The organism is Fodinibius salinus (assembly GCF_008124865.1).
GTDB lineage: Bacteria > Bacteroidota > Rhodothermia > Balneolales > Balneolaceae > Fodinibius > Fodinibius salinus.
Genome location: NZ_VNHY01000002.1, coordinates 1 through 115343, shown reverse-complemented (window position 1 = coordinate 115343; position 115343 = coordinate 1). Strand labels below are relative to the sequence as shown.

Sequence of the window (115343 nt, the reverse complement as noted above, 5' to 3'; positions counted from 1 at the left end):
ACTTTTATCCTTCCTGTTGAAATTAGCGGCGAAACCTTTCCCATCATTTGGTCAATTATTGGTTCCGCCTTGTTTTCGGTTGCTATTGGAATTCTCAGCAAAGGAAGAAGTCCGCTTAAAAAATAAGTTTTTGCAGGTTATTCCGGAGCAGAGAAATCCTGGTTGTATGGATTATTATCGAAGCCAGGTGTTATCTGTACAAAGCCATGACTGGTAGCATTGTGACAAGAATTGCAGGCATTGACCATATCAATAGTTCGCTTACGTGCTGCTTCCCAGTTTTTGTTGGCTAGGGCATCTTCTACGGGTTGGATCGTGGGGTCTAAAAATAATTTCATAAATCGCGCAATATCATATCCCTCATAGCCCGGGATGTTTTTCTTGATACCGTCTGCTGCTGCGCGTACCTCATGGAAATAAAAGGAAGCTAATTCGTGATTTTTAGCATCAAGTGCCAGCGCATATTTATGGGTATAATATTGCAGTTGTCCCATCGCATCAGCAAGTTCAGGTGTATCTTTTTTAGCTTTTTGAGACGTTTTCTTTGATTGCGAATCTGGTTTTTCACTGCTTGATTTGCTGCAGTAAATCAATACCGAAGCACATAAGAAAAGACTTAATATTATACTGATTTGACGAAAAGATGATATGCTGGAAAACATGGAAAGTATAATTACCCTTATTTATAATGATTCTAAAGGTAATAAATAAAAGTATATTTTTGAATTGTAATTTGATAAAATAGGCGTGCTAAAATAAACGGGCTGTACTAACGGTTACCGACAGTGAAGGTTGCTTAATTTGGGTAGCAAAGTCGATGCGAAATAGTCCCAATATACCATTCAAGGATGCTCCTATTTCCCAGTGGACTCCGTCGGTTGTTTTCAGTAGAGATGGTGAAGTTTGTGATGGTTGTTGAGGCCAGGTTTTGGCTGCTCCCCCAAATAAGATAATACTGATATTTCGCTCAACCAGTGGGTGTAGTCCAATGGCTTCAAATGGTACCGTCCTGAAATTGTGTTCCAGGTTAACGGACAGATATTGGCTACCCCGAAATGGACGCCTGTGAGCCGTTTTTAGCGTACCAAATGGACTGGAGCCACCAAGGGATACATCAACAACGCCTAACTTCTGTGGTGGAAGGTCTCCGCTGTACGTACCGGCTCGGACATTGACATCCAGCGTATTTGGCAAGAATCGGCGCTGATAAAAGGTAGGGAATGACCATGAAAGCCGAGTCGTATATTGATTAAAGTCAAAGTCGCTGCCCAGGGTGGGCGAAGAATGCTCAAACTTAAATTTAAGATATTTTTGGCCGGTTATGCCAAAGTTATATCTCTTATCTAAATTATAACCTGCTGTAATATCTATAGAATGCAGTTGCCCTTCATCAATCGGGCGATTTGTTTGAAAATTATCCCTATTTAAAAAATCATAGGCAGTTGTCGTATTTAATGATGTTTCTGTTTGATCGTTAAAGCCGAAAGATATAGCCCACTCTTTATCAGGAAGTCCAAATTCGAGAAAGCTGCGCCAGCCTTCTGAGCGATAGTAGTCAGAATAGCCGCGGCTGCCTAGCAGGTTAGGAAGTATCAAAATATAGGGGTTGTAAATATATGAGGGCGACTGGAGGGCTGTTTCAGCATGGTAATTCCATCCCAGAGAAGATTGCAGAATATCAGTATTTAGCCACCTCCACTCTGCACCACCGCCGTAACTCCAGGCTTCATAGCCCGTGCTATAGCCCCCGTTGGTATGAAGTTCCAGTTGTTCAAAAAGGTTAATCTTGTACTTTAATCCTATATAAGCCTGATCTACGCGATTATATCGGAGATCAGGAGTTATCTTGCCGGGAACGCTGTTCAAAAATGAGAAAAAGCCAGCAGTCGAATTTCCTTCACTGTTATCCACAAATCCGGATAAAAATCCACTGGGTTTAAATGCCTTTTCCAGTGTGGCGGAGCTATCGATAGTAGTATAGGCTTGCTGTTCATCCTCTGAAAGTGGTACGGTATTAATCTGATCGTTAAGTAGAGAGTCGGAACGGATGGTAGTACTGTCCACGCTAAACAGGTCATCTTGCCGATAAAGAGAGTCGGGCAGTGACGTGTTAACGTGGTAATTAGTAAGACGTGAAATCTGGTTAAAATTGATTTTTGGAAAGTCGAGACCGATCATTGAAATCTTAATTTTGCCGTTGATACGGACATCTACCGGCAGCCAAAAAGATTTACCAAAGTTATTAAACTGCTGTTTATAGTCCAGGTTAAAGGATTTGACGGGAGCGGGAAAGTTGACAACATCGTTGGGAGTTAGCTTAACTTCAAGCAGGGCGTATTTATCCTTGAGTACAAAAACAGTGCCCTTGAACAAGGGTTGTAATTTGCGAGTAGGAGTAACCTTAATTTTAAAGACGGTTTTATTATCCAGCGAGGTTTGGCCTACCAACTTAAAATTATAGTAGTCAAGCGCTTTCGGATGAGTGACACCCACAAGCTCAAAGTCTGCAATTTCCACATTGTCATCATAAAAATTGGGAAGGTAACTGACGCCGGCAAAATTTTCACCGGCCTTAATATTCGCTGTTTGTCGTTTTGATTTGAGTACTTCGCGGTGACCTTGTTGTTTATCCCAAAAAATCTCCGAGACGGATTCCGTTATGGATACAATACTCGTGTCATTAGCTAATCGTTGTCGGGTATATGCATCGGCCCGATAAGTATTGAGCTTCTTGTGCCATTGTTGTTTTCGGCTGATGACTTCACGCATGATGCGTACTCCCGGATCTTCGTCTGTAACTACGATTTCTTGCATCTCTGTGACGGAAGGTTGTAGCGCAAAGTTTTGTTCGGATGCAGATTTGGTGTTGATCGTTCGGATGGTTGATTGATAGCCAATGTAGCGGACAAGTAGAGTGGCTGGCAGTAAAGAATCAGGGATGGTCAACGAAAAATTACCGCTGGTATTGGTAATGGTACCATGGTAAGTATTCTTAATTAAAATATTAGCGGAAGGGAGTGTTTTACCGGTTTTAGCATCGGTAATAGTACCTGTTATTGTTGTTTGTGCCTGTGTAACTCCACCTGCCAAAAGCAAAAAGAGCAGAAACAGGTAAACGCTGCATTTTTTAGACATAGGAAATTCCTTTTGAACTAAAAACGAACAGGCAGTTGTACTGTTATTAAGAAGTTTTGTTACGATTTGATATGATTATGCATATAAAATGAAATAATAAAAAAAGGCGATCCTCGAAAGGATCGCCTTTGAAAATAAGTCAGTCAATGAATAAAGATTAATTCATTGGCTCATACTTCAAATTGCTTAAAGGATGAGATTCTGCGCGACGATTCTTGCGGCAGCCTCTGTCTTCCGTCATATCCATGCAAGGCTTAGGCGCTTTTCCTAGTCCTCGAGATTCGATGCGGTCCTTAGAGATTCCGTTATCAATATAGAATTGTGTAACGGATTCTGCACGTCGCTTACTGAGACGTAGGTTATATTGGTCTCCCCCAACGTGGTCAGTGTATGCATCAATACGAACGCGGAACTTATCAGTCTTCATCAACTTTTTGATATTTGCTTTCAAAATCTTAGCCGCCTGCTTATCGATATTAGACTTGTCGAAAGCAAAGTTGATCGTTTTCAGATCACTCTTTTTAAGGTAAACAGGGTCATCGGCATTTGTGAGATTGGTACCCATCTCTAACTCTTGAGAGTCAGAGAATCCATCTCCGTCTGAGTCTGATTTATTAGGATCAGAATTATGTTTGTTGATTTCGTCATAATCATTGAGTCCGTCGCCATCAGAATCAGCGGCGTTAGGATCGGTACGGTATTCGTTTACTTCTTCACCGTCATTTAGGCCGTCACCATCACTGTCAGCATTATTAGGATCGGTGTTGTAAGAGTTAACCTCTTCACCGTCATTAAGGCCGTCTCCGTCACTGTCAGCAGTATTGGGATCGGTATTAAACTCATTTACTTCAGCACCGTCATTTAGACCGTCGCCATCACTGTCGGCAGTCAAAGGATCGGTGTTGGTTTCATTCATTTCCTGATAGTCATTAAGACCATCGCTGTCTGTATCCAGTGAACGCAAGGTTTCATCGTCCAGAGACTGGAGATATTCCATAGTACGTTCTGAAGGAGCGCGTAACTCTTCTGATCCGGAACAACCTATAAATAATGTCATCCCGAGAAAAAGGGAAGAAACAAGTATAATTAATTTTGAATTTATCATCGTGATACGATATATATTTGGGATTTGATTTGTAAACTATTTGAAAATAGGGGTTTAGTAAATAATCTAAAACTTTTTGCCCGATTAATTACGAGTTTTCTGTCTTTATTATAGTTAAAAATAGATTATTGTAAAACCATTAATGAAATTAAATAAAAAAGATAACATCTTGGTAAAATTTTTTTTAGTTTTGCATCCATTTCAGAAATGGGGCTATAGCTCAGTTGGCTAGAGCGCTTGCATGGCATGCAAGAGGTCGAGAGTTCAAGTCTCTCTAGCTCCACTTTTCCACTTCTATCGCATCAAGGTTATTTGCTTTTCTTGATTTATCAGCATTTCTTAATTATTGATACCTGCTTAAAGTATAATTGTTCCATTTTTTTAGAAAACTTCATTGAGGATATGTATTAGGGGTTGATTCAGATAAAAGTTGGAGGACGATATGAGAAACTTAACCTTGTTAACTATATGTGTTGCCCTTTTTAGTTTTTGGGCCACTGAGGTGAGAGCGCAAAATGCCGATCTTGAACTACGCGTTGAGCCAAACAAAACGCTTATCCAATCTCAGGCAATTGATGTTCAATCACTTATTACCAATGATGGCCGCGGCCCCAACCTCTTTAGAATGTTCTTGCGGAACCAAAATACAACCTCAGCTGCCGAAAATCTTTATTTCGAAGTGATTGTTAATTCAGATAGAATTGGTACTATAGCTCGTGCTACGCAGCGGAGCAGCCAGCCATTTAGTTTGGGTCCGGGTGAGCAGATATATGCAACGAATAATACGATAAGCAATGGTTTGCCGGGGGTTGAAGAACAGGTTATTCTTGAAGGAGACTTAACGCCAGCAGGCACTGATTTTGTTAATAGCTTGCAGGGCTCCGGTTCTTTGCCGCCTGATCGTTACCGGGTAACTGTCAATATTTTTCAGGGTTCAGGCCAGCAGCTAAAAGTTGCATCTGCAACAGCGGAAGTGGGTACAAATTTGACTGAAGATTCTCAGGATTTTTATTTGTTATCTCCTGGTGGTGCTGAAGGTGAAAGTATTGCAAATCCATACCCTTACTTTCAATGGCAGGGTCAGGCAACAAGCAGATATAGACTGCTGGTCGTTGAGTCCAAGGAAAATGACAGCCCACAATCTTTGCTGGAAGGTGCCGAAAGTTCGGCTGCTACACAAAAGAATGGTGTGTCTGCCGGTGGTTCCTTAGTAGATTATGAGATGCTGGATGTTATGATTGATCAGCCTGGGTTTCAGTATCCCAATACCGGCGCGCAACAACTGGAACCCGGCAAAACATATTATTGGCGTGTAATCAGGCAATTAAATACAACGGCGGGTACTGAAACCAGAGAATCGGAAATCTGGAACTTTACGCTTGCTGCTAATCAGGATCGGGTAACCACGTCGCAAGGCAGGCAGTTCTCTAAGGCTTTACAAAGTATTTTGGGCAGTCGGTTGCAGCAGCTCAGAGAAGATGGATATACCTTTGAATCTGTTAAAGTTGATGATAATGTATTCCGGGATGGTCAGGCGGTACAGCAGCTTATTGAGCTAAATCGGAAAGCAGAGCGAGGTGACGTATCTATTTTAATCGAAAATCAGTAATTATTATGAAGAAGTTTTGGCTGTTCGGTAAGGTTTTTGTCTTCATGTGTGCTGCCAGTATTTTGCTTTCGGGATCTGTGTACGATCCGCCTGCAGATCGACCGCTTGCTTTTGTACAAAAGTTTAAGCCCAATGTGGATATTAAAAAGTCCGGAGAGCTACAGAATGTTAAAAAACGAGGTCGTCCTCTTTATAATAATGATACTCTCCGTACCAATGAGAATGGCTTTGCACTGGTGCAGTTCATGGACAAAAGTTTGGTTAAAGTGAAGCCCGAATCACAATTGGTGGTTCAGGGAGAGATCGAGGGGAAACAAAATACGAATACACGCATTGGGCTTGAGACAGGCGAAATTTTCCTCAATGTAGCAAACCAATCGTCCGAAAATTTTGAAGTTGCTACCAGCACGACCGTAGCCTCGGTAAAGGGGACAGAGTTTGGAGCATCATCCAAGAATTATTTTTGGGTACAGGAGGGGCGGGTACAGCTTCTTATTGATGGTTCTGACGAAACTGCAACGCTGACAGACCAAATGTATGGACAGGTGCAGCAGGACGGATCCATTGAAACGGGGGAGCTGAGCAAAGAAGAGGTCGAAACCAAGAGAAAAGATTTTGATAAGATGGATAAGGATCTGACTCCTGTTATCTATGAATTGCGCTTTATTGATAATAATGGTCAAGAGCAGATTATAAAGCTGAGAGTTTTTGAAAACGACAACTAATCCGTAAAAGGATATATATGGGGAACAAGGGTGGATACAGTATAATAAAGAACATCCACTTGGCATGGTTCTTCGGTTTAATATTGGTGTTTAGCCATGTCGGTGTAGAGGCGGAAAATATTGATGAGCCACAGGTGCGCCATCAACAGCCCACTGTTATTGAGCGGGGAGCGTTGACAACACTTTCGTTTTCAACTCCGGGTATCAGGCCCAACGATGTACAGGAAGCGTATTTGTTTTATCGGGGGAGCAATGAAATAGCCTATCGACAGAAAAAAGCAACGTTGGAAGGTTCAAATTTTGTTATTCCTGTTTCGATAGCTGATAAACAAGCACAGGGATTGGAGTATTATTTTAAAATTCAGCTTCAAAACGGTAAAACGGTAACGTATCCACGGCAGGCGGCTGAATCCCCGGTAAGTGTACGGCTGGTAGAGACCCATAAAACAGATCGCGAACGGCGTGTTCAAGAGACAGGCATAGATTATACAATTTTATCGCCCGAACCCGGCGCTACGATATCAAAGAGTGATGTGGTAGTAGCACTGACGCTATTCTATAATTCTAGTGAGATTGATACCGCAAACACCTCATTTCAGATGTTGGTTGATGGAGAGGATGTGACTGGTCAGGCCAATGCCAGCGATTATTTTTATACCTATTCGCCGGACGGCCTTTCGGCCGGTGATCACACTGCAGAATTTAATCTTCTAAAAACTGATACGACATTGACTATTGCCCAATGGTCGTTTTCTGTTTTAGATCCGGAAACAGCTGTTCACCAAGCCGGCCAACAAAATGAGAGCTGGAAGCCAAAGGGTAATATAGAAGTTGCTGCACGCACACAAGATGTCGGGGGCATCTCTAATGATGCTTTAAGCGGTAATGTTCAGTTGTCCGGACAAAGAGGTGATATCTCATATTCGTTATATGGACGATTGACATCCCAAGAAGATTTGCGGTTACAGCCTCAAAACAGGTACAGTGCTAATATTTATGTGGGAGATTGGCTTGAATTTGAAGCCGGTCATGTCTATCCCACTTTGAATTCATTGACGATTGCTGGTCAGCGTATGCAGGGGCTGAATGTAGGGTTACATGCGTGGCATGATGCCGTAAATCTGCGTGTTATTTACGGCAAGTTGCGGCGCGGTATTGACAATATTTATCAAAATGTAAGTGAAGAACCAGAAGTTTTTGGGCAGGATACCTTAGCAAATTCATATGTGCTGCGTACTCAGGGTGGAGGTAGTGGTACCTATAAGCGTAATATTGCGGGAACCCGCCTGGGATTTGAGCGCGGTGATAGTTTTGAGTTTGGACTTAACTTTTTAAAGGTGCAGGATGATACTAATTCTATCAATGAGATTGACGGTTTTAATTCTTTAATGAATCAAAATCCACAATTGATTCAGAATTTGAGTTCTTCAAAACAACAGCAGCTATCTCAAAATCCCGACTTGTTAAGTGTGGAAGGGAACCCGCGGCCAAAAGGAAACTTTGTGGCTGCCTCAGACCTTGAAATGCGATTTGACGATAGTCGGATTATGTTACAGGCTGATGCGGGAATAAGCTTGCTGAACAATGATATCAGCCGGGGTCCTTTAGATAAAGAAACAGCTGGGCAGTTGGGTTTTTCTCTGGATAATAGTACAAAAAATCTGCTGGATCGGTTGTCTTGGCTCATTATTATCAATCAAAATATGAATACCCTACCGTTTAATTTCGAAAACAATGGTACAGAAACTACGTCTGACATTGTATTTCCTACCTCCAATGTCGCTTTTCAGTCGAAGCTTGGGCTCAAATATTTTGATAATAATTTAAGTGTGCGTTACCGGTGGGTCGGCCCTGGCTACAATTCACTGGCTAATCGCACCATCAGAGGTGATATTGCGGGTGTCACCATTTCTGATCAGATTCAACTGATGGGAAATCGCATTTATCTCACAGTTGGTTATGAGCATCTGCAGGATAATGTATCAAATACAAAAAGAGCGACTACAACGACGAATACACAGCGCCTGAATGTAAGTTGGTATCCCATTAGTCAAGATCTGCCTCAGGTAAGTGTAGGATTTCTGCACCGGGGGCGTGATAACAATGTGTCATTGTTAAATCCTTTTGTCCCAAATAACCTGCAAAAAAAAGCGCTGCAAAATTTTGATATTACAGGCACAGATACAGTTATTGCCCCGACACCTCAGTCTGCAGATACCTATCAGTTGAATACCTCAATATCTCAGGAATTTTCTCTCTGGGGCATAACCCATAATTCCAGTCTAAGTTATTCATATACAAAAACAAATGATCAAGTATCGGCCTTTGGGGGTACGCTTAGCAATAGCTTATCAATGCAAATTATAAATCGATTTCAAAATAAACCTTACCAAACCTCTTTGAGCATTAATTGGAATAGTACTGAAAGTGGGAGTGGTCTAAGCAATATCGATATATGGGGTTTTCAGCTGGGCGGATCAATGTTCTTTTGGGATAATACCTTGAGCCTGGATGCTTCTCTGGCCTTTACTAAAAATACGATGGAAACAAATAGTTTAGATCCAGCTGATAACGGAACCCCGCAAGAAAGCAGGGACGATTATTATGTGTTAGACACTGCCTCTATGTCCGAAAGTAATGCCTATATTATTAACATTGGTGGACAGTATAATATTACAGACCGCCAGTCTGTGCGACTGAATGGGCGGTATTCAAATGTTGCAAATCCACTTTCCCGGGCGGGTATTCCTAATGATTATCTTTTGCAGGCACGATATATCTTCAACTTTTAGGTTATGACAAACAATTTTAAACACTGGTCAAGTTACTTGATTTTATCGGGCCTTGTATTGTTTAGTTTGTTCATAACGATTTTACTTTCCTTTTCTTCACCCGTGAATAATCTTAAGCTAAATGTAGTTGATCAGCTCTATGAGATTCGGGGGCCAGTTGCTATCGAAGATTCATCAGTTGTTATCGTATCTATTAGCCAGCAAGCCGATCAAGAAATTCCGTACAAATATCCCTGGCCTACTAACTTACATGCCAAGCTAGTTGAACACCTTAATGAGGCCGGTGCAAAAGTTATTGGTTTTGATGTCATTTTTGATCAGCGTGACAACTATAGCTTAACAAATGATACCCTATTTGCTGGTGCTATAAAAAAATATGGCAATGTTATTTTAGGGGGTAGTATCCAGCATGAAAAGCAAAACCGCGGAAGAGGCAGCAGTTCTATCTCTACTACATTTGTACGGCCGAATGAGGTTCTGCAATCGGCTAATAAGAATCCAGTAGGTATTGTACGGTCAACCAAAGATGCCGATGCAAAAATCCGCCAATATATTTTGGATATGGCTTATAATGATGAGCGATATCTGTCGCTTGGGCTTGAGCTTCTAGCTTTTTTCAATGACATGGATAAGCAGAATATCGACAAGTCGGCAGAAAAATTAACATTCGGTCCGTATTCGATTCCTCTGTATAGCAGCAATTTAATGACGATAAACTATTTCGGTGGCCCGGGAACCTTTCCTCGTTTTTCGTACGAAACCGTTATTGATGATTCAACGATTGTGTTAGCGTCCGAAGATTCTTCGTTTCAGATTAACAGCTTTTCCGATCCGAGATTTGGGCTCAAGCAGTCGGGTGTTTTTGAGGACAAAATTGTGCTGATAGGTGCCACCATGCCCGAATTAAATGATCTGCATTCTACTCCTTTTGCTGATCAAAATATAATGCCGGGAGTTGAGATGCATGCCAATGCTATCCAGACCATTCTGTCGGGAAAATATATTTATTATGTGCCGCCAGGAATAAATTTATTAGTATTGCTGGGACTCATAATATTGGCTGTTTTGGGTGTTCGTAACACATCTGGCTTTTGGGGGTTTGCACTGTATTTAATAGCTGGTGCTTGTGTTACCGCTGCGGTACTTGGCGGCTTTCTGTGGTTTCGATATGTGTTGGATTTTGTATCGATGATGACGGCACTAACAGTTGGATATATTAGCATGCAGAGTTATGAATATGTGATTGAGCAGCGCGAAAAGCGTCGCATTAGGGGATTATTTTCGTCTTACGTTTCGCCCGCCGTTGTTGAGGAGATGGTGGCACACCAAGAAGAACCCAAACTGGGGGGTGATGAAATTTATATAACGGCTTTTTTCAGTGATATTGAATCATTTGCAACAATATCTGAACAATTGCCGGCCGAACAATTGGTCAAACTTCTAAATGAATATTTATCAGCAATGACCAATATTTTGACGGAACATGATGGTACGTTGGATAAATATATCGGTGATGCAATTGTGGCTTTTTTCGGGGCTCCCGTACCGCAGGAAGATCATGCATACAAAGCTTGTGTGGTATCACAACTTATGCAGCAAAAGTTGACTGAGCTCCAATCCAAATGGGAAAATGACGATGAGCAGTGGCCAGAGCTGGTTCAACACATGCGTGCTCGTATAGGGATTAACACCGGAACCATTGTAACCGGGAATATGGGTTCGGAAAGTCGTTTTAATTATACCATGATGGGCGACGATGTTAACTTAGCCTCCCGCTGTGAAACCGGATCCAAACAGTACGGTATTTATACAATGGTGACAGCTGCAACAAAAGAGGAGGCTCAGCAATATGGTGACCGCTGTGTGTTCCGTTTAATTGATCGTATCGTCGTAAAGGGACGCACTCAGCCGGTTGACGTATATGAAATTATGGGTCTTCGGGATCATCTTTCCGAACAGCAGTTTGAATGCAAGGAGCATTTTGAAAAAGGGATAGAAGCATATCGAAACCGACAGTGGGATGCCGCGCACCAATTTTTTGAACGTTCTCTGGAGCTTGAACAAGCGGTTACGAACGATCAAAATAGTAACCGAACCAATCCCTCTGCTATTTACCTGGACCGTTGTAAACGTATGAAAGAGAACCCTCCTGACAAGCATTGGGACGGTGTTTATGTGATGAAGAAAAAATAAATTTACTCCTTCTTCAGTTGGCATTAAACCCCCAAAAATTTTATCTTTATCACTTCGAGGGTAGGCCCTACGCAGCCAGCTCCCTCTAAACTCCGTCAGGACCGGAAGGTAGCAGCGGTAGGAGGTTGTAGCGGCGTGATGTAGGTTGCTTACCCTCTCTTTTTTTGCTGCACATAAATGGCTGAGAGAATTTTTGCGGATTATCTATTCTGCTTCATTTTATAGCATATTTTCTAATTGTAAGACTTTACCTAATTAGAAAATAACTTCAACCTGTAGCTATTATTAGCACCTGATATTTTTGATGGTTGCACAAAATTCTAGGGTGAAATGGTCCCAAAAATTACTCCTTGCTGTTCATCAGTAATCAGGGCAATTTTCGCTCAATGTCATTGGCAATGTGTTCGGCGTGGACGCGCGTATTCTCTATGAACAGGCTGCTGGTATCCATTCCTCCGCAAACAACACCCGCTACATACATCCCTCCTCGATTAGTTTCCAGTGAATGATCGTCATAGATTGGCATCTTATCCTTATCGTCGCTGAGCTCAATGCCAAATTTTGTCATTAGTTCAAAATTTGGCTGATATCCCGTCATGGCTAGTACAAAATCATTAGGAATGGTTTTGGTACCGTTTGGTGTATCGAGCACAACTTCTTTCGGTTTGATCTCCTTCACTTCCGTATTAAAATAGCCGGTAATTTCATCATTTTTTATACGATTTCTGATGTCCGGTTTTACCCAGTATTTAACTGATTCTTTGATATCATCATCACGAACGGCCAGTGTTACATTGGCATGTGACCGGTAGGTTTGTAGTGCCGCATCAACGGCTGAATTTCCTCCGCCAATGACAAGCAGGTCCTGCCAGGCATAGGCGTGAGCTTCATCATAATAATGTCGCACCTTATCGAGACTTTCACCCGGGATATCCATCATTTTAGGGATGTCATAAAACCCTGTGGCCACTACAATTTTTTGTGCCTGATAGGTTCCCTGGTCGGTCTTTACGGCAAAAGATTGGTCGCTGCCCTCAACATCTTGCACTTCTTCATAAAGATGGACGTCAAGATCGTAGCTTTCGGCGGCACGTCGGTAGTATTCCAGGGCTTCGCGGCGCGTGGGTTTATCGTTGTGCGAAATAAAGGGTACACCGCCAATCTCCAGCCGCTCGGAGGTCGAGAAAAACGTCATGTCTTTGGGATAGTGAAAGATGCTGTTGACCAAGCAGCCGCGCTCAATAATTTTTGCCTGAATATCTCTTTTTTTTAGTTCGATAGCAGTAGCCAGCCCAATGGGGCCTGCGCCGATAATAATAACCATTTATAATAATGTATTAATTCTTTCTGTTCTAAAACTGTAGATTTTAACAAAGATGACTACCATTCAGTTCACTAAAGATAAATGTTAATTACCAATCGTTAGATCTATAGTGATTCTGTTAGCTTTTTATGCAAATAGTTTCTGATGATATAATTGAGCCATCCCTTCGGTTGACTCCAAAAACCCACGTGTCCGCCTTGTTCGGTAATGATGTAATCGATTTTCGAGTGGTCAAATATTTTGGCAACCGGCATAGCCTCGACGGGACAAAGCGGGTCTTCCCGGCTGTGGACGAGTAATGTGGGAATTTGGATATCCGTTATAAAACGGCGGGCCGAGCACTGTTCGTAATAATGTTCTGCACTTTTGAATCCGTGTATCGGCGCTGTGATTTGATCATCAAATTCAAAAAGTGTAGAGCCGGTAAACTGTGGCAGGTTGGGGAAGTCTTGCCGTTTTAATACCAGCTTCTTCTTTAGCGTGCGCAAGAACCGATATTCATAAAGGCGATGAAATCCCTTGGATAGCCTGATGGATCCAAGCCGTAAATCGTAAGGAACTGACACGGCTATAGCAGCATCAAGCGGGTGGCCACTCCCTTCTTCTCCCAGTGATTTGAGTAGTGCATTACCGCCAAGTGAAAATCCCACAGCGCCCATTTTTTTGTCGGGATATTGCTGGGAAATCCAGTTGAATACTGTGGCATAATCGTTGGTTTCTCCAGAGTGATAAAATCGCGGCTGATTGTTCATTCGCGATCCGCAGCTGCGAAAGTTAACGGCTACGACCGAATACTCCTCCTCAAGTAGTTCTTTCATCAGTTCTACGATGTAGTATCGTTCAGAAGAACCTTCCAGACCGTGAAATAATATAATGACAGATTCAGAATTGGGATGTATGGCACAATCAAGTTCCAGAAAATCATCATCGGGGGTAGGAATTTCGATCCGGTTAACATCCGGTAACGTTGTGTCGCCCAGCCACGAACGGGCAATGGTATGTACGTGGCCGTTTACACACCACTGTGGCACAGGCAGGTCTGGGATATGTCGCAGGTTGGTTTCCAAAATATAGGAATGGATTAATTATATATTTTTTGACCCTTAGAAGTTATAAAATATTGGAGTGGATTTTGATAACTGGCAGGGAAATAGTCATTTGTTAGGAGTTGGCCGCAGCCATGGTAAATCTGATCCTTATAATCGTATTGGCTATAAGGTTGGAATAGAGCTGGGAATGCAGATTATTTTTTAAGTGATAACATTGTGATGCTCAGGAATATAGTTGATATGGAAGTTCCTTTTTTGATAACTACTGGGAGGAATATTTTATAGTAGAAATATGATGTTTAGAAAAACCTCGGATTGATTGAATTGACTTTAATTTTCAGCCATTGTTAATCTGTTAAAATGGGTTGTTTATGCAACAATTATAATTTGAGTCAGTTATTGTAACTGTACAAATTATTAGGCAATTTTACAGGCTCTTCAAAAAGCTGTTTTCACAGAATTTAGCAAGAAATAAACGCACAATGATTACGCATAAATTTAATAAAGCTACTAGAATTTTAAGTTTTGCCCTGCTGTCGTTACTGTTGACGGGGATTGTAAGCCAGCCGGTTTTCGGCCAATCAGAGGGGCAGTCCGATTCGGGACTCAAAAAATTGCGCTCTGATGTTGGTATCCATGGTTTAACGGCAAATATTCACAGTTTGGGCGACCTTACTTATAAAGAAAATAATCCCCTGATAACCGATGGCAGCTCTGAGCTTGAATTCGTGTATCGTGATGTACGTATGATGTCGCAGCGGTTGGGAGTAGGATTTCAGATACTGACTAGCTTTTTTGTAGATAGCCCGAATAATAGTTTTGGAGTAGGCAGTTGGGGCGTGGGGCCTCTTGTTCGTGTTTATCCGTTTCGCACAAATCGCCTGCAGCCATACACACAAATGAATTTAATGTTTGGCAATAACATGGGACTTAACACACTTGCCAATACTCAGGGAGCAGCAGAAAATTTCCGCGTTCGATTTGGTTTACGTGCAGGGTTAGCCTATCGAATGAGCAATACAATTGGTTTGTTTACCGAAATAGGATATGACTGGGAGAGTGATCGGCTCTTTCGCGCTGATTCCCGTGCCTTGCAGGCCAATATTGGAATAGATTTTTATTTGTTTAACTAAGGTATATTTCCAATTTGTGTAGTAAAGGTTGCCTGGTCAATCAGGCAGCCTTTTTAATTTTGAAACTCATTGAGAGTTGATAACTGTTAGCCTGTCCGTCTTTGCGGAATCGGAAGCACCGTATTATAGATTCCGCTTGCCATCTCCATGATGGGTTGATATCTGCTGCATCTCCCTATTAAAATTAAAATACTTGTAGAAAAGGTTGGTTAATTAATACTTACATCATCATGGGGACGCCTCAGTGATTTCGGTAACTCTTGGTCGTCATCTTTCATTTGCTGGATATACTGTGCTCGTTTCACCACACCTCGACGGATTCCAAAGTAAGCACCGAGAAAAGCAGCAAAAATAACCGTCAGGGCAAAGAAAAGCTGTGCTTTTCCCAATCCCACATCTTTTGTGTAGATCCAGAAAATGGTAGGCAAGATGGTAAAAATGGCCATCAGATAGCATATCCAGCTGATGTTCATTGCCTTCATCATAAAGCGACGGCTAAAGCCAAAATTCAGATTTAGGTATATTAGTCCAAATCCAAATAAAAACAGATAGCCTGTGGTGCCTTCGCGAGCAACATATTGGATAAAACTGTTAGAGACGAGAATAATTGCTAATCCGACTACGATAGATCCGGTTACAAAAGCGAAGGTGCGTTGCCAGTTTATCATAAAATATGAGTTAAGAGCGTAGAAATTTGTGAATTTAAAATAGCAACAATTACACCCTCAATCCAATTAGTAAGCGCTGGATAGTGCCTTCGTTTGCAACCACTTTTCGGGGTCAAGATTTTTGTCGTTTTCACGAATCAGGAAAAAGAGGCTTTTTCCCTTTACGGAGTTATCACTGCCTGACAGTGCAATAACATCTCCTTGGGTCAAGATCTCATTACTATTTACCATAATTTGGCTCAAGTTGCCGTAAGCAGTGATGAAACGGCCGTGTTTAACCAATATAACATCGCCGTAACCGGGCAAAGGTTGAATAGCAATAACATAGCCATCCTCAACTACGCGGACACGAGCTTGGGAATCAGTGACAATTTCGATACCGGGATTGGGAGTAACCGTACCAAAAACGGGATGTCGGCTCTTACCAAAATGTTCAGATACTGTGCGGCTGTCAACCGGCCATGGCAGACGTCCCTTTTTTTGAGCAAATTCCTGTTCAATTTCTTCAAGCCGGTCAGAACTTATAAAATTAGCAGGCTTTATGGGTTCCGAGTATTTAGCTACCTCTTTAGCACGTTTGGTATCGTCCTTAATTTTTTTGGCTGCAGCCAACTTATCTTTGCGATTGGCTTCACGCTGCTGGCGACGTTCTTGTTGTTGTTTTCGAAGCTTCTTATCTCTTTCAATAAGTTCGGAAAAACGGTTATTTAAATTTTCTTTTTCTTCTTTTGATTGTTGCAGTGACTGCTGAATTTCTTCTTTGTTTTCGCGAAGAAGCGCCACGTTTTGGGATTGTTGTTGTTGTTGTTTTGCAAGTCGCTCTTTTTCCTGGGTAATATTTTGCAGTACTTCCTTATTTTTTTGACGTGCTTCGACAAGTTGGTTTTTTGTTTTTTCAAGCTCCTTTTCAGCTTGCCGAATTTGCTGGGCTTGTTTTTCCCGGTAGTTACTGAATTTATCCAGATAAAAAGAGCGCACCAGCATTTTGTTGATGGATGAGGATGACAGAATTAGGGCCAATTGAGTTGTCCTGCCGTGTTTATATAGATAGCTGAGTGTCTTTTTATATTTAGCAATAAGCTGTTTTAGTTCTTCTCTTTTTTCCTCAAGAGAATTGCTGGTCACATTAATCTCTTTTTGTACCTGTTGTTGTTCAGCCTGTAGATTTTTGATCTTTTGATCTTGAAGGGCAATAACTTTTTTCAGATCCTGGTATTTTTGATAGAGTGCTTCGTATTTTTGAGTCGCACGCTTTAGTCGTTGCTCATACTGCTGAATCTGCTGATTAAGTTCCCCTATTTGTATCTGGATGTTTTTCTGCTTTTCTGCAATTTGAGCACGCTCTTGTTTATAGTTCTGTGCCTGAGCAGGGATATTCCAGCCGATAAGCACTGACACCAAGAGCAAAAAAGTGTATTTCATCTTTTTCATTGGTAATAAATGGGTATGTCGTCCGGAATATTAAGGGTTAGTTGATTCAACTGTGGATTTAAGTCCAGTTCTGTAAGCTGTAACGATACTTTTGACTGTTTATTTGCTCCAAATATACTAATTCTTCGCGGAAGGATGAACCCTTCTACAGAAGCGTATGAATCATAAGTAATTTTGGAATAAGGCAATGCAGAATTAGCAGGAGGGGTAACTTGCCTAATGAACCCCGATTCTTTGTCCACTAAAACGTAAGTACCCGATGAGAGCCGTATTTTATACAACGATTTATTCTCTTGGACTCGCTGTACATTTTCAGCGTTTATTGGGTAGTGAATCATTTTTAGGATATTGAGCGATGCCAACTTGTTGATGCGGTTAATATTTCCACTTTTGATTGCCACTTTTCGTGCTCGCTTGTCCACTTTGTTATAGATAAGAAGCGTATCGCCATCGGTAAGCATTTCTCCGCCTTTAATGCCAATACCATTGCGAATAGTGACCAGACTTTTGGCAGTATCACTCGAAAACGTTACGGTAACACGTTCCGTATTGCCCGGCTCGCTGACAATTGCTCGTCCCTTGCCTTTGACCGTCAGTAGTCTGGATTGGTAGTCAGGGATAGAAGCTGTGACATCTGAGGGCGGAACAGAAGAATCAGTAAAGCCGGACTTACTCAGTTCCTTAGAACCAGAGCATGAAACCAGTCCCACAGAAAGCAAGAGCAATCCTAAATATATTTTTGACCAATTATGAATCACGATTTGCAGAAATTTTTTCTTTGAGATGAGTACGAGCTGGATCTTCTTCTAAGGCTTTTTTCCACCACTTAACTGCTTGTTGGTCTTGCCGTAATTTAAATAATGTATCGCCCAAGTGTTCCATAGCCTCTGCATTTTCGGGCCGGGCTTCCAATGAAGATCGAATAAGCTGCTTTGCTTTTTGATATTCTTGTTTTTGGAATTTAACCCATCCCAGAGTATGAAGATAAGATGGGTTATCCGGATCCAGTTCGAAGGCCTTTTTGGCCATCTCTTCAGCTTTTTGCAGTTTTTGCTTTTGCTTTGACAAGTAATAGGCATAATTGTTTAGAACAACAGCATTTTGCGGATCATGGCGGAGAGCCTCCTCGTATCGTTGAAAAGCCTTATTCCAGTTTTCTTGTGCTGCATAGCTGTCTGCCAAGGCAGATAGTATGTTAGTTTTAAGTGGCGTACGGGCAGGCAACAAGGTTGCTTCTTTTAAATTTGTAATGGCTTGACCATATTGGCCGGCAGATCGTTGTGCGTTTCCCAGAAAGTATAAAATGACAGGGTTTTGGGGAATATGTTCTGCTGCTTTTTCTCCTACAGCAATTGTTTCTTCTACCTTGCCGCTGGAGAAGAGAATTTTTAGTCGTTTTTTCCAGGCAGTGTCGTTAAAGGGATTCAGCTCATTGGTTCGTTTTAATGCTTGTAAAGCCAGATCAGGCTGATTGGTTTCAACGAAAAAGTCAGCGGCCAGTGATTGCACATTGCTGGATGATTGTTCGTTTTGCATAAGCTGCTGTATAACTGACTGAGCCGCTGTTTGCAGTTCGGTATTATTAGAATCGCGTATCGCTTTTTGATATAACTGCCGGCCCACTTTCAGTTTTTCTCGTACTGCTATTGAGGTATCATCCATTACTGTATTGAGCAAAGTACCAGCACTATCCCACTGCGCCTGTTGCATATAGATATCCGCCAGCAGCATCGTGCTTTTGGAGTTGGTCAGCAGGTTCTGTTGACGTGCATTTAGCAGTACCCGTCTTGCCTCATCAATATTATTCATTTTCATATATTGTTCGCTGATAAGGCGGAGTATGGAAGGATTTTGTGGGTCTAATGCCCGAATTTTTTGCAGTTCAGCCAAACTAGAATCCCGCATTTCTAATCGATTAAAATTCCGCAACCGTTGTATCCTCAGTGAAATGCGTTCCCCCTGCAAGTACAAAAGTCTGTTATAAAGCGTATTCGCCTTTTCCAGTTTGTTGTCTTGTCGGTAGTATTCAGCAAGTCTGCGAAGCAGTTTTGTATTATTGGGATGTTTCTGCAGTGCAGTATTTAATGATTCGATGGCATCATCAGTTTTGCCGTTGGCTTGGTAAATCTTTGCCAGTTTAAGGCGATACCAAAGATTTTGGGGATCCAGAGAAACTGCTTTATTTGCATAGTACTCGGCATTACCGAGATCATTATTACGAAGATAGGTATCGGCCAGCGCAAAATTGATGCCGGCATGTTCGGGCAGTGTTTTATAGGCAGAACGCAGTAATGTAAGAGCCTGCTGATAGTCTTCTTGTTCAAAAGCAGCTATCCCATTGATATATATTGCTTTGGCTTGCTCTTCGTTGTGTTGACTGTTTTGAGCCACCAATAAACCAATATCACCAGCTATAAGAAAAAGCAGTACCAGCATGCTAAGCCTGTATGTGATGCCCGTAATTTTCATAGACTTTATAACGGTTTTATTGGTTGTATAGTACAATAATCAGTACAAAGACCGAAGGGTGCTGTTAGGGCTAATTTGCAATTGTTTGCCTCCATCCATTTAGGCGGCCAAAGGCATGCTTCATCCGCGAGCCATACCAGCTAAACCATTCTCCTTCAACTCGTAGTACTCGAGCATGTGGGCACTTTTCTTCTACTTGTACAATATGTTTCTCTTTGAAAGGATATGGTTCACTGCTAAGCAAAATGAGTTCAGGCTCGTAAGATTGTAGATCTTGGAGATCAAACGTTGGATATCGGCACTGATTTCCAAAGATATTATTTAAGTTCCAGTGGCTTAGTACATCGTGGATATAGGTATCCCCACCAATCGTCATCCAGGGATCTTTCCAAATCATGTAGATGGTGTCAAGAGGGGGAGTATCAGGGCGCTCTTCCAGTTTTTGGTGGATCTGACTGATGAGTTTTTTTGCTTTTTGGGAGACATCGAAAATAGATCCAATTTCTTCAATAGCAGATAGTGCTTCTTCGATGGTGGAAATATCAGTAAGGATAATTTCTGCATCATCTTGCAGATTTTTAATGTCCTCAGGGCGATTTTCTTCTTTATTGGCGATGATATAATCGGGACTAATATCATGAATTTTATCAATCCGCGGATTTTTGGTGCCGCCTACAATGGGGATGTCCTGTATTGCTTCTTGGGGATGTACGCAAAAACGTGTTCGACCCACGAGCTGGTTGCCAAGCCCCATATCAATAATTAACTCCGTAAGACTCGGTACCAGGCTGATAATTTGTTTCTTCTTAGCCATTGTTGTTATTGCTTTGTGATATAGTAGAGTGATTTTGGCAAGTCGCTCTACTATTAATTCCTCTTTACATTACATTTGGCTTATAAAAACTGTTTGGCAATTGTCTCTACCTGCCGTGCATAGTGCCCTCCAAACAAATTGGTGTGTACCAGCAGCGGGTATAGGTTGTAGATATCCTTACGTTGATCAAATTCCGGTTCAATAGGATGCACATCCTTATATGCCTTATAAAAACGGCTTGAAAAACCGCCAAAAAGATGAGTAAAGGCCAGTTCCATTTCGCGATGACCATAATATACTGCAGGGTCGTAAATGGTGGCTTGTCCCGAATCATCATAAAAATAATTACCACCCCAGAGATCGCCGTGCAGTAGGCTGGGTTCTTCATCCGGAAAGATATTTGGCAGCTTATTGTACATTGATTTAAAATGAGTTGCTACACTTGAGCTTAACTTTCCGGTATCTATAGCCATCTGAAGCTGCGGCTTCATCCGTTCGTTAATAAAAAAGGAGATCCAATCTTCGTGACGAGTATTTGACTGCGGCAGCCGTCCGATGTAATTATGATGGTCAAGACCAAACTTCCGGGCACGTTGCTGATGAAGGTTGGCAAGAGCCTGTCCAAATTTTATAGCCGATTGGGAGTGCTTTTCTCCCTCAATAATAAATTCTTGAATTAGAAAGCCGGTAGAATCCGTCTGTCCGGTCACCAATACTTCAGGTATTCGCAGGCCAGTGTTGGCGGATTTGAGCAACGATAATCCTTTTTCTTCTTTGGTAAACATATCCGGATCGGCCGTGGTATTCCATTTAAGAAAATACTCTGAACCATCGGAGAGTGTAAGTTTACCGGCCTCGTTAATGCTTCCGCCGGAAACACGTTGTGCAGATACAATCTCCTGATCAAGTGTTTGCTGAATGTGGTGCCGAAGGGAATCGGGAATCATAATTACTGCCGGATGTGTGGTCGAAGTTCATCAATCAATTGTTGGCAACTGCGCTTAACAATCTGAAAGACATTTTCGAACCCTTCGGCTCCGCCGTGATAAGGATCGGGCACTTCACGATTCCCCGGATCGGGATCAAAGTCACGCATGCGCCGAATTTTGGATTGATGGTGTTCATCGGCCATCTGGCAGACGTTATTAAAATTTTCGTTATCCATTGCCAAAACCAAGTCAAAATTCTCAAGATCAGAAGCATTAAATTGGCGTGCCTTGGAGTGCAGGGTTATGCCATACTTATTGGCCGTACGTTGACTTTTACTGTTAGCCGATTCTCCAATATGGTAAGCAGATGTACCTGCTGAATCGATTTCAAAAAATTCGCTCAATCCGGCTTCATCAATAAGGTGCTGGAAGATACCCTCGGCTGTGGGGCTCCGGCAAATATTGCCAAGGCAGACAAAACAAATTTTGTAAGGGTTTTCTTTCGTAATAGGGGATTCTGCAGGTAAGTCCATGATTAGATTTTACTACTTTTTTAACATATAGTATTGCCTATTCGCTGTATTAAGGATAATATAATGGACTTCAATAATAAAGCAGAAGTTCCGCCACTGTATGAATTTTAATTTGAAACTTTTAGCACCTTTGCTTTTAATAGATTGCCATCAATGTAAAATTCACTTCTAAAATGTGAATTGATGAGCTAATACTTGTATCTTAGGTGCTCATTTAGCTATATGAACAAATTGATAACGAATTTCTGCTACGCTAATTAGTTATATGTGGTATTAGCAGCCATTCCAAAAGCCCAATTGAGTACAACGGTCTTTATGAGTAAACAGTTTGACGAAGTAAAACAATTAAATTTTTCAAAGCTCGAAGTAGAAACCCTAAAGTGGTGGAAAGAGCACAATATTTTTGAAAAAAGTGTATCCACGCGCGAAGATGGTATACCCTTTACGTTTTATGAGGGGCCACCCACAGCCAATGGCAAGCCCGGGATTCATCACGTGATGTCGCGGACGGTTAAGGATATGTTTTGCCGGTATAAAACGCTGAAAGGGTTCCGTGTAGAGCGCAAAGCAGGTTGGGACACCCACGGCCTGCCGGTAGAAATTGAGGTTGAAAAGGAACTGGATCTGGAAGGACGTGAGCAAGTGGAAGAGTACGGCGTAGCCGAATACAATGAAAAATGCCGCAACAGTGTTCTTGAGTATAAAGATCTTTGGGACGAGCTGACAAATCGGATGGCCTACTGGGTAGATTTGGATGACCCCTATATTACCTTTGATAATGACTATATCGAGTCTGTTTGGTGGGCGTTTAAAACGCTGTATGAAAAAGGGCTGGTGTATCAAGGGTATAAAATTCAGTGGTATTCGCCCGGCAGTGGTACCGTACTTTCTTCGCACGAAGTGAGTTTGGGATACGAGGAAGTACAGGATCCTTCCATCTTTGTAAAGTTTCAGCTGGAAGATGAGGAAGACACCTATTTCTTGGCTTGGACAACCACACCGTGGACTGTTATCTCGAATATGGCGCTGGCCGTTAACGAAGGGATCGACTACGCCAAGATTAAGCTTTCGGAAGGCGACCGTACCGAATATTATATCATGGCCAAAGCGTGTATTGATGAAGTTATTGACCATGATTATGAAATTGTGGAAGAGTACTCCGGCAAAGACCTAGTTGGTAAAAACTATGAGCCGGTTTTTAATTATGCGCTCGAAAAGTTTGACAAATCTGATGCTTGGAGAGTAGTTTCCGCTGATTATGTGACTACCGAAGAAGGAACCGGAGTAGTACATACTGCTCCCGCTTTTGGTGCCGATGACTATGAGACTGGCCAAAAGAATGACATCCCCATGTTTAACCCCATTGACGGCGACGGTCGGTTTACCGATCAGGTACCGGACTATGAAGGCCAATGGTTTAAAGATGCCGACAAGCCTATATCGCGGGCCATCAAAGACAAGCATTTGATGTATAAGCACGAAACGTATGTGCACAACTATCCGCATGATTGGCGCAAAGGTACGCCACTGATGTCGTACCCGGTAGAGTCGTGGTTTATTGAAACTACGGAAGTGAAAGACAAGATGGTGGATTACAATGCCAAGCAAATCAACTGGAAGCCGCCAAGTACTGGTTCCGGCCGATTTGGAACCTGGCTCGAAAATAATGTGGATTGGGCTATCTCACGTCAACGTTACTGGGGATCTCCTATTCCACTGTGGGTGAGTGATGAAAATCCCGAGCACATAGAAGTGATTGGCAGTATTGAAGAGCTCAAAAAGAAAGCTGGCTTGCCTGATGATGTGGAAATTGATCTGCACCGTCCGCATATTGATGAAATTACGTGGGAAGGCCCTGATGGCGGTACCATGCGTCGCATCCCCGACCTGATGGACGTGTGGTTTGATTCGGGTTCGATGCCGTTTGCGCAGTGGCACTATCCCTTTGAGAACAAAGACAAATTTAAAGAGAACTTCCCTGCTGACTTTATTGCCGAGGGCGTTGACCAGACACGCGGCTGGTTTTATACCCTGCACGCACTGGGGACGATGCTGTTCGATCAGCCGGCCTACAAAAACGTAGTATCTAACGGTCTGGTGCTTGATGAAAACGGTAACAAGATGAGCAAGTCCAAGGGCAATGCCGTAGAACCATTTGAAGTGATCCAGAAATATGGTGCCGATACCGTACGCTGGTATATGATGAGCAACTCATCTCCGTGGGAGAACCTTAAATTCAGTGAGCACGGGCTGCAAGAAACGCAGCGCAAATTCTTCAATACCATCGTAAACACATATTCGTTCTTTGCGATGTATGCTAATATTGATGAATTCAACTACTCTGGCACGCCCATTCCCGTGGGTGATCGTCTGGAGCTGGACCGCTGGGTGATTTCTCGACTAAATACTACAGTCAAATTAGTTGATCAGTACCTGGATGATTACGAGCCGACCAAAGCCGCCCGTGCCATCGAAGATTTTGTTGAAGAGCTCAGCAATTGGTACGTGCGCCGCAATCGTCGTCGTTTTTGGAAAGAAGGTAAAAGCTTAGACAAGGCAGCTGCCTATCAAACGTTGTACGAATGCTTGGTAGATCTGGCGAAGTTGATGAGCCCTATTGCACCGTTTTTGGGTGAATGGTTGTATCAGAGATTGAACCAAGTGACAGAAGCTGATGAAGAATCGGTACATATTTCGTTCTATCCAACGGTAGAAGAAACAGCTATCGACAAGCAGTTGGAGCACCGCATGGATCTGGCACGGCAAATATCATCAATGGTGCTGAGCTTGCGTAACAAGCTTGAGCTTAACGTTCGCCAGCCGTTGTCACGTATAATTTTGCCGGTGGAGAAAGAAGATGATCGGCAAGCTATAGAGTCAGTCAAAGAGATTATTTTGGATGAGGTAAATATTAAAAAAGTTGAATTTGTGGATGATGATTCCGGTATTGTCCATAAATCAGCAAAACCTAATTATCCGAAACTGGGCAGTAAGCTGGGCAGTAAGATGAAACCTGTGGCTGCTAAAGTGTCCGAGCTGACGACCGAAGAGATTACTGAGTACGAAGAGACCGGATCCATAGAGCTTGACCTGGGGGACCAGGGCATTGTACAGCTCGGCGAAGATGGACTCGAAATTGTACGTACCGGGCTCGAAGGCTGGTCAGTTGAGACCGAAGATGGTCTAAGCGTAGCGCTGGATACCGAGTTAACCGACGAGCTGATCGAAGAAGGTATGGCACGGGAGTTTGTAAATCGTATCCAAAATATGCGTAAAGAAGCAGACTTTGATGTAGAAGATCGCATTATAATTGGATTCGAAGGAAATCAAAATCTTTGCAATGCTGTTGATTCAATGAAAGACTATATTAAAAGTGAGACGTTGGCCGAAGAAATTACTGATGAAAAACTAGAAGTATCAGACTTTGTAAAAAACTGGGAAATAGGAGAGGAAGAATCCACTATTTCTATCAGAAGAAATCCCAATTAAGAAAGAGTAGAATTATGGCATCAGAAAAAGAAAATAGCCAAGCTGAAGAACGCGTTTCCCCGTATTCTGATGAGGAACTGGAATATTTTAAAGATATTATTCTAGAAAAGCGTGAAGAAGCTGAAAAAGAACTTGAATCACTGAAAAGTTCACTGCAGGACAGCATGGAAAATGCCGGTGAAGAATCAGCCTACTCGTACCATATGGCTGATGTCGGTACCGATGCTCAAGAGCGTGAAAAAACGTACATGTTGTTTAATCGCACGAAGAAATTTTTGCGGTATCTGAACGGTGCTCTGGAGCGCATCGAGAATAAAACGTACGGTGTGTGCAAGGTAACCGGTAAAAAAATTAAAAAGGGACGCCTCGAGGCCGTTCCTCATACACAACTTAGTATTGAAGCTAAGCTAAAGCGCAGATAGAATTTTCCTGTAATATTACTTCATTTGATACGCACGAAAACAACCGCTCTGGCTGTTCCGGCAATTATTGTTGTCATTCTGGATCAGCTGACCAAGCATTGGATTAGACTTTCACCAAGCTGGCATACTACGGATATTATTCCCGGCTGGTTAACTTTTCATTATACCCAAAATCCCGGTATGGCGTTAGGGATGCGCTGGGCTTCTACCGAGTTAATTAGCATTTTTGCTATTCTCGCTACCATCGGGATTCTCACCTATGTATTATATAATCGTCAGCAAGCCAGCATGGGTTATATGCTCTGTATGGGATTGGTACTGGGCGGTGCTTTTGGCAATATTATTGATCGGCTGCTGATGGGATATATTCAATCAACCGGTGGGGTATTGGAGGGACACGTAGTAGATTTTATACATTTCAATCTTGTTATTAACGGCTATCCGGTGTTCCCCTACATTTTTAACGTGGCTGACATTGCCATCACAACAGCTATTATTGCCATGATCATTTTCCACAAAAAAGTGATGCCTGAAGCGGTAGAGGGAAACGACAGACCTCAAGAAGAAGAGGCAATTGACCAGAAAGAGAGACAAGAAAATCGCATTACGTAATAGATAGAATCCTGCTCGTCCCGCACCGTATAGGAAAAGATGTAGATATTGAAAATATTTCTTACAGGGATACTACGGTAACTGTAATAAATTCTGAAACTGGTCAGGAAAGAGAGCGAACAGTCAAGGTCTTCGATGTTGATTGGATTAGAAATTATCGTCGTCTAATGAGAGAAATGGACTGGGAATTGATTGAAGAAGGACAGCAGGACCCATACCGTGAACCAGATGAAGATGATCCGGGCATTCGATATCCACACTTTAGATGGCGTGGAGATTAGAAATAAAAAACATGAAGTAGCAAGAGGGAAGTTATGAGAATAATATTTTTATTAATTGTTCCATTTAGTATTTGCCAAGCTGGCATTTGCCAAATTGAACGTCCAAATAAAGCCTATGGAGAATTCACGGCAGAAGTTACCCGATCTGATTCAGTTGGGTATATCTATGATTATACTATCAAGAATGCGGAGGAAAGTGAACAGGTCTTGGTAGCATTTTCCATATTTATCAAAGATAAATCCTTTTATAACAAAACTATTCCAAGTCCATCAACTAAGAAATGGTATATTGATGGATTGGATAAAATCTATATTACTGGAGCAGCCGCAGGTAAGATTTTGGATTTGCCTCCAGAAAACGGACTATCTCCAGGTGAACAGATAGAAATCTCATTCAACTCTGAAGGATTACCCGCAATCCATCCATTTTATACAGAAGGCTTTGTAGAACCTCTTACTGATGAGTATATAGATAGTTTATTTAAGGCCGGTTACACGGAGGATGAAATTTTCATTGATTGGAAAGAAGCCGCTTATAAGGGAGATACTATTTCTCCCAGAGTATGGTCGGAGAACGTTGACATGGGAGTATTTTTGGACAGTCTGAACTCCTACCTGGTCTTCTCCTGCGACACCACCTGGGTAACGAACAAAGGTATTTGCCGGAGTCTCCAAGCCAAGCTGGACAACGTGGACAAACAGCTTTCGAAGGATAAGACCAAACAGGCGATCAACGGGCTGAACGCATTCCTTAACGAGGTGCGCGCCCAGCAGGGCAAGCACATCACCAGTGAGGGGTACGCGCTGCTCTGGTTCAACGGGCTGGAACTGCTGGAGCAGCTCGGCGGGGAACGGACCGGCGGGGGCAAGGGCGGAAAAAAGGATAAAGACGACAAGAAGGGGGGAAAGGGCAAGAAGGGGAACAAAGGAAAAGGTGAGATGCGAGATGTAAGACGCTAGATGAAACCCAGCAAGCGGGCAGGCGGCAGATCCGGTGGGATGGGTCCCGGTATGCCAGCGGACTCTATTTTTATCGCATCGTGGCCGACGGGCCGGGGATGAAAAAGATCGTGCAGCACAAAAAATGCTGCTGATCAAGTAGTACTACTCATCCGTAACAATGCTGTCAATAAATTTTGGGCTATGCGGATCCAACTCTTCGAGATCAAGCTCATGGCCCATCTTGTCGCGCTTTGTTTTTAGATAGCGCACATTTTCGGGATAGGCTCCCACTTCGATGGGCACGCGCTCAACCATTTCAAGGCCAAAGCTTTTGAGTCCCACACGCTTAACGGGATTGTTAGTCATCAGCCGCAACTTGGAGATATCCAGTGACCGCAGAATTTGTGCCCCAACGCCATAGTCGCGTGCATCAGGTTCAAAACCAAGTGCCTCATTGGCCTCGACCGTATCCATACCTTTTTCTTGTAGCTTATATGCTTTAAGCTTGTTGACCAGCCCAATACCGCGGCCTTCCTGATTCATGTAGAGCACTACGCCTTTGCCTTCTTTTTCGACTTGCAATAGCGCCTGATGCAGCTGTTCACCGCAATCACATCGTTTGGATCCGAAAATGTCTCCGGTCATGCACGAAGAGTGTACGCGCACCAGCACGGGATCACCTTCTTCCCATTCGCCTTTAGCCAGCGCCAGGTGATGGTCGCCGGTGAGGCGTTCTTCGAAAGCGTGTAGGGTAAAATCTCCGTAAATGGTAGGCAGGTTAACATCCACAATTTTGCGGACTAGCGATTCATTTTGCATCCGGTAGCTGATAAGATCTTCAATGCTTATCAGCTTCATGTTAAACTCGTCAGCAAGTTCTGCCAGATCCGGGAGCCGGGCCATGGCACCATTATCTTTCATGATCTCACAGATAATACCTGCCGGTTCAAGACCGGCCAGCCGGGCAAGGTCAATAGCTGCTTCGGTATGTCCGGCACGGCGAAGTACACCACCGTTCGTACCGATAAGAGGAAAAATATGTCCGGGTCGGCGGAAATCATCAGGTTGGGCATCGCGTTTGATCATCTCTTTAATGGTGTTGGCGCGATCAGCGGCTGATATGCCCGTAGTGGTTAATTCGTTATGATCAATAGAAACCGTAAAGGCTGCCTCATCGGGGTCGGCACCTTCCGTTACCATATAGTCGAGATTAAGCTGATAGGCTTTTTCTCGGGTAATAGGCGTGCAGATGAGCCCGCGACCGTATTTGGCCATCAGGTTGACGGCTTCGGAGGTGACTTTTTCGGCCGCCATTACAAAATCACCTTCGTTTTCGCGGTCCTTATCATCGGCTACAATAACAATGCCGCCCTGTTTAATGTCTTCGATAGCAGATTCTATGCTATCGAATGTAATATTACCGGACATATTTCAATTAATCTTGATTGGGATTTACATCCGTAATAGAACTTTTTTGAAATCGAGCTTTAACATCGCTGTCAATTTCAGCTAGAACAGTGTCCTCATCAACAGTTCTCACACGGGCAATCATTCCGCCGGAGGTTACAATTTTGTCCCCTTTCTCAAGGTTATCAACCATATTTTGAACTTCTTCCTGCCGCTTTTTTTGCGGACGGATGATAAAGAAATAAAAGATTACAAAAATGGCTCCCAGAAAAACCAGGTTAATCCAACCACCGCCACCTTGTGAAGATCCCATCAACAATAATGCTGTGTGTATCATGAAAACGTATATTTGTTATATTTCAATTCTGTTAAATAGCCTCTAAAGATAGTGTTTTTACCGGGTTGCTCCAATTATTGGGATCTTGAATCAAGTTCAGGATGAGATGTTGGTTTGTCAATCTTGGTGGAACTTTTTACCGGATTTTGCATAGTCCTTCAGAATATCTGCCGGAGTAAATCTTGGGCCATGCTCCTGCTCAAATTTTTCGAGCCGTTGTACAATTTTATCAGCTCCCTCTCGGTCAATATATCGGAATGGTCCACCCAGAAAAGGAGGAAATCCTAGACCCATCACGGCGCCCAGGTCGCCGTCGGTAGCATTGTGTAGTATATCCTCTTGCAGACACCAAGCGGCTTCGTTTACCATCGTCAACGTCATTCGCTGTTGTACAGTGTTGGCATCCATGGACGTGCGATTAGGTCCACCAAAGTATTGATACATCTGTTTGTTGGGGTCGCCTTTTTTGAGATCGCCGTCCTTTTCTTCGTATGTATAAAATCCCTTTTGGTTTTTACGGCCTTTATAGCCTTCTTCGAAAAGCTCTGTTGGTTTTTGGCTGGATTGGATACCACGTTCTGCGAAGAGATCGCTAAGCACTTCGGTGATGTGCGCAGCTACATCGATTCCAACCTCATCAAAGAGGGCCGCGGGCCCCACCGGAAAGCCAAATTGTTTCATATCGTGATCAAGCTGTTTAATCGAAATGCCTTCTTCGAGCAGCATCAGTGCCTCATTCATAAAGGGAGAGAGGATGCGTGTGGTGTAAAAACCGGGACCGTCATTAACGACAATTACATGTTTGCCCTGCTGAATTCCTACTTCTCGAGCCGTGGCGGTAACCCAGTCAGCTGTTTTCTCAGTGGTAATAATTTCCAGAAGTGGCATTTTAGGAACGGGTGAAAAGTAATGCATGCCCACCACCTGTTCCGGCCGACCGGAGGCTTCAGCAATGTTATTGATAGGTAAGGAAGAAGTATTCGAGGCAAAAATACAGTGGTCAGGTGTTACCTGTTCTACCTCTTCTAAGATTGATTGTTTGAGATCTAAGTCCTCAAAAACAGCTTCAATAACCATGTCTGTATTTTCAAAGCCGTCGTAGGTTTCGGTAGGAGTAACCAAACTTGAGATGCGATCGCGTTCAAATGATGAAATAATATGTTTCTTACGATTTTTTTCCAGGCTTTTCCATATGGATTGCTTGCCCTTGCTGGCTTGTTCTACGGACTGGTCTTTGAGGAGCACGCGGAAATCGTTGTTGACACTGACATCGGCAATTCCTGAGCCCATAAGTCCCGCACCTAGCACACCCATTTTTTGAATGCCTTTTGCTTGGTCTTCCTGCGGATTTTTCTTGGCACCCTGCATGGCAAAGAACATATTTACCAACGCTTCTGATTCGGGTGTTGCTGCCAGCTTTCCAAAGTTAACAGACTCTAATTCCAGGCCGGCCTGAAAGCCATTTTCATATCCTTCTTCCACACTGTCGATAATTTTTTCCGGCGCGGGATAGTTGCCTTTTGTATTAGATTGAGCTCGCTTGCGGGCTTGGGAATAAATAATTTTGCGCAGAGGACTTAGCCCTTCCATCAGTTGGTGAGCAAGGCTTCGTTTATCTTTGCGCTCGAACTTTCCACTGTTGATTTTTTTGACCGCTGCTTTAGCGGCTGTCAGCACCGCATCTTTATGCGTTAGCTCATCTACCAATCCTAATTTGTAAGCCTTGCGCGGATAAATGTTTTTGCCTGTAAGCATGTAGGTAAGGGCATTTTGTATGCCAATAAGTCGGGGCAGACGTTGTGTGCCCCCGCCACCGGGTAGTAGCCCCAGATTTACCTCGGGTTGTCCCATCACTGTATCAGAATGTTCCGAAGCTACGCGATAGTTACAGGCCATTGCTACTTCCATACCGCCGCCGATGCACGAGCCATGAATAGCTGCTACAACAGGGATCGGATGTTTTTCCAGCTTTAGAAGCAGCTCATTACCGCGCCTGCTTAATTCTTCAATACCTTCGGGAGCTGACTTGTTTTTCAACATTTCTACATCGGCACCAGCAATAAAATTTCCTTCTTTGCCGCTTTGCAGAACAATGCCGTCAATCTCATTGTCGTTTACATCATTAAGGAGGTTTTCAAAGTCAGAGATTAACGCCTCATTAAGTTTGTTTACTTTTTCATCAGGCTGGTTAAGAGTAACAACCAGTATATTTTCTTGTTCTTCAATGGATAAGTAAGACATATCTATAAATAACTTTCAGGTTTAAGTATCATAAAGCAGACAAATAGAACTGTTGCAAGTATTTGTTTGTAGCAGGCAGCAGCTTTCGCATGAGTAAATGCCCGTGCTACTATTGAATATTAGCCGTCAAATCGTTCCAGGATCATAGCATGTCCCTGTCCACCGGCAGCACAGGCAGCAACAAGTGCAAAACGGCCGTCTTCGTGATGCAGCCTATTGGCAGCAGTGGTGACTAAGCGCGTACCTGTAGCTCCAAAAGGGTGACCCAGCGAAAGCGATCCACCCCAGCAATTAAATTTATCCATTGGGATTTCGCCCACTTTCTGATCGCGATCTAGTTTTTCTTTTGCAAATTTGTCGGAGTTGAGTGCTTTAAGTACCGTTAATATTTGTCCGGCAAAGGCTTCGTGAAACTCAAAAACGTCAATATCAGCAAGCTGAAGCTCCGCCGCATCAAGTACTTTTGGGGTGGCATAGGCCGGACCCAGCAGTAGTTCATCCTCAGGGTCTTGTGCTACATAAGTATAATTGCGTAATATAGCTTTTGGAGTGATATTGTGATTGAGAGCCGTTTGTTTTTCCATGATCAGTGAAGCCGAAGCACCGTCGGTAAATGCCGAAGAATTACCCGCCGTGATAGTGCCGTGCGGCTTGATAAAGGCAGGGCTTAGCTTTTCAAGTTTTTCCATCGAGGTGTCTTCACGATAGGTATTGTCGTACTCGATGGCATCAAAGTCAGGAGGAGTGGCAGCCGGTAACAGTTCATCATCAAGCAAGCCTTCATTGGTAGCTTTTGCTGCCATCTGGTGAGAACGCAGGGCATATTGGTCTTGCTCTTTTCGGCCGATGCCAAAGTGAGCGGCCATGCGGTCACAGCTTTCACCCATGGTATCACCGGTAGAAAATTCAGAAATAGATGGGATTTCTGGCAATAGGTGCGATGGTCGCAGTCCTTTAAAAAATCCCAGAAAGTCACTAAGCGATTTGTATTTACGGGCATCCAATAGTTTTTGGCGGAACTTTTTACGAAACCGGATAGGAATGTCAGACATGGTTTCGGTGCCGCCGGCCAGTATAATTTGAGCTTGTCCCGAACGAATCAGGTTAACCGCACTAGTGATAGCTTGATTCGAAGAGATACAGGCTTGGGTGACCGTATGAGCCGGTACAGTATTGGGGATGCCGGCCCCCAGTGCCGATTCTCGGGCCACATTGCTGGTGTTTACCTCTTGGATGACCGTACCCATGATGACACGATCCAGCTCACCAGCATGAATGCCCGAGCGACTGATTAGTCCTTCGATAGCCATACGACCGAGATCATAGGACATCATTTTTTTATATCCGGTGCCCGACCGCTGAAAGGGAATGCGTCCGCCATCGACGATGACGGCTTCGAAAGGAGAATTGTTATTTAATTGGTTTGCCATAACAGTATATAAATCGATTTAATAGAGGCGTTGCTTGTATTGTTTGCTAAGATGCCTGATTGTGTAACACAAGTCAAGAAGTAGTTAACGGTGTTAACCTACAAAAAATATTCTTCCTTTGAAGGAGTAAAAAATGTTTTGAGTGATAACAGAATATGCGTATATTCTGCACTTGCAAAAGGGCGATTAACTCAGCGGTTTAGAGTGCTTCCCTTACAAGGAAGAAGTCGCTGGTTCGAATCCAGCATCGCCCACTCAAACATTATTACGGACAGTTTCGTGAGGAGCTGTCCGTTTTTTATTTGCTATTCTTGACTCCCTTTTGCAATATCTTATCTAAACTGCTTTATTAGAATAAGGGTTGTACGTTATATTGATGAATATATTTATAATTGTGAAATAGTCTGTTATGCCTGAAAAAATAAAAAAGTTTGAAGAGATGATCGAAGATCCCACTGCACATCAGTTGAAGGCATATTATGATGCCAAAGAAAAAGCTTGTTTAGATGCAATGAAGTCATCTACTTCAAAAAATCCGCACAATAAAGGATCAAATTTAGCGGATTTTTGGGATTACGTTTACGATCAGTTTTATGAGATTCAGTAAGTGAATATTGTACATCTTTTATATAGCATTGGTTATCTAATCATTGATCTGAAATATAGTTTATAACTAAACATTTAGTGAAAAGTATATTATCTAAGATGGAATAAAGAGAGCAGAAATGCTGACTAACTTTTGGTCCAATGGATATTAAATTCGTAGATCGTGAAAAATTAGAGGCAACCAAGCGGCGATCGTCAAAGTTTAAGCCTTTATTTGAAGCACTCGATAAGCTGGAAGCAGATGGAGATGCAATAGAGGTTGGTTTTGAGGATGAGAACCATTTGAATTCGATGCGTACAGCTGTGTATCAGTATAATGAAAAAAATGGGGTGAGAGTCAGGAGTACTAAGGATAGCAATCGTAACAAAATCTATTTTTATAAAGAATAGATCTATTGATTTCTTAGCATGTATTTTTTCTTGTCACTTTCCCATGTATATTTTCTCAATTATTTGATTTCCGCTAACTAGCTGTATTGAATAGTAAAAGCCGGTTAGTATATGGTAATTTCCCGAATTTTTTAGAGTGGAAGAACTAATTTGCATGATCTGTTGTAGATGAGTACAGCAAGTTTGTAATCTCCAGTTATAAAAATATCTGTTATGGATATAAAAACATCCCAGCCCAAGCTTGAAAAATCTGCCGATCGCCATTCAAAAGAGCAGCTCAAAAAGCGATTTAAGGAAATTCGGGACTTTAGCATTCATTTAACGGAGCCTTTGGAGAAGGAAGATTATGTCATTCAGGCCATTAATAATACGAGTCCTACCAAATGGCATTTGGCACATGTGAGCTGGTTTTATGAGACTTTTGTGTTGGAAAAAGCTCTGCCCGACTATGAGTCCCTGCATCCACAGTATTCATATATTTTTAATTCTTATTATCTGCAAACCGGTGAGCCGCATACCCGGTCAAAGCGAGGGTTACTTTCGCGTCCCTCGGTAGATGAAGTACTCGAATATCGAGAATATGTTAATGGGCAGGTGCTTGCTTTTATTGAAGGTGCTACCCCAGAAGAGATTGCTGAATTCGGTCCGGTCATTGAGATTGGGAACCATCACGAGCAGCAGCACCAAGAGCTGATGGTGACTGACTTTAAATACATGTTTGCGCAGAATCCACTCTATCCAAAATATAAAGAGCTCAATCATCCCAAGGGAAGTCCGCCTGATTCACTGAATTGGATTTCTTTTGATGAAGGGATTTACGAGATCGGTAATGATGGGGGAGAATATACCTACGATAATGAACATCCCCGCCACCGAAAATTTCTTGAGCCATTTGTGATGGCCGACCGCCTGATTACCAATGGTGAATTCATGGAATTTATGGAAGATGGCGGCTATGAACGTTCCCCTTTGTGGCTTGATGACGGATGGGCTACAGTCAATGAAAGAAATTGGGACTCCCCGCTTTATTGGTGCAAACGGGATGACGGTTGGTATCATTATACGTTGGGAGGTCTTCGGAAAGTACATCCCCATGAGCCGGTAACCCATGTCAGTTATTACGAATCTGATGCGTTTGCTCGATGGGCCGATGCGCGGTTACCCCGAGAGGCTGAGTGGGAAGTAGCCGCCGGTGATAAGCCATACGATGGTAATTTTGTAGAAGATAACAAGTTTCATCCGCGACCCCTGCAGCAAAATACAGACGGCCTCAAGCAAATGTACGGTGATGTTTGGGAGTGGACGATGAGTGCCTATGAACCCTATCCCGGATATGAGCCGTTACCCGGTGCTCTGGGTGAATATAATGGCAAATTTATGTGCAGTCAGTATGTGCTGCGTGGTGGATCATGCGCTACATCGGAGACGCACATCCGAAAGACCTACCGCAACTTTTTCTATCCCGATGCGCGCTGGCAGTTTAACGGCATTCGACTAGCCAAAAATATTTAACTTTTTATATGGAAAATCAGGTTGCGGATACTGGGCAGACGATGCTGGATGAGGTAGTAGAAGGATTACGCAAATCACAAAAGCAGTTGCCTAGTAAATATTTCTACGATGAGCGGGGATCGGAGCTCTTTGAGCAGATAACACGATTGGAGGAATATTATCCTACGGAAATCGAGCGGTCTATTCTGAATCAAAATATTGATGCTATTGCTGACAGTATAGGTTCTAAAGCAATGCTGGTGGAGTTGGGCAGTGGCAGTAGTAGCAAAACGCGACTGCTGTTGGAAAAGCTCGATTCATTGGCATCCTACGTGCCAGTAGATATCTCAGAGGAATACCTCCTTAAAATTGTTAGTAATTTACGAATCGAATATCCCAGGATTTCCATCATCCCTGTATTTGCTGATTATACCTCTCATTTTAAATTACCTTCTTTAGGAGATAGTTATAGCCAACAGGTTCTTTTTTATCCGGGATCCACCATCGGTAACTTCCTCCCCGAGAAAGCTCGTTCGTTTTTATCTACACTTGCAGATATCACTGACCCAGATGCAGGAATGCTTATTGGTGTAGATCTGAAAAAAGATAAACAGCTGTTAGAATCTGCTTATAATGACGAAGATGGTATTACCGCAAAGTTTAATAAAAATATGCTAAAGCGTATTAACCGTGAGTTAGGAGCCGATTTTGAGATAAATTTATTTGCGCACAAGGCATATTTTAACGAGCAGGAAGGGCGTATCGAAATGCATTTGGTTTCGCAGAAAAAGCAAGAAGTACAGATCGCCGATGAAACTTTTGTATTTAATAAAGGGGAATCCATACACACCGAAAATTCGTATAAATATACGTTGGATGAGTTTGAAGATTTGGTCAGTGATTCGTTCTCTGTTGAGCAGGTATGGACAGACGAGGACGATTATTTTTCGGTACAATATCTATCTAAAAAGTAATATCGAATGAAGAAAACAGAGCCCGGTCCCGGACAAGAATCAGTGTGGGATTATCCGCGCCCGCCCAAAATGGAAGATAGCGCAAAAACAGTGCGTATCGTGTTCAATAGTAAAGAGATTGTGCATTCAGATCGATCTAAGCGGGTTCTTGAGACGAGCCATCCGCCGGTATATTATATTCCGCAAGAAGATATCCAGATGAAATATTTGCAAAAAATATCCGGTACTACCTATTGCGAGTGGAAAGGGCAGGCGCATTATTTCGATGTGGTGGTTGGTAAACAAAAAGCTGAAAAGGCGGCATGGTGTTATCCTGATCTTACGGAACCTTTTGAATCGATGGCCGGATATGTTGCATTTTATGGCCATAAAATGCAGGGTTGCTATGTAGGTGACGAAAAGGTAGATGCCCAGAAAGGCGGCTTTTACGGCGGCTGGATTACCTCTAACATCGTGGGACCTTTTAAAGGCAAGCCGGGTAGTGCAGGCTGGTAAAAAATAAGGAGATATCAATGATACAATTTTTCCGAAAACAGCAAGAATATGACAGCCCAACTTCTTGGAAATCGTATCTATTTTTTGCTGTTATTATTATTTTGATTGTCGGGGGATTTTTTTTGCAAATGAGTTTAGGTATTTGCCCGGTACCCGGATAATTATAAATCTCTGACAAATAGATTTTCATCTCACGAAGTAATTCGTTAATTATTTTTTCAATTATCGAAATATTCAAACATATCCTCTATGAAATTTATAAAAACGGCTTTGGTATTATTTGGTTTACTTATCTCTGCAGTATTTTTAGCTCCATCTCAGGTAGCAGCGCAAGATGGTCAGGCGGTCACATATGACAGTACGCTCTATGGCGATATGGAGTTCAGAACCGTAGGACCAACGCGCGGGGGACGTGTTACAGCGGTTGAAGGACACCGCCAGCATCCCGGTACTTTTTATATGGGAGCAGCCGGCGGAGGTGGCGTTTGGCGGACTACCAATTATGGTAATTCCTGGCACAATCTTACTGACGGTAAAGGATTTAAAAGTACAAGTATCGGGGCTATTGAAGTAGCTGACTCTGATACCAGCATAATCTATGTAGGCACCGGCTCTGATGGCATCCGTGCCAACGTAACCACGGGTCGAGGGATATATAAATCTGATGATACAGGTGAAAGTTGGCAGTTCCTGGGTCTTGAAAAGGCTGGACAAATTGGGGCCGTTGAAGTCCATCCTGAAAATCCCGAACTGGTCTATGTGGCCGCACTAGGACATCCCTTCGGAAAGAATTCGCAGCGTGGTGTTTTTCGCTCAAAAGACGGTGGAGAAAATTGGGAAAAAGTATTATTTCTTTCAGACTCAACCGGGGCTATCGATTTGGAGTTGAATCCCGAAAATCCCGATGAAATTTATGCCAGCATGTGGCAAGCCGAGCGTAAACCATGGACGATCATTAGCGGGGCTGATGTTGAAAATGGTATTTATAAATCGACTGACGGTGGTGACAACTGGAAGAAGATGGAACAAGGTTTGCCGCAGGGGCTTATGGGAAAGGTAGACTTTGCGGTGACACCGGCTAATCCCGACCGAATTTATGCACTTGTTGAAGCCCCGGGTGATCAGCAGGGGCTTTATCGATCAGATGATCGAGGGAAAAGCTGGACACAGACCAGCGATAAAGAAGAGATCATGACCCGCCCATTCTATTTTACCAATATTACTGCGCATCCGACTAATCCCGATAAAGTGTATGTGGGTAACGTGCGCTACTGGGTATCATCGGACGGGGGCGAAAATTTTGATCGGCGTTCGGTTACCCATGCTGATGTGCATGATCTGTGGATTAATCCTGACGATCCCAAATTACAGGTACAGGGTAATGATGGTGGGGCTACCGTTACATTAGATGGTGGCGAAAGTTGGTCCACACAGTACAACCAGCCAACCGCAGAGCTATACCAAGTGAATGTCGACAACCAGTTTCCATATTGGTTGTATTCGGGTCAACAGGATAATTCTACCATATCGGTACCGAGCTTGCCACCCGCCGAAAGTTCTGAAACGAATCAGGGATTATGGCATATGGTTGGCGGATGTGAAACTGGCCCGGCCGTACCGCAGATCAATAATTCAACTATTGTTTTTGCTAATTGTAAGGGACGTTTTGGTCGCTATAACAAGCAGACAGGTCAGGAAAAACAGTACTGGGTAGGCGCACAATATATGTATGGACGAAATCCGAGTAAGCTCAAGTATCGCTTCCAGCGGGTATCACCTATTGAGGTTTCTCCTCATGACTCAAGTGTAGTATATCACGGTTCGCAGTATCTGCACCGAACAAATAATGGCGGTAAAAATTGGGAAACCATTAGTCCCGACTTGACAGCATTTAAAGACAAATACCAAGTTACTTCCGGACGTCCTATCAATCGTGATATTACCGGAGAGGAACATTTTAGCACACTTTATTCGATTCAGGTATCGCCGCATAATCCCGACGTGATCTGGACCGGTGCCAATGACGGTCCGGTCTATGTAACGCGTAGCGGTGGTGAGGAATGGGCCAATGTTACTCCAGATAATCTTCCGCCCAACGGGCGCGTGGCGGCAATTGAAGTTTCCCCTCATACCCCGGGGAAAGCGTATGCTACTGTACAGCGCCGGCTTCTCAAAGACTTTCATCCCTATATTTATAAGACTAGTGATTACGGTCAAAGCTGGACGCTGCTGACCAATGGCGAAAATGGTATTCCCGCTGACTATCCAACGCGCGTAGTTCGCGAGGATCCCGATCGAAAAGGAGTGCTCTACGGGGGTACTGATTTTGGACTTTTTGTTTCTTTTGATGACGGTAACAATTGGCAACAGCTAGAGCAAGGATTGCCCGTTACGCCAATCACCGAAATAAGAGTACATAATAAAGATTTAGTGCTTTCCACCATGGGGCGTGGCTTTTGGATTCTTGATAATTTGACTCCGCTGCATCAGCTGAATGATCAAATCGCCAGCTCTGATTATCACCTGTATCAGCCGCGGGATGCATACCGTACGGACTACTGGGGTGGTGGCTCTGAAGTGCCGCAGTACCCAGAGTCTGGAGCGATGATTGATTTTTATCTTACAGAGGTACCTCAAAATGAGCTTACGCTGGATATTCTGGACAGTGATGGAGAGGTGATACGCCGATTTGTAGGAACATCCGATCAGAAAAATAAAGATACACAGACTCCCGATGACCGTGGAAATATGATGGCGCCGGGTCCTGAAAAGTTGGGCAAGCCCGACAGCATTAAACTGAAACAGGGACATAATCGCTTTACATGGGATTTGCGATATCCGAATAAACCGGTGGCTTCCGCTGACGGCGAAATGTACTTCGGTGTTGGAGCCGGACCGTTGGCAGTGCCGGGAGAGTATAAGGTTCGGCTTACGATAGGTGATTGGACCCAAGTTCGTAATTTACAGATTAATATCGATCCACGGGTGAAGGCGGATGGTGTAAGCAAGGCCGATTTACAGGCTCAGCTTGATCTGAATCTCAAAATTCGGGATGCCATTGGTCAAGCAAGTAAGATGGCCGCGGCAATCGATACTCTTCGCAACAATATTACGTCTGCAACAGAATCAGGAACCATCGACGAGGATCGTGCGACAACTATCACCGAACAGCTAGATGGTATTTATAAACACCTGGTGACTTCTGATGAAGGCAGCTATCAGCCGCCCATGTGGATCGACCAGGCAGAATACATGTACTATATGACGATTTCTGCAGATCAGCGTCCCGGTAATGATGCGTATACCCGGTTCGAAACGCTCAATAAAGAGCTTAAGAAAATTGCAAAAGAGTGGAAGCAATTTCGGCAGAATGTTGACTTGCCGGAAGAAGTAAATGATTAAAACCTTAAAACACGATCATATTTTGATGGTACGAGCTTGGCTCGTACCATTTTTATTTGGGTTGCAAAAATTGCTTTCATTATTGTAGTATGATATGCAATAGACTCAATGCATCGTTATGATACAGCTCCAACATGTTAGTAAAGTATTCGATGGTAATCATTTGGCAGTTGATGACGTCTCGTTTTCAGTAAAAGAGGGCGAAATATTTGGACTCATCGGCACTAGCGGTTGTGGCAAGACAACAACTATGAAGATGATTAACCGGCTGATTGATCCCACCTCTGGTTCAATATTTGTGGATGATCAACAGGTGAAGGCCCAGAAACCAGAGAGTCTGCGCCAAAAAATTGGATATGTGATTCAGGATGTGGGGTTGTTTCCCCATTATACCGTGGCCGAAAATATAGCCACCGTCCCAACCCTAAAAGGGTGGAATAAGAAGCGTATCGAATCGCGATGTGAAGATCTGCTTGAGCTGGTAGGGCTTAATGCAGATGAATTTGCCCATCGCAAGCCGGAAGCTCTGAGCGGTGGACAGCAACAGCGCGTGGGATTAGCACGAGCCTTAGCTGCTGATCCGCCAATCATCCTCATGGACGAACCTTTTGGAGCCCTTGATCCAATTACAAAACGTGAAGTTCAGATCGAGGTGCAAAACATCTTTTCAGAAATTAATAAGACCGTTTTGCTGGTGACCCACGATGTAGTTGAAGCCTTCGCAATGTGTGATCGACTTTGTTTGCTGGATGCTGGTAAAGTACAACAGATCGGTACGCCGCAAGAGCTACTTTTTAGTCCTGCCAACGATTTTGTGGATTCCTTTTTTGCATCCGATCGGTTTCAGCTGGAATTATTGAGTGTTAATCTTTCAGAAATTCTCGACATCGAACCGAACTCCAAATTGTATTGGAGTCCCCCGTTGGAGGGAGAGCAGGAAGATGAAATAGGCAGAGAGCAATCTCTTTATAGTATTATTGAAGAAATGGAAGAGCGGGCACATGATAATACAGTTATTATTCACCGTGTTGACGGTCAAACTGTTGATTCTCTGAGCTTTTCGAATTTGTTAAGCAAATTTCGTCAGTACAGTAATACGTTAAAAGCCGGAGGTGCCAATGGTTGATTTTTGGAATTTTTTGCTTACAAATAAAGCTGAAATATGGGATCAGCTTCTCCAGCATATCGGGCTTACAGCAGTATCGCTGCTTATTGCTGTACTCATTGGTATCCCGCTGGGGCTGTTGGCCACTCGATATAAAAAAGTATCCGGTCCGGTGTTAGGGACTGTTGGTATTATTCAAACTATACCCAGCATTGCGCTTTTGGGATTTATGCTTCCGTTGCTGGGAATCGGGGCCCTTCCTGCTGTTGTTGCCCTATTTTTGTATGCACTTTTGCCTATTGTCCGTAATACCTATTCGGGCATTCAGGAAGTGGAGTCTTCGGTCATTGAATCGGCGCGTGGTATGGGTATGACAAGCGGACAGATCCTGCGGAAAGTAGAGCTGCCGCTGGCGGGCCCGGTCATCTTTGCAGGTATACGCACAGCCACCGTTATTAATGTAGGTGTAGCTACGCTCTGCGCTCTGATTGGTGCCGGTGGACTCGGAGAATACATTTTTCGCGGTATTGCCCTCAATAATTCAGTAATGATTTTAGCCGGAGCACTTCCCGCGGCGCTGTTGGCTTTGACATTTGATTTTGTGCTCGGGCTGCTGGAGCGCAATGTATCCAAACTATTGAAGCCCTTGAGTTATGGATTGGCGGTTATGGTGCTGTTTGTATCAGTTTATGCAATATCAACGATGTTTGTTGAACAAAAATTTAAAGCCGGCGTACCACCCGAATTTCTAGAGCGAGCAGATGGATATCAGGGACTTAAACAGCATTATGGGCTGGATATTCCGGTAGTAGAGATGAATGCTTCGCTGATGTACGAAGCTCTCAAAAACAAGCGTGTAGATGTAATTGTGGGTTATTCCACCGACGGGCGTATTAAGGCCTTTAATCTAAAAGTGCTCAAAGATGACAAACAGTATTTCCCACCCTACCAGGCAGCGCCAATTGTTAAAGAAGATTTTGCAGAGGCACATCCCAAAATGATTACAGCCATTAATAAACTGGCTGGCAAAATAAGCACCGAGCAGATGACCGCTCTCAATAGTGCAGTTGATAATGATCAACAGTCAGAATTGAGCGTAGCCAAAAAGTTTTTGAATGAGCAGGGTTTTCGCACGTCTGTGACCCGAAAAGGTACACCCGACCTGCTTATTGGGGGCAAATTACAAACCGAGCAGTTCATCTTGGCGCACATGTACCGCATACTCATTGAAAACTATACCGATTTAGACGTGGAGCTTAGGTTGGGACTAGCCGGTACACAAATTGTGTTTACTGCTTTGCAAAATGATGAGATTCAGCTTTATCCCGAATATACAGGGACCGGACTGCATGTTTTGTTTGAAAGTGATGAAGCCACCGTCGATAGTTTAGGCAACAGCGCGAGCGCAGTATTTGATTATGTGAAAGTACGTTCCCAAAAACAATTTGATATCCAGTGGTTAGAGCCCATCGGATTTGAAAACACCTATGCCCTTATCATGCGCAAAGAGCAGGCTAAACGGTTAGACATAGAAACGATTAGTGATTTAGCCGATTATTTGAGTAGTAAATAACCAATCGGTTATTATTTGTATATAACCCTTCAAGAGTTTTATGTTAGTTGCGGGTGACAGGGAGTTAATAGTTTAACAAAAAATACTTCGTATTCATCCATTAATTATAGGGATAATAAATCATCATAGAGGTTTAATTATGATTACATCAGATACAAATAAATCTCGTTTTACATTCAGTTCAATTTTTAATGTGGCCTTTGTTTTAATTCTTTCGGTTTCCTTAACATCATGTGGGTCAGGATCTGACGATGGCGCTTCACTAGCCGGAGACTTAACTTACGAAGTACAGACCGACGCGGATATATCTATACAAATTTCCCGCAGCTACTATGATGGAAGTTCGCTTGAGTTTTCGACGGTAGAATCTGTTCAGACTTCCAGTTCCGGTTCAGCTTCCGGAGATTTGCAAGACGGAGACTACAAGGGATATCGTTTACAGGCGTCACCTATAGGCGGTACAGAACCATCTTCGCTTACACTGCGACTACTTAGTGATGGTGAAGTAATTGCCGAGACCAGTAGCCCCCAAAGCGGACAAAATATATGGATTGCGGAAACGGGAGAATTCCCTGACGTACCCCACTAATTTTATAATTGAGATATATTTAAGGCGGTTTCCACAGTTTATAGGGAAACCGCTTTTATATTTTTAGACTCCTTTCCGGTATTTCCATTTTGTTGGTTCCACAGTATATACTTGCTGGCGCAAGTTTGTAACTTGTGGCAGTGTAAAGGTAGCAATGCGGACCCACTCCTGTTTTCACCAATTCTACTAGTCTCGCATCAGCTTCTTGTACTGTACGCGTTCCGGATGGTAGCGTGAGCCCAGCCGCTCTTTACGATTTTCTTCATACTCTGAATAATTTCCATGGAACCAATACACCTGGCTGTTACCTTCGAAAGCCAGCATGTGTGTAGAAATACGATCCAAGAACCAGCGGTCGTGTGAGATAACCACAGCACAGCCCGCAAAATCAAGCAAAGCTTCCTCTAGAGCCCGCAGCGTATGCACGTCCAGGTCATTAGTAGGCTCATCGAGCAGCAGCACATTGGCCTCCTGCTTTAGCATCTTAGCCAGGTGCACACGGTTGCGCTCGCCGCCTGAAATTTCACGGCACAGTTTCTGTTGGTCGCTGCCGCTAAAGTTAAAGCGTGCCGTATAAGCCCGCGAATTCATCTCACGATTGCCAAGATTCACAAAATCCTTGCCGCCCGAAATTTCTTCCCAGATTGACTTATCGGGGTCCAGCGGACGATCCTGATTAACATAGCCTAGCTCTACAGTGTCACCTATTTCTATGGTGCCGCTATCGGGCTCTTCTTCGCCGGTGATCATCTCGAACAGGGTCGATTTCCCCGCACCATTGGGACCAATGACTCCCACAATACCACCCGGCGGCAGGCTAAAGTTCATCTCTTCGATCAGCAGGCGGTCTTCGTATCCTTTAGAAACATCATTAGCTTCGATCACCTTGTCACCCAGCCGCGGACCAGCGGGAATGAAGATTTCCATATCCTCGCGCTGTTTGTTACGCTCTTCCGCGAGCATCTTTTCATATCGTTTGATGCGTGCTTTACTCTTTGTCTGTTTGCCTTTAGGACTTTGTTGAATCCACTCCAACTCTTTTTGCAGCGTCTTCTGTCGTTTGGATTCCTCTTTTTCCTCTTGGGAAAGCCGCTTTCTCTTCTGATCCAGCCACGAGCTGTAGTTGCCCTCGAAGGGAATCCCTTCGCCGCGATCAAGTTCCAGAATCCAGCCCGCCACGTTGTCCAGGAAATAGCGATCGTGAGTTACTGCGATAACAGTACCCTCATAGCGATCCAGATGCTCCTCGAGCCATGCCACTGATTCGGCATCCAGGTGGTTCGTGGGCTCGTCCAGAAGCAGTACATCTGGTTTTTGCAGCAGTAATCGGCATAGCGCTACACGGCGTTTTTCTCCGCCTGATAGCACTTCTACCGACGTATCTCCCGGCGGAGTTCGCAGAGCATCCATAGCCTGATCAAGTTTGCTGTCGAGATCCCAGGCGCCCATCTGTTCGATGCGCTCCTGTAGCTTCTCCTGCTTTTCGATCAGTTCTTCATAGTCAGCATCAGGTTCGCCAAATGCGGCGTTAATTTCTTCGTACTTGTTCAGGAGGTCAATCTTTTCCTGCACGCCCTCTTGCACAATCTCTTTGACAGTCTTGTCCTCATCCAGCTCGGGCTCTTGGGGCAGCATTCCAAAGGAAATACCTTTATTGCGAGAAACTTTGCCCATGTAATTATCTTCTTTGCCAGCGATAATGTCCAGAAGTGTACTTTTACCGGATCCGTTATTACCGATGACGCCAATTTTAGCTCCATAGAAAAAGGAGAGGTAGATATCGTCCAGCACTTTGTTATTAGGCTTATAGACTTTGCTGACCCCTTCCATCGAAAAAATAATTTTTTGACCGCTCACGAGACTGATATTAGGAATTTAGAATTGTCAATTAGTATTGAGAGATACTCAAATAAACGGTTAATATAAGGATATTGTGTGGGGAGTTAATAAGGAAAATATATTTTAAAATTCGTCTCATCTTAAATCATTGTACTGAGTTTATCTCCCGGATTTTTTGTTGTTTCTTTTCAGTGAGAAAGAACTGTATGAAGACAATTTCGACTAATTGGTAATTCACAGTTCTAAATTACCAATTCTCAAACTTGACGTTTGTAGCTAGAATCAGTAGCTATCAATAACTTATAAATCAAATTCCATTGATTATGAAAAAAGTTATTTCTGTGGCACTTCTCGTTGGCGGTATTCTGTTGCTGTACTTTGGGTACCAGGAATATCAATCCTTCGGTTCCGAAGTAAATCAGCTGTTCGGCGGCTCGGGATCTGACAAGGCTATTTGGATGTTGGTGGGCGGTGGGGCTGCTACCATCGGCGGGCTGGTGGGATTGTTGCGGGATAAGCCGACATAGTTATTTTCATACTGATATCTATATTGATCAAAAATTATTATAGTGGAATAATCTTCTATAGAAATTGAAAGATGATATCAAACAGCACCGTTATAATATTTTTCATTTTTGAGTATGAGTAATCAACAGGAAGAAGGATCAACGCTACAGCAGAAAGTAGATGAGAGAGAATCCACCGAACAACAGAAGTACGGGACGTTCGGTGGCGTGTTTGTTCCCACATTACTTACCATTTTAGGCGTAATTCTTTTCTTACGTCAGGGTTGGGTGATCGGTAATGCAGGCCTGTTGGGTGGCTGGATGATTATTACACTAGCCTTTGTGATTGTTTCCTTTACCGCACTCTCCATGTCATGTATTACCACCAATATCCGTATCGAAGCCGGGGGCGCTTACTCCATTATTTCCCAATCACTGGGGCTCGAAGTGGGCGGCAGTGTAGGGGTGCCGCTCTACCTTGCGCAGACCTTTGCCATTACCATGTACATCTTTGGTTTCAGGGAAGGCTGGCTCTATATCTTCCCTGATCATTATGCCATTGTGGTAGATATTGCGGTTTTTGCCGTCTTATTTCTTGTGGCTTTTCTGAGTGCTAAACTGGCATTTCGCATTCAATATATTATCCTAGCCGTGATAGTTGGTGCTCTCATTTCAGTAGGAGCTACCGTCTTCACCGGGGCCATGGAGCATAGTATCCAATGGTGGGGCAGTTATCCGGGGGCTGCAGAAAACGATTTCCAGGGCGTTAGCTTTTGGGTGGTTTTTGCGGTTTTGTTTCCGGCGGCAACAGGTATTATGGCGGGCGCCAACATGTCGGGAGAGCTCAAAAATCCCAAGAAATCTATACCCCTGGGTACACTGTCGGCCATAGCCATCAGCTATGTGATTTACATGGCTAGTGGATACTGGATGGCCCGGGTAGCTCCGGTTGATGAGCTGGTGAGCAACTACAATGTGATGATCGATTATGCACTCTGGGCACCGGCAGTGCTGGGCGGACTGTTGGGCGCGACTTTCTCGTCGGCGCTGGCTTCGATCGTAGGTGCACCCCGAATTCTGCAGGCTTTGGGCGAACACAAGATTTTTCCCGGGGGCGATATGTTTGCGAAGCTGGCCGAAAACGGCGAGCCGCGTAATGCTATTCTATTAACTGGCGGACTGGTACTGGCTACCCTTCTTCTTCGGGATTTAAATACCATTGCCCCGCTCATCACCATGTTTTTCTTAATTACCTACATGATGATAAACATGGTCGTGTTTATCGAACAGCGGATGGATATGATTAGCTTTCGTCCGACCTTCCGGATTCCCAAATTTGTACCGCTGCTGGGGACGGTGGGCTGCCTGTTTACCATGTTCATTATCAACTCCACCTTCGGACTTGTTGCATTGGGATTTGTTCTTGTTACCTACCTATACCTGTCGAACAGAAGACTGAAAGTACCGTATGGTGATATGCGCAGTGGGTTGTTTGTTTCATTGGCAGAATGGGCCGCCAAACGAGTATCGTCACTACCTGAAGAGAATGAGCGCGCCTGGAAAGCAAACTTGCTTGTTCCCGTCAGGAGTTCTCGAGAGCTGCGCGGTAATTTTAGTTTGATCAGAAACCTTACCTATCCCAAAGGATCCGTAAAACTGGTAGGAATATCAGATGACAAAAATAATAGCGACTTTAGAGATTCGCTGATGGATTTTGAGATGTCATTCAGCCGGGAAAATATCTACTCTCGGTGGAGTGTAATCGACTCTGGAAATTTTAAAGAAGGGGTGCTTAATTCGCTACAAACACTACAGGGGACCTTCTTTAGGCCTAATATTTTGTTTTTAAGACTGCCTGCTCATAAGCAATATGATGAAGAAATTTTGTCGCTTATCAACCAGGCTCGCCTCAACAACATGGGGATTCAGCTGTATGTTGAGGATACCATTGCCCAGCTCGGGCGCAGCGAAACTATAAACGTGTGGATTCACGAACAGGGGCCTGATTGGGATCTCAGTATGGAGTTGGGGAATATGGATTTGGCGCTGCTGACAGCCTATAAATTGAAAGTGAACTGGGGAGCCCAGATGCGGGTTATAACAATAGTGGATGAGCCACAGGTTGAAGAAGCCTATCGCTACCTCGAAAATCTGTTGGATGTAGCTCGCATCCCTGATGCGACACCTCATGTTGAAATTGGTACATTCCAGGGTATTATGGAAGATGCTCCGCAAGCAGACCTCAACCTCATGGGCTTACCCGAAAAGCCAGACCTTGATGATCTGCGGTCATATGTGGAAAAAACCCAATCAGCCTGTGTCTTTGTTGCTGATTCAGGTAAAGAGAATATCCTGGCGTAACACAGTCGTTGATTATTCGTAGTTAAATTGCAAGATGATAATAAAGCTATAAACTGCTTTAGGGCCGTCTTTCTCATTATCTTTGTAATGCAATTTTTCTGACAGCTGATTATGGAATCTGCCCAAAAGATCGCATCAACACTTAAGCCAAACCTTACGTTAAAAAACACCGTTGCATTTACCTCCTTATTGTTTGTATTGCACGAACTCCATGAAATAGCCCATACTGCAGTGGGACGGATAATTTGTGGTTGCTGGGGGGAACGGAATTTTAATACCTGGGGGCTATGTTGTGAAGGAGATCTGACAATTTTAGCCTCGATAGCTGGTCCGCTATTCACCTATATCATGATCTACATTGGTTATTATTTGCTGAGCAAGAAATATGAAAACCTGCCCGGGAAAAAGTCACTGGGATTTGCATTAGTTTTTGGCAGCATGCCCTTTGCTCGTATCTTTACTGCGATGATAGGCGGCGGAGACGAACTGATGGAGCTGGAATTCTTTCTTGGGGATTATCTTGGCGATAACGCGCTCTGGGCACTGGCCATCGTGATGGTCACTGCTATTTTGGTGCCTGCGCTGATAAGAGCCTGGAAGAGTATTGCGTCTTCGCAGCGTTTGTGGACCTTCACAGGCTTTTTATTGTTGCCGTTCATCTTTGATGTCCTTGTCGTTATCATAGGGATGAACAAGGTTTATCAGGCCGGTGTATTAGACCAGACGGGGCTGTTGGGATCTCCGGTTATTGTAAATCTGTGGACTCTGCTATGGGTCAGTGTTTTAATAGTTACGGGCAAAGAATTAAAAACGTTGATGGTACCGGCCGAATAATAGCACTAAGAACAGAACCTGTATTGCAGGAAAGCATAAAATTTATGATTATACTATTACAAAACAGTTTGTATGAGCAATCCCAATATCAGTGGTAAAGTCTTATGCGATTATCCTGGAAAATAGTACTCATCGCTGCCATTCCGCTGGGCGGTTATTGGCTCTACAAAAAGAGTAGTCGTCCGACTGAAATTAAAGAGCAACCCGGGACGACAGAAGAAAAGGAGACGACCTCGAAGTCCCCTCCACAGAGCGGTGCCGAAAAACGAAGCGACGCAGGTTCCACCGAGCAGATTATCGAGCAGCTGACCGAAATTGACGGCGTTACCAGCCGCGTGGCAGAAAACCTTGTGGACAAAGGAATCAAGAGTAAAGAAGCCCTGGTGGAGCTCTCCGAAGAAGAGCTCCGATCAGTAAAAGGTATTGGTCCCAAGCGGGCAGCTAAGATTCTCGAGCTCAAATAGGTTCTATTCTTTTTCCTTGATTACTTTCTTTGGATAAGCATATCCCGATAACCTTTGGGGAAATGGATAGTGGCAAGTGTGTATAACCGATTATGAGTGCTCCGGCTGATCAAAGACCTGTCTCCCGAGTTCCCGTTCTTTTTTGACGAGATAAGAGCCCTGTCCCTTTTGGCGGAAAAAACGGCAGACCCGTCCGATGGCATAAAACATCAGGAATACAATAAGCGTAGCCACAATGGTTGCAACTGGCTGGTTGGTAAAGTTTTGATATATCGCCTTACCATAGGCAACGCCTTCATTGAGTGATTGCATGACTTGGTTCATCGCTTCTCCGCCGTATTGTTCGTTAAAGGCTGAGGCGGTAAGCGTGTTATAATCCTGGATGATGCGGCCCAGGTAGGTAAGCCTGTCCGGCCAATCCGCGACCTGATGTAGTACGCTCCCAATAGAACCGAAGCCTGCACCGACCTTGCTAAAAAAAGATCCGCCGGCTCCCAGGACAATCATGCTGGTAACACCGGCAGCAAGTTTAAACAGGTATTCCAGCAGAAATAAAAAGGGTTTGGCGGCGAGTGTTAGTAAACGGGATAAATTCATACGTCCTGTCTGATGAGGTTCTAATGTATATTATCTTCCGGGGATTCCCGGGATTTGGTATGATGACATACTGCCCATCTAATATAGTGAAAATGTGCATTGGTACCATTTTGCGTATGGGCAATGGGCGAATGGTATTATGAATTATCAAAAAAGGCGGGAGAAGATTCTAAAGCTGAGTTGATTCATACTTGGGTGATCGATACGTTTTTAAAAGTTTGCTGGTGATGATGTTATTAAGTAATAATTGAAGAGATTTGTAATCGTTGCTTAAATCATCCACCTTTGGGAGTAAAATCCCTGAAAATAAATTACTAAAAATGGATTCATTAATTGAGCTGTGTACGAAATCGTATAATTCAGAACATTGGTCGGAGGAATCAGAAAAAGCATTTGATGAATTGTTCGGGTCAAATGGGGGACGCTATTCTTTAAGAGCTCAGAAAGATATTCAGTTCCGCACCCCAGCCGCAAAAACACCTTTCTCTGCCATAATTCATGAGTCAAATCCCACAAGTGGAGGATATAGTGGGATGAGCTTTGTCATTTTTCCCGTCGAGGATGGGCCCGCTATGATTGCTATGGGAGTGGGTACGCAGGGTTTAAGTCCCGATGAAAATATTATCGGCAAGCCTGGACATTCACGAAAGATCAATGCGATTGTCCGGTGGTTAAATGAGCAGTATTCTGGAAATGAACCCATTGCCTGGGCAAAAAAGGATGCAGTACGTACTGATATCACTGTGCCTCAAAATGTGGTCAATGCTCATCCCAAGTATAAGAACATATTTGATCGCTATGGCAAAGAGATTTATGGATTTTGCATTGCCAACGATGAGGTAGCAGATAAAGCACTAAAAGTTTTTTTAGATTTTAATTTTGAAGAGCGCGGTTATACTCCTCTTAGTGCTGCTGAAGATGAATTCAAAGAGATAAAAAGCAATTATTTCTCCTATCTCATGCCAACGGTGACCCAACAAAAGATTGGCAATCTTTTGAGACAACGGAAATACGTGGTGCTTCAAGGTCCACCGGGTACAGGAAAAACTCGACTGGCGAATAAATTATTAGAAGAAGATTATGACAATGAGGGAATGACCATCCAGTTTCATCCCAATATCACATATGAAAATTTTATTGGAGGACTGTTTCCCACATCTACAGGAACAGAGCTAGGATTAAATTTCAGCATTAGCCGGGGACATTTGTTGGATGCCGTTGAACAAGCCTACCAAACAGAAGAGAATGTTCTGTTGGTTATTGATGAAATTAACCGGGCAGATTTGGCGAAAGTATTGGGTGAGGCTATCTATGGATTGGAGCCTTATGAGGACCGTACTATTCAACTGCCCTATGATTTTGGTGGAGAAGTTGGCCAAGAGCTAACCTTTCCTGATAATCTACATATTCTTGGAACGATGAATACGGCAGATCGCAGTATCGCTATTTTGGATGTAGCCATTCGTCGTCGGTTTGCTTTCCTTAATATGTGGCCACAAGTAGAAGTGGTAGAAGAAAAAGGAAATGAGATGACCAAGGAAGCTTACCAGAAATTATTATCTATTTTTATCAATTATGCTTCCGAAGATTCTTTTGACCTCATGCCCGGACACTCCTATTTCATTGCTCACGAAGATGTGGATGCCGCCACTCAAATGCAGACGAATTTGATTCCGCTTTTGAAAGAGTATTTATCACAAGGATATGTGGCCAATTTTGCGGATGCTATTCATGCTTATATCCAGGAGATTGAGCAACTTTAAGGATTAGAACTGCTATGGCTAAAAAGCAAACAGCTGACGAATGGGCCAAGGATCTACAGGCTAATCATTCGGACGTCTTAGAGCTTCACGATAATCAAACGGCCTATCTGAGTACTGAATTTTTGTCGAAGCACGTGGATGCTCGATATGAGGACAAAATTACGGCAAAATTGGGGCAACAGTTTTTAAATCTTAATAGGGATCCACTAAATAAACTAGATCTGGACTCTGAGATTTATTATTCCGGAGATAGTTTAAAGTTGAAATTAAGGTCACATACGTCTGTCGGTGCGATTCCTCTTCTTTCTCCAATAACGCATAAGTATGAATACAGTTTGATTATAACACCTCGCTTTGGCTGGAAGGGTATTGGGCCTATCCTATCAACAACAGGGTGGAAGATTCTACCCAATATCCTGAATTTGCCACAGCTTAAAATATCCGAGCGGCGCGTTCCACCGTGGGTATTATCGAGTGTTATTTTGGGTCGCCTGGAAGAGTTGATCAAACAGCTCGATCGTCGCTTCGAAATGGACGAGTTACATAGGTCCAAGCCCAAAGGAAAAGTAGATTGGGCGGACTATGCGCAGAAACAGGTTTCTAAAGGAAAGTTCCTGAATTTCAAATGTCGATATCCGGAATTGCAGGAAAATCGTGAGCTTAAATCTGTCGTTCATTTTGCATTAAAGAAACAACGACAGAGCTTGGCAACCCAGCGAGATGCTGGTGTTTATGTTCTACAACTTGTTGATTTGTGTAATCAGCTCATTCAAAAAGTGTCTGATTGTGCTCCCAGACAACCTAATAATCTCCAAATTGATTACTTGCAGTCATCTTCCTTACAGGGTGAAGCTATTGAAAAGGGATTACAGGCCATAGTCTGGACCACTGAAAATCAAGGGTTAGCTGGTTTGGGAGATTTAAGCGGCTTGCCGTGGAAGATGAATATGGAAGAGTTGTTTGAGTCATACGTTGAGACAGTAATAGGGGAAATTGTGCAACAGACGGGCGGTACGTTAAAAAGTGGCCGAAACCGAGAAACGGTAGTACCAATTTCGTGGGATCCACCCTTTCTCGGTTCACAAGGTTCACTGGTACCAGACCTTGTCGTAGAAAAAGAAGATATAGTTCATATCATTGATGCCAAATATAAAGATCACTGGGAGGACTTGAATACCGAAAGCTGGTATAATATTGGTGATACCATTAGGGAGCGGCACCGCAACGATTTGTTACAAATATTAGCTTATGCTTCTCTTCCAGAAGATAAAGAAATTCGATGTTCCCTAATGTATCCCTGTAAAAAGAAAACGTGGGAATCGTTAATAGAGCGAGGGCGTCATGTGCACACTGCGGAAATAAGTCGAGGTAATCGGCATATTCAACTTAATCTTACGGCCATTCCTTTTTCCATGAAGGATACAGAAATGGATATTCTCCGAAAGTTATTTTGAGGTAAAAAGATGACGGAGCAAGAAATCCTGCAAAAATTCCAATCTCTCACCGTCTGGAAAAGCGGTGACCGCCGGGCACCCCACAAGCCGCTGCTGGTGCTGTTGGCGATTGGGTATCTGCAGAATAATGATAAGCGGCTGTTGGGGTACAAAGAGATTGACCCCGAGCTGAAGGAATTACTAACTGAATTTGGCACTCCGCGAAATGCAGGGAATACCCACTATCCGTTTTGGCGTTTGCAGAACGATGGGATGTGGGAGGTAGAAAGAGGTGATGAGCTGGTTCTCAATAGTAGTGGCGGCGTACGAAAAACGGATCTGCGGGAGAAAGAGATCCGGGCGGGCTTTAAGCCGGAAGTTTATGAATTTTTGAAAGAGCATCCCTCTGTTATCAATACAATCTGTTCCCAACTGCTGGATGCTCATTTCCCCGATACTATTCATGAAGATATTATCCACGAAACAGGGATTTCGCTTGAGGAGCAAACTATAAGTCGGAAAAAGCGCGACCCCAATTTCAGGCATAATGTGCTGCAGGCCTACGAGTATCGTTGTGCGATATGTGATTTCGACGTGCGGATGGGAGCTAAAACGCTCTGCATAGAAGCGGCTCATATCAAATGGCATAGTCACGGCGGTCCGGATGATATCACCAACGGCATTGCCCTGTGCACTCTACATCATAAACTGTTTGATCTGGGCGCATTCACTCTCGATGAAGACCTACAGTTTTTGATATCCGAAAAAGTGGTAGGCACCGACGGCTTTGACTTGTGGCTGGGGCGCTTTCACGGTGATGAAATTCGTCCACCGGTCCGTGCGGTATATGAGCCGGCCGTCAATTATATCGCCTGGAATCATGACGAAGTATTTAAAAGTCCCGGTCCGGAGAGCTAGAAAGATCAACAATTAAAACCTGCCGGATATAGCATTTATTTGTTCAGCAGTACAGGCATTGCCGTACCGTAAGTTGTGATCCACTTCGCTTCTCCCCATGCTCGATATTATTACTATTCTTGGGGAGGGGTATCCGTAGTTGCAATTGACTAATTATCAGGTCGGAAAAATGAGAAAAATTGTAAGGATTTGGTTTCCCAACGGTCTTACTGTGTTATGGCAATTTCATTTATTCCATATAATCAAAAATTAGTGCCGTTGGCAGTAAAGCTGCGTAACAACAGCACGGTTTGCAATAAGTTGCTTTGGGAAGAGCTACGAGAGAGAAAGCTGCTGGGCTATAAGTTTGATCGACACAAGCCGCTGGGCGAATATATTGTTGACTTTTATTCTCCGGAGCTTATGCTGGCCATTGAAATCAAAGACAGCAAGGCTGATTATAAATCCGGTTATGATAAAAGGCGTCGGAAAGAGATCGAAAGATTTGGTGTAAAGGTAGTAACGATCACTGACCTGCAGATCAAAAATAATATCAAGCGTGTAGTAGAGCGATTAAAGCAGCAAATAAAGCAGATTAAGGAGTCACCAAATATTGCTTAGCTAATTTGGTGAATGCTTCTACCTGTGCTTCTTCCCATTCCTGACTTTTGTTCAACTCATTTGCAAGCAGGCTGGCGACGGCTTCAGCAATTTCTATGCTTGCACGGGCATCTAGCAGCAGAGCGCGTGTGCGCCGGGCCAGTACATCTTCTACGGTGCGTGCCATCTCGTTGCGGGCCGCCCAGATAACTTCGGCCGGAGTATATGGCAGGTTGGGGTGCAGGGGTTCACGGCCATTGTCTGTATTCTCGGCAATTTCTTTGAGCGCTGAAGATTCGGAGCCGTACTGCTGAAAGCTGTCAGCCGGCTCATTGTTGAACGTCCACCCGTGGAGATGTAATTCTTCTGTTGGGGATTCCCGGGATGCTAATCCTCCTACCTCGGCTGCTTGGTCGATGGTATCTTCTGCCATCTTGCGATAGGTCGTCCACTTGCCGCCGGCAATAGTGATAAGCCCTGATGAATCGGTGAGTAGCGTATGGTCGCGCGAAATGTCGGCGGTATCACCATCCGGAGAATGTGAGACAAGGGGACGAATGCCGGCATAGGCACTGAGTATGTCACTGCGCGTGGGATCGCCTTCCAGGTATTTTTGAGCATATTTAAGTAGGTAGTTAATTTCTTCATCGGTGGGATACGGTTCCAGTTCGGGTTGTTCCATTGGTACATCCGTGGTGCCGATAAGGATGCGTTCTTTCCAGGGGATGGCAAAGATAACGCGTCCGTCATCGGTATGGGGAACCAGCATGGCGCTGTCGCCCGGCTGAAAGGAATCATCTAGTACGATGTGAACGCCGCGGCTTGGCTGAATGATGGATGAGACAGATGGATTATTCATTTTTCTGATCTGGTCGGTAAAAATACCGGTGGCGTTGATTACGCATTTGGCCTTAAGCTCGTAGGTATCACCGGATTCCTGATCACGGGCCTGTACGCCGGTTATGTTGCCATCAGACTTAAGCAGGTCGGTTACTTTCATATAGTTGATGGCTGTGCCGCCTTGGTCGCGGATCGTTTGCATCAGTGTGATGGCCATGCGGGCGTCGTCAAATTGGGCATCATGATAAAGAATACCGCCGTCGAGTCCGTCGGTTTCAAGGGTAGGCAGATGCTCCAGGGTCTCTTCTTTGGAGAGTAGCTTGGAGGGACCTAACCCAAGGTCGCCGGCCATGGCATCGTAGATCTTGAGCCCAAATCCGTAAAAGGGCCCTTCCCACCATTTGTAAGCGGGCACCACAAAGGAAAGGTTCTTTACCAGGTGAGGGGCATTTTGATGCATCAGCCCGCGTTCGCGCAGTGCTTCTTTGACAAGTTTAATATCACCCTGCTGAAGATATCGCACACCGCCGTGAACTAGTTTCGTGCTGCGGCTGGAGGTGCCTTTGGCAAAATCGTGCTGTTCTAACAACAGGGTTTGGTATCCGCGAGCGGCGGCATCAACGGCGGTTCCGAGCCCAGTTGCCCCACCACCAATGATAATAATATCCCATATTTCAGGATCGTCTTCGAGTTGTTTTATTAATGTATTTCTATCCAGATTCATAGCAGTGTTCTTTAGACCAAATTTCTAGCAGAATAAGGGAAAAATCAGGAATAGTGAAACGTGATTCGTGAAGGCAGGTTGTTGGAAGGTGGAAATTGGAACTAGATGTTGGGGTCGTCTGTCGCCAGTCAACGGCCCAGCTTTGTTGCCCTGGTGCTTAACACTTGAACACTTAAAACTTAACACTTAATCACTTAATCAATCACTATCCAAATTCATCAGCAGGTCAGAATAAGACTCAGCCACCAACTGTTCAGCTGGTATATCAAATAGCTCGAGGTAGTGCTGGCACTGCGAACGTAGCTTTTCTTCTCCGATACTGCCGCCCTCATCAATAGCTTCAATCTCAACAAAATGGCCTAGTTTCTCAACGTGGTCGATATGAAATTTTACGTTGTCGATAAAATAGATTTCGCGCTCTTTGTCAACAACGACCATAGTGCCGAGTGCGTTATCAAGCAGGGCATGTAATTTTTCGGGATGTTCGGCCGGCATGAGATCAATATTAGAGGCTTCGGGGGTTTGGGAATTTGGCCGCCGATAAAAAATGAGGTTTTTTTCAATGTTGCCTTGCCGAAGTTTTAGACGTCCCTCGGGGACATTAAAGTAGGTATCTATCTGGTGGTCGGTACCTTTGTAGTCGGCATTTTGGTCCTCGAGAATAGAGCGGATTGTCTCGGGATCTTCACAGCGTGCTTTAATTTCGATATTGAGAATGTTCATCACTTTTTAATTTGTTGAGGGTTTTGCAAAACCACCTCCATTTGAAATTGTCATCGTGAGCCCCGCTTTTTGGGGCGTGCCGATCACCACAAGAGACAAATAAGGAACGTATATTTTCATCCGTAGCTTCGTTACGGATAATTCTTTTTCCAAAGCACTGGGGTACGGGATAGTGGTGTTATTATCAAGCAATGGGGCGCACGTCATCATTTTCAACGCCGGCCCATTTGATATACCGGCTGCGCACTTCTGTAATATGTTGTTCCAGGTTATCGACGGTCCAGTCCGAAATGTCAATCGCTTCATGAATGTGTGCAGTAAGTTCTCCTGATTTTGTGATCAGCGTGCCACCTTTGCTAAGTTGCTGGTTGCCTTCAAAATATATGGGCACAATGGGATAATCGAGGTCCATCGCCATCCGAAAAGGTCCTTTTTTAAATGGGCCGATAACGCCGGGATGTTTACGCGATCCTTCGGGCGCCATCATAATAGATAGCTCATCTCTTTTGATACGTCGATATGTTTTCTGGAGTGTCTCAACGGCTTTTTCTGATTTATCGCGTTTGATAAAAATCTGTCCCGTGAGCCGCCCCAGCAGCAGAAAGATGGGATTATACTGGAACTCCCATTTGGCTACGAAGCGTATCTTCGGTAATCCCAGTGCCAGTATAGTAAGTACATCCAGTGTAGAGCTGTGGTTAATAATATAAATGGCAGGTTCGGGAAGGTGATCGGCATGGATCTTTTGATCAAAAGATATTCCGCTGATCCAGAAGACGGGGTACATCATCAATGGAGCGATTTGCTCAACAACAAAGTTAGAGGCCTTCCCAAAAGTAATTAGCAGCAGAAAAAGGATGACAGGGGTAGCGATCAGAAAGATGATAAAAAAAGCGGTAATAGCTATGATGCTTCGCACGTATTCTCCCGTGCCGAAATCAGAAGTGGTCATACAGCTGTTCAGTTTTGCAGAGTTCGTATCAATGTATTCCGATAAAATGAATTAAAATATACCAAAATCATCCGTCAATGATAGTCCAGTATCCATTTGATTAGAAGCGATGATTTAGACAGATTAAAGTGGCTTTTTAATTTCTGATATTTTCTTTTATGACCAAAATGAACAACGGCTCTTCGTGGCAAATATCCGACGGTAACTGGCTTAATCTTACTATCGCATTTATTGTAGTGGTAGTAGGGATTGTCTTTGCAGGGGAGATTCCCAAACAGGGCGGGCACTTCGGTTTTTGGTCGATCCTTCCGCCGCTTGTAGCTATTGGATTGGCTTTTTGGACCAAAGAAGTGATTAGTTCGTTGTTTGTGGGTATTGCTCTCGGGGGATTTATATCCGGTAATATCAATATCGTTGATGCCTACCTGATACCGTCGATTGGCACAGAAGATTTTGCTCTTATTCTACTGGTTTATTTATGGTCGCTTGGCGGACTCATTGGTATTTGGACGCGCACCGGCGGGGCCGAAAGGTTTGCCGCATGGGCCAGTGAAAAGATTGTACGAGGTCCCAAGTCTGCCAAGTTTTTTACCTGGCTGATGGGGCTTGTCTTTCATCAGGGCGGGACCATAAGTACGGTGTTGACGGGAGCTACTGTTCGGCCTATTGCTGACGAGCAAGAAGTGTCTCATGAAGAACTTTCGTATATGGTTGATTCTACTGCATCTCCCGCCGCAACGATAATTCCGTTTAACGTTTGGCCTATTTATATTGCCGGACTTGTGGTAGGAACGATTCCACTTTTTGAGACTACGCAGGATGGTGTGGCATTTTTTATACAGGCCCTGCCGTTTAATTTTTATGGGATTTTTGCCCTCATCATTACCTTCCTGTTTGCGTGGGAGCTGTTGCCGTGGGTGCCGGGCAAAAAGATGCGTAAAGCGATCAGCCGATCCCGAGAGACCGGTAAGCTTGACCGTGATGGGGCAGATCCAATGTCCTCATCCGAACTAACTGAAATGGATATTCCGGAAGATTACAGTTCCGGGCTGGTAGATTTCTTTGGTCCCATCGGTACGTTGTTGGGGGTAGCTATCATCCCGTATGGATATACAGCCTACATTATGGGCAATACCGAAGATCCGACCTTACTTATTGCCGAAGCCTTTGTGCTGGCTGTGCTTACAGGCATGTTTGTGGCGCTGGCCAAAGGTATGAAGTTAAAAACAGTCATGGATGGTTTTGTAGATGGATGTAAAGGGGTGACGATAGGCGCTATCATCTTGGCGTTGGCGGTTACCTTAAAAGAAGTAGCTGATTCTGTGGGAACTGCAGCATACGTTGTTGAACTGGTGGGAGGTGCTATTGCTCCGCCTGTCTTGCCTGCTATATTAATGCTGCTTTGTATGATTATTGCTTTTGCAGCAGGTACATCGTGGGGAACTTATGCAGTGGTGTTTCCTGTAGCAATGCCGTTGGCATGGTCAGTGATGCCCGATGAGTTTTTTATCACCCTCTGCTTCGGAGCAGTGGTAGGCGGCAGTGTCTTCGGGGATCAGTGTTCGCCCATTTCGGATACCACTATCCTTTCGTCACTGGCTACCGGCTGTGATCTTATGGATCACGTTTATACCCAAATTCCGCTGGCACTTACTGCTGCGGGCCTAGGTGCCGGCCTATACACTCTGCTGGTGATTCTGTTTGTATAGAAGCAGGATGTATTTCAAAATTTTCTTGAAGGATATGTTAATCCTGCGGGATGATGCCTGAGATGTGTTCGACGTTGAGATAGATGTCGTCTCGTTCTTCACCGTCTTGTCCAATAACCTCAACTTTGTCGAGCACATCGTTGAGTTCAATAGACTTAGCTTTAATTGTTGTTGTTACTCCACTTTCAAAAATGATGTTATAGGTCATTTCCTGAAAATGTTAAAGGTTGGATTGAAAAGCGGTCTTTGCAAAATTCGGTTGTCATCCTGAACGACCCTGAAGGGTCTCCTTAACAGGTGCCGATCGCTAGTTGAACTCCTCGGCAGGTTCAGAATGACAATTCTTAAGGTTTTGCAAAGACTTCTGAAAGCTATTCTTCTTCAGATTTGGCTATGTCTTCTTCTTGTGAGTCTGTAATTTCTTCAGCCTTATCAGCATCTATTTTGCCGTTGAGCCATTTCATAACTTCTTTGCCGGGAACTTCTTCGCGTTCAAGCAGCTCATCGGCAAGTTTATCAAGCACATCACGATTTTCTTGAATAGAGGTCATCGCCCGGTCGAATGCTTCTTTGAGGATGCGCTGTACTTCTTCATCAATTTCGCGAGCTGTACTGTCGCTGTATTCACGTTGACTACCCATTTGTTCGCCCAGGAATACTTGTTCCTGCTGGCCGCCAAATGCAATATTGTTGAACTTCTCGCTCATGCCCCAGTCGAGCACCATCTTGCGGGCAAGTTTAGTAATTTGTTTAAGGTCATTTTCTGCCCCACTGGTGGAAGTATCAAAAATGAGATTTTCAGCTGCTCGTCCGCCCATCATTACAGCCATGCGATCGAGCATATATTTTTTCTCATACAAATACTTTTCTTTCTCGGGTAATTGTATGGTAACTCCCATTGCTTGGCCACGCGGTATTACGGTGACTTTATGAATAGGGTCTGAATTTGGAAGCACAGCAGCTACAACGGCGTGACCCGCTTCGTGGTAAGCAAGCATCTCTTTCTCGCGGTCTGTCAGGCGCATACCTTCTCGTTTAAGCCCCATCATGACCTTGTCGCGTGCCTGATCAATATCTTGTTGTTCAACAGCATCACGCTTATACCGTGCTGCGATAAGTGCTGCCTCATTAAGCAAGTTGTGCAGATCAGCTCCGCTAAAGCCGGGAGTAGAACGCGCAATTTCGCCTAAATCAACTTCATCAGAAAGTTTTTTGTCCTCGGCATGGATTTCAAGGATTTGCTCTCGGTGTTCTTGTGTGGGCAGGTGCACGGTAATTTGCCGGTCAAAGCGGCCGGGGCGTAACAGTGCTTTATCCAGAATGTCGGGACGGTTGGTTGCGCCCATCACTACAACGCCTTCGTTGGGTTCAAAACCGTCAAGCTCAGAGAGTAGTTGGTTAAGCGTTTGTTCACGTTCATCATGTCCACCGCCGAGTCCGGCACCACGTTTACGGCCAATAGAATCAATTTCGTCGATAAAAATGATAGCCGGTGCTTTATCTTTGGCTTTTTCAAACATATCGCGCACACGCTTGGCACCTACCCCTACAAACATCTCCATAAAATCAGATCCGGTGATCGTAAAGTAGGGCACTTTGGCTTCTCCGGCCACGGCGCGAGCCAGCAAGGTTTTTCCGGTTCCGGGTGGGCCTACCATCAGTACACCTTTGGGAATTTCTCCACCCAGCGAATCAAATTTATCCGGATCTTTGAGGAAGCCGATAATTTCTTGTAGTTCGGTTTTTGCACCCTCAAGCCCGGCTACGTCATCAAAGGTAGTGTTTACTTTTTCAGAATCTTGCAGCTTGGCTTTACTCTGGCCAATTTGGAACATGTTTTGGCCCTGCATCTTCATCTGACGGAAAAACTGTAGGCCAATAATAATAAGAAATGCCAGCGGAATACCCCATAGCAAGACTGTCCACCAGTTAAAGTTACTCTTGGGCATGGTTTGAACCTGAACCTCATTCTCTTCCAGTATGTTCATCAGCTTTTCGTCGCCGAAAGAAGGGAGGTAGGTCTTGAAATTTCCGTAACGTGCGGTATCATTTTCAGAGGCTTTAAGGGCTCTCTTTTGCTTGAGTTTACCTTCAATCTGCTCTCCGCGGATAGTAACTTTTTGTACGTTATTATCCTTGATTTGATTACGAAACTCACTGTAATCAATGGTCGGAGGTCCGCCAAAGAAGCCACCACCCTGTGAGCTAAATATCCAAAATCCGAGAAGGGCAGCAATAACAATCCAATAAAAAGTATATTGGTGCTTGCCTCCGGGGGTTTTTAGGCCGTCGTTATCCTTTTTAGCGTTATTTTTTTCTGTTTGTTGCTGTTCTTGTTCAGACATATAGTAGTGTTATTCGAGCTAATTCGTGCAAGTATAAATATCAATAAACATGAAAGATAAGGAATTGCATTCCATCTTCATAGCATTGTTTCAAACCTTTTCTGCTTTGTAGGGCAAAAAGACCGTGTGAAATTACGGTAACGGCAGAATAGATGTTGAGAAATGTATGTAACATTCTTTCAGTAATTGCGATTTGTATAGACCGGAACATTTATATGATCTCGTTATCTTAGCTTTTGCTGCCGTATCTAAAACAAAAACCTCTGCGGAACTAACCGACAGAGGTTATATGCAATGTATCAAAAATATTGTGAGTCGGGAGGGGATCGAACCCACGACCCACGCCTTAAAAGGGCGTTGCTCTACCAACTGAGCTACCGACTCTTCCATTAAAAATGAGAGTCCAAATATACGGTTTTACGACAAATAAATTCAAGAATTAATTTATATTAATTTTTTGAGTTCAAATTGAGTTGTCTGCCAGAAGGGACTGATGATTTTGCCTAAAAAATGATACCTTGAAGAGGTAAAGACCAAGAATTTTAAAGACGAAGACATACGTGGACAAATTTTCTGATCTGCCAGTTTTTCCTATTCGGATTTCTACACCTTTTGCCGTAGGTGATGTATTTAGCTATTTAATCATTGATGAAAAAATTGTGCTTGTTGATACCGGACATTACAGTGATGAGGCATATGAGACGGTGAAACAACATCTGAGGGATCATGATTTACAGGTTAAAGATCTGGATGAAATTTGGCTTACGCACGGCCATCCGGACCATTATGGCCAGGCCGTGAAGCTGGCGGACCGTTCGGGAGCAACGGTTATGGGTCATCCTAAAGATCGTACTAATTTTGCAGCTAATGATAACAGTGAATTGTTTGAAGCATTTTTTGATCGGCATAATATTCCTGAAACCCTTACTCAGCAAATGCTCGAGCAGCTGGAGTGGCTACAGCAGTACCAGCAACCATTAGAGCCACAATGGATTTCGGATGGTGATCATTTAAGCAGCGGATCTATAGGTGCAGAGGTGTGCCTAACGCCTGGCCATGCCCCGGGTCATTTATCATTTGTAACCGATCAAGGCATTATTTTTAGCGGAGATTTGCTGCTCGGCCATATCAGTACAAATGCACTTATTAATTTTGATGCTGATACGGGACAGCGAAACAAAAGTTTGTTGCAATATCGGGAGTCGTTGCAATGGATCAGGAAACAAGAAGGAGTCGTGATGCCGGGCCACGGAGAGCAAATTGATAATATTACTGAAGTGGCAGACCATCATCTTGCGGAGCACAAAAAACGGTATCAGAAAATACAGCAATTATTAGAACAACAGTCCATGAGCTTAATAAAGCTGTCTCAACGGATGTTTCCCGATGCAATAAAAAGCGGAGCGATTTTTTTGGTATTATCTGAGGTGTTGGGGTATCTGGATTGGGGTATAAAGGAAGGTACGATAGGCCTGGATGAGCAAAAGATGGAATACGAGCGTATTTGAATTAGGAATTATAAATTAAGAATGAAAAATTATTAGAGCTTCGATGAACAAAAATTTAACCACTAATTACTATGTCTAGCATATTTACGAAAATTATTGAGGGCGAAATACCCTGCCACAAGGTTGCAGAGACGGATGAGCATATTGCATTTTTGGATATCAATCCTATTGCAGAGGGGCATACGCTGGTAGTACCCAAACAAGAGATTGATTATTTTTTTGATCTGCCAACGGAGCTTATGCAAAGTACAATGAGCCTGTCCCGAACCATATCCGGAGCTATAGATGAAGCGTTGAATCCGTTACGTACGGGTATTATTGTACAGGGACTGGAAGTGCCTCATGCACACCTGCACTTGGTACCGTTATATAAAAAGACGCAGCCGATGGCATTGGGACACAATGTACCGGTAAGCGAGGAGCGAATGGTTGAACTAAAAGAACAAATTTCATCTCATATATCATTATGAAGTTATTGGTTTTAAACGGCCCTAATTTGAATATGCTGGGCCGGCGCGATCCCGAGCAGTATGGAAGTGAAACCTTGGAAGACATAGAGCAATTACTTGTCGATACTTTTCCCCGATATGAGATAAGCTTTTTCCAGAGTAATCTGGAGGGGGAGCTCGTTGAGGAAATTCAGTCACTCACTGACAGTAACAGGGATGGGGTGATTGTTAATTTTGGAGGCTATTCTCATACTTCTGTTGCTATCCGCGATGCGCTGGAACTGGTTGAATTGCCTATTGTTGAGGTACATTTGTCTAATATCCATGCACGCGAAGAATTTCGGGAACAAACGCTCACGGGAGCTGTTGCCGATGGCATTATTACTGGGTTTGGGAACCAGAGTTATGTGCTTGGGGTACATGCCCTTGAAAAGTTAGTTGAAAAGTGATTGTGATCTCAAAAGTACGCTTCAAGGAGGATTCACCGCGGATGTCAATAGCTTGTATTCCTATTTTTGCTTATAAAAAATAATGTCATCCTGAACCATGTGCTGAGCTTGTCTCAGTACCTTTTCAGGATCTAATACACCGTTTCAAAATCTACGTTTTTATTTGAAGAAGCTACGCGAACTTTTTTCTGATACAATTGTCTATGGCATCAGCAATGTGCTGGCGCGTTTTATTGGCTACCTGCTGGTGCCGTTGCATACTGCTGAGTTTATCACCTCGCAGTATGGTGTTATTAGTTTGGTATATGCCGGACTGGCTTTTCTGAACGTTATTTTCACCTTTGGGATGGAATCTGCTTACCTCCGCTATGCGGAAGAGCGTGATAAGGCTAGCGATATTTTTACTACTCTGCAGGCAGGATTGGCTGCGCTGTCCACGGTTTTAGTGTTGCTGCTGATCTTGTTGGCACCTGTCATTATGCCTGCGATGAATCTTGAAAGTACGGGCAATCAGAATCTGTTTTGGCTGATGCTGGGCATCCTTTGGTTCGATACGATGGTGCTGGTACCTTTTGCTGAGTTGCGGCTGGATCGTCGAAAATGGCTGTTTGCTGCACTCAAAACAGGTAATATTGTGGTGAATGTTGGTCTCCAGTTTTATTTTATCCTTAACCTCAACTGGAGTATCGATGCGGTATTTTTTGCTAGTTTTGTTGCTTCGGCACTTACTGCTTTTGTGATCTGGGCCTGTACCGCTGACTTAATTATGGGGTCGTGGGATACGCCCGTTCTCAAAAAGGCAATGCGGTTTGGCCTGCCCTTTATCCCGGCCGGTCTGGGTTTTGTTATCAACGAGATGCTCGACCGTTTTTTTCTCGGCAATTATTTGTCACAAAATACGGTCAACCAGTTATATGGACCAGATTTAGTCCCGGATGATATCGTCGGTATTTATAGTGCATGCTATAAATTGTCGGTGTTTATGCTGTTGCTCGTTCAGATGTTTCGGATGGCCTGGCAGCCGTTCTTTTTAAGAAATGCGGATGATCCCGAAGCTCCGTCCCTTTTTCGAGATGTTTTTCGTTATTATAACCTTATTGCCGGCATTTGTTTTTTGATTGTTGCTCTTTTTGCGCAACAGATTGTACAAATTAAAATCCCCATTATGGATGCCTATATCGTGGGACAGGAATACTGGGCGGGATTGGGTATCGTGCCGATTCTGCTGGGTGCGTATTGGTTTCACGGCTGGTATATGAATTTTACGGCTGGTATCTTCATCGAGGAAGAGACCAAGGTGCTTTCCATCATTACGCTGGTTGGGGGTGCTGTGACGATCATTGCAAATCTCATATTAATTCCCTCTTATGGCATGATGGGATCAGCTACAGCCACGCTTATCAGTTATGGAGTCATGGCTATGTTGTTGTATTACAAGAGCGTGCAGGTTTATCCTATTAACTATCAACTAATGCGTACCTTTCTGATGATGGGGGTTGCCGCTGCCTGTGTCTATTTTGTCCCCACCGCCATAGATTGGATACAATCGGAATGGACAGCTCGTTTTCTGATGTTAATATTAGGAAGTGCAGGAATGATCTTGTTGGCGATACCGCGATCAAAGTTTAAAACATTATTTAATTTTTAGATTGCGTCTTCTGTCTTTCCTGCCTGTAGCACTTGCTAACATAATTTAGAAATTATTAGGTAAGTATTATGGAAGGTCATGTTGGTATTTTTGTAGATGCAGTAAATGTAACGATGAATGGTGGCTTTGGACTTCGGTATGATATTCTCCGCAAGTTTGCCTGCCGCGATGGACTGTCACCTGCTCGGATGAATGTATATTTAGCTTATGATGAACGCCGAGCTGAAGAAGATCAATCCTACCGGGAAAAGACCAGTCGGTTTTGTGAGGTACTTCGTGATTTTGAATACAAAGTGCTTGAAAAGCCATTGCAATACTACCGGGATGAGGAGACGGATGAGGTGATTTCCCAATCCACCGTAAGTATAGATATGGCGGTGGATATGATTACGCAGGCCGATCATCTCGATAAAATTATTCTGCTGACTAATAACGGCAGTTACGTAAGTGTGATTAATGCTGTACAGCAAAAAGGAAGCCGCGTTGAGCTTATTGGTTTTGATGATATGCCGCAGCAGTTAAAGAAGGAGGCTGATATGTATATTTCGGGATATTTGATTCCGGGCCTGCTGCCTATCGATTCACCTTATCCTTGGGGAGAAGAAAATTCTCGGGTGCGGGGTGTATGCTACGACTTTTCTCATGAAGAAGGCTATGGATTTTTCCGTTTTCTTGTAACACTAAACGAAAATCTTTGGATTACTGATTCCCGTTTTGAGGAATCACCTTACGAAACGGTTTTTGCACATATTTCTGAGCTTGAAGAGAACTTTGATACTAGCTACTTACCCAGCCGTGATCTCATTTTTGAGTTCGACCTGGTAGAGAATGAAAAGGGTTTGGTTGCTGAGGATGCGGTACTTGTTTCTGCACCATAAAAGTTTATTTAACTCTTGGGATTGCAGTTAGTAGAATGCATTAATTTTGAAAGCAACGGTATAGTGCAAGTATTTACTTGTACTATGAGATGTGTATTATCTTCTGATCAGATGCTAGAATGATTTCGGTTTAGGAAAGGGATGGCAATTTGTTACAGCCATTAGGACAGGCTAAAATAAAAAAGGGACTCTGCTGTGGTCTGCAGAGTCCCTTTTTATGTAAATGCAAGTAGTGAGGGCCTTACGTCCTCAAATTTATTGCGATTTATTTATCCATCAGCTGACGGAACTCTTTAAGTACAGAGTGAACGTGGTCGGCTGATTCATCTAAAAGTTCTTGTTCTTCGTCGTTTAAGTCAACTTCGATTATTTCTTTGATTCCGCCCTTGCCAAGCTTCACCGGAACACCGAGAAATAGGTCTTCTTGCCCATATTCGCCGTTTAAATTTGCAGCGCATGGGAACACACGATCTTGATCGAGCATAATAGCCTCTACCATCTGTGCGGCAGCAGCACCGGGTGCGTACCATGCAGAAGTCCCCATCAGGTTGACGAGCTCTCCTCCACCACCTTTGGTGCGTTCAACAATTTCTTCGAGCTTATCGTCATCAATAAACTGCTTGATTGGCATACCGGAAACAGTAGTGAAACGAGGCAGCGGTACCATGGTGTCTCCGTGTCCACCAAGCAAGAGTGCTTGAATATCTTTTGGTGAAACACCGATTTCTTCAGCCAGGAAGGAACGGTATCGGGCGGTATCAAGGATACCGGCCATGCCCATAACACGGCTAGAGTCGAGGCCGCTGGTTTCTAAGGCAACTTGCGCCATCACATCAAGCGGGTTGGATACAACAATGATGATGGTGTTAGGAGAATGCTTAACAAGTTTCTCCGTCACATCTTGAACAATATTAGCATTAATTTCGAGCAGGTCATCACGGCTCATGCCCGGCTTGCGCGGAACACCGGCTGTAATAACACAAACATCAGAACCGGCAGTATCTTCATAATCAACGGTTCCGTTAAGCTTGGTATCGAATTTATGGATAGGCGATGATTCCCACTGATCGAGGGCACGTCCTTTTGAGGGATAAATTTTGTCGCCGTCTTTTTCTTGAACGATATCCACCATTACAACTTCTTCGGCGAAATCGCGTTGTGCTACGGCCATTGATACGGTAGAGCCGACATTACCACCGGCACCGACTACTGTTACTTTCATGAGACTAAGAGTTTTTTGCGATTGTAAATTTAGGCTAAAGATAAAACTATTATTGTTGAATATCAGCCGTGAGGGCTAAATAGGTATTGGAACTTTGAGTGCTGAAGTTCGAAGTTCTCAGTGTTGGAGTTCATTAATTGAGTGACAGAATTAAACGTACTATTGAGCTCGTTCTGATTTTCTCAGGTACTTAATAAGAGAAAGTGTCATATTTCTAACATCACTAGCTTTTTGGTAAGTCTTTTCTAGTTCCTGTTTATCTATATATCCCAAATCAAAAGCCACGTATAATAAGCTCTTTACTTCTTCGCTTGAGCTTTGTGTATAATCCAGAAACCGAATAAATTCTTTAATAGAGAAACGGGCAAAACCTTCTGCAATATTTGTCATTACGGAAACAGAGGTACGCTGAATCTGATCTTTCAATCCGAAATCTTTTCGAAATTCAGGATTGAGTGTGAGTTCATACACCATTTTGACTAAAGTTCGGGCTTCTTTCCAGCATTCCAGTTCTTCAAACTTTTTGACCCCTGACATATTTCGCAGTTTAATTGATCTGTACAAGTAAGACCAATTACAGAGTCTGTCCTTACAAGTAATTTTAAATTAAATGCCAGAAATTTCTAAACTCCAACACTGCTGAAAACTTCAATACTTAGAACTCAGTACTCCGAACTCCAACCTCTAACTTCCATTCCGTGAGTCCATACCCCACATCAGCTTGCGACGGAGCGTATCAAAATAATTTTGTGTGGGTAGTTCAATTAGATCAACGGTAAAATTCGATCGTTTGATCTTAACTTCAAAAGGGTAGCTGTCGATTTGTTTAATTTGCCCATCATACGAAAATAAGACTTCATGATCCTGCTGTTCAACACGTACCTTCAGAGCTTTGTTGGATGACAGGACCAGAGGACGAGTGGTTAATGTATGCGGATTAATGGGAGTGAGCACCATTACATTACTGTCGGGCATCACAATGGGACCGTCAGACGATAAGTTATAGGCCGTAGAGCCCGTGGGTGAAGCGACGATGAGACCGTCAGACCAATAATTATTGATGAACATATCATCATATTCAGCTTGTACATTCACCATTGAGGTGGAATCCTTTTTGGCAAACAAAAACTCATTTAGGGCATGGTAAATATGTCCGTCGTCATCCTCAGCCTCCAGAAGATACCGTTTGTCGATACGATAGTTATCTTCTATTAAAAACTGCATGGCCTGCTCTAAATTTTCTTTTTGCGTATAGGCCATAAATCCCAGCCGACCGCTGTTAATGCCTAAAATTGGCTTCTGGATGTTTTTCATCAGTCGGGCTGTATATAGCATGGTGCCATCCCCACCGAGTGCAATAATGATATCTGCCTGATCAATAGCTTTTTTTTCGTTAGCAACTGGTTGGGCCGCTGCATGTTGTTGGCCGGAATATAGCTCTTGCAGATCAGCGTTGAAGAGGATTTGTACCCCGTGATCGTCTGACCACTGCAGCAGCTGTATAAAGGGGTCTTTAACCGAGTATTTTTCGGGATTGGCAATTACCGCAAATGTCATAGTATTGATTAGTTAGTCATATTTTCAGCGGCGGGCAGTTCGACACCGCGAACATCAATCCACCAAGGATGCTGATTAAATTGAAGCCCATTAATTTCTGAGCGAAAAAGGGCAAGCTGTTGTACAGAAAATCTAAAAAGCGGTGAAGTACTCCATTCTTTGACGGATATCAACGGATAGTGCTGGGTAAAAAACAACCCGGTATCTCGAGAAGGTGCACGGATTTGTAGCATCCGAAGTGACGAATTTTGTGAACTAAGAACCTGTGAAAATGCTCCCAGGAAGGTACGTACAAATTGATTATCGGAGTATGAAGAGTAAATGACCGAGTCCAGGCTGTCAGAGGATATACGGTTGGATTGGCTACCGTTAGTTGATGTTGGAGATACTGTTCTGTCCGGAAATTGATTAAAATAAGCCAGCGAATCGGACATCAACGATTTTAGATTTTGCGCTTCTGCTTCGGATAATGTTGAATTTGTATTATGCCGCATGGCATATATAGTGGAACCACCTGGTTTTTGCAGGTTATAGCGATTGGTATACGAGTTGCGCAGCTGTCCATCATCTGTAATTAGATTCTTGATCAGCTGGGGACCAAGTTGTGGCAGTAGATAAAGGTCCCCTTTACTCATGGATTGAAAAAGATCTGATTCTGAAGAATAGACTTTAATATCAATCCGATTGATATTTATAGCTGATGACTCATAATAGTTACGAAACTTGCTGAAGATGAGCGTTGAATCAGCATCACGTTTCGAAAACTTAAATGGTCCGGTACCTACAGCCTTAAAATCTGTTACAGATTTCCCCACTGCTTCGCTGGGATAGATGGCAGCAAGCGGCGTGGCCAGCTTATGTAAGAATTTTGGATCAGTATCATTTAATGAAAAGGTAACGGTTCGGGAGTTCGGTATTTGGATTCCGTCTATGCCGGTAAGATTTCGTTCTTCAGGATTATAAACCATTCGCTGTTCCTGAAAGTAAGAGTTAAAGCCGCTGATGTTCATAAACATCTGTGCCGCAAGCGGGGGTACATTAATTTTGGCCATACGTTCGAACACATATTTTACATCCGATGCTTTGAGCCTGCGGCCGGTCCCGGTACTAAAGGCGTCATTATCGTGGTAGTAAATATCTTGCCGGATTGTAAAGGTAAATTCCGTTGAATCATTATTAACCTGCCAGCTTTTTGCGATACCGGGAACAATGTTGCCCTGCGCATTTAGTCTCGTGAGTCCCTCATAAACAAGTTGCACAGCCCGCATCGAAGAGGCTTTATCAGCGAAGAGGGGGTCGAGGGTGTGGATGGGCTGTAGCTCACCTATCGATAATTGGCGAAATCCTGCTTGGTCATCAGCTGAAGTTGTAGTAACAGAGTCATCAGGTGCCGCAGCAGTGGGAGACCGATCTACAACTACAGTTTCCGGTTGTTTACAGCCTGTGAACAAAAACAGGATAGATAAAACAATCAGCAGCTTATGATGAGTAGTTAATGATTTCATAGATGTCGAATTTGTTTTAGGATACAAGAGCAGGTTTTTAATCATTGGATCCTTTAAGCCCTTTTATTCCTTTGATTGCCTTTTCATCAAGCAGATTTGTATCGTATGAGCGGACACGTCCCATTTTTTGTTGGTGTTGTATTATAGCAATATCAATTAATCGTAGCATTAATTCTTTCATATTCATTCCGCTTTCTTCCCATAGGTAAAAGGAAAATGAGCCTGGGATGGTATTTATTTCGTTGAAAAAGATTTCTTCTGTGTCTTCATTGATCAAGAAATCTAGTCGAGCTATGCCACTGGCCCGAAAAGTTTTAAAGATCTGCTCAGAAAGAGATTGAATTTTTTCGGTCATTGCATCAGGAATATCGGCGGGGATTACCCGATCGGCAGAAGCCATTCCTTTTTGTCCGCCTTCGGCCTGGTATTTATCTTCAAAAGAGAGCGTTTCTTCTTGTCCTAGTGGACGTTCACAGACGCTGGTTTGTAGCTCTTCGGGGGTGCCAAGTACTGAGCAGTTGATCTCCATTAAAGGTGTTACTGCCTTTTCTATCATCAAATTATTATCGTACCGAAATGCAGTTTCTATAGCTTCGATAAGGGCTTGTTCGTCTTCCGCTTTTGTTACACCGATGCTGCTGCCCAGGGTAGTGGGTTTTACAATTACCGGGTACTCCAGTTTTTCGGCATAATGAAGTATAGTTTGTTGGTCATTTTCCCACTCTTTTTCAAAGAAATCAAACTCATCAACGACGGGCAGGTTTTGAGACCGACATAACTCTTTTGCTTTAACTTTGTCCATGCCAATGCTCGAGGCAAAAACACCGCTGCCGGCATAGGGAATGTTATACGTTTCGCAGGTGCCCTGGAACGATCCGTTTTCTCCCTCAGAGCCATGGAAGGCTGGTATAACAGCATAGATTGGATATTCCTCGCGACTGCCGAAGAAGCTCTTTTTTTCAGTTTCCAGGAGGATAGGTTTTCCAATATCATTATGTGAAAAGGTGCAATCAGTAGCCTGTTTACGGAGCTGGTCAAGATCTTGGTAATTTTCGAGCTCCAGGAGAGGCGTCCCCGTTAACCAGCGACCTGATTTGGTGATATATAATGGGATAAGGTTAAAACTACTCTCTTTTAGGGATGCAATTACTTGCATGGCAGAGAGTACAGATACTTCATGTTCGGGTGAGATACCGCCAAAGGCTACGGCAATATTTTTTGAACTCATAAAACAGTCTGAAATTTATGTTTACCAATCGCTTTAATAATAATAAAAGATCACTTCAGATGTGATAATGAAAGTAGACTATTTAGGTGGGTTCTTAAGTCCTGTTATTGGGCACCATGGCATAATAAGAAGGGGCTAACGGGCAGATCCTGAAACAAGTTCAGGATGACAAGCGATTTTAAATAAATATTTATTTGTAAGGATGAGGTGTGAATACCCTCTTACTTATAAAGCTACATAAAATGCGTTTTCAAAATATTGTTACGAAAAGAGGGTATGTTTACATCCTTTCCAATAAGACAAGATCAGTTCTCTATATTGGTGTTACTAATAATTTAGTAAAGAGAATTTGGATGCATAGACACAGTCGAGGATCTGAGTTCACTCAAAAATATAGGGTCAAATACTTGGTTTATTATGAGTCCTTTAAACATTTGGAAAGAGCTATTAACCGAGAAAAGCAACTTAAGAATTGGCACAGAGAATGGAAGTTTAATTTGATTAGGAAACATAACCCATCTTTAAAAGATCTTTGGCCAAAAATTGTTACTTCCAAATGAATTAAGAAAACAACTTTTAAAAAAGTATCGTCTAAAATGTACTGGCTATACTTCTATAGTAGGTGTAAGAAAAGTACAGGAAATTTCGGGTATTGATAATATTCAGACATACCTCCTAACAATATAACGGCTTGTCATCCTGAACTTGTTTCAGGATCTCGGCATGAAAGGGTTATTAACAAAAAATGGAAATACCTGATAATAGCCTGCAAAGTCAGTATCTATCCCCATTCCAATAACTGATTATTTTTGTTGAGCCATATAATAGAGCTGTATAATTCGAAGTTCGTCGTAGCCTACGCTTTTATCCAGCTTATTATAAATCGGCCGAAGCATATGTGGAGCTATATCATCAAAGACTTCTAGCACTTTATTCCTTTTGCGGGTTGAAAGTGAAGAAGCTTCTACAATGCCTTCGGGACGTAACTCATTACCATTCTCTAAATATGTTTTCAGATGTTTAATAATGGTTACCTTTTTAACCCCATACTGCTCGGCCAGATGTGCAATGGATTTTCCATTATTAAAATGTTCTCCAATACGCTGATGCTTATCTTTTTCTGATAAGGCTTTTTTCTTTTTCTTAAGCGTTTTTTCGCGTTCTTCGAGGTTATGCTCTTCGCAATAATTGCGAATGATCTTGAGGAAATCCATGCCATACTTTTTCTTTTTAACCGTCCCCATTCCATAGATGGGCATCAGGTGATCAGTAGATTGCGGCAAGTAATAAGACATTTCCATCAATGTAGTATCGGGAAAGATAACATAAGGAGGTACTGCTTGCTCATCGGCTAGCTCTTTCCGTTTTATTTCGAGCTGTTCAAACAGATCTTCTTCAAAATTATTTTGTACTTCCGAGCTGGTTCTTTCAATTGCTTCGTCACCCACTACGGTATCACTGCGGTCGAGGGCACCAAACACATTTTCTTTACCGTTGAGAACGGCCTTGGCCTGGTCGGTAAGTATAAGTGGTCCCCGACTTTCCTGCTGTGACAGATATTCTTGTTTTACCAGCATACGTCCTAGTAAAATCCAGTGCTCTTTAGCCCATTCATTGCCTACATTGTACGTTGAAAGTTCATCATGTCCGTTTTCAAGCACTTCTTTTTTGGTTGATCCACGAAGAATATCCGCAATATAATAGGGGCCGTACTCTTCATTGGTGCGTGCTACACAAGACATAAATTTTTGAGCCTGAACCGTCAAATCTTCTACTTCAGCATCAATAGACAGGCAATTGTCGCACATCCCGCAGTTGTCGTTCTCATAGGTTTCACCAAAGTATCCCATGAGGGGAACACGCCGGCATTCATCGGTCTCCATAAACTTCAGCATCTCTTTTAGATGCTTTTCGGCTACTCTCTTTTCGGTACCTTCTTTTTGATTAATAAAGTACTGAATCTTCCGTTTGTCTGATCGGTTGTACAGCACCAGGCAATCGGCCCGCAGTCCATCGCGACCAGCGCGACCAATTTGTTGGTAGTAGGATTCAATATTTTTGGGTAAGTCATAGTGCATTACAAAACGTACATTAGGCTTGTCGATGCCCATCCCAAAAGCAATGGTAGCCACGATAATCTGGATATCGTCGCGGATGAAAGCTTCTTGGTTTTTATTGCGCAGTTTTTTCGACAGCCCCGCATGATAGGGCTTGACCGAGTGCCCTTCTTTTTTGAGTTCTACATAGAGTTCTTCCACCTGCTTGCGCGAAAAGCAGTAAATGATGCCTGATTGTTTCTTTCTGGTGTAAAGAAAATCCAGCGTTTGTTCCAGCGGATCTTCTTTGTCGGCCACTTTCAAGAATAGATTTTTACGATCAAAACTGGCCAAGAAGGTTTCGGATTTTCCAAAATTGAGGATGTCTTTAATATCTTCCCGTACGCGTGGTGTTGCCGTAGCGGTGAGTGCCAGGCAAACAGCTTCAGGAAAATCTTCCCGTACCTCTGTGAGTGCCCGGTAATCGGGACGAAAATCATGACCCCATTCAGAAATACAGTGTGCCTCGTCAATAGTAAACAGATCTATCTGCTGATTGGAGAGCAGCTCGCGCGTTTTATCCATCATCAGGGTTTCCGGCGCCATATAGACCATCTTTACATCGCCGTCTTTAATTTTTTGTACGTTTTCCTCGTACTCCTCTGGCGTGAGGGTGCTATTCAGGAAAATCGCTGGAATATCGTATTGGCGAAGCTGTTCTACCTGGTCTTTCATCAGAGAGATGAGTGGAGAAACAACGATCGTCAACCCATCAAATAGTAGTGCAGGAATTTGATAGCAAAGCGATTTACCGCCGCCGGTGGGCATAATAACAAGGGCATCTTTTTTGTCGAGTACTTGCGATATGACTTCTTCCTGCAGGGGACGAAAATCTTCAAATCCAAAAACGTTTGTTAATTTATTATGTGCTTCTTTAATCATGTACTAAAATAGGTTAAAATAGAACGTGGATAACAAAAATAAACGCATTTAATCGCGGGAATCTGTTGAACCCGTTAATCTGTGTTCTGTTTATTTACTAAGATAAAGGTTCTTAAATTCAAATGGCTTCTTAAAGTGCTCGTCGTTGAAATCCTCCATAAAGTAAATGGTTTCACCAGTGGATTTCATTTCGGGTCCCAATTCTTTCTTGACCTCTGGAAATTTATCGAAGGGAAAGACGGGTTCTTTGATAGCCCATTGATTGAGGCTGGAGGTTAACTCATCTTCATCAAAGTCGCTTATTTTTGCTCCAAGCATTACTTTAACCGCAATTTGTGCTTCGGGACGTTCGGTTGCTTTGGCCAAAAATGGAATTGTACGTGTGGACCGCGGGTTAGCTTCCAGCACATATACATCATCACCCTGTATGGCATATTGGACATTTAAAAATCCTTTGATGCCCATATTATCAGCAATCTTTTCATGGTATTCTCGAATTTTATCGAGGGCAGTATCGCTGAGTGAATAAGTTGGAATCACGGCTGTGGAATCTCCCGAGTGGACACCCGCAGGCTCAATATGCTGCATGATACCAGCAATATGCATGTCGTCGCCGTCATAGACGGCATCCACATCTACCTCTACGGCATCTTCCAGAAACTTGTCAATAAGGAACGCATTTTCGGGATGCGTGTCCAAGACGCGTTCGGTATAAAATTCAAGTTCATCCTGCTTTACAGCAATGCGCATACCTTGTCCGCCGAGCACATAGCTGGGGCGGATGAGTACCGGATAGCCAATTCGATCGGCAATTTCGATGGCTCCGTCCACATCTTTGGCAGTACCGTAAGAGGGAAAGGGAATATCGAGATCATTGAGAAAGTCAGAGAATGCACCTCGATCTTCGGCAAAGTTTATTTTCTCAAAATCAGTACCGAAGATTTTAATGCCTTCTTCCACGAAACGCTTGCCAAGTTTTAGAGCTGTCTGTCCGCCCACCTGTAGAATCACGCCCTCGGGCTGTTCGTGCTCATAAATATCCATCACGCGCTCCCAAAATACAGGTTCAAAATAAAGTTTGTCGGCAATATCGAAATCCGTAGAAACCGTTTCGGGATTGCAGTTCACCATAATGGCTTCATAGCCCATATCTTGAGCAGCCTTTACAGCATGTACGCAGGAGTAGTCAAACTCAATACCCTGTCCAATTCTGTTGGGACCGCTACCAAGAATAAGTACCTTTTTCTTGTCGGATACTTTACTCTCGTTTTCGCCTTCGTAAGCCGAGTAAAAGTAGGGTGTTTCGGCGGGGAATTCAGCTGCGCAGGTATCCACTACCTTAAAGGATGGCAGCATATCAAATTCTTTTCGCTTGGCACGGACTTCATTGTCCGTTACGTTACCATCGCTCTGGCTGAGCATCCAGGCAATCTGTTCATCTCCAAAACCAGCTTGTTTGAGTTCAAATAGATCTTCTTCGGTGATGTTGTCGAGTGATTGTCCCTCAGTACGATTTTCCAGCGACACCATGTAACGAATTTGCTGTAAGAACCAGGGATCTACCTTGGTAATGTCAGCAATTTCTTCGACGGAGGCTCCTAGCTTAAATGCATTGCGGATATTGAGCATGCGATCCCAATAGGGCTTTTTGAGTCGTTCGCGTACTTCTTTACGATCGAGTTCTTCGTAGCCATCCGCACCCAAACCGGCCCGTCCAATTTCAAGAGATTGGAATGCCTTGTTTAGTGCTTCGGGGAAGTTTCGGCCAATCGACATCGCTTCCCCTACCGCTTTCATCTGCGTAGTAAGTTCTTCATTTACATTGGGGAATTTCTCGAAGTTGAACCGTGGGGTTTTAACAATGACGTAGTCTATGGATGGTTCAAAACAGGCCGAGGTGTTACCAGTAATGGGATTAGGCAGCTCATCAAGATTATATCCTACAGCCAGTTTTGTAGCAATTTTGGCGATAGGATATCCTGTTGCTTTGGATGCAAGTGCTGATGATCGACTTACACGCGGGTTAATCTCAATGGCTACAAAGCGGTCACTTTCAGGATCCACGGCAAACTGCACGTTACATCCGCCGGCAAAGGTACCAATAGAGCGCATCATTTTGATGGCTGCATCGCGTAGCATCTGAAACTGCTTATCGGTGAGCGTTTGCGAGGGCGCTACGGTTACGGAGTCACCGGTATGTACGCCCATGGGATCAATATTTTCGACAGTACAAATGATAACCACATTGTCATTGGGATCGCGCAACAGTTCCAGTTCGTACTCTTTCCATCCAAAAATAGATTCTTCGATAAGCACGCGGTGTACGGGACTCATTTCCAGTCCACGCAGTACCTTTTCCTCAAACTCATCTTCGCTCCATACTATGCCGCCGCCGGCTCCGCCCATAGTAAATGAAGGACGGATAACGATGGGCAATCCTCCCAGATCTTCGGCAATTTCTTTAGCTTCGAGTACTGATTCAGCGGCGCGACTTCGACACTGTGGGATGTCAATTTCGTCCATTAGATCACGAAACTCCTGACGATCTTCAGTGATATCTACGGCATCAATGTCCACGCCAATAATATCGATATCGCGTTCAGTCCAATAATTCTCGTGTTGAAGGTCGCGGGTTAGATTCAGGCCCGTTTGCCCACCCATAGTTGGCAGTACTGCATCGGGATTTTCTTTTTCTACAATTTCTTTGATTGACTCAATGGTCAGCGGTTTTAAATATACCTCGTCGGCCATCATCGGATCGGTCATAATGGTAGCGGGATTCGAGTTGATGAGTACAACTTCGTATCCGTCTTCCATTAGGGATTTACATGCCTGAGATCCAGAATAGTCAAATTCACAGGCTTGTCCAATTACGATGGGGCCGGAACCAATGATCAATATTTTGTTAATGTCGTCACGTCGTGGCATTCTATATTAAGCTAATTTTTGGTCTTCAAAATTTATATTCATTAAGTATAAGCACATTGAGCGCAACGAAAGTGAAGCCAAATATGCCTTGGACTTCATTTGCCGAACTGCGCTTAGGCTGCAATCTGTTACGTCAGCTCTTTCTTTTCTTCTTTTATCATATCCAAGAACTGATCAAAAAGATATCGCGAGTCGTGCGGACCGGGTGATGCTTCGGGGTGATATTGTACCGACATGCCCGGGAAATTTTTAAACTGCAGTCCTTCGATGGTATCATCATTTAAATTCAGGTGCGTAACTTCCACTTTGGACTCATCCAGATCTTCTTCATCAACTGCAAAACCATGATTTTGTGTAGTAATTTCTACCAGCCCGGTTTCTAAATTTTTTACGGGATGGTTAGCACCGCGGTGACCTACATACATTTTCTTTGTTGAGATTCCTTCTGAAAGCGCCATCAGCTGATGGCCCAGGCAGATGCCGAAGATGGGCTTGCCAGTATTTTTAGCATAATTTACGACTTCCAGCGCGTATTCACTGGTAGCATTGGGATCTCCGGGACCATTGCTAAAAAAGAACCCATCGGGATCCCACTGTTCTAGTTCTTCTTCAAAATCTCCTTTAGCAGGAAAGATTCGGAGGGAGCATCCCCGATCTACAAAATTATCGATAATACTTTGTTTAATACCGTAGTCGAAGGCGGCTATTTTAAACGGACCATCGCTGTGTACGGTATTGGGTTCTTGCCGTGTTACTTCTGTGGCAAGCTCGAGCCCCTCCATATCATCCCAGTTTTTAGCTTTTTCCACCAGCTTATCTTCGTCAAGTTCGGTGGATGAGATGACGGCATTCATTACACCTTTGGATCGGATGTGGCGGACAAGCTTGCGCGTATCTACGCCGCTGATGCCAACAACTTCGTGCTGCTCTAGGTATTCTTGCAGGTTGCCGTCGGCTTGGGAATTGCTGTGTTCCCATGAAAAAGAACGAACAATCAGTCCGGCAATCATTACATTTCGGGCTTCATCATCGCGGCTCATGGTACCATAATTTCCGATATGAGGGTAGGTCATCATCATGAGCTGTCCATAGTAGCTGGGATCAGTAAAAATTTCTTGATAGCCCACCATGCTGGTATTAAAGCAGAGTTCGCCGCCGGTAGTACCCTTTTTGCCGATAGCAAAACCGTGTTCTACAGTACCGTCAGATAGTGCAATAATAGCTTTATCTCTTGGATATTGAGACATGTTAAAGGAGGTCGTAGTTTGAGGGGTTCGAGATTAGATATAAAAAAAATCCGACAACAAAATAGGTGTCGGATTTCAGAAAAGGGAATGAGGTGCGCTGTATCTGATGCCAGGCAGATAATGCATTCTTTTTTTGCGGGCAGTGTGTTCTGCCGTCAGCTGTAACGGACGCTTCGTTGTATATCAAATGTTGAAGATTTGTTGTCCATCATTATTGTGTATGTAGTGCCGGCCCAATTCCAGCGCAAAACTATACAAAAATACAAATACAGATTTCTATTTTCAACGGTTTTTTTGGGATAAATTTAGTTACTGGGATTGCCGGCTCTGAATAATAAATTTTTCATTCCATTTGTCATATGAAACCGAGAGTTTGTTGGGGCGACAACAAACCTGGCAGTCTTCAATATAGGTTTGGGTATCGCCCTGCGAGGGATCCACGAAGGTGCGGTTACGTTCGCCGCAGTATGCGCAGTGGTATTCAGCGGAAGTGGTGTTTTGTTGTCGCATAAGATTTCTATCACAGTTAGTGGACAAGCCACAACTATAAATCGCTAAATGATAAGGTAATTATCCTATTTACTGATTTGTTTTTTTGCCTAAAAACGTATCGGAAAAAAGATAGCCGGTTAATGTTGTAAATCCGCCGGCCAGTCCACCAATAAGAACAGTAATGAGGATGACAAGCCACGGATGGGGTAGGCTAAACAGATTGGCGATACGTTCTGTTAAAATGCCATTATTACTAATGTGTGTGGTGAGTGTCAGCAGAAACCAGAGTCCGCCAATGCCTAAAAAGCCATAACCAAAAGCATGTGTCCCTGATTTTCCGAGTCGCCCGCCTAGTATCAGGCCGGGAATAGCGAGCGACCACCAAGGAAAGACAAGACCCAGCAACCAAGCTGTAAGGGCAAGTAAAAGTGCTAAAAACATAATTGATTAATTTAGGGTGATGGTATAGTGCAGAGAGTCGGCCGGTACAGGGGGTTGTTGCATGAACCAAAGCGGAAACAGATCTCCGTTTTGCCACTCATCAACCATATTGTCATAATATTTTGAGCCGGGATTACCAGACTGCCCGCCCGGATAAATGCCCCATCCTTTTATCTTAGGCCCCAATTGTACAACCATACGCCAAGAGGGACCGTGACTGCCACGTACGGCATTTATTGATTCTGCTCCACCGCCGGTGAATACATCCTTGCGGCCCAGGCCGGGTAAGCGACCGACATGTCCTATATCTGTATCGTTAACATATCCCCATTGCCAGTTGTTGCCCATATTACCGTATTTGTTTTGCAGAGCTACTATTGCTTGGTTAAAAGATTGATTAATCAACTCCTCAAGCGTTTCTTTTTCTGGTGTATTTATGTTGTCGTACCATTGGCTGGTTGGGTTGTTATGTATAAATGTTGCCAGTTGGTCTCGGCTGGGCCATTCAAGGGGGACATCTGTTTTTGAGTATTCATCATTCCATATTGCTTCGTAGAGTTCATCCCACCAGTAGTCAAAAATAGATGGAGCAATGAGTTCTCCTTTATTGTCGTATCGCCAGTCTGCAAGTTTTCCTTTCGCTTTTTTGTGAAGCTGGGATAAGGTATCAGTATTTAAATATTGTAACAGTGTTGGTAATACATTCTTGGCGTGATTACTGAAAACATCCATCTGTAGGTGTTGCATATCCTTGGGCGTGATGTTATCCATCGCTGCCAACCGTTTGTTAATGCGATGTCCGCGTTCATAGGGGGCAAAATTACTATCCAAATAATACGGGTAGGTGGAATCAGTAGGGGTTTGGTTGGCTGAACTTACAAAGCCGCGATCAGGGTTTTTGACATAGGGGATTTGTTCAAATGGGATCCAACCTTGCCAGTCGTATTTGGGGTTAGAACCATCACCAATAAAACGCCCTTGTTCATTCCACTTGAGCGGATATTTCCCTGCAACAGTAAGTGCGATATTGGAACTGTCGGCAAATACCCAGTTCTGTGCTGGGCTTTCATAATGGCGGATAGCTTGACGATAATCCTTGTAGTTTTCGGCTTTATTAATATCCAGAAAGTAGCGAAGCTCATTAGATTTCTTATAAGCAATCCATTGCATCGCATGATATTTTGGGATGTCGGAACGCATTGATTCCTCACCAGAAGTTTGTACCACCGGACCATGATGAGTATAAACTACTGTATCTGTAACGGTTGGCTGCCCTTTTACCTTAATTTTTTCAATTCGTTTTTTCGTAGATTGCCATTTACCGTCATATTTATATTCCCCGAAGGTTGAATCGCGAAATGTGATTTCATACCAATCCCATACATCGGCTCCAACATTTGTGGTACCCCAAGCGGCATCTTCATTAAAACCGATAATGATTGCCGGTGCGCCCGGTAGAGAGACTCCCATCACATTTTGGTCTGGACTGTGCAGCTGCACAGCATACCAGATGGAAGGCAAGGTCATATTAAGATGGGGATCGTTTGATAAAATGGGATAACCATTAGCTGTTTTGGATCCACTAACTGCCCAGTTGTTGCTTCCGTTTTGGGGATCTGGTTGAAAGGGAGTTACCGTATCAACAATGGAAGGAGTAAATGTATCTTCAGGCTTTTGAGGGGCCTGTGATGCAAAATCCCATTTTTTGCTTTTGGGGATGATGGGATCCGTTAACGGATGTTCTAAATCGAGTATCTGCTTTATAAAGTCATCACCGAAGACGGCCCGCGTATTACTCATTCGCAGATCAGAATTGCGACCGGCCAGCGTGTAGGTCATATTTTTAAGCAAAAGAGCAGTTTTTAGCGGTGTCCAGCTCTCGGGATGGTGATTTAAAAATTTGTATTCCAGTGGATATTCCTGGGGTTGCAATTGGTCAATCCAAGCGTTGACGCCCGCGGCGTATGCTTTAACAGCTTTAGCGGTCCGGGGATTTCCCAATAATCCCTCAAGAGCTTGTTCGGCGGCATAGCCCATACCAATATGGCGTCGATATCGATCAAATTGGAGGGTGCGTGATCCTAAAATTTCGGAAAGACGACCGGCAGCAGCACGTGTTTGTAGTTCCATTTGCCATAAGCGATCTCGGGCGGTAATATATCCCTGTGCGAAGTAGAGATCGCGGTTGTTGGAAGCGAAAATGTGGGGAATCTGGTGTTGGTCAAAATAAACGCCTACGGTATCGGACAGGGTTTCATCATCTAGCGAAATATTCTGGCTGGCAAACTTATTTGTTTGGGCATTGGCCCAGAATCCGCTCTGGGGATTCCAAAAGGCACCCATCGGTGGAGCCGGACCCAGCGGAATGGATAATAAAACAAAAAGTGCTATTGTTGTAAGGGCTGCAATCAACAGCCGAAAATATTTTTTCCCCATCCCAGTTATTATTGATTTATGATCAGTGGATTATAATTTACTATCAGCTGCTCAATGCTTTAAAACCCACGATCTAATGCTTGTTTTTATGACCATAGTAACATTTTCATGCAGAATACACTGCCGCCGCTTTTAAGAAATTCATAGGTACTTACTTCGTGCACAGAAAACCCATTATCACGAAGGTTTTTATTTACGTCGGTACAACCCTGCTGGATAATCACGTTGCGTCCGTCGGGGCAAGAAGCATTACAGGCAAACAGTTCTTCGGCCTCGTATTTTGATGCTTTGATAATTGTATCGAACATCTGATTAATCATTGCAAGTCCCTGTTGAGTAAAGGCATCGGGATAAATAAGGGCAGTATTTTTATCCAATATGCACAGGCAGGTATCAAGATGGTAAAAGGACTCGTCAACCAGTTCTAGTGCAATAATGGGGATATCAAAAGTTTCTGAAATAGTTTCATAAGCTTCCAGCGAGGATCGATAGCCATAGCCACCCCATAGCAAGCGCCTGCCGGTGTGCCAGATAGCATCACCACAGCCTTCAAAATCACTAATTTTATCTTCGTCTAGGTAGTGCATTTCGTAGCCATGCTGGCGGTACCACTGTTCTATATAAGGTACTTCCTCTTTGCGCTGGTCAGCATGCATAATGCTCATAAAAACATGTTGCTTGCCGTCTTCATCAATATAGGGCAAGCTTTGGTTGGCACAGAACACCATGTCAGGCAGTCCATTCTGGTCTTCAATAATATTTACGTTAAGGCCTACCTGTTCAAAAAGAGAACGAACAAGCTCCCATTCATTGTTGGCTACGATCTTATCTACTTTGCCAACCTGATCGGCCATGTGTGGGTTGATGACATAATCAACAGAATAGTGAAGTGGCCGAACCATCAGCACATCGGTAGGCAGGGGCATTGAAGGAATATCTTGGGCTGTAAAATCAAGTTGATCTGCGGATGTTATGACTTGTCCCATTTACGAATATGGCTTGTAGGTAATGGATTACGGTTTAGATTATGAATGATAAAGATAATCATTTGTAGCAAAGAATAAACTATTAGGCAAAAGAGTGTTAGTTTTGTAGGTTCAATTTTAAAGGTAATTACTATGCTTTTAGACCACGAACTGTTATCACAACTTGCTCCGCTGGAACTTCGGGCCCGAAAAATTGTCGAGGGATTTATCTCGGGACTGCACAAAAGTCCTCATCATGGATTTAGCGTAGAGTTTGCCGAACACCGTCCGTATAATCCGGGTGATGAGATCAAGCATATCGACTGGAAGGTGTATGCCAAGAGTGAGCGGCTTTTTGTGAAGAAATACGAGGAAGAGACGAACCTACGCTGCTATATTTTACTTGATACCAGCAGCTCGATGTTTTACAAATATTTTAGTCCCTGGTCAAAATTGCGTTATGCTATCCATTTTGGTTCGGCTCTGATGTATTTGATGAACCGCCAGCGCGATGCCTGTGGACTCATTACGTTTAATGAGGAAATTAACCATTTCTTTCCGGCAAAGTCGTCGTATTCACATTTGCGACTGCTTTTTTCTGAGTTTGAACAATTACTCGAAGAAGAGGAACAACAGGAACAAGAGCAGCGAAAAACGGCTACGGCAAAAGTTATTCACGAAGTAGCCGAGCGGCTCAATCATCGCAGCCTAGTGGTGGTACTTACGGATCTGTTTGAAAATGTGGATGAGCACGATCAGCTAATATCATCCCTAAAGCACCTACGGCACCGAAAACATGAGGTATTACTTTTTAATGTGCTTGAACAACAAAGTGAACGTGACCTCGACTTTCAGGACCATCGCATTATGATGCAGGATATGGAATCCGGTGAAAATATAGAGGTAATGCCGGCGCAAATTAGAAAAGACTATAAAAAGAAAGTAGAAGAGCTAACGCATCGTTTTAAGATGGCGTGCAGCGAATTCCAGATTGATTTTGAGTCGTTAGATACGCAAAGTGAATTTGATCTGGCACTGCTGGCCTATTTAAATAAACGCAAACGACTGGGGTGACTAAACCGCAGATATGATAGAGAATGGGTTTTATACTCTGGAAATTTCTGTGATTTAAAAGCTGTTAAGTGACGTCAATCTTGCGCAGTATCTTGTGAAAAAGCGAAGGCACAAATCGTTGGAAATAAATACCCATAATTTCCATTCCGCCAATATAAATTTCTTCTTTTCCTTTGGCGATTTTTGGGAGTAGTTTTTCTGCAAATTGTGCGGGGGTCATACCGTTTTGTTGCCCTTTGCCCATTTTTTGATGTTTTTCCCCGTTTCCCTCAAGAGCGTTTTTGGTAACATTTGTTTTTATAAATCCGGGACAAACCAAGGAGATACTGATATTTTTATTAAACACTTCTTGACGAAGGGAATCAAAGTAACCGTGCAGAGCATGTTTAGAGGCCGCATAGCTGGATCGAAGTTGCGTACCAAATTTTCCCACCACGCTGCTGGTGACGATAATATGCCCTGATTTACGCTCAATCATTGAAGGCAGTACCTCTTTAGCCAACACGGCAGATCCCAAAAAATTAATATCCAGCACTCTTTTCATTACGTCTACGTCGGTATTTATGGCTTTAGAACGTTGGCTTACCCCTCCATTATTAAACAAATAATCAATATGACCATAAATATTGAGTGCTTGTTGGGCTTTATCCGGAAGTTTGTCAGTTTCGGATAAGTCCAGCGGAAGAATGGTAACATCCGCAGGATCACCCGGACACTGTTCTTTAACCTCTTCTAATATATTTTTACGGCGGGAGGAGAGGATAAGTTTAGCACCCCGATCATGTAAGGCATATGCCAGGGCTTCACCAATGCCTGATGAAGCACCGGTTATCCAGGCTACTTTATCTTGAAATGACATCTGGAATTCGCTAATTATTAATCAATGCTAAAGTTGAACATAAGATGAGGAATCAACATCAGCAAGACAAGAGCGATTTTGAAATAGTAATCTATTCAGAAACTCGGTAATCTTTGGTATCTTAAATGACAACGATTTTGATTTGAATGCTGTTTTTTAGCTCATTCTGTAAGAAAAGTCTATCATAGTGAAACCCAAGCACAGCATATTATTAGTTGAGGATGAAGAAGAGTCGGCTGAAATGCTGACTAATTTCCTTGAGATGAATGATTACAATGTACTTACCGCTTATGAGGGTAATCGAGCCCTAGAGATTATCGACGAGTATGCAGGGGAAATTCATCTGGCTATTCTCGATATTATGGTGCCCAATGTAGATGGTAAAGAAATCTGCAAACATATTCGCCGACATCCGGTACTTAACGATATTCCCGTCATCTTCCTGACGGCCAAAGACGAAGAGCAGGATGAAATTGAAGGACTCGAGCTCGGGGCTGATGATTATATCCCCAAACCGGCCAGTCTCAATCTGGTAAAGGCGCATGTTGAATCATTGCTGCGCCGCCAAAATCCGCAGACGGCAAACTGGCTACAGTATGGTGATACCTATCTGGATACCGATGCCAAGCAGCTATATGTGGATAACGAAGAGGTTGAGCTGACTTCTACCGAATATACTCTTATTGAGCTTCTCTATCAGAATCCCAAGCGGGTATATACGCGGCAGGAAATTTTAGAACATATTACCGAAGAAGATCAGTTTGTGTTTGATCGTACTGTGGATGTTCACGTAAAAAATCTGCGGCTCAAGATGGGTGATGCGGGGGAAGTTATCAAAACATACCGGGGTATTGGCTATGGATTAAATCGCGAAATTGTGAAGGTGTGAACAGGACACAGACTTGGTATAATATTAAACTAGTAGGTTAGCAGTCCAATTAGCTATCTTTCTGTTCTATGAGAATAAGATCAAAATTAGCGTGGACCTTTATTTTACTGCTGATCTTTGGTATTACCTCTATCAGTAGTTACTCTATTCTATTTATCCGGGATTATCTTTTAAAGGAGGGACGCGTCGAAATGGAGCGAGATACCCGATTGCTGGCCGTAACGGTGTCCAATCTATCTGCTGACCAGCAGTTTGACAAGCATCTGGAACAGGCTGCCCGTACATCGGGATACCAACTGGCCATCTATGACTCCACAGGCCGACAGGTAAATACTTATCATGAGAAGGATACCACCTTAATTCACACTTATCAGTTAGATACAGGCATTATCGAAAATCTGAAGGCCCGCAATGGGCTGCCGCTAATTCCCCGGCGGGACGACTCCGAAATACTTAATAGCTATATTGCTCTTTCTTCTTCAGGTATTGATAGTGTGCAATATCTGCAGGCTGCTCAGCTTAAGGATGAGATTTATGCTCCCATCAAAACCATCCGCTGGATTATTTATTACGGGATGTTCATTTCTATAGGATTAGTCATTATCGTGAGTATATGGATGTCGCGTTATCTCACCAAGCCTATTACGCAGATTAAGAATGCCGCACAGGATATTGCCGACGGCAATGTAAATCGGGAAATTAATATCAATCGGGGTGATGAATTTGGTACACTGGCTAATTCGCTGGACCAGATGGCCTCGAAGCTGCGGGATGATACTGAACAGATTAAGCAGTTTGCTGAAAAACAGCGCCAATTTTTTGCGGATATTACTCACGAAATTCGCAATCCGTTGCATACTATTTCGGCTGCGCTTGAAATGTTGCAGCTGCAGGATCTTGATACCGATAAAAAACAGAAGTACATCCGCTCAGCCCAAAAGCAGACAGAGCGTATTACGCGGTTGTTTAAAGATTTAAAAACGCTGCAGCGTTACGATTCCGATGAATATTTTATTGAAACCCGAGAGTTCGATTTGTTGCCCATTGCCGATTATATGGAGCAACTTTATGGTGATCGAGCGACTGATAAAGGTATAACACTTAACGTTGACGACCATTCGTGTAAGGCAATTGGCGATCCCGGAAAAATAGAACAGGTTATTGATAACCTCATATCCAATGCTATAAAATATACCAATGAGGGTAGTGTTAACCTGCGATATGAGCGGAATGAGGATTCCGTTGAGATAGTTATTGAAGACAGCGGCATTGGTATTTCCGATGAGCATCTCAGCCGGCTTTTTGATCGTTTTTATCGCACAGACAAAGCACGCTCACGCGACAAAGGTGGTACGGGTCTGGGGTTATCCGTGGTCAAGAGTATCCTTAGTGCCCACGATAGTGAGATTCATGTAGAAAGTGAATCGGGAAAGGGAACACGTTTTTGGTTTAGCTTGCCTCGAGGATAAGATTTTATCAGCTGGATAACCACATTGCGTCCGTCGGGATAGGCCTAGCCAAAAGGTAGATAAAAGATTGCCATAGATTCGTTCTAAATAAAATCACCTGTACCTTCTTCAAATTCCCTTCACAAAGAATGGGTTTCTTTACCATGATAATTCATAAACTGCTAAAACACTTGAAAGACAGTAAAAATGTAGCTGACTGTAACTGGTTAGTGTTTTCGTAGTAATAGGTTTAGAGTCAAAAAAAGAAAAATTTATGTCCACTGAAGAAAAACGTATTGGCGTTGTTCTTATGAACCTCGGCGGTCCTACGGCCGATTATGCTGTTCGCCCCTTTTTATATAATCTGTTTCGCGATGAAGATATTATTAAGATAGGCGGTGGAAAATTTCAAGACTTTTTTGCGAATATCATTTCTAAGTTTCGGGCATCCAGCGTGCAGGAAGATTACGAAGAAATTAATGGATGTCCCCGTGGATGCATGGGCAATAAACACTGCTTGAATCGTAAGAATAGTGTTACCTCAACCTGTTGTTCGCCCATCAATAGCCTGACTGAAAAACAGCGGCGGGGACTCGAAAAGCATCTTAAAGGTGTTATGCCGGATGATCAGTTTGTGAAGGTCTATACCTGTATGCGCTATTGGCTGCCCTTTGCTGAAACTACCATGGAGGACATGGAAGAAGATGGTATTACTCATGCGGTGATGGTTCCGCTGTATCCACAATTTTCGTGGACAACCACTGGAAGTAGCTATCGTGACTGGGAAACCAAGCGAGAAGATAAGTTTGGCCACGACACGCCGTGGAAAGAATTCCACGTTAAGAACTATCATTTGAATGATGATTATCTTTCGGCCATGAACGATCGTATTGATGAGGCATTGGCCGAGATGGATGAGGAAACGAGGAACAAAACCCATTTTATTTTTAGCGCGCACGGCACGCCCAAGCTCGAAGTTCGCAGTGGCGATCCTTATACTAATGAGATTAATCAGACTATGGAAGCAATCATGGAGATGCGCGACTATGACCATGACTACTGGCTGGGCTACCAGTCAAAAGTAGGTCCGCAAAAATGGACACAGCCCAACACTGCTGAATTGGTTGAGCGTCATATTGAATACGGCATTAAGAACTTTTTGATGATCCCCATCGCCTTTGTGACTGATCATGTAGAAACGTTATTTGAGCTTGGTGTTGAGCTGGTCGAAGATCTTGAAGAAGAGGGGTACGAGTTTGACAATCTCAAAGTCATGGAAGGTATTAATGATCATCCTAAGTTTATTAAAGCGCTTGGGGACCAGGTGTTACATAAGTTGGATCATGAGATATCAGTTGATGGAGCGTTAGAACAGCAACCGCAAAAACAATCAGCTGAATAGATGTCAACAGATCATCCGCAAATATCTGATTTTTGTGCCGTCGGAGTAAACCATTGGGAGGCTTCGATTAATGTACGTGAACAATTTAGTTTAAGTGATGATCAGGTTCACGAACTTATAGAAGGTGCTAAACGCGAAGGTATTGACAGTCTCTTTGTAGTATCAACCTGTAATCGTACCGAAATGTTTGCCCAGGATATTGCTCCCCAAGAGTTGATTCGGCTGCTGGTGACGTATTCCAATGCATCACTTGAGGAGTTTCATAACTATGGATTTGAGAAAGAAGGTGAGCGTGCGGTGGAGCATCTGTTCCAGGTTACGGTAGGTCTTGACTCCCAGATTTTGGGTGATGTTCAAGTGGTGAACCAGGTAAAAGAAGGATATGAGCTGGCCGGCCGGATGGATGCGGTTGGCAGTGAGCTTCACCGGCTGATGCAGCACGTCTTTCGGGCGCACAAGCGATCCCGCAACGAGACGTCTTTGGGCGAAGGAGCTGCTACAACGGCCTATGCCGCAGTCCAGTTTGCTATTGAAGCTTTTGATAATCTGAAAGACAAAAATATTTTGCTGGTCGGCACTGGCAAGATTGGCAAAGTGACTTGCAAGAATTTAATCAACCTTGGAGCAGAGAAGCTGACGCTTATCAATCGGACTCGGGATCGTGCAGAGTTTGTAGCTGATAAGTTTAATTTGCAGGTAGCTGATATGGAAAAGCTGCCGCAAGAAATTGCCGCATCTGATTTGATTATCGTGGCTACAGGAGCACAGGAGCCGGTGGTGGAACTTGACGATATGAAACCTTCAATTTTGGATCCCAATTTTAAAGTGATGGTGGATCTGTCAGTGCCGCGTAATATTGATCCCGAAATTGGTGATCTGAATTTTATAGACCTGGCTAATATGGATTTCCTGACGGATGTGACCGATGAGGCCTACCGTAAGCGCGAAGAAAATATTCCGTTGGTCAAAAAGATTATTGATGATGAGCTTACGGATTACAAAAATTGGCTCAGTAAGCAGAAGGTAGTGCCAACGATCAAGGCGCTGACTAGCAAATTCGATAACATTCGCGAAGATGAATTCGATTTTTTTAAGAATAAAATTTCGGATACTGATCGTGACAAAGTTGAGAATCTAACCCGCCGTATTGTTAATAAAATTGCCGCTTACTCCATCGAGCACCTGCGTGACCATCACGAGTCGGAAGAGGTGACCAAAGTGGTTAATGACATGTTTAAGCTCGAAACCAAAGCCAATGAGTAAGCAAAATACTATTCGTATCGGTACCCGGGACAGCCAACTTGCCACGTGGCAGGCCAAGCAGGTAGCCCAAAAATTGAAAGGACTTGGTTACGAGACCGAGCTTATCTTTGTAAAGTCACAGGGTGATATCGATCGTACCACACCACTTACGGAGTTGGGAGGAAAGGGCGTGTTTACCAAAGCACTTGACGATGCGCAGCTTACTGATGAAATTGATATTGCTGTCCACTCTTTTAAAGATCTGCCAACCGAAAATCCGTTACCGCTTAAGGTTGCGGCTATTTTAGACCGAGCTGATCCACGTGACTCATTGGTTGCGCCTGGTGGAACGCGCTTCCTTGATGATCCCAATTATGTAGCCACTATTGCTACAGGCAGTAATCGCCGCCGTGCGCAGTGGTTGCATCGGTATCCTCATCACGAAGTTGTTGGTATTCGCGGAAATGTTAATACCCGGTTAGAAAAAGTTGAAAAAAACAGTTGGGATGGTGCTATCTTTGCTGCGGCAGGCTTGGAGCGTATCGATCTTGAACATCATATCAGTGAGTACCTCGACTGGATGGTATCAGCTGCGGCACAAGGAGCTATGGCAGTAATGATACGGGAAGAAGATACGGAGATGGAGGAGGTTGTTTCTCAATTAGATCATGATGAGACCGCTCTGTGTACAACAATTGAACGCGACTTTCTGCACGATATGGAAGCAGGATGCAGCGCTCCGGTAGGTGCGTATGCGTTTATTGACGATGGTCAAGTACATTTTAAAGCTGTTGCATTGACACTGGATGGCCGTGAGCAATACGATTATGAAGAATCTGTATCAGTAGGGCAAGCCGGTGAACTTGGTCATGCGGCGGCACAGGCCCTTCTCAGTCAAGGTGCGATCAAAGTTATTGAAGAAATGAAATCAGAATAAGAAGTGAACACAGATTTAGCTGGTTTGATTGATTTGCAAGATCTTAATGTTTGCTTAATCTGTGTTATTAGCGTTCTATTTATTTATGAGACAAGATAAACGAAATATTTTAGTTACGCGTCCATTAACGGCGCGGCAGATCGAGTATGCTCGTATATTAGGACTCGAACCGATTATCAAACCTGCGCTACATTTCAACTTCCCTGATTATTGGGACAGCGTGCTTAAAGTAATCAACGAGAACCTAAAGTCGAATTGGGTCTTTACTAGTACGAACGGCGTAAAAGCATTAAACGAACTAATGCAGGCCGGCTTGCAAGTGCGTCCCGAAGTGCAACTATTTGCAGTGGGTTCAAAAACCAGAGAAGCCCTACAGGATTTGGGACTCAATGCAAAAGTCCCTCGGACCGAAGACAGCGAGCATTTAGCTGAGCTGATTATTGAAGAGGGTAAAAGTGATTCACTTATTTATTTTCATGGTAATTTGAGCCGCGATGAAATGACTAACCGGCTTGTTGAGAATGATATTGAAGTTATTGAGGTAGAAGTATACGAAACGGTTATTAACCCTGTAGAAATGCCCAGAGAACATATAAGTGGTATTCTGTTTTACAGTCCCAGTGCTGTCGAAGGATTTGCACAAGGTGAAGGTTTTGATAATGAGTTGCCGCCGCTTTTTGCTATCGGGCCAACAACAGCAAAAGCATTAAAAAAAGAAACGGATCAGCATATTGAAATTGCTAAACAGCCCGATACCGAAGTACTGCTCCGAACAACTTCTAATTATATCTTTAATCAGGTTCAAGGAGAGACTTCAGATTAGACCGATTCATTCGTGCTTGTCTGTCAGGTCTGCATCCAATAAAATAATATAGATTGATGAGCAACAATTTTCCAGAACTTAAAAACGATTTGTTACTTCGTGCTCTTCGTGGTGAAGAGGTAGAACGTCCGCCAGTGTGGATGATGCGACAGGCTGGACGATACCTGCCGCAATATATGAAGTTGCGTAAGAAATATACGTTTTTCGAACGTGTCGAAACGCCGGAGCTGGCCTGTGAAATTACTATCCAGCCCATCGATGAATTGGAGCCCGATGCGGCTATCCTTTTTTCTGATATTTTGACGATTCCACAGGCACTGGGCATTGATGTGGATTTAGTAAAGGGCAAGGGGCCGGTAATGGAAAATCCTATCCGAAGCGTGGATGATGCTTTTGCTATTTTGGCTGAAGATGTGCCGGAGAAGCTCAATCATGTAATGGAGGCAATCACATTGACGCGTAAAGAACTCAACGGGCGGGTTCCATTGATTGGTTTTGCCGGTGCACCATGGACGCTCTTTTGCTATATGGTTCAGGGTGAAGGATCTAAGCATTTTTCCAAAGCCAAAGCCTTTATGTATCAGCATCCTGATGCGGCCAAGCATGTTATGAAAGAGTTGACCAAGGCAACTATCGATTATCTACAGGCACAAGTGGATGCCGGGGCGCAGGTGGTACAACTGTTTGATTCATGGTCCGGCTTGCTAAGTCCTGAGGATTTCAACGAATGGGCTATGCCGTACTTGATGGAAATTTGTGATGCTATTGATGAGGTGCCTGTCATTCTTTTTGCCAAGGGCAGTTGGTATGCATTAGAGCGGCTCAGTTTTAAAAGTAGTGCTGCTGCCTTAGGCATCGATTGGACGATCACTCCAGAATATGCTCGTGAAAAAACACGTGGTGACATTGTACTGCAGGGCAATATTGACCCCTCAAAATTATTGATGTCGATTGATGAAATTGAGCACCAAACCAAGCGAATGATTGATCGTTTTGGTCCCCAAAAATATATTGCAAATCTGGGTCACGGCATTCGCCCGAACATCCCTGTAGATCATGCCCGTGCCTTTGTGGATACGGTTAAGGAGTATGAAGCAAAAGCAAGTACTTAAACAGCTTAGTATCACAATCTCCCCCTTTGAAGGGGGAGTAAGGGGGATGACCTAAAGCAAGAAATTATGTCAGTTGAAGATAATAATTACGGTTACAATAAGGATCTAAAAGAGCTTGCCCGTAAACTTCGTAAAGATTCTACCAGTGCTGAAATTCGGCTCTGGAGTGAACTGTTACGGGCAGGTAAGATGAAGGGTTATACTTTTTTGCGCCAGCGCCCGGTATTAAATTATATCGCTGATTTTATGTGCAAGGAACTCCAGCTTGTTATTGAAGTAGACGGCTATTCACACGAGGATGAGCGAAAGTGGTATGAGGATAAAGAGCGGCAAAAAAAGCTCGAAGAAAAAGGTTTTACAGTACTGCGATTTTCGGATGAGGAAGTTATGAACGATCTCAAAAATGTTGAACGATCTATTAAAGGATGGATTGTAAATCATCCCCCTGCCCCCCCTTCGAAGGGGGACTCGAACGCATCCCTGAAAAATAAGTTTAAGGCCTACATCCAAGATCTTCAGGATAAAATCTGTAATCGTCTTGAAGATTTTGAACCCAAAGCCCGGTTTCGCCATGACGACTGGGATCGTGAAGGAGGGGGCGGTGGGCACAGCCGCGTGATTGAAAAAGGAGAAGTATTTGAAAAAGGCGGAGTCAACATTTCGGCGGTGCATGGTGAGCTACCAGAGTTAATTAAAAAGCGCTTTGAAGTTGATCAGGGCTGGTTTTGGGCCGGGGGGCTTTCGCTTGTACTACATCCCCAAAGCCCGATGGTACCTACAGTACATGCCAATTTCCGCTATTTTGAACTTTACGATGATGCGGATATGAACGAAGTGCGCGATTGTTGGTTTGGCGGCGGTGCAGATTTGACGCCTTATTATTTATGGGATGAGGATGCGGTGCATTTCCACCAGGTACTAAAGAAAGCTTGTGATGAGCACGGCAAAGAACTGTATCCTAAATTTAAAAAAGAGTGCGACGAATATTTTTATAATGATCACCGTTCGGAAGGGCGCGGTATTGGTGGATTATTTTTTGATTACCTGCGGCCTACGGATAATCGTTTGGCAGAAGATTGGTATCATTTTACGACTGATGTAGGAAATGCATTTTTAGAAAGCTATGTGCCTATTGTCGAACGGCGTAAGGATGAATCATATTCTGATCGGCAACAATACTTTCAGGAGATTCGTCGCGGCCGATATGTAGAGTTTAATTTGATCCACGATCGCGGTACTTTATTTGGTCTGAAAACTGATGGCCGGACGGAGTCGATTTTGATGAGTTTACCGCCGAAGGTTCGTTGGGACTATGACTTTGAAATTGAGGAAGATAGTCGAGAAGCATGTTTAATTGAGCGGTTTAAAAATCCTATTGACTGGATTGAATATGGTAAAGAAGAAGGGATTCTAAATAACTAGTCTAAGAAGAAAAGGTTGTTTAGGGCAGTTATAAAAACTGAATGACTCCAAGATCTGTTTTAATTTTTTAGAAAAGTAACGTTTAAAAACTGTTGACATGACACACGGACAATTTCCATATATTCGCGGGCGACGGCTTCGGGCAAGTGGGGCCATCCGCGATATGGTGGCAGAACACAATCTTAAGCCAGCTGATTTTATCGCCCCGGTTTTTGTGATGGAAGGCGAAAATGAGAAAGTCGAAATTCCATCCATGCCCGATTACTATCGATATACGCTGGATTTGCTGCTCGAAGAAGTGCAAGAGCTAAAGAATGTAGGTATTCGTTCACTGGTAATTTTTGCCAAAGTGCCCAAGAATAAAAAAGACAATAAAGGTACTGAAGCATTAAATTCCGAGGGATTAATGCAGAGAGCCGTTCGTGCTATCAAAGAACAATTTCCTGAAATGTTGGTGATGACCGATATTGCGATGGATCCGTATTCCAGCTATGGGCACGATGGTATTGTAGAAGATGGTAAAATTTTGAACGATGAATCCGTAGAAGTGCTGACGAAAATGGCCGTAAGTCATGCCGAAGCGGGAGCTGATATGGTGGCTCCATCAGATATGATGGATGGACGTATTGGATCCATGCGCCAAGCACTTGATGAACAAGGATTTAACCACACTGGCATTATGGCCTACAGTGCTAAATATGCCTCCGCTTACTACGGGCCCTTTCGAGATGCACTGGACTCTGCGCCCGGTTTTGGTGATAAAAAAACCTACCAGATGGATCCGGCGAACGTGCAGGAAGCTATTAAAGAGGCACAGCTGGACGAACAGGAAGGAGCAGACATCGTGATGGTTAAGCCCGGACTGCCGTACATGGATGTAATTCGGGCGGTTAAGGAGAATGTAAGCGTGCCGGTATCCGTTTATAATGTATCTGGTGAATATGCGATGTTAAAAGCCGCGGCCGAAAAAGGTTGGCTAGATGAAGAACAAGTTATGGTGGAAACGCTGGTTGGCTTTAAACGTGCTGGTGCTGACCTCATTGCAACGTATTTTGCAAAAGCTGCATCGAAAATATTAAAGAATAAATTGTAACCAACGGTTCATGTCATGCTGATCCTGACATGAATTCAAGATAACATGGGATTAAAATTAATTATTTGAATATGCAAGAAAAGAGCGAAAAGTTATTTAAGCGAGCACAAAAATTTATTCCCGGCGGTGTAAATTCTCCGGCCCGGGCTTTTAATGCTGTAGGTGGGTCACCTGTCTTTTTCGATCAGGCTGATGGGTCTATCCTTATAGACGTTGACGGTAAACAGTATATCGATTATGTAGGATCGTGGGGACCTATGATTTTGGGCCATGCCTATGAGCCGGTTATTGAAGCTGTACAAGAGACGGCTGCAAAATCTACTTCATTTGGGGCTCCGACCGAAATTGAAGTAAAAATGGCTGAGCTCGTCAAGAAGATGGTGCCTGGTGTTGATAAAATACGCATGGTAAATTCAGGTACCGAAGCGTGTATGAGTGCCATCCGCGTGGCGCGAGGATATACCGGTAAAGATAAGGTCATTAAGTTTGAAGGGAATTATCATGGGCACGGTGATTCATTCTTAATTAACGCCGGTAGTGGAGCCCTGACATTAGGGACGCCCAGCAGTCCGGGTGTTACGGAAGGTACGGCAAAGGATACGCTCACAGCCAGTTTTAATGATTTAAATTCAGTAAAAAAACTACTCAAGGAATATGAAGGTGAAGTAGCGGCGATTATTATTGAGCCGGTAACCGGGAATATGGGGTGTATCCCGCCCGAGGAAGGATTTTTGGCCGGTCTCCGTGAGTTGTGTGATGCTCACGATGTAGTACTTATTTTTGATGAAGTAATGACTGGTTTTCGCGTAGCCAAAGGTGGAGCCCAGCAGCGATACGGCGTTACGGCCGACTTGGTGACCTATGGCAAGATCATCGGTGCAGGATTGCCGGTAGGTGCTTTTGGCGGCAAGCAGGAAATTATGGATGTAGTTTCACCTGTTGGGGATGTATATCAGGCAGGTACGCTGTCGGGCAATCCGCTGGCGATGGCTGCGGGATATGCGCTGCTCTCGGAGCTGCACAAAAATCCGCGGCACTATGATCAGCTCGAAGAAAAGACAACCTATCTCTATACGGGCTTAAAAGAAGTGTTTGCAGATCATGAGGTGCCGGCTACGATTAATCGGGTAGGGTCAATGATTAGCGTATTCTTTACCGAGCAGGAAGTAGTGGATTTTGAAACGGCTAATACCACAGATCAGGAATTCTTTAAAGCTTATTTCCATGCCATGTTAGAGAATGGTATTTATTTGCCCCCGTCACCGTTTGAAGCGTTATTTTTAGCAAACTCATTAACGCAAGAATTATTGGATGAAACGATAGAAGCCGCTGATAAATCAGTGCAGCACGCATTAGAAACTACAAAATAGCTATCCCAAAATACGATGGGTGAACTGATTGACAAGCTAATGGAACGGTGGGGGGTCGAGACAATCGGCGGCTTACTGCTTATCCTGTTTATCTTTTCGATAACGGGAATGACCGCACTGTATGTACGAAAACTGGTCTTTGGGTGGTTGGGATTTAGTTCCCAAACGCCCTTGGTGGTTGAAATCCTAGCCTGGGTATTGGTGGTATTTCCATCCTACCAGATTTTGTTTCTCTTTTTTGGATTTATTCTCGGCCAGTTTGAATTTGTGTGGAATTTTGAAAAGAAAAGCCTCCACCGCATCAAATCTTTGTTTGTGCGCGAAAACCGTTAATCGTCCTCTTCCATTTTTTCCAGCTTCTTTTGTTTTTTGCGCGAAAGATCTTCTACTACTAGGTTGTAGGAGTCTTTAATCCATTCCTCAATGAGTTCATCATCCAGTTTCCCTTCAGGTATTATCGTATTCCAGTTTTTCTTATCCATGTGTTGTCCTGGCTGTACTTCCTCATAGAGGTCGCGCAGCATCGCTGCTTTTATAGGGTCACACTTAAGGTTGATACCCTCATAGGTATCAATATTTGTGATAGCAAAAATTTTGTCCATTACTTGAAAGGCCAGGGTCGTTTCATCATCAAAGGGAAAGTCTTTGGATACGCCATTGAATGAAAGACAAAATTCTTGAAAATCGTCTAGGGTCATGAATATTAGTTATTAGTGAAGTTTTTTACTAATTAAGTGAGCTTTTCAGCGTTGTAAATAAGTTATTTTGTTCTAAATGTGGCTAACCATTACATAGATAGTTGTATTATTGTGCTTGCCACAGATTATAAAAGCTGTCTCTAAGCAATTGAGACAATGTTCAATAATTAGTGTTAAGTTATAATATTGAACGGGAACTGCAAGTCTTTTTTATAGTTGTGGAAACTGGGAATCTGGATGAGCGAAAATCGTAACGTGATCTATTTACATTGTTTGCCAAAGTGTAGTGGCCAGCATGATCCATCCAGCGATAAAACAGAGCCCCCCGACGGGTGTAATAGCACCTAGCCAGCGGAGTCCGCTAATTGACAAGCTATATAAGCTGCCCGAGAAAATGACAATACCTGCAACCATTAGCCATCCCGACCATTGGAGCAGAAGAGAATCAGGAAGCCAGTGAGTTATCACTCCTATGAAAAGAAGGCCAATAGCATGGTAGAAATGATAGCGGACACCAGTCTCAAAAATATCGAGCATTTCTTGGGTAAGCATTTCCTTAAGTCCATGCGCACCAAAAGCTCCCAGGGCAACAGCAACTGCCATTGCAAGACTGCCAATTATTAGAAATAGCTTTTGCATAGGTTATTCTCGTTCACATTGTACAGCCATCCAGTCGTCATTAAACGAAACGTCTCCCACGGCGGTAAGATTTAGGGACGAAGCAAAATTGATGATATACTCTTGGTCCAGCTCGCTATCTTCATTTTCGTCTCCATCTTCATAAGCTAACCAAAGAGTACCGTCTCTTTTCATTGATCCTTTAAGTAAAGAGAGGCATGCTTCCAGTGTTTTGCGGTTTTCTATAAAAGCAAGCAATATATCTACCCGGGCACCAACTAAATTATCAGTGAATTCAACATCATCCGGCAAGTCGCCAAGCAGATCCATGATATCATCTGGCTCGTGAAAGAACCCGATTTCCATGCCCGATTCGATGTTCATATTTTCTGCCACAGTTTCGGAAGACATAGGTACAAAGGGTTATGTGTTAATAGTTAGATATTATATCTGTTGTTGAAATATAATGATGGTTATGCTTCAAATCCGACATCTTTATGCGTACCATCACAAAAAGGTTTGCCGCTGGATTCTCCGCATCGGCATAGTGCTACATTTTTTGAGCTATTTACCGCTTGGTTAGCAATGGAATGAACGCGATACGTACCCTCTAAAAGCATAGGGCCATCATCCATCAGTTTTACAATAAGTTTCTTTGGGGATGTGTCACCGTCGTCGGTAGGATTTAGTTTTGCTTCATCAAAGCCAGCTTCAGCATTGAAATCAATTTGCTCATGAGAATTATCGCAGAGTGGTTTGTTTTCCGATGCCCCGCATCGGCACAGCGCAACGCGCGTATCTTCAAGCACTGTTTCTCCCTCTGCATTTTGGATTTCGATATTACCCCGTAAATAGAGAGGGCCATCAGGAACAACAGTAATTGTATTTTCCCGCGCTGGCTTTTCCTCTTCCGCGCCAGAATAGTGCAATGCACCAGTGGGACAATGATGGACCGTTTCTTTAATTTTTTGGGCTGATGCCTCCTCAGGTTGTATCCACGGTTTTTTCTGGGGATCAAAAACCTCGTTAAGATTATTTACGCACTCTGCTGAATGGATGCATCTGTTCTTATCGAATTCGATAGTTAATTCTTCGGACTCGTATGTTTGTATATCTTTTTCCATACCAAAAAATTTTGTTAACGGTTCCTCCCATAAAATAGATGTTTTAAAAGCATCTTCAAGTGAATGGGAAAGTTAATTTTAACTGATCAAAATATGTTACGCAAAAGAATATCCTGCATATTACGATTCTACCAGTTGGAGTTTGTCCATGGGATTGGGGTACGTAAAGCGGTAATCCAGTAGTTCTTTTAGTTTTCGGTTAGAGACCACTTTATAATTTTTGTCTTTATCTTCGTTTTCATCAAAAGAAGGTGGTTCCAGCCCAAGTGATTCTGCTGCAGCGGGGTAATACATATTCTTGGGTGGATGTCCATCGGAAACACCGTTAAATATTTCGCCTCTTACATCTTTATCAATAATTCGATCAATAATGCCGATACAATCATCGCGGTGAATTAGGTTTATAGGAGCATTCCCGCCGGATACATTCTTGCGTCCTGCCAAAAAATGTGCAGGATTTCGATCATAGCCATAAAGACCACCGAAACGAATAATGGTGGTATCGAAAGATTCTTGCTCCATTAATAACGTTTCAGCCTTCAATAATGCATTGCCTGAAGGCCGTTTGGCATTACCTTTTTCAGTATCCGATTCTGCAACAATGCCCGGTTGGGGAGGATAAACAGAGGTAGAGCTAATAAATATGAGGCGATCAATTGGACTGCCACTAAGTTGTTCTGCAACAGTATTTATTTGTTGAAGATGGTATTCTTCAATGTTGTCTCGACCTCGTCCCGGCGGAATATTGAGTACTAATAGATCACTATCCCAGAAATCATTACACTCCTCGCATTCAATTTGGGGTGTAAGCTCCAGTAAAAAAGGAGTAATATTTTTATTTCTGAGCAGATTGAGTTTTTCTGCTGAGGTTGTTGATCCCTTAACTGTGTGACCACTATCACGGAGGTTCTCAGCCAAAGGCAGGCCAAGCCATCCGCATCCTAAAATGCTGATTGTCATAATTTATATCCCAGTTGAAAATAACAGCGTTAAATATCTAAAAAGTGCAGAGCAATGTCATTATTAATGATTGGAACAAACATCAGTATGTATGTCACTATTATATAACGAATAATGAATTAAATCTATTCCATTATGAAACGTATTTCACTTATTATTTTTGTGATATTTGTGAGTCTGGCTTTTTTAGGATGTGCAGAGAAGTCAAAAGATAATATGAGCCAGACTCAAGAAGAAGCTAAAGAAACAATGGAAGCTGCACAAAAAGAGCTTGAAGTAACTAAAGAAGAATTTATAAACAATGTAGAGGAAGATTTGGCTGCTATCGAATCCGAGATGGATATTTTACAACAAAGGATTAGCGAGGAGTCCGGTGAGTCTAAAGCCAAGCTAAAAAAGCAGTGGCAAAAGATGCAGGATCAGAAAGAAACACTGGAAAATAATCTGGAAGAGATGAAGGCTAAGTCTCGTGAGAATTGGCAGGATTTAAAAGAAGGCGTTGATGCCCAGCTAGACAGCCTTAACAATTCTTTTAATAACCTAAAAGAAGATTTAGGTATTGACTCATAATTTTTGAGCGCAGAAGAACAAAAACAAAAAAGGCCCCGAATGCTCGGGGCCTTTTTTAGTTAAAGCATTTAATTTTCATCGGGCGGCTAAGATTGTCATCCGATGAATAGCATATGCATTATTCGTCACCCATAAATGGATAAGTCCAGTCTTTGGGTGGCTCCTGGGTTTCTTTGATAGAACGAATCGAAATCCAGCGCATCAAGTTGGCCGCACTTCCGGCTTTATCGTTTGTGCCGGACTTTCGTGCACCACCAAAGGGTTGCTGGTTTACAACGGCCGCAGTGGGCTTGTCATTAATATAGAAGTTACCGGCTGCTTGACGCAGACGATCGGCCATTTTATTAAGAGCATAACGATTTTGTGAGAAGATTGCTCCTGTAAGTGCATATGGCGACGTATTATCGCATAGTTCGAGTGTTTCATCAAACTTGTCATCTTCATATACATAAGCCGTTAATACAGGACCAAAGATCTCTTCTTCCATGGTTTTGAAGTGAGGGTCTTTAGCATGTACAAAAGTAGGTTCAATGAAGAAGCCTTCCGAATCATCATAGTCACCACCAAGCAGAACATCGGCGTCATCAGCATTATGGGCATAGTCGATATACTCAGTGATGCTGTCGAAAGCCCCCTGATCGATAACAGCAGTCATAAAGTTGCTGAAGTTTTCTGCTTCGCCCATCTTAATTTTTTCAACTTCAGCAGTAAATTTCTCTTTGAACTCATTCCACAACGATTCCGGAATATACATGCGAGAAGCAGCAGAGCATTTTTGCCCCTGAAATTCGTAAGCTGCTCGCAGCGCAGCAATAACCAGTGCATCGACGTCTGCTTCATTGTGTGCAAAGATAAAGTCCTTACCGCCGGTTTCCCCAACAATACGTGGATAAGTGTTGTACATTTCAATATTGTCAGAAATGCTTTTCCACAAGTGCTGGAAAGTTCCGGTAGAGCCGGTAAAGTGTAGTCCTGAGAGATGTTCACTTTGAAGTACAGGATCTCCGATATCGGCACCGTTACCAGGCAGAAAGTTAATAACACCATCGGGCAGACCTGCTTCTTGCAGAAGTTTCATGATAAAGTAGTTGGAATAGACCGAAGAAGTTGCCGGTTTCCAGAGGGCAACGTTTCCGCAGATTGCCGGTGCTGATGGCAGGTTCCCCGCAATAGAGGTAAAGTTGAACGGAGTAACTGCAAAAACAAATCCTTCAAGTGGACGATACTCCGAGCGATTCCACATTCCTTCAGGGGAATCGGGCTGATCTTGATAAATCTGAGTTAAATAGTAGGCATTAAATCGGAAGAAGTCGGCCAGTTCGGCAACAGCATCAATTTCAGACTGATGGGCGGTCTTGGATTGTGCCAACATAGTAGAGGCATTGATTTTATATCGCCAAGATCCTGACAACAGGGCTGCTGCTTTCTTAAAGATAGCTACGCGATCTTGCCAATCCATCTTTGCCCATTCTTCACGAGCTTCCATAGCAGCATCAATAGCCATTTCCACTTCTTTCTTTCCACAAAGGTGTGTTTCACCCAGTTTGTGGCTATGGTCATGGGGCGTCACAAGATCAGTAGTGTTCCCTGTTTTTACTTCTTGACCACCAATAATAGCAGGGATCTCTATTTGCTGCGCTTTCAGGTGTTCTATTTCTTCTTTTAGTTTTTCCCGTTCGGGTGTGCCCGGGGCATAAGAATAAACCGGTTCGTTCTCCGGTTCCCGGAGTTCAAAAAATGCATTAGCCATAATACTGTCTTACTTTATTTTCAGATTTTCTTTGGTACAAAAATGGTTCTTTTATTCCGTTTATGAAGGTACTAAAATTTTAGCAAAATTGACGAAGGGAGCTTATGTCTTTTTATTATGATCTCTTAAGAATGAGGATACTTTTTCAGCAGTTTTCATTCCTGTTGATATGCAGTCTGGTACTGATACGCCATTGCGATAGTTCCCATCGAAGTAGAGGCCCTGCTGCTGCCGCTCTATTTTCTCCATCTGGGAGATAAAGCGATCATAGCCAACCTCGTATTGGGGGATAGCTTTATCCCAAAATTTATGATGGCAAAATAGGGGATCGCCTGCTATACCCAGCAGTTCATCGAGTTCGCTTGTTACTATAGAACGTAACTTTTGTTTAGGCTTTGAAGCCAAACTTGGATTTCGAGCTCCTCCAATAAAGCAGGTGATGAGATGATGGCCTTCAGGAGCACGTCTTTCAAAAAGGGTGGACGAGAATAGGCACCCAAGAAGATTATACGCCTCAACTTCAGGGACAAGCATGCCGAATCCGTCTAGCGGATGGGAGACCTGTTCTTTTTTATAGCCTAAAGCCAGCACGCTGAGTGGAGCGTAAGGAAGTTTAGCAAACTCATCGAAAATAGTGTTCTCAAAAATCCCTGTTGTTGCATAAGCCGGTATGGTAGATACCACACAATCATGTTGATTTGTAATATTTTCTGTACCGGTCTTTGCTTTAACCTGCCATCCACCATCTTTGGAGGTAACAGATGTAACTGTTGTGGATGTTTGAATGGCTCCGGATAGTTCAGTCGCTAGTGCTTTTGGAAGTACCTGATTACCTCCATCAAAAGAGATTAATGCTTTTCTGGGAGAGGTATTTGAACGATCCTTTTTAAACATGCCTTTGACTAGGCTTCCATGTTTTTGTTCCATCTCCCAGAGTTTCGAAAAAGTATGTTTAATGGAAAGCTGTTTGGGATCGCCCGCAAAGATACCAGAGACAAAAGGATTCACTCCGTAATCAAGAGGCTGTTTGCCCAGTCGACGTTCAATAAAATCAGCGATACTCTCATCTTCTTTTGCCGACGCTTTAATAAAAGGCTCTTTCAGGAGCCGTAACTTTGCGCCCGCAGAAAATAGCGGAGTAGACAAAAAACTCCCGAGTGAGTTTGGTAGGACAACAGCCGTGCCATTTTTAATGATAAACCGTTTTTGAGCGGCCTCATTTGCTTCTCGGATGCGTTCATCAAGTTCCAGTTCGGCCAGAAAATCCCAAACTTTTTGTGTGCGTACCATCAGGGTGTTGGGCCCCTCCTCAACTAGCCAATCGTCTTTCTGTGTAGAATGGATAGCACCACCTACTTCGTCCCGTTTTTCATAGACTGTGACAGGCACATTTTGTTGGGCTAGGACATGGGCAGTTGTTAGTCCCGAAATACCTGCGCCAAGTATGGCAACAGGGGATTTTTTATTAGTCATTGTATAATAAATTAAATACCTTCCGTTCCTTAATTAGAATTAATCTAATTAAGCATAGTGTTTCGTGCGGCTCGTCTGTCTCGAGCCCGATGATACGCTTTTAATGTAAACGAAAAGTGAAGATCTCGGATCAGATATTATGAAGCAATTAACAAAAGTATTTCTTACCGTATTGACGATTTTTCTAATTGGTTCTTGTACGCAGTCTTCTTCTGACCAATTGGTGGTTTATTCCGGACGTAGCCAGGCACTGGTAAAGCAACTGGTCACCGATTTTAAGAAACAGACTGGTATCGATATTGAAGTGCGTTATGGAAACGATGCCGAATTGTTGGCCGTGATGAGTGAAGAGGGCGACCAAAGTCCGGCAGATGTGTATTGGGCAAATACAACAGGAGCTCTTGCACAGGCAAAAGAACAGGGGATGTTAACAACACTGCCTGATTCATTGATTAAAAAGCCGGATGCTTATCAATCTGCAAGCGGAGAATGGGTACCGGTAACAGCGCGATTTCGAGTCTTGGCATACAATCCTGAAACCGTAAACCCTGAAGATCTGCCAAGCTCAGTTCTTGATTTACCAAAAATGGATGGATTCAAAGGTCGCATTGGATGGACACCCACCTATTCCAGTTTCTATGATTTTATCACAGCTCTTCGATTGACCGAAGATAACGAAACGGCTAAAAAGTGGCTTCTGAATATGCAGCTTCTCAATCCTAAAGCTTATAGTTCTAACACGCCGATGGTACAGGCTATTATGGCCGGTGAAATCGATCTCGGACTCACCAACCACTACTATGTAATCCAAACAAAGCATGGGGGCAAGGAAGGATATTTCGAAGATCATGAACATTATGGAGAGGAAGGTCCTAACCCTGATGCTAATATTGAAACGTATCACTTTGACAATGGCGATATTGGAAACTTGGCATTAGTAACAGGAGTGTCACAGTTAAAAACTGCTGATAATCCAAAGCTGGCACAGAAGTTCATAAGTTTTCTACTGTCAAAACAGGCTCAAGAATATGCGGCTCAATCAGTGAATGAATATCCGGTAACAGAAAAGGCGGAACTCCCCAAGTATATGCTGGAAGCTAAAGAGGCCTTGGAATTGAGTCCCGACTATGATTATGAGCAGCTCAAGCAGCTTGAAGGAACGTTAAATATGCTGCGCGAAGCAGGAATTATTTAAGAAGTTTAACCTATAGATCAGTCACCTGAAATATTAATTAATAACCTAATACTACGAATAGAAATATGCGTTTTTTAAAAACAGTTAGTTTAGCAGTCATTCTTCTTCTGTCATTTTCAATGGCAGTATTTGCCCAGCAAGGAGCTACGCTCGGGGGATATGGAGAGCTTCATTACAATGATGTGACCTACAAAGCCAATGGACAGCAGCCGCCGGGCAAACTCGATTTTCATCGTTTTATCTTGTACGCAGGATACGACTTTAATGACTGGGTTAAATTCCGTTCAGAGTTAGAAGTAGAACATACTTATGTTGAAGAAGGACAGGGCGAAATTGCTCTTGAACAGGCTTATATTGATCTGGCTTTTAAAAAGAGTTTTGGTGCCCGTGGTGGTATTATGTTGGTTCCTATGGGAATTGTAAATCCTGTGCATGAGCCCCCAACATTTAACGGTGTCGAGCGTCCGAATGTAGAGAAGTACATTATTCCATCTACATGGAGAGAAGCCGGTGCCGGAATTTACGGGAAAACCGAATCTGGACTGAGTTATAAGCTCTACCTGATGGCTGGTCTGGATACGGAAGGAATATCGGGAAGCAGTGGTATTCGTGGCGCTCGTCAAAAAGCGTATAAAGCTTCTACCGACAACTGGGCAGTAACGGGACGTTTAGACTATCGTCCGAACTTGAATCTTACTTTTGGTGCTTCTTATTTCTTCTCCCAGCTATCTTCGAACTATACGTATGGTTCAGCAATGGACGGAGCTGCCATTCATATGATTGATGGGCATGCAATATACAACAACGCTGGTTTTGAAGCTCGCGGATTGTTTGTATATAGTGCAGTAAGTAACGCGGATGATATTAACACTACGCTCGGTTCCGGAGTATGGGCACCTTCTCATCAACCTATAGGTGACACACAGTACGGTGGGTATGTGGAGCTTTCGTACGATTTGCTTCGTTTCAAAGAAGAGCCAACGGAACAGCAGTTGAACCTGTTTGGCCGTGCTGAAGTATATGATACCCAGGCATCTACGGTTAACGTTGTCGATAATCCAGAAAACGAACGATACGAATATACTTTTGGCTTGACGTATAAGCCGGTATCTCAAGTTGCTGTTAAAGCAGATTATCAGCTGCTAACAACACAAGGTGGTTTTAATGACAAGCACCAATTAAACATTGGTGTAGGATATAACTTCTAAGCAATTATTACCATTTTCAAGGGAGAAGTCTTCGGATTTCTCCCTTTTTATATTTTTGATGATATGAATAGAACGGTTATTTCTACATTCTTTGTATCTATTGTCCTGTTGTTGGTTTTAGGTAATAACGTTATGGGGCAGGTACATCCTGATGAGCTAAACGAAGCACTTATTTCTAAGTCAGTAAACGAAGTTTGGGGAGTGAAACAAAAGCCTCAATGGACGGAAATTGTAGTCTCTGACAGTACGGCTCAACTGATTGCGGATAAGTTACGGGCAAAGGCTGAGGTGCCGGATACGGTATATGTAGGTACGATTACTACGGGGGGAGGCACACAATATGTTTTGCCGGATATTGCCCCAAGTCGTTCCGAAGAGTTTACGTATCTACTCTATTTTGATTCTTCAAAAAAGATTACCGGTATTGATGTATTGGACTACCGGGAAAATTATGGATATGAAATTGATTACTCTTATTTTCGAGATCAGTTTAAAGGAAAGACGAAACCAAAGCAGGTGAGATTTAGGAGAGGCATACAGAATATAAGTGGTGCTACTATATCAGTTCGTTCTATTACCAATTCTGTTCATGATCTCTTATTAATCATTAACCAGATATCATTACCCTAATGAAATCATTACCAGTACTGAGAGCATGGCCCAAACCTTTTAAAAAGCTGGTTTTCACCTTTGTATTGATCTCTTTTATAGGGGTAGTCGTGGGCGGTGTGATGATTGAAGTAACGACGCATTTAACCCCACAGGGCGTGGTAGAGCAATATAAAGGAATTAGTAAAAGTAAAATTGAGGCTTCCGAGGAATTGAAGTTCCCCAAGCCCGTTAAAGAGATGCTCATTACTACCCATAATCATATCTTAGGTCTTTCCTCCCTGTTTTTTATAACGGGTTTTTTATACTTGGCAACAGGTAGAGATTCTTGGCTGCAGCTTTCTATTGCGGTAGAGCCTCTTATTTCACTTTTTGTAACGTTTGGGGGATTATGGGTGATGCGATATCTGTGGTCACCATTTGTTTATATAGTAATATTAAGCGGGGCCTTGATGGTGGGCACTTACGCGTGGATGAGCTTTGTCGTTATGAAAGAATCGTTATCAAAACAAGATAAGGGCTAATTATGAGTGTTGACCGTAAACAGTTTTTGCAATTAGCTATCACCGGTGGTCTTGGTACGCTTTTGGGTGGATCTGTAATTCCTGACAAATGGAGTGAAGGGGGAGTTTCTCTGACATCGGTGAGCAGACAGAGTGTTGTAATGGGGGCAATGATATCTTTTCAGGTTGTGGCAGAGACTGAAAAGGCAGGGTATGAAGCTATTCGTCGTGCTGAGCAGACGTTCCGTTCTCTCGAGAAAAAGTTTTCTATGTATGATGAGAAAAGTGAGATGGCGATGCTTGCCCGCAAGGCTGGAACAAAGCCTGTGGTCGTTTCTGATGAGTCCGTAGAACTTTTGCGTTTTGCAAAAAATGTTTACCAACAAAGTGATAATTATTTTGATGTTACCGTTGAGCCAGCAATGAAGCGTTGGGGCTTTCGCGATAACCCCGGAAAAGTTATTTCTCGACCTACAGATGAAGAGTTGAGAAATCTGGAATGTATTATAGGTTCAGATAAAATTATCATTGAGAATAATAATATATTGCTTGCCGAGCAGGGTATGGCGATTGATACTGGGGGGATTGCCGGTGGATACGCACTTGATAAAGCGATAGATACAATGAAGAAGTGCGATATTTCTGCTTCCTTTATTAATTTCAGTGGAGATGTTCATTGCTTTGGTAAACCTTTTAAGGGGCAAAAATGGCCAGTCTACCTCGTGGATCCACAAACACAACAGCCTATTGCAGATCCTGTGGAACTTTCTAATGAAGCCTTAAGTACCAGTGGTGCCTATCAAAATCGCAGGCATAATTCTAAAGAGCAGTCGTGGGGACATTTGCTGTTACCTAATCAGGCAGAGCCCGTAGAACCGGTTGGTTCTGTTAGTGCTGTTCACTCTTCTGCCATCTATGCTGATGCGTGGTCAACAGCTTCTTTTGTTGGTGCCGACGTCCCTTCTGAGGTGCGTACAGTGCTATTGCCTGGCAGTTAAGGAATTTGCTGTGAGTCGTCTCTTGGGGAAAAGATGTTCATCAGCTGGTTCAGTACTCCGTTACCAACTACTGATATTTTATCTTGATTGCCAAGTGATAAAAAGCGCAGAAAATTACGCAGCTCTACCAAGAGGGAGGGGGGATCAGTCACCAAGGTGTCACTGGCAATGATATGTTCCCAGTCCAGCGGTTTATCAAAACTGATGCCATGTTGTTCCATCGTTTCTTTATAGACATGGGCAATAAGCCCATAGCCAATAGTGGTGGGATGGATACCGTCAAGACTAAAAATACCCCCCTTAAAAACTTTCCCCGTTTGCTCATCCACCCGTAGGTAATCAGTACTAAGTACAGGTTTGCCCGGTGATTCAACAAGGTGTGCGGTCTCAGGATTATTTTCCATAGCCTTGCGAAAATCCTTGGGATATGGAATGCGAATGTCGCCTCCCAGCCGTCGGCGTGCAATACCGCTCACATACTGGTTTAATGGTACTGTAATCCAGCCGTATTCTTTTGCTACTTTTCGAATAATGGCATTGTATTCATCAACATGCTGATCCAGCGAAATCGCCTGCTCTTTGGTGAGGTGTGGATGAACTTCGGGATCAAAATCCGCGTCCCAGATCCAAAAACGTGTATAATAATCGAAATAGCCGGTGTGTCCCTCGCGGGATTTGTCGGCATTCACGCCGCGAGATACCGGAGGAATGGTAGCATAGGGTATAGTTTGAGTAATGACTCGTTCTGCTCCAATTTGACTGACCTTCTCGGCCAGTGTGCGAAATTCTTGCTCAAAATGTTCTGGTCGATATACGGTATAGTTGCGGTCGGAGGGGAATTTATTAAGATCCTCTTCTTCAGAAAGAACAAACTTTAAGTCAGACACAGCTCCGATAATATTATTATGTCCCATAGAGACAATAAGGTTTTCTATGCCTCCGTGATTTTGCAGGTAAGTGACGTTGTCAATGGGTGTGTTACGGCTAAAGCGATTACCGAATGAGGGATTCAGGACCAGCCGAGCCGTAGTGTACATGGCGTGGTCGGGCAGCATATCAAAAATGGAATAGGTTTCTTTTCGCGTTTCGATATGTTTGCGACTATTTTCTTCGGTAACCATCCAGGCATCGTTCATGGCAAAGCCCCAAACCGACTGATTATGGAAGGGTACATTCCGGTCAATGTTAAGGGGCTTCATTTCGCCCTCCCAGTATTTTTTTATCCGCTTGAGAGTAGAATATAAATGCGTGATGGCTGGCAGGTATTCATTCCATTCGATGCTATGGTCAAACTCATCTTCCAATCCGCGGGTAAGTACTTCCAAATTTAGCGGTATACCGGCTTGTGCCGTAAATTGAGGCTGGTCAAAATCGGGTGTCGGTTCCCAGCAGTTACGCAAAAAACTGGGAAAGTTAAGATCCGTGCGATAAATGCCGCCATTTTGAAACCCCTGGCTGACGCTGTCTCCTAACACTACAAGTTTATGTTTGGGGGTATCCTTTGATCCTCTCATTAATAACAAATAAAATTATCGAGCACACACAATTACCAATTAAAGTTCCTGTGAAATTCTCGTATCTTAACGACTTATTTTTACAATCAGAAAGTAAGTAAAACAATGAGCAAAACAGAAAATAACCGTTTAGAAGAGTTTCGCAAAGATCGAGAAGAGGCAAACGAAAAAATTCTCAATCTTGACCATTTGGGAATCAAGCGTTTTTTTAATCTTGATAACAATACCTATTCTGACGGTGCGTTGCCAGCCGAAACTAAAGAATTGCTGGGACTGGTGGCCTCAACAGTATTGCGCTGTAATGATTGTATCGATTATCACCTTGAGGAGGCAGCCAAGGCCGGTTTTTCAAAAGAGGAACTCGTAGATGCTCTGAGCGTGGCGCTGACGGTGGGTGGGAGTATTGTAATTCCACATCTTCGACATGCGAATGAGACGCTTGAAATATTGGAAGAAGAAGGCACTTTGGATTCATAAATCATATCTGTTGTGATTCGATATTTTTTTCTTAGCATAGTAATGTTGTTCAGCTGTAGTTCAGTTTCTGTAGCACAGCTGGTTGGCGGAACTGTAGGTGCTGATTCTGTAAATAATGCTGTTGTCCCGGTTGTGAGTTATAGTTCAATTGAAGGGTTGGTAGGTGGTGCTATATATAACCGGTATGATTACAGCGGTACTACTCGTCCTTTTAAAAACTATTTGGAGTCGGCGGTTTTGGTATCCACAAAGGGTTTTATAGAAGTAGATGGACGGTTTGAGCAAACTCGTACTTTTGATCGCAACATCCGAAGTATCTGGAAGACGTATTTTTATCGCTATACGTCCGATGTTTATTTTGGAGTAGGTAATGATGTACCTTTTTCAAAAGCACGATGGGAAAATGGTTACTATTATTTCCGTTCCATCAGCTTAGGCTTGAGCTACACGATGCGAAAACCAATCTATTCAGATGATGATAGTCAGCTGGATGTAAAAGCAGGACTCAGTACGTCCTATCAGATTCCGTACACTAAAAAGCAGCAGTCTTCTTTTGCCCGGCAGCCACCGCCCGGCAGTGATGGCGGATGGGTAAATACCATTTCTACCGGGTTGATTTGGGAAAACCGGGACAGCGAGTTTGATCCTCATCACGGCAATCGCGCAGATTTGGAAATTCGTTATACACCGGAACCGGTAAGCAGTTATGCATTTACATCTTTCAGCGCCGGATTCCGTCAGTATTTTCAGTTATTCAACTGGCTAACCGTAGCCAATCGGCTGCAGCTTCGGCACGTACAAGGTGATGTTCCTTACTGGGAACTTTCTACCCTTGGCAATAAATCAACACTCCGGGGATATCCGCTAAATCGTTTTAAAGGGAACAGTTCAATAGCCTATACGCTTGAGGTGCGTGGCTGGCTTTACGAGTTTCCTGAATTTTATCAGATGAAGCTGGGAGCCCATGTATTTGCCGATGCCGGCCGCGTATTTACCCCACAAAATGATGCCGCCGATTTATTTGAGGGGTACAAGCAGACCGTCGGATTTGGCAGCGCGATGTCTATTTTTAATCCTGACTTTATTTTGCGCGGTGAAATAGGATTTTCTGAGGATGTAAGCCGTATTTATATTGGTATAGGATATTTATTTTAACGAACCACAATGAGGAGTAAATCTGCAGGAAAGTTCAAGCTAGTAATTAACCTGCGTTTTGCGTATTCATAGTTTGATTGATAATTAAAACCAGCATTTTGCTAACGCGATATGAGTAAATCTATATTATTGACAGCCGCTATCGAAGATACCGAACAGTTTCGTAATGCGCTGGAAGAGCAGCAAGTAGATTTGTTGTACTGTCCACTGGAAACGTATGAGTTACTCAAAGAGGATCAGCAGGTGCAAGATACATTGCAGCAGCTGGATGAATTTGAGAATATTGTACACGGCAGTAAGCGTAACGCGAAATTTTTTGTGCAGAAGCTTAAGCAGTATGATAAGATCGAAGCGGCGCGAAACCAGCTAAATTTAGCGGTTGATCAGCATACTGCAGACTTTTTAGAGGAAGCCGGCATACCGGCTGTACATCCGCATTCCGATGGCGAAGCCATAGATCTGATGGAGTTTATGTTGCGTATTAAGCGTCTGGGGGATACACTTTATCCCTGTGGTGACGAGACGGCTGAAGATCTGCCCGGTTTTTTGCAGGAATTGGACATGCCGGTAGAAGAGCTTGTGCTGTTTACGCTAGAAGGACCCGGAGAGCCGAAGTTGCAAGAGTATCAAAAAGAAATTGCGGCACAACAGGTGGAAATTATTGTTTTTCATTCTCGTCGATCAGTGAATCGAACGCTGGCGGCCTTTCCCAACCTTAATTTTGAGGATGCTCATATTATCTCTGCCGCCCAAGCTGTTACAGACAAACTGCAGAACGAAGACATTAGCCCGGACGTACAGGCCGATGGCAGCTGGAAAGGTATTTTAGAAGAAATTGGTGCATTGTTGTAATAGTATTTGGGGTTATGGTTTTAAAAGCCGACCGTTAAAACCATATTGACACAGTTCCGAGTATTCGGGAAATATCATTTCTCTAATTCGTTTAGATCATTATTATTTAAATTTTTATTTCCAGCTGATAATAATCTATCCCGCCAACTCTTCCAGGGGGGGTAATCTTCTATGCTGTAATAGTTCTGCTTGAATTCGATAAGCAGGTATAAACATAATAAAACCCGCAGTAGCTGTGACGCCACTGCGGGTAAAAGTTATTATTCGGAAAAATACCCATCGTTTACTCCATCGGGCTCCAGTGTGCATAGCTTTCAAATGCACTATTTGCCGTTAAGTTGACGAGGGTACCACTGCCGTCGGCATTGATTTTATAGATTTCAGCATTCCCGTTGCGGTCAGTGTCAAATACCAGCTCGGAACCATCCGGTGACCAGCTGGCCCGCTGATCGTTAGCAGAACTGTTTGTTACTTGCTGCACGCCGCTGCCGTCGGGGTTCATGGTATACACCTCATTATTGCCCGAACGGTTGCTGGTAAAAGCAATTTTGCTGCCATCGGGTGACCAACGGGGTTGCATATTACGATCCGTATCGTTTGTAAGCTGCTGGCGGCCGGTGCCGTCTGGGTTCATAGTGTAAATTTCCGCATCTCCGTCGATATCGCTGGTATAGAGAATCTTGGATCCGTCCGGCGACCAGTGGGGATATAAATCAGCAGCGTTGTTGTTGGTCAGCCGTTGTTCCCCGCTGCCGTCGGCATTGATTTTATAGATTTCATTATTACCACCTTGTGGTTTTGCATAGGCTATTGTACTGTTATCCGGAGACCAACTGACATAACTTGTCGCCGGTACTGGAGAGGCCAGTTGCTGAACATTAGAACCATCAGCATCCATGACAAAGAGCTCAAAACTACCACTGCCATCATTTAAAAAGGCGATCTTAGTACCATCGGGAGAGATAGTAGGAGCACCATCTTGGGTGGTATTATCGGTTAGTTTCGTCGGTGAGGAGCCGTCGGTATTCATTAGGAATATTTCTGGATCTCCGTCGCGGTTACTGTTAAAGGCAATCTGGCCGTCGGCGACCGTCTCGCAGTTCACGTCGAAGGAGGTAGAGGTGGTATCCCCGGCGGTAATGGTCACCGTTTGGGGATTACTGCCGTTGACCGAGCAGTTGCCGGCAATACCGGTTAGTTTGGCATCCACGTCCCCTTCGGAGAGGCCGGCCAAGATTACGGTGCCCGAGGAGGACACGCTTTGGCTGGCCCCACCGGCAGTGACGGTGTAGCCGTCGCCGTCAATATCGTCGCCGGTGCTGTTAGTAGCCACTTCCACCGCCCCGGTGGTGGGCTCGTCATTATCGTTGTTGTTGCCATTGGTCGGGCCATGGCCGTCATCGCCACAAGCCGCCACCAATAGGATGGTCAAGAATAAAGTCGCTAGTTGTATTGGTCGTTTCATAATGGAATAAGAGGTTTGTTTAAGTTAACTGTCGTGATTGGATATCATCACAGGTTGTTATACACATCGGCGGCAGGGGTACCCCTAAGGGAATTACCTGCCCAACAAAGCCAACGATAGACTACTCCTACATTGCAATATGCGTATCGGAAGAGAAAAAGAGGACAAATGAATTTGATCATAAACCCCGGCAGGTCTGACCCATAATAAAACCCGCAGCAGCTGTGACGCCACTGCGGGAAAAGATTATTTGATGACAAAAAGAGTTTACTACCGGTTAATCTTGGGTG

Annotated in this window: 100 protein-coding genes, 3 tRNA genes and 1 other RNA gene (1 of these 104 running past the window's edge); 58 read left to right on the top strand and 46 right to left on the bottom strand. The window is 43.5% G+C overall.

Annotated elements, in window-relative coordinates:
- Window positions 1-126: the 3' end of a hypothetical protein gene (locus LX73_RS05355; protein WP_148898462.1), read on the top strand. It extends 162 nt beyond the left edge of the window; only the last 126 of its 288 coding nucleotides appear in the window; its start codon lies beyond the left edge, outside the window; its stop codon occupies window positions 124-126.
- A gap of 11 nt (window positions 127-137) precedes the next feature.
- Here LX73_RS05355 and LX73_RS05350 read toward each other — a convergent pair whose 3' ends face one another.
- The 3 genes from LX73_RS05350 to LX73_RS05340 form a co-directional block, all read right to left on the bottom strand.
- Window positions 138-662, bottom strand: coding sequence for a hypothetical protein (locus tag LX73_RS05350; RefSeq protein WP_148898461.1), 525 nt, complete (start codon window positions 660-662; stop codon window positions 138-140).
- An 88-nt stretch (window positions 663-750) separates the two neighbouring features.
- Window positions 751-3135 carry a DUF5686 and carboxypeptidase-like regulatory domain-containing protein gene (locus LX73_RS05345; RefSeq protein ID WP_148898460.1) on the bottom strand — a complete coding sequence of 795 codons (2385 nt, stop codon included), beginning with the start codon at window positions 3133-3135 and terminating at the stop codon, window positions 751-753.
- 157 nt (window positions 3136-3292) lie between these two features.
- Entirely contained in the window at window positions 3293-4240 is a 948-nt protein-coding gene (locus tag LX73_RS05340) for an OmpA family protein (RefSeq protein WP_246138168.1), read from the bottom strand.
- Window positions 4241-4449: 209 nt separating this feature from the next.
- On the opposite strand from LX73_RS05340, the gene LX73_RS05335 reads away from it, so the two are divergent.
- The 6 genes from LX73_RS05335 to ffs all read left to right on the top strand — a co-directional run bounded on the left by LX73_RS05335 (window position 4450) and on the right by ffs (window position 11717).
- Window positions 4450-4523, top strand: a tRNA-Ala gene (locus LX73_RS05335).
- 159 nt (window positions 4524-4682) lie between these two features.
- The gene (locus LX73_RS05330; RefSeq protein WP_148898459.1) at window positions 4683-5849 is read left to right on the top strand and encodes a hypothetical protein; all 1167 of its coding nucleotides are present in this window, start codon (window positions 4683-4685) and stop codon (window positions 5847-5849) included.
- Window positions 5850-5854: 5 nt separating this feature from the next.
- On the top strand, window positions 5855-6574 hold the full coding sequence (locus tag LX73_RS05325; protein ID WP_148898458.1) for a FecR family protein: 720 nt from the start codon (window positions 5855-5857) through the stop codon (window positions 6572-6574).
- 17 nt (window positions 6575-6591) lie between these two features.
- Entirely contained in the window at window positions 6592-9366 is a 2775-nt protein-coding gene (locus LX73_RS05320; protein ID WP_148898457.1) for a hypothetical protein, read from the top strand.
- A gap of 3 nt (window positions 9367-9369) precedes the next feature.
- A complete protein-coding gene (locus tag LX73_RS05315) occupies window positions 9370-11559 on the top strand; it encodes a CHASE2 domain-containing protein (RefSeq protein ID WP_148898456.1) in 2190 nt (729 codons plus the stop codon).
- Window positions 11560-11617: 58 nt separating this feature from the next.
- An RNA gene (gene ffs / locus LX73_RS05310) (signal recognition particle sRNA small type) lies at window positions 11618-11717 on the top strand.
- A 209-nt stretch (window positions 11718-11926) separates the two neighbouring features.
- Here ffs and LX73_RS05305 read toward each other — a convergent pair.
- On the bottom strand, window positions 11927-12883 hold the full coding sequence (locus tag LX73_RS05305) for a YpdA family putative bacillithiol disulfide reductase (RefSeq protein WP_148898455.1): 957 nt from the start codon (window positions 12881-12883) through the stop codon (window positions 11927-11929).
- Window positions 12884-12987: 104 nt separating this feature from the next.
- Complete coding sequence (locus LX73_RS05300) at window positions 12988-13950, bottom strand: YheT family hydrolase (RefSeq protein ID WP_170245591.1); 963 nt, start codon at window positions 13948-13950, stop codon at window positions 12988-12990.
- A 464-nt stretch (window positions 13951-14414) separates the two neighbouring features.
- Between LX73_RS05300 and LX73_RS05295 the strand changes: the two genes are divergently transcribed.
- Entirely contained in the window at window positions 14415-15065 is a 651-nt protein-coding gene (locus LX73_RS05295) for a hypothetical protein (protein ID WP_148898453.1), read from the top strand.
- A gap of 209 nt (window positions 15066-15274) precedes the next feature.
- Here the strand turns inward: LX73_RS05295 and LX73_RS05290 are convergent, their stop codons facing one another.
- From LX73_RS05290 to LX73_RS05260, 7 genes are all read right to left on the bottom strand, one after another.
- Window positions 15275-15733 carry a hypothetical protein gene (locus LX73_RS05290; RefSeq protein WP_148898452.1) on the bottom strand — a complete coding sequence of 153 codons (459 nt, stop codon included), beginning with the start codon at window positions 15731-15733 and terminating at the stop codon, window positions 15275-15277.
- A gap of 66 nt (window positions 15734-15799) precedes the next feature.
- Window positions 15800-17164, bottom strand: a complete 1365-nt coding sequence (locus LX73_RS05285) for a murein hydrolase activator EnvC family protein (protein WP_148898451.1) — start codon at window positions 17162-17164, stop codon at window positions 15800-15802.
- A complete protein-coding gene (locus LX73_RS05280; RefSeq protein ID WP_211359370.1) occupies window positions 17161-17889 on the bottom strand; it encodes a DUF4292 domain-containing protein in 729 nt (242 codons plus the stop codon). Before LX73_RS05280 ends, LX73_RS05285 begins: the two co-directional genes overlap by 4 nt.
- A 22-nt stretch (window positions 17890-17911) precedes the next feature.
- Window positions 17912-19633 carry a tetratricopeptide repeat protein gene (locus LX73_RS05275; protein WP_148898449.1) on the bottom strand — a complete coding sequence of 574 codons (1722 nt, stop codon included), beginning with the start codon at window positions 19631-19633 and terminating at the stop codon, window positions 17912-17914.
- A gap of 70 nt (window positions 19634-19703) precedes the next feature.
- Window positions 19704-20447 carry a helical backbone metal receptor gene (locus tag LX73_RS05270; RefSeq protein WP_148898448.1) on the bottom strand — a complete coding sequence of 248 codons (744 nt, stop codon included), beginning with the start codon at window positions 20445-20447 and terminating at the stop codon, window positions 19704-19706.
- Window positions 20448-20527: 80 nt separating this feature from the next.
- Entirely contained in the window at window positions 20528-21394 is an 867-nt protein-coding gene (locus LX73_RS05265) for a fructosamine kinase family protein (RefSeq protein ID WP_148898447.1), read from the bottom strand.
- Window positions 21395-21396: 2 nt separating this feature from the next.
- Entirely contained in the window at window positions 21397-21909 is a 513-nt protein-coding gene (locus tag LX73_RS05260) for a low molecular weight protein-tyrosine-phosphatase (RefSeq protein ID WP_148898446.1), read from the bottom strand.
- A 315-nt stretch (window positions 21910-22224) separates the two neighbouring features.
- On the opposite strand from LX73_RS05260, the gene ileS reads away from it, so the two are divergent.
- The 4 genes from ileS (at window position 22225) to LX73_RS05240 (ending at window position 27673) form a co-directional block, all read left to right on the top strand.
- The gene (gene ileS, locus LX73_RS05255; protein ID WP_148898445.1) at window positions 22225-25398 is read left to right on the top strand and encodes an isoleucine--tRNA ligase; all 3174 of its coding nucleotides are present in this window, start codon (window positions 22225-22227) and stop codon (window positions 25396-25398) included.
- Between the two features lie 14 nt (window positions 25399-25412).
- Complete coding sequence (locus LX73_RS05250) at window positions 25413-25820, top strand: TraR/DksA family transcriptional regulator (protein WP_148898444.1); 408 nt, start codon at window positions 25413-25415, stop codon at window positions 25818-25820.
- 24 nt (window positions 25821-25844) lie between these two features.
- Window positions 25845-26432, top strand: a complete 588-nt coding sequence (locus LX73_RS05245) for a signal peptidase II (RefSeq protein ID WP_148898443.1) — start codon at window positions 25845-25847, stop codon at window positions 26430-26432.
- A 314-nt stretch (window positions 26433-26746) separates the two neighbouring features.
- Window positions 26747-27673 (top strand): FIMAH domain-containing protein, encoded by a 927-nt coding sequence (locus tag LX73_RS05240; RefSeq protein ID WP_148898442.1) that lies wholly within the window; start codon window positions 26747-26749, stop codon window positions 27671-27673.
- A gap of 144 nt (window positions 27674-27817) precedes the next feature.
- On the opposite strand, the gene LX73_RS05235 is transcribed toward LX73_RS05240, so the two are convergent.
- The 4 genes from LX73_RS05235 to LX73_RS05220 form a co-directional block, all read right to left on the bottom strand.
- The gene (locus LX73_RS05235; protein ID WP_148898441.1) at window positions 27818-29083 is read right to left on the bottom strand and encodes a bifunctional 3,4-dihydroxy-2-butanone-4-phosphate synthase/GTP cyclohydrolase II; all 1266 of its coding nucleotides are present in this window, start codon (window positions 29081-29083) and stop codon (window positions 27818-27820) included.
- A gap of 7 nt (window positions 29084-29090) precedes the next feature.
- Window positions 29091-29399 carry a preprotein translocase subunit YajC gene (gene yajC / locus LX73_RS05230; RefSeq protein WP_148898440.1) on the bottom strand — a complete coding sequence of 103 codons (309 nt, stop codon included), beginning with the start codon at window positions 29397-29399 and terminating at the stop codon, window positions 29091-29093.
- Window positions 29400-29516: 117 nt separating this feature from the next.
- Window positions 29517-31640 carry a 3-hydroxyacyl-CoA dehydrogenase NAD-binding domain-containing protein gene (locus tag LX73_RS05225; protein WP_148898439.1) on the bottom strand — a complete coding sequence of 708 codons (2124 nt, stop codon included), beginning with the start codon at window positions 31638-31640 and terminating at the stop codon, window positions 29517-29519.
- Between the two features lie 119 nt (window positions 31641-31759).
- Window positions 31760-33070: an acetyl-CoA C-acyltransferase gene (locus LX73_RS05220; protein ID WP_148898438.1), complete on the bottom strand. Its 1311-nt coding sequence runs from the start codon at window positions 33068-33070 to the stop codon at window positions 31760-31762.
- A gap of 180 nt (window positions 33071-33250) precedes the next feature.
- Here LX73_RS05220 and LX73_RS05215 point away from each other — a divergent pair.
- The 10 genes from LX73_RS05215 (at window position 33251) to LX73_RS05170 (ending at window position 43695) form a co-directional block, all read left to right on the top strand.
- A tRNA-Val gene (locus tag LX73_RS05215) sits at window positions 33251-33324 on the top strand.
- A 155-nt stretch (window positions 33325-33479) separates the two neighbouring features.
- Complete coding sequence (locus tag LX73_RS05210) at window positions 33480-33677, top strand: hypothetical protein (protein ID WP_148898437.1); 198 nt, start codon at window positions 33480-33482, stop codon at window positions 33675-33677.
- A gap of 140 nt (window positions 33678-33817) precedes the next feature.
- Entirely contained in the window at window positions 33818-34066 is a 249-nt protein-coding gene (locus LX73_RS05205; RefSeq protein ID WP_148898436.1) for a hypothetical protein, read from the top strand.
- Window positions 34067-34279: 213 nt separating this feature from the next.
- Window positions 34280-35578 (top strand): ergothioneine biosynthesis protein EgtB, encoded by a 1299-nt coding sequence (gene egtB / locus LX73_RS05200; protein ID WP_148898435.1) that lies wholly within the window; start codon window positions 34280-34282, stop codon window positions 35576-35578.
- 8 nt (window positions 35579-35586) lie between these two features.
- Complete coding sequence (gene egtD / locus LX73_RS05195; RefSeq protein ID WP_246138167.1) at window positions 35587-36531, top strand: L-histidine N(alpha)-methyltransferase; 945 nt, start codon at window positions 35587-35589, stop codon at window positions 36529-36531.
- A gap of 6 nt (window positions 36532-36537) precedes the next feature.
- Window positions 36538-37026 (top strand): DUF427 domain-containing protein, encoded by a 489-nt coding sequence (locus LX73_RS05190; protein WP_148898434.1) that lies wholly within the window; start codon window positions 36538-36540, stop codon window positions 37024-37026.
- A gap of 249 nt (window positions 37027-37275) precedes the next feature.
- On the top strand, window positions 37276-40428 hold the full coding sequence (locus LX73_RS05185) for a WD40/YVTN/BNR-like repeat-containing protein (RefSeq protein ID WP_148898433.1): 3153 nt from the start codon (window positions 37276-37278) through the stop codon (window positions 40426-40428).
- A 118-nt stretch (window positions 40429-40546) separates the two neighbouring features.
- Window positions 40547-41554, top strand: coding sequence for an ABC transporter ATP-binding protein (locus LX73_RS05180; RefSeq protein ID WP_148898432.1), 1008 nt, complete (start codon window positions 40547-40549; stop codon window positions 41552-41554).
- Window positions 41547-43106 (top strand): ABC transporter permease/substrate-binding protein, encoded by a 1560-nt coding sequence (locus tag LX73_RS05175; protein ID WP_148898431.1) that lies wholly within the window; start codon window positions 41547-41549, stop codon window positions 43104-43106. The genes LX73_RS05180 and LX73_RS05175 overlap by 8 nt, the downstream gene beginning before the upstream one ends.
- A gap of 139 nt (window positions 43107-43245) precedes the next feature.
- Entirely contained in the window at window positions 43246-43695 is a 450-nt protein-coding gene (locus LX73_RS05170) for a hypothetical protein (protein ID WP_148898430.1), read from the top strand.
- 186 nt (window positions 43696-43881) lie between these two features.
- Here LX73_RS05170 and ettA read toward each other — a convergent pair whose 3' ends face one another.
- A complete protein-coding gene (gene ettA / locus LX73_RS05165; protein ID WP_148898429.1) occupies window positions 43882-45552 on the bottom strand; it encodes an energy-dependent translational throttle protein EttA in 1671 nt (556 codons plus the stop codon).
- A gap of 305 nt (window positions 45553-45857) precedes the next feature.
- Here ettA and LX73_RS05160 point away from each other — a divergent pair, with 305 nt between their 5' ends.
- The 4 genes from LX73_RS05160 to LX73_RS05145 all read left to right on the top strand — a co-directional run bounded on the left by LX73_RS05160 (window position 45858) and on the right by LX73_RS05145 (window position 49699).
- Window positions 45858-46061, top strand: coding sequence for a DUF3185 family protein (locus tag LX73_RS05160; RefSeq protein WP_148898428.1), 204 nt, complete (start codon window positions 45858-45860; stop codon window positions 46059-46061).
- 114 nt (window positions 46062-46175) lie between these two features.
- Window positions 46176-48401 carry an amino acid permease gene (locus tag LX73_RS05155; RefSeq protein WP_148898427.1) on the top strand — a complete coding sequence of 742 codons (2226 nt, stop codon included), beginning with the start codon at window positions 46176-46178 and terminating at the stop codon, window positions 48399-48401.
- A gap of 111 nt (window positions 48402-48512) precedes the next feature.
- Window positions 48513-49235, top strand: a complete 723-nt coding sequence (locus LX73_RS05150) for a hypothetical protein (protein WP_148898426.1) — start codon at window positions 48513-48515, stop codon at window positions 49233-49235.
- Window positions 49236-49339: 104 nt separating this feature from the next.
- Complete coding sequence (locus tag LX73_RS05145) at window positions 49340-49699, top strand: helix-hairpin-helix domain-containing protein (RefSeq protein WP_148898425.1); 360 nt, start codon at window positions 49340-49342, stop codon at window positions 49697-49699.
- A gap of 90 nt (window positions 49700-49789) precedes the next feature.
- Here the strand turns inward: LX73_RS05145 and LX73_RS05140 are convergent, their stop codons facing one another.
- On the bottom strand, window positions 49790-50296 hold the full coding sequence (locus LX73_RS05140) for a hypothetical protein (RefSeq protein WP_148898424.1): 507 nt from the start codon (window positions 50294-50296) through the stop codon (window positions 49790-49792).
- A gap of 320 nt (window positions 50297-50616) precedes the next feature.
- Here LX73_RS05140 and LX73_RS05135 point away from each other — a divergent pair, with 320 nt between their 5' ends.
- The 4 genes from LX73_RS05135 to LX73_RS05120 all read left to right on the top strand — a co-directional run bounded on the left by LX73_RS05135 (window position 50617) and on the right by LX73_RS05120 (window position 55010).
- Entirely contained in the window at window positions 50617-52059 is a 1443-nt protein-coding gene (locus LX73_RS05135; protein WP_148898423.1) for an McrB family protein, read from the top strand.
- A gap of 14 nt (window positions 52060-52073) precedes the next feature.
- Window positions 52074-53513 carry a 5-methylcytosine restriction system specificity protein McrC gene (locus LX73_RS05130; RefSeq protein WP_148898422.1) on the top strand — a complete coding sequence of 480 codons (1440 nt, stop codon included), beginning with the start codon at window positions 52074-52076 and terminating at the stop codon, window positions 53511-53513.
- 9 nt (window positions 53514-53522) lie between these two features.
- The gene (locus LX73_RS05125) at window positions 53523-54410 is read left to right on the top strand and encodes a phosphorothioated DNA-binding restriction endonuclease (RefSeq protein WP_148898421.1); all 888 of its coding nucleotides are present in this window, start codon (window positions 53523-53525) and stop codon (window positions 54408-54410) included.
- Window positions 54411-54626: 216 nt separating this feature from the next.
- Complete coding sequence (locus tag LX73_RS05120) at window positions 54627-55010, top strand: endonuclease domain-containing protein (protein ID WP_148898420.1); 384 nt, start codon at window positions 54627-54629, stop codon at window positions 55008-55010.
- On the opposite strand, the gene LX73_RS05115 is transcribed toward LX73_RS05120, so the two are convergent.
- The 3 genes from LX73_RS05115 to LX73_RS05105 form a co-directional block, all read right to left on the bottom strand.
- Complete coding sequence (locus LX73_RS05115; RefSeq protein ID WP_148898419.1) at window positions 54985-56553, bottom strand: glycerol-3-phosphate dehydrogenase/oxidase; 1569 nt, start codon at window positions 56551-56553, stop codon at window positions 54985-54987. The genes LX73_RS05120 and LX73_RS05115 overlap by 26 nt on opposite strands.
- 198 nt (window positions 56554-56751) lie before the next feature.
- A complete protein-coding gene (locus LX73_RS05110) occupies window positions 56752-57276 on the bottom strand; it encodes a class IV adenylate cyclase (protein ID WP_148898418.1) in 525 nt (174 codons plus the stop codon).
- A gap of 184 nt (window positions 57277-57460) precedes the next feature.
- Window positions 57461-58228, bottom strand: a complete 768-nt coding sequence (locus LX73_RS05105; RefSeq protein ID WP_148898417.1) for a lysophospholipid acyltransferase family protein — start codon at window positions 58226-58228, stop codon at window positions 57461-57463.
- Between the two features lie 158 nt (window positions 58229-58386).
- Here LX73_RS05105 and LX73_RS05100 point away from each other — a divergent pair, with 158 nt between their 5' ends.
- Window positions 58387-59937 (top strand): Na+/H+ antiporter NhaC family protein, encoded by a 1551-nt coding sequence (locus LX73_RS05100; protein ID WP_148898416.1) that lies wholly within the window; start codon window positions 58387-58389, stop codon window positions 59935-59937.
- A 37-nt stretch (window positions 59938-59974) separates the two neighbouring features.
- On the opposite strand, the gene LX73_RS12935 is transcribed toward LX73_RS05100, so the two are convergent.
- The 3 genes from LX73_RS12935 to LX73_RS05090 all read right to left on the bottom strand — a co-directional run bounded on the left by LX73_RS12935 (window position 59975) and on the right by LX73_RS05090 (window position 62666).
- Window positions 59975-60145 carry a hypothetical protein gene (locus LX73_RS12935; protein ID WP_170245588.1) on the bottom strand — a complete coding sequence of 57 codons (171 nt, stop codon included), beginning with the start codon at window positions 60143-60145 and terminating at the stop codon, window positions 59975-59977.
- 163 nt (window positions 60146-60308) lie between these two features.
- Window positions 60309-62282, bottom strand: coding sequence for an ATP-dependent zinc metalloprotease FtsH (ftsH, locus tag LX73_RS05095; RefSeq protein ID WP_148898415.1), 1974 nt, complete (start codon window positions 62280-62282; stop codon window positions 60309-60311).
- Window positions 62283-62593: 311 nt separating this feature from the next.
- Window positions 62594-62666: transfer RNA gene (locus LX73_RS05090), tRNA-Lys, on the bottom strand.
- A gap of 176 nt (window positions 62667-62842) precedes the next feature.
- Here LX73_RS05090 and LX73_RS05085 point away from each other — a divergent pair.
- From LX73_RS05085 to LX73_RS05065, 5 genes are all read left to right on the top strand, one after another.
- Window positions 62843-63790: an MBL fold metallo-hydrolase gene (locus tag LX73_RS05085; protein WP_170245587.1), complete on the top strand. Its 948-nt coding sequence runs from the start codon at window positions 62843-62845 to the stop codon at window positions 63788-63790.
- A gap of 71 nt (window positions 63791-63861) precedes the next feature.
- The gene (locus LX73_RS05080; RefSeq protein ID WP_148898413.1) at window positions 63862-64260 is read left to right on the top strand and encodes an HIT family protein; all 399 of its coding nucleotides are present in this window, start codon (window positions 63862-63864) and stop codon (window positions 64258-64260) included.
- On the top strand, window positions 64257-64688 hold the full coding sequence (gene aroQ / locus LX73_RS05075; RefSeq protein ID WP_148898412.1) for a type II 3-dehydroquinate dehydratase: 432 nt from the start codon (window positions 64257-64259) through the stop codon (window positions 64686-64688). Before LX73_RS05080 ends, aroQ begins: the two co-directional genes overlap by 4 nt.
- Before the next feature lie 163 nt (window positions 64689-64851).
- Complete coding sequence (locus LX73_RS05070) at window positions 64852-66336, top strand: lipopolysaccharide biosynthesis protein (protein ID WP_148898411.1); 1485 nt, start codon at window positions 64852-64854, stop codon at window positions 66334-66336.
- A gap of 68 nt (window positions 66337-66404) precedes the next feature.
- Window positions 66405-67214, top strand: a complete 810-nt coding sequence (locus LX73_RS05065; RefSeq protein WP_148898410.1) for a LabA-like NYN domain-containing protein — start codon at window positions 66405-66407, stop codon at window positions 67212-67214.
- 265 nt (window positions 67215-67479) lie between these two features.
- Here the strand turns inward: LX73_RS05065 and mdh are convergent, their stop codons facing one another.
- The 5 genes from mdh to LX73_RS05040 form a co-directional block, all read right to left on the bottom strand.
- Entirely contained in the window at window positions 67480-68436 is a 957-nt protein-coding gene (mdh, locus tag LX73_RS05060; RefSeq protein ID WP_148898409.1) for a malate dehydrogenase, read from the bottom strand.
- A 159-nt stretch (window positions 68437-68595) separates the two neighbouring features.
- Window positions 68596-68973 (bottom strand): four helix bundle protein, encoded by a 378-nt coding sequence (locus LX73_RS05055; protein ID WP_148898408.1) that lies wholly within the window; start codon window positions 68971-68973, stop codon window positions 68596-68598.
- 147 nt (window positions 68974-69120) lie between these two features.
- Window positions 69121-69993 (bottom strand): NAD(+)/NADH kinase, encoded by an 873-nt coding sequence (locus LX73_RS05050; protein ID WP_148898407.1) that lies wholly within the window; start codon window positions 69991-69993, stop codon window positions 69121-69123.
- Window positions 69994-70001: 8 nt separating this feature from the next.
- Window positions 70002-71498, bottom strand: coding sequence for an ABC transporter substrate-binding protein (locus LX73_RS05045; protein WP_170245586.1), 1497 nt, complete (start codon window positions 71496-71498; stop codon window positions 70002-70004).
- Window positions 71499-71535: 37 nt separating this feature from the next.
- Window positions 71536-72726, bottom strand: coding sequence for a D-alanine--D-alanine ligase family protein (locus LX73_RS05040; RefSeq protein WP_148898405.1), 1191 nt, complete (start codon window positions 72724-72726; stop codon window positions 71536-71538).
- 242 nt (window positions 72727-72968) lie between these two features.
- Here LX73_RS05040 and LX73_RS05035 point away from each other — a divergent pair, with 242 nt between their 5' ends.
- Window positions 72969-73286, top strand: a complete 318-nt coding sequence (locus tag LX73_RS05035; RefSeq protein ID WP_148898404.1) for a GIY-YIG nuclease family protein — start codon at window positions 72969-72971, stop codon at window positions 73284-73286.
- Window positions 73287-73529: 243 nt separating this feature from the next.
- On the opposite strand, the gene recQ is transcribed toward LX73_RS05035, so the two are convergent.
- The 7 genes from recQ to LX73_RS05000 form a co-directional block, all read right to left on the bottom strand.
- Window positions 73530-75704 (bottom strand): DNA helicase RecQ, encoded by a 2175-nt coding sequence (recQ, locus tag LX73_RS05030; RefSeq protein WP_148898403.1) that lies wholly within the window; start codon window positions 75702-75704, stop codon window positions 73530-73532.
- A 90-nt stretch (window positions 75705-75794) separates the two neighbouring features.
- Window positions 75795-78632 (bottom strand): carbamoyl-phosphate synthase large subunit, encoded by a 2838-nt coding sequence (gene carB / locus LX73_RS05025; RefSeq protein WP_148898402.1) that lies wholly within the window; start codon window positions 78630-78632, stop codon window positions 75795-75797.
- Between the two features lie 128 nt (window positions 78633-78760).
- Complete coding sequence (gene carA, locus LX73_RS05020; protein WP_148898401.1) at window positions 78761-79879, bottom strand: glutamine-hydrolyzing carbamoyl-phosphate synthase small subunit; 1119 nt, start codon at window positions 79877-79879, stop codon at window positions 78761-78763.
- Between the two features lie 309 nt (window positions 79880-80188).
- A complete protein-coding gene (locus LX73_RS05015) occupies window positions 80189-80389 on the bottom strand; it encodes a CPXCG motif-containing cysteine-rich protein (protein ID WP_148898400.1) in 201 nt (66 codons plus the stop codon).
- Between the two features lie 69 nt (window positions 80390-80458).
- Window positions 80459-80812 carry a hypothetical protein gene (locus LX73_RS05010; protein WP_148898399.1) on the bottom strand — a complete coding sequence of 118 codons (354 nt, stop codon included), beginning with the start codon at window positions 80810-80812 and terminating at the stop codon, window positions 80459-80461.
- 6 nt (window positions 80813-80818) lie between these two features.
- Window positions 80819-83248, bottom strand: coding sequence for a penicillin acylase family protein (locus LX73_RS05005; RefSeq protein ID WP_148898398.1), 2430 nt, complete (start codon window positions 83246-83248; stop codon window positions 80819-80821).
- 86 nt (window positions 83249-83334) lie between these two features.
- Entirely contained in the window at window positions 83335-84234 is a 900-nt protein-coding gene (locus tag LX73_RS05000) for a dimethylarginine dimethylaminohydrolase family protein (protein ID WP_148898397.1), read from the bottom strand.
- Window positions 84235-84366: 132 nt separating this feature from the next.
- On the opposite strand from LX73_RS05000, the gene LX73_RS04995 reads away from it, so the two are divergent.
- Window positions 84367-85287, top strand: a complete 921-nt coding sequence (locus tag LX73_RS04995; protein WP_148898396.1) for a DUF58 domain-containing protein — start codon at window positions 84367-84369, stop codon at window positions 85285-85287.
- 64 nt (window positions 85288-85351) lie between these two features.
- Here the strand turns inward: LX73_RS04995 and LX73_RS04990 are convergent, their stop codons facing one another.
- Window positions 85352-86146: an SDR family oxidoreductase gene (locus LX73_RS04990; RefSeq protein WP_148898395.1), complete on the bottom strand. Its 795-nt coding sequence runs from the start codon at window positions 86144-86146 to the stop codon at window positions 85352-85354.
- Between the two features lie 187 nt (window positions 86147-86333).
- On the opposite strand from LX73_RS04990, the gene LX73_RS04985 reads away from it, so the two are divergent.
- The 11 genes from LX73_RS04985 (at window position 86334) to LX73_RS04935 (ending at window position 98217) form a co-directional block, all read left to right on the top strand.
- On the top strand, window positions 86334-87035 hold the full coding sequence (locus LX73_RS04985; protein WP_148898394.1) for a response regulator transcription factor: 702 nt from the start codon (window positions 86334-86336) through the stop codon (window positions 87033-87035).
- 68 nt (window positions 87036-87103) lie between these two features.
- A complete protein-coding gene (locus LX73_RS04980; protein WP_148898393.1) occupies window positions 87104-88504 on the top strand; it encodes a sensor histidine kinase in 1401 nt (466 codons plus the stop codon).
- A gap of 253 nt (window positions 88505-88757) precedes the next feature.
- Entirely contained in the window at window positions 88758-89885 is a 1128-nt protein-coding gene (gene hemH / locus LX73_RS04975) for a ferrochelatase (protein ID WP_148898392.1), read from the top strand.
- A complete protein-coding gene (gene hemA, locus LX73_RS04970; protein ID WP_148898391.1) occupies window positions 89886-91148 on the top strand; it encodes a glutamyl-tRNA reductase in 1263 nt (420 codons plus the stop codon).
- On the top strand, window positions 91141-92064 hold the full coding sequence (hemC, locus tag LX73_RS04965; RefSeq protein WP_148898390.1) for a hydroxymethylbilane synthase: 924 nt from the start codon (window positions 91141-91143) through the stop codon (window positions 92062-92064). The genes hemA and hemC overlap by 8 nt, the downstream gene beginning before the upstream one ends.
- Window positions 92065-92149: 85 nt before the next feature.
- Complete coding sequence (locus LX73_RS04960) at window positions 92150-92887, top strand: uroporphyrinogen-III synthase (protein ID WP_148898389.1); 738 nt, start codon at window positions 92150-92152, stop codon at window positions 92885-92887.
- A gap of 56 nt (window positions 92888-92943) precedes the next feature.
- The gene (gene hemE, locus LX73_RS04955; RefSeq protein ID WP_148898388.1) at window positions 92944-93999 is read left to right on the top strand and encodes a uroporphyrinogen decarboxylase; all 1056 of its coding nucleotides are present in this window, start codon (window positions 92944-92946) and stop codon (window positions 93997-93999) included.
- Between the two features lie 66 nt (window positions 94000-94065).
- The gene (hemF, locus tag LX73_RS04950) at window positions 94066-95421 is read left to right on the top strand and encodes an oxygen-dependent coproporphyrinogen oxidase (RefSeq protein WP_148898387.1); all 1356 of its coding nucleotides are present in this window, start codon (window positions 94066-94068) and stop codon (window positions 95419-95421) included.
- Window positions 95422-95518: 97 nt separating this feature from the next.
- The gene (hemB, locus tag LX73_RS04945) at window positions 95519-96514 is read left to right on the top strand and encodes a porphobilinogen synthase (RefSeq protein WP_148898386.1); all 996 of its coding nucleotides are present in this window, start codon (window positions 95519-95521) and stop codon (window positions 96512-96514) included.
- A 71-nt stretch (window positions 96515-96585) separates the two neighbouring features.
- Complete coding sequence (gene hemL, locus LX73_RS04940) at window positions 96586-97884, top strand: glutamate-1-semialdehyde 2,1-aminomutase (protein ID WP_148898385.1); 1299 nt, start codon at window positions 96586-96588, stop codon at window positions 97882-97884.
- Between the two features lie 15 nt (window positions 97885-97899).
- Window positions 97900-98217, top strand: coding sequence for a DUF6787 family protein (locus LX73_RS04935; RefSeq protein ID WP_148898384.1), 318 nt, complete (start codon window positions 97900-97902; stop codon window positions 98215-98217).
- On the opposite strand, the gene LX73_RS04930 is transcribed toward LX73_RS04935, so the two are convergent.
- The 5 genes from LX73_RS04930 to LX73_RS04910 all read right to left on the bottom strand — a co-directional run bounded on the left by LX73_RS04930 (window position 98214) and on the right by LX73_RS04910 (window position 101284).
- A complete protein-coding gene (locus LX73_RS04930; protein ID WP_148898383.1) occupies window positions 98214-98582 on the bottom strand; it encodes an MmcQ/YjbR family DNA-binding protein in 369 nt (122 codons plus the stop codon). The genes LX73_RS04935 and LX73_RS04930 overlap by 4 nt on opposite strands.
- A 264-nt stretch (window positions 98583-98846) precedes the next feature.
- The gene (locus LX73_RS04925; RefSeq protein WP_148898382.1) at window positions 98847-99221 is read right to left on the bottom strand and encodes a DUF423 domain-containing protein; all 375 of its coding nucleotides are present in this window, start codon (window positions 99219-99221) and stop codon (window positions 98847-98849) included.
- Between the two features lie 3 nt (window positions 99222-99224).
- A complete protein-coding gene (locus LX73_RS04920; protein WP_148898381.1) occupies window positions 99225-99611 on the bottom strand; it encodes a hypothetical protein in 387 nt (128 codons plus the stop codon).
- Between the two features lie 62 nt (window positions 99612-99673).
- The gene (locus tag LX73_RS04915; RefSeq protein ID WP_148898380.1) at window positions 99674-100324 is read right to left on the bottom strand and encodes a CDGSH iron-sulfur domain-containing protein; all 651 of its coding nucleotides are present in this window, start codon (window positions 100322-100324) and stop codon (window positions 99674-99676) included.
- Between the two features lie 120 nt (window positions 100325-100444).
- Entirely contained in the window at window positions 100445-101284 is an 840-nt protein-coding gene (locus LX73_RS04910) for an SDR family oxidoreductase (protein WP_211359369.1), read from the bottom strand.
- Window positions 101285-101419: 135 nt separating this feature from the next.
- On the opposite strand from LX73_RS04910, the gene LX73_RS04905 reads away from it, so the two are divergent.
- Window positions 101420-101854: a sll1863 family stress response protein gene (locus tag LX73_RS04905; RefSeq protein WP_148898378.1), complete on the top strand. Its 435-nt coding sequence runs from the start codon at window positions 101420-101422 to the stop codon at window positions 101852-101854.
- 118 nt (window positions 101855-101972) lie between these two features.
- Here LX73_RS04905 and pruA read toward each other — a convergent pair whose 3' ends face one another.
- Both pruA and hemG read right to left on the bottom strand, forming a co-directional pair.
- Window positions 101973-103604, bottom strand: a complete 1632-nt coding sequence (pruA, locus tag LX73_RS04900) for an L-glutamate gamma-semialdehyde dehydrogenase (RefSeq protein WP_148898377.1) — start codon at window positions 103602-103604, stop codon at window positions 101973-101975.
- Between the two features lie 102 nt (window positions 103605-103706).
- The gene (gene hemG / locus LX73_RS04895; RefSeq protein ID WP_148898376.1) at window positions 103707-105077 is read right to left on the bottom strand and encodes a protoporphyrinogen oxidase; all 1371 of its coding nucleotides are present in this window, start codon (window positions 105075-105077) and stop codon (window positions 103707-103709) included.
- Window positions 105078-105216: 139 nt separating this feature from the next.
- Between hemG and LX73_RS04890 the strand changes: the two genes are divergently transcribed.
- The 5 genes from LX73_RS04890 to LX73_RS04870 all read left to right on the top strand — a co-directional run bounded on the left by LX73_RS04890 (window position 105217) and on the right by LX73_RS04870 (window position 109590).
- On the top strand, window positions 105217-106272 hold the full coding sequence (locus LX73_RS04890; protein ID WP_148898375.1) for an iron ABC transporter substrate-binding protein: 1056 nt from the start codon (window positions 105217-105219) through the stop codon (window positions 106270-106272).
- 65 nt (window positions 106273-106337) lie between these two features.
- Entirely contained in the window at window positions 106338-107480 is a 1143-nt protein-coding gene (locus LX73_RS04885; protein ID WP_148898374.1) for a DUF3373 domain-containing protein, read from the top strand.
- 63 nt (window positions 107481-107543) lie between these two features.
- Window positions 107544-108110: an FMN-binding protein gene (locus LX73_RS04880; protein ID WP_148898373.1), complete on the top strand. Its 567-nt coding sequence runs from the start codon at window positions 107544-107546 to the stop codon at window positions 108108-108110.
- Window positions 108110-108613 carry a hypothetical protein gene (locus LX73_RS04875; RefSeq protein WP_148898372.1) on the top strand — a complete coding sequence of 168 codons (504 nt, stop codon included), beginning with the start codon at window positions 108110-108112 and terminating at the stop codon, window positions 108611-108613. Before LX73_RS04880 ends, LX73_RS04875 begins: the two co-directional genes overlap by 1 nt.
- Window positions 108614-108615: 2 nt before the next feature.
- Window positions 108616-109590, top strand: a complete 975-nt coding sequence (locus tag LX73_RS04870; RefSeq protein ID WP_148898371.1) for an FAD:protein FMN transferase — start codon at window positions 108616-108618, stop codon at window positions 109588-109590.
- Here the strand turns inward: LX73_RS04870 and LX73_RS04865 are convergent.
- Entirely contained in the window at window positions 109587-111104 is a 1518-nt protein-coding gene (locus LX73_RS04865) for a hypothetical protein (protein WP_148898370.1), read from the bottom strand. The genes LX73_RS04870 and LX73_RS04865 overlap by 4 nt on opposite strands.
- A gap of 105 nt (window positions 111105-111209) precedes the next feature.
- On the opposite strand from LX73_RS04865, the gene LX73_RS04860 reads away from it, so the two are divergent.
- The 3 genes from LX73_RS04860 to LX73_RS04850 all read left to right on the top strand — a co-directional run bounded on the left by LX73_RS04860 (window position 111210) and on the right by LX73_RS04850 (window position 113588).
- A complete protein-coding gene (locus LX73_RS04860; protein WP_148898369.1) occupies window positions 111210-111581 on the top strand; it encodes a carboxymuconolactone decarboxylase family protein in 372 nt (123 codons plus the stop codon).
- A gap of 12 nt (window positions 111582-111593) precedes the next feature.
- Window positions 111594-112736 (top strand): BamA/TamA family outer membrane protein, encoded by a 1143-nt coding sequence (locus LX73_RS04855; RefSeq protein WP_148898368.1) that lies wholly within the window; start codon window positions 111594-111596, stop codon window positions 112734-112736.
- 111 nt (window positions 112737-112847) lie between these two features.
- Window positions 112848-113588 (top strand): uroporphyrinogen-III synthase, encoded by a 741-nt coding sequence (locus LX73_RS04850; protein ID WP_148898367.1) that lies wholly within the window; start codon window positions 112848-112850, stop codon window positions 113586-113588.
- A 283-nt stretch (window positions 113589-113871) separates the two neighbouring features.
- Here LX73_RS04850 and LX73_RS04845 read toward each other — a convergent pair whose 3' ends face one another.
- Entirely contained in the window at window positions 113872-115053 is a 1182-nt protein-coding gene (locus LX73_RS04845; protein WP_148898366.1) for a DUF5050 domain-containing protein, read from the bottom strand.
- Between the last annotated feature and the right edge of the window lie 290 nt (window positions 115054-115343).

Excerpts from the sequence above, each read along its gene's own strand:
- LX73_RS05265 (WP_148898447.1), bottom strand. The coding sequence starts at position 21,394 with ATGATTCCCGATTCCCTTCGGCACCACATTCAGCAAACACTTGATCAG.
- LX73_RS04870 (WP_148898371.1), top strand. The coding sequence starts at position 108,616 with ATGAGTGTTGACCGTAAACAGTTTTTGCAATTAGCTATCACCGGTGGT.
- LX73_RS04915 (WP_148898380.1), bottom strand. The coding sequence starts at position 100,324 with ATGGAAAAAGATATACAAACATACGAGTCCGAAGAATTAACTATCGAA.
- LX73_RS05235 (WP_148898441.1), bottom strand. The coding sequence starts at position 29,083 with ATGTCCGGTAATATTACATTCGATAGCATAGAATCTGCTATCGAAGAC.
- egtD (WP_246138167.1), top strand. The coding sequence starts at position 35,587 with ATGGAAAATCAGGTTGCGGATACTGGGCAGACGATGCTGGATGAGGTA.
- LX73_RS05080 (WP_148898413.1), top strand. The coding sequence starts at position 63,862 with ATGTCTAGCATATTTACGAAAATTATTGAGGGCGAAATACCCTGCCAC.
- LX73_RS05040 (WP_148898405.1), bottom strand. The coding sequence starts at position 72,726 with ATGAGTTCAAAAAATATTGCCGTAGCCTTTGGCGGTATCTCACCCGAA.
- LX73_RS05125 (WP_148898421.1), top strand. The coding sequence starts at position 53,523 with ATGACGGAGCAAGAAATCCTGCAAAAATTCCAATCTCTCACCGTCTGG.
- LX73_RS05100 (WP_148898416.1), top strand. The coding sequence starts at position 58,387 with ATGACCAAAATGAACAACGGCTCTTCGTGGCAAATATCCGACGGTAAC.
- LX73_RS04850 (WP_148898367.1), top strand. The coding sequence starts at position 112,848 with ATGAGTAAATCTATATTATTGACAGCCGCTATCGAAGATACCGAACAG.
- LX73_RS04865 (WP_148898370.1), bottom strand. The coding sequence starts at position 111,104 with ATGAGAGGATCAAAGGATACCCCCAAACATAAACTTGTAGTGTTAGGA.
- carA (WP_148898401.1), bottom strand. The coding sequence starts at position 79,879 with ATGTCTCAATATCCAAGAGATAAAGCTATTATTGCACTATCTGACGGT.
- LX73_RS12935 (WP_170245588.1), bottom strand. The coding sequence starts at position 60,145 with ATGACCTATAACATCATTTTTGAAAGTGGAGTAACAACAACAATTAAA.
- LX73_RS04845 (WP_148898366.1), bottom strand. The coding sequence starts at position 115,053 with ATGAAACGACCAATACAACTAGCGACTTTATTCTTGACCATCCTATTG.
- carB (WP_148898402.1), bottom strand. The coding sequence starts at position 78,632 with ATGCCACGACGTGACGACATTAACAAAATATTGATCATTGGTTCCGGC.
- LX73_RS05225 (WP_148898439.1), bottom strand. The coding sequence starts at position 31,640 with ATGTCTTACTTATCCATTGAAGAACAAGAAAATATACTGGTTGTTACT.
- LX73_RS04890 (WP_148898375.1), top strand. The coding sequence starts at position 105,217 with ATGAAGCAATTAACAAAAGTATTTCTTACCGTATTGACGATTTTTCTA.
- ftsH (WP_148898415.1), bottom strand. The coding sequence starts at position 62,282 with ATGTCTGAACAAGAACAGCAACAAACAGAAAAAAATAACGCTAAAAAG.
- LX73_RS05150 (WP_148898426.1), top strand. The coding sequence starts at position 48,513 with ATGGAATCTGCCCAAAAGATCGCATCAACACTTAAGCCAAACCTTACG.
- hemA (WP_148898391.1), top strand. The coding sequence starts at position 89,886 with ATGTCAACAGATCATCCGCAAATATCTGATTTTTGTGCCGTCGGAGTA.
- LX73_RS05155 (WP_148898427.1), top strand. The coding sequence starts at position 46,176 with ATGAGTAATCAACAGGAAGAAGGATCAACGCTACAGCAGAAAGTAGAT.
- LX73_RS05050 (WP_148898407.1), bottom strand. The coding sequence starts at position 69,993 with ATGACATTTGCGGTAATTGCCAATCCCGAAAAATACTCGGTTAAAGAC.
- LX73_RS05045 (WP_170245586.1), bottom strand. The coding sequence starts at position 71,498 with ATGAAATCATTAACTACTCATCATAAGCTGCTGATTGTTTTATCTATC.
- hemB (WP_148898386.1), top strand. The coding sequence starts at position 95,519 with ATGACACACGGACAATTTCCATATATTCGCGGGCGACGGCTTCGGGCA.
- LX73_RS05305 (WP_148898455.1), bottom strand. The coding sequence starts at position 12,883 with ATGGTTATTATTATCGGCGCAGGCCCCATTGGGCTGGCTACTGCTATC.
- LX73_RS04960 (WP_148898389.1), top strand. The coding sequence starts at position 92,150 with ATGAGACAAGATAAACGAAATATTTTAGTTACGCGTCCATTAACGGCG.
- LX73_RS05000 (WP_148898397.1), bottom strand. The coding sequence starts at position 84,234 with ATGGGACAAGTCATAACATCCGCAGATCAACTTGATTTTACAGCCCAA.
- LX73_RS04925 (WP_148898382.1), bottom strand. The coding sequence starts at position 99,221 with ATGCAAAAGCTATTTCTAATAATTGGCAGTCTTGCAATGGCAGTTGCT.
- aroQ (WP_148898412.1), top strand. The coding sequence starts at position 64,257 with ATGAAGTTATTGGTTTTAAACGGCCCTAATTTGAATATGCTGGGCCGG.
- LX73_RS05350 (WP_148898461.1), bottom strand. The coding sequence starts at position 662 with ATGTTTTCCAGCATATCATCTTTTCGTCAAATCAGTATAATATTAAGT.
- LX73_RS05320 (WP_148898457.1), top strand. The coding sequence starts at position 6,592 with ATGGGGAACAAGGGTGGATACAGTATAATAAAGAACATCCACTTGGCA.
- LX73_RS04920 (WP_148898381.1), bottom strand. The coding sequence starts at position 99,611 with ATGTCTTCCGAAACTGTGGCAGAAAATATGAACATCGAATCGGGCATG.
- LX73_RS05115 (WP_148898419.1), bottom strand. The coding sequence starts at position 56,553 with ATGAATCTGGATAGAAATACATTAATAAAACAACTCGAAGACGATCCT.
- LX73_RS05135 (WP_148898423.1), top strand. The coding sequence starts at position 50,617 with ATGGATTCATTAATTGAGCTGTGTACGAAATCGTATAATTCAGAACAT.
- LX73_RS04905 (WP_148898378.1), top strand. The coding sequence starts at position 101,420 with ATGAAACGTATTTCACTTATTATTTTTGTGATATTTGTGAGTCTGGCT.
- LX73_RS04860 (WP_148898369.1), top strand. The coding sequence starts at position 111,210 with ATGAGCAAAACAGAAAATAACCGTTTAGAAGAGTTTCGCAAAGATCGA.
- ileS (WP_148898445.1), top strand. The coding sequence starts at position 22,225 with ATGAGTAAACAGTTTGACGAAGTAAAACAATTAAATTTTTCAAAGCTC.
- LX73_RS05175 (WP_148898431.1), top strand. The coding sequence starts at position 41,547 with ATGGTTGATTTTTGGAATTTTTTGCTTACAAATAAAGCTGAAATATGG.
- LX73_RS05130 (WP_148898422.1), top strand. The coding sequence starts at position 52,074 with ATGGCTAAAAAGCAAACAGCTGACGAATGGGCCAAGGATCTACAGGCT.
- LX73_RS05270 (WP_148898448.1), bottom strand. The coding sequence starts at position 20,447 with ATGGCTAAGAAGAAACAAATTATCAGCCTGGTACCGAGTCTTACGGAG.
- LX73_RS05285 (WP_148898451.1), bottom strand. The coding sequence starts at position 17,164 with ATGAAAAAGATGAAATACACTTTTTTGCTCTTGGTGTCAGTGCTTATC.
- LX73_RS04935 (WP_148898384.1), top strand. The coding sequence starts at position 97,900 with ATGGGTGAACTGATTGACAAGCTAATGGAACGGTGGGGGGTCGAGACA.
- LX73_RS05275 (WP_148898449.1), bottom strand. The coding sequence starts at position 19,633 with ATGAAAATTACGGGCATCACATACAGGCTTAGCATGCTGGTACTGCTT.
- LX73_RS05315 (WP_148898456.1), top strand. The coding sequence starts at position 9,370 with ATGACAAACAATTTTAAACACTGGTCAAGTTACTTGATTTTATCGGGC.
- LX73_RS05120 (WP_148898420.1), top strand. The coding sequence starts at position 54,627 with ATGGCAATTTCATTTATTCCATATAATCAAAAATTAGTGCCGTTGGCA.
- hemH (WP_148898392.1), top strand. The coding sequence starts at position 88,758 with ATGTCCACTGAAGAAAAACGTATTGGCGTTGTTCTTATGAACCTCGGC.
- hemC (WP_148898390.1), top strand. The coding sequence starts at position 91,141 with ATGAGTAAGCAAAATACTATTCGTATCGGTACCCGGGACAGCCAACTT.
- LX73_RS05140 (WP_148898424.1), bottom strand. The coding sequence starts at position 50,296 with ATGAATTTATCCCGTTTACTAACACTCGCCGCCAAACCCTTTTTATTT.
- LX73_RS04995 (WP_148898396.1), top strand. The coding sequence starts at position 84,367 with ATGCTTTTAGACCACGAACTGTTATCACAACTTGCTCCGCTGGAACTT.
- LX73_RS05005 (WP_148898398.1), bottom strand. The coding sequence starts at position 83,248 with ATGGGGAAAAAATATTTTCGGCTGTTGATTGCAGCCCTTACAACAATA.
- hemE (WP_148898388.1), top strand. The coding sequence starts at position 92,944 with ATGAGCAACAATTTTCCAGAACTTAAAAACGATTTGTTACTTCGTGCT.
- LX73_RS05340 (WP_246138168.1), bottom strand. The coding sequence starts at position 4,240 with ATGATAAATTCAAAATTAATTATACTTGTTTCTTCCCTTTTTCTCGGG.
- LX73_RS05035 (WP_148898404.1), top strand. The coding sequence starts at position 72,969 with ATGCGTTTTCAAAATATTGTTACGAAAAGAGGGTATGTTTACATCCTT.
- LX73_RS05110 (WP_148898418.1), bottom strand. The coding sequence starts at position 57,276 with ATGAACATTCTCAATATCGAAATTAAAGCACGCTGTGAAGATCCCGAG.
- LX73_RS05250 (WP_148898444.1), top strand. The coding sequence starts at position 25,413 with ATGGCATCAGAAAAAGAAAATAGCCAAGCTGAAGAACGCGTTTCCCCG.
- mdh (WP_148898409.1), bottom strand. The coding sequence starts at position 68,436 with ATGAAAGTAACAGTAGTCGGTGCCGGTGGTAATGTCGGCTCTACCGTA.
- LX73_RS05220 (WP_148898438.1), bottom strand. The coding sequence starts at position 33,070 with ATGGCAAACCAATTAAATAACAATTCTCCTTTCGAAGCCGTCATCGTC.
- LX73_RS05330 (WP_148898459.1), top strand. The coding sequence starts at position 4,683 with ATGAGAAACTTAACCTTGTTAACTATATGTGTTGCCCTTTTTAGTTTT.
- LX73_RS04980 (WP_148898393.1), top strand. The coding sequence starts at position 87,104 with ATGAGAATAAGATCAAAATTAGCGTGGACCTTTATTTTACTGCTGATC.
- LX73_RS05160 (WP_148898428.1), top strand. The coding sequence starts at position 45,858 with ATGAAAAAAGTTATTTCTGTGGCACTTCTCGTTGGCGGTATTCTGTTG.
- LX73_RS05170 (WP_148898430.1), top strand. The coding sequence starts at position 43,246 with ATGATTACATCAGATACAAATAAATCTCGTTTTACATTCAGTTCAATT.
- recQ (WP_148898403.1), bottom strand. The coding sequence starts at position 75,704 with ATGATTAAAGAAGCACATAATAAATTAACAAACGTTTTTGGATTTGAA.
- LX73_RS05015 (WP_148898400.1), bottom strand. The coding sequence starts at position 80,389 with ATGCGACAACAAAACACCACTTCCGCTGAATACCACTGCGCATACTGC.
- LX73_RS05210 (WP_148898437.1), top strand. The coding sequence starts at position 33,480 with ATGCCTGAAAAAATAAAAAAGTTTGAAGAGATGATCGAAGATCCCACT.
- LX73_RS05180 (WP_148898432.1), top strand. The coding sequence starts at position 40,547 with ATGATACAGCTCCAACATGTTAGTAAAGTATTCGATGGTAATCATTTG.
- LX73_RS05055 (WP_148898408.1), bottom strand. The coding sequence starts at position 68,973 with ATGTCAGGGGTCAAAAAGTTTGAAGAACTGGAATGCTGGAAAGAAGCC.
- LX73_RS04910 (WP_211359369.1), bottom strand. The coding sequence starts at position 101,284 with ATGACAATCAGCATTTTAGGATGCGGATGGCTTGGCCTGCCTTTGGCT.
- LX73_RS04990 (WP_148898395.1), bottom strand. The coding sequence starts at position 86,146 with ATGTCATTTCAAGATAAAGTAGCCTGGATAACCGGTGCTTCATCAGGC.
- LX73_RS04875 (WP_148898372.1), top strand. The coding sequence starts at position 108,110 with ATGAAATCATTACCAGTACTGAGAGCATGGCCCAAACCTTTTAAAAAG.
- pruA (WP_148898377.1), bottom strand. The coding sequence starts at position 103,604 with ATGGCTAATGCATTTTTTGAACTCCGGGAACCGGAGAACGAACCGGTT.
- LX73_RS05240 (WP_148898442.1), top strand. The coding sequence starts at position 26,747 with ATGAGAATAATATTTTTATTAATTGTTCCATTTAGTATTTGCCAAGCT.
- LX73_RS05325 (WP_148898458.1), top strand. The coding sequence starts at position 5,855 with ATGAAGAAGTTTTGGCTGTTCGGTAAGGTTTTTGTCTTCATGTGTGCT.
- yajC (WP_148898440.1), bottom strand. The coding sequence starts at position 29,399 with ATGATACACACAGCATTATTGTTGATGGGATCTTCACAAGGTGGCGGT.
- hemG (WP_148898376.1), bottom strand. The coding sequence starts at position 105,077 with ATGACTAATAAAAAATCCCCTGTTGCCATACTTGGCGCAGGTATTTCG.
- egtB (WP_148898435.1), top strand. The coding sequence starts at position 34,280 with ATGGATATAAAAACATCCCAGCCCAAGCTTGAAAAATCTGCCGATCGC.
- hemF (WP_148898387.1), top strand. The coding sequence starts at position 94,066 with ATGTCAGTTGAAGATAATAATTACGGTTACAATAAGGATCTAAAAGAG.
- LX73_RS05205 (WP_148898436.1), top strand. The coding sequence starts at position 33,818 with ATGGATATTAAATTCGTAGATCGTGAAAAATTAGAGGCAACCAAGCGG.
- LX73_RS05190 (WP_148898434.1), top strand. The coding sequence starts at position 36,538 with ATGAAGAAAACAGAGCCCGGTCCCGGACAAGAATCAGTGTGGGATTAT.
- LX73_RS05065 (WP_148898410.1), top strand. The coding sequence starts at position 66,405 with ATGGAAGGTCATGTTGGTATTTTTGTAGATGCAGTAAATGTAACGATG.
- LX73_RS04880 (WP_148898373.1), top strand. The coding sequence starts at position 107,544 with ATGAATAGAACGGTTATTTCTACATTCTTTGTATCTATTGTCCTGTTG.
- LX73_RS05295 (WP_148898453.1), top strand. The coding sequence starts at position 14,415 with ATGATTACGCATAAATTTAATAAAGCTACTAGAATTTTAAGTTTTGCC.
- LX73_RS04885 (WP_148898374.1), top strand. The coding sequence starts at position 106,338 with ATGCGTTTTTTAAAAACAGTTAGTTTAGCAGTCATTCTTCTTCTGTCA.
- LX73_RS05345 (WP_148898460.1), bottom strand. The coding sequence starts at position 3,135 with ATGTCTAAAAAATGCAGCGTTTACCTGTTTCTGCTCTTTTTGCTTTTG.
- LX73_RS05105 (WP_148898417.1), bottom strand. The coding sequence starts at position 58,228 with ATGACCACTTCTGATTTCGGCACGGGAGAATACGTGCGAAGCATCATA.
- LX73_RS05010 (WP_148898399.1), bottom strand. The coding sequence starts at position 80,812 with ATGTTTTTAGCACTTTTACTTGCCCTTACAGCTTGGTTGCTGGGTCTT.
- LX73_RS05185 (WP_148898433.1), top strand. The coding sequence starts at position 37,276 with ATGAAATTTATAAAAACGGCTTTGGTATTATTTGGTTTACTTATCTCT.
- LX73_RS05145 (WP_148898425.1), top strand. The coding sequence starts at position 49,340 with ATGCGATTATCCTGGAAAATAGTACTCATCGCTGCCATTCCGCTGGGC.
- hemL (WP_148898385.1), top strand. The coding sequence starts at position 96,586 with ATGCAAGAAAAGAGCGAAAAGTTATTTAAGCGAGCACAAAAATTTATT.
- LX73_RS05290 (WP_148898452.1), bottom strand. The coding sequence starts at position 15,733 with ATGATAAACTGGCAACGCACCTTCGCTTTTGTAACCGGATCTATCGTA.
- LX73_RS04930 (WP_148898383.1), bottom strand. The coding sequence starts at position 98,582 with ATGACCCTAGACGATTTTCAAGAATTTTGTCTTTCATTCAATGGCGTA.
- LX73_RS05260 (WP_148898446.1), bottom strand. The coding sequence starts at position 21,909 with ATGGACTTACCTGCAGAATCCCCTATTACGAAAGAAAACCCTTACAAA.